The sequence below is a fragment of the Pseudomonas sp. GM_Psu_1 genome (assembly GCF_026544185.1).
GTDB classification, from domain to species: Bacteria; Pseudomonadota; Gammaproteobacteria; order Pseudomonadales; family Pseudomonadaceae; genus Chryseomonas; species Chryseomonas oryzihabitans.
This window is the reverse complement of sequence record NZ_JALNUX010000003.1, coordinates 57047-170940: the sequence shown is the minus strand read 5'-3', so window position 1 is coordinate 170940 and position 113894 is coordinate 57047. Positions and strand designations below refer to the sequence as shown.

The following is a 113894-nucleotide window of genomic DNA, read 5'->3' as shown; positions in this document are numbered from 1 at the left end:
CCGGGTGGCCAGCGACGATACCGCCCTGCAACCCGTGCTGAAGCTCCTCGACGGCCTGCCCGGGGTGCGCACCACCGTGGACGGCCTGACGATCAGCGGTACCCAATCCAGTGCCGCCTATACCGAGATGATCCAGGCGTTGATCGGCTACAACAGCAAGCTCGAAGCCGAAGTCGAGGATCCGGCGATCAAGCGCGCCCTGAATGCCCTGAATCTGTTCGTCGAGATGAAGGAAAGAGCCGGCCGCGAGCGCGCGCTGCTGGGGATAGCCTTCAGCAGGAATCGGCTGGAATTGCCGCTACTGGTGCAGATCGCACGCAATCTCGGCGAATTCACCGCCTACGCCGACGCCTTCAGGCAGAGGTCCGCGCCCGAGATCGTCCAGCGATTCGAGAACCTCCTCAAGCAGCCCGGTGCCCTGGAGCTGGCGCAGTTGCAGCGGCGCGCGCTCTACACGACGCCGGGTAGACCGCTGAATGTGCAGCCGGACACCTGGTTCGACCTGGCCACCCAGCGCATCGATCAGCTGGGCACCCTGGAAACGGAGCTGGGCGCCAGCATCATCGCCACCACCGAACAGCTACGCGCCGGCGCCAGCCGCGATCTCTGGACCACCCTCGGCCTGATGCTGGTGCTGCTGGTGGCCGTTTCGGTGCTGGCGTGGCTGGTCATCCGCAACATCAGGCAGGCGGTCGAACAGGTCAACGGCACCCTCAACCGCCTGGCGACCCGCGACCTCAGCGCCCGTTGCGTCTACCAGGGCCGGGACGAATTCGGCACCATCACCGGCAACCTCAATCTGATGAGCCAGGAACTCGGCCAGGTCATCCAGGAGATCGGCGCGGCCACCCAGCAGGTCGCCACCGCCGCCGAAGAAGCCTCGGCGGTCGCCATCCAGACCAGCGAGAACGTGACCCAGCAACGCCTGGGCACCGATCAGATGGCCACCGCCATCGCCGAGATGAGCGCCACCGTCAAGGATGTCGCCCGCAGCACCAGCGAAGCCGCCGAGGGCTCGCGGCAGGTCGAGGCCAGCGCCCGCCAGGGTCGCCACGAATTGCAGGCCACCATCGGCCTGGTGCAGGGGCTGTCGGTGCAGGCCGAGCGCACCGCGCAGATCATCGCCGAACTCAAGCAGGAGAGCGACGCCATCTCCCTCGTGCTGGACGTGATCAATGGCATTGCCGGGCAGACCAATCTGCTGGCGCTGAATGCGGCCATCGAGGCGGCGCGCGCCGGTGAGGCCGGCCGCGGCTTTGCCGTGGTGGCCGACGAGGTACGCTCCCTGGCGCAAAAGACCCAGCAATCCACCGGCAGCATTCAGCAGATGATCAGCCGCCTGCAGAGCGGCACCGACCGCGCCGCCCAGGCCATGCAGGAGACCCTCGGCCAGGTGCAGACCGGCGCCGGCAACATGCTCCGCGCCGGCGAATTGCTCAGCGAGATCGCCGAGGGCGTGACCCTGATCAACGATCGCAATATCCAGGTGGCCTCGGCCGCCGAGCAGCAGAGCCAGGTCGCCGAAGACATCAGCCGCAACGTCAGCGACATCCATGAGCTGGTCATCCAGGTCAGCGCCGGTGCCGAGCAGACCGCGGTCACCAGTCGCGAACTGGCCCGCCTGGCCGACGCCCAGCAGTCATTGGTGGGGCGCTTCCAGGTGGCCTGAACCCGCGCCGGCCGCTGTACGGTGGAAAAGCCGCCCCTCTGGATGGCGACGCCGGCGCGCCCTGTCGCCAGACTGGGCGCCGCTGTCAGCGACTGGTCGCCGGCAGCGGGGACCGGCCAGCCCAGGACCGGCCACCAGACCGCCTGGAAACGCCATGGATACCTTTGCCCTCTACCTGCTGCTGTGCGGCCTCACCATTGCCAGTCCCGGTCCGGGCGTGCTGCTCACGGTCAACAACGCCCTGCTGCTGCAGTGGCGCGGCGCCCTGCCAGGCATCCTCGGTGTGGTGCTGGGCATCCTGCTGGTAGCCATTCTGGCCAGCACCGCGCTCGGCGCCCTGGTGAGCAGTTCGCCACGGGCGCTGCAGGGGCTGCAATTGCTCGGCGCGCTCTATCTGGGCTGGCTGGGTCTGAGTCGCTGGCGCCAGGGCTCGCTTCCAGGCCAGCGGACCGGCACGACCCGGCCGGCGATCGGCGTCGCCAGACGCCTCCGGCAAGGGCTGCTGGTGTCCCTCACCAATCCCAAGCTGATCATCTTCTTTCTGGCGCTGTTTCCGCCCTTCATCCAGGCCGACCGCCCGGTGCTGCCGCAGCTGGTGCTGCTGGTGGCGAGCTTCTGCCTGTTGAGCCTCCTCATTCACTGCAGCTACGCCGGGGCCGCGGCAGCCTTGAGTACCCGCCTGACCGCGGGCTCTACCCTCGCGCGCCTGAACCGGGCGGCCGGCGGACTCTTTCTGCTGTTCGCCGCGCTGCTGCTGGGTGCGGCCCTGGGCGCTCCTAGTGCCTAGTGCCTAGTGCCTGGTGGCGACCAGGGTGCGACTGGCGTCGTTGGACGCTTCCCGCGGTCGTGACTGCTCCTGCCGCAAGGCCGCGAAACGCGCCTGGGACAGCGGTCGCTGCAGATGGAAGCCCTGGGCCTGGTCGCACCTGAGATCGGCGATGCGCGCCAGTTGGCCGGCGGTCTCGATGCCCTCGGCCACCACCGTGAGCGACAGCGCACGCCCCATGCTGACGATGGCCTCGACGATGGCCGCGTTGCTCTCGCTCACCTCGATGTTGGAGACGAAGCTGCGATCGATCTTCAGGCAATCGAAGGGATAGGTGCGCAGATAGCTCAGCGAGGAATAGCCGGTGCCGAAGTCGTCCATGGACAGTCGCACCCCCAGCGCCTTGAGCTTCTTCATCAACTCCAGGGCGCCCGCGGCGTCGTCCAGCAGGACGTTCTCGGTCAGCTCCAGCTCGACCCGCGCCGGATCGATGCCGGTGCGGTCGAGCACCTTGCGCACCCGCGCGACCAGATCGTCGCGCTGGAACTCCAGCGGCGACAGGTTGATGGACACGATCAGTTCCGGCTCCCAGACCACCGCCTGGCTGCAGGCTTCCTGCAGCACCCAGTCGCTCAGGCCGAGGATCAGTCCGGTCTCCTCCGCCACCCCGATGAATTCGGCCGGTGCCAGGCGACCGCGCGCGGGATGGTTCCAGCGCACCAGCGCCTCGGCGCCCAGCAGGCGTTGGCTGCTGGCGTCGAATCGCGGCTGGAAATCCAGCTCGAATTCCAGCCGCTGCAATCCCAGGCGCAACTCGGTCTCCAGTTGGCGCCGCTCGAGGATGCGCTGGTTCATGGTGGGCTCGTAGAACCTCAGGGTATTGCGCCCGGCGGCCTTGGCTTCGTACAGGGCGATGTCCGCATAGCGCAGCAGATCCTCGGCGCCATGGCCATCCTGGGGCGCCTGGGCGATGCCGATGCTCGCGCCAATATTGATGTCGTGCTCGTCGATGCGCATGGTCCGGCCGATGCCCTCCAGCATCCGGTTGCACATCAGGCTCACCTGCTCGGCACTCAGGCAGCCGTTCACCGCGATCAGGAATTCATCGCCGCCGATGCGCGCGACCAGATCGCCCTCCCGGACGCTGGCGCGCAATTCGCGAGCGACCTGGCAGAGCACCTGATCGCCCGCCCCATGGCCGAGGGAGTCGTTGACCGGCTTGAAGCGGTCCAGGTCGAGGGCCAGCAGATGCAGCGGCTGACTGGCACTGACGCCCTCGGCGAAGCGCTGCGCCAGGTAGCGGTGCAGCTGATGACGATTGGCCAGTCCGGTCAGGGCGTCGTGCCGGCTGATGTGCTCGATGCGAGCCTTGGCCTCGATCTCCTCGGTCACGTCGCATACGGTGCCGCGAAAGCCGGCCAGCAGGCCGCCGCTGATGATGGGCTGCGCCGAGAGCTGGCAGTACCTGAGCTTGGCCTGGGCATCGCGCATCTCGCAGGGCAGCGGACGGCGGGTGCGGCCGGCCGCCAGCGGCGTCCGGGCCACCTCCTCGACCTGGCTCGGCGGGTAGCCCAGCAACTCGTGCAGCGGACGCCCCAGCCAGTCTTCGCGGCTGAAGCCGGTGACGGCCACGAAGCGCTCCGAGAGATAGACCAGGCGCTGTTCGGCGTCGCTCTCCCAGATCCAGTCGGACGAGGCCTCGGAAACGGTACGAAAGCGCTGCTCGCTGTGCCTCAGGGCATCTTCGGCCACGTCGGTCTGCCGCGCCGCCAGGGCGATCCGCCGGCGCAGGTACCAGACCAGCAGCAGCGCCAGGCCACACATGGTCGCCAGCAGCGGCACGAATTGCGTCAGCAGGCGATGCCCCATGCCATGCACCAGCCAGTGGAAGGTCACCGCGATACCCGGATCGGACCTCACCACCAGGGTCGGCCGCTCCGCCAGGGCGGGCAGGTCCCCGGGCTCCGCGGTCAGCCCGGGCAATTCGAAGGCGTGCCCGAGCTGGGCCAGCTTGTCCGGCGTGAGGATGTCGACGAACACCATATAGGACAGCCGCTTGAAGTCCTGGTAGGTCGCATCCGGGCGGATGACCGCGGCCAGCACGCTGGCCGGCTGGCCATCGATCAGGAAATAGCCCTGGGCATAGCCATCCTTGAGCGAGCGTTCCCGCGCCTGCGCCAGCAGCGCCGTCTGGTCGTCGCCGAGCCAGGTGTCCAGTTGCATCTTGCTGCGGCCGCCGCCAACCACGGCATAGCGGGTCACGCCATTGGGTGCCAGGATGAAGGCGCCGTTCACTCCGTAGCCGCTGTAGAGGGACGGCCCCACATTGTCCTCCTCGTAGGCCCAGTTGACGTCGACCTTCTTATTGGTCCGCGCATAGGCCTCCAGCCAGAAGGAATAATCGGTCAGCACCCGACCCAGTTTGTCCACCCGCGTTTCCAGCGCGCGCTGGGCGTCCGCCTCGCTGTGGTGGCGTTGCTGCTCGTCGATGCGCGCGCACAGGTCGAACAGCATCCAGCCCGCCAGGGCGAAGATGAGGGTGACCAGGGCGAAGAAGCCGAGGGAGGCCTGACGGGCGACACGATTGAGTTGGGTAGGCACGAGAGCGACCTGTTGCAACGGGTTGTACGAGAGTGCTGACGGCAGGCGGCCAGGCCGTAATCGTCTGCCTTTATATCGGCACTGCCTTGGGCGGCTTGAAGCCCCCCCATAAATATTCCGCAGAAGAGCTCGCTAGAGCGGCTGCTTTTGCACCATCCATGGGCGCCGACGTACCGAGTGCGCCAGGACGGCGCAGCCTTTCCTGCCCCTCTTGCTCAAAAACGACAGAGGGGCGCCACTCACCCGGGCAAATGTTGACCTATCGGTCAGCTTTACCCACCATCAAGGCATTCGAGACCAGGTGGAGAGCGGCCGTGATCAGGTTTCTGCTGGACCAGGAGCTGCGCGTTGAAGAGCAGCTAGATCCCAACCTTACCGTGCTGCAGTACCTGCGCGAGCGCTGCGGCAAGACCGGCACCAAGGAAGGCTGCGCCTCGGGCGACTGTGGCGCCTGCACCGTGGTGCTGGCCGAGCCCGACGGCGACCAGCTGCGCTATCGCACCGTCAACAGCTGCCTGACCTTCGTCGCGGCACTGGACGGCCGGCAACTGATCAGCGTGGAAGACCTCAAGCACCAGGGCCGCCTGCACAGCGTGCAGCAGGCCATGGTCGACTGCCACGGTTCCCAGTGCGGCTACTGCACCCCGGGCTTCGTCATGTCGCTGTTCGCCTTGCAAAAGAACGTCGCCGCGCCGGATGACGCCGCCACCCACGAGGCCCTGGCCGGCAATCTCTGCCGCTGCACCGGCTACCGACCGATCCTGGCCGCAGCCGAGCAGGCCTGCGCCGGCCGTCAGCCGGATCAGTTCGATGCCCGCGAGCAGCAGACCCTGGAGCGCCTCGAGGCCCTGGCGCCACTACCCGACACCCATCTAGAGGGCGCCAACCGGCGCTGCCACAGCCCCACCACCCTGAGCGAACTGGCCGGTCTCTACCAAGCGCACCCCGAGGCGCGCCTGCTGGCCGGCGGTACCGACCTGGCCCTAGAAGTCACCCAGCAGCATCGCCGTCTGGAGACCCTGATCTACCTGGGCAACCTCCCGGAATTGCGCGGCGTCACCGTTGGCGACGATTCGATCGAGATCGGCGCCGCCACCCCGCTGGCCGACTGCGCCGCCGCCCTGGCCGCCGACTACCCGGACTTCGGCGCCCTGCTGCAGCGTTTCGCCTCCCTGCAGATCCGCAACCAGGGCACCCTGGGCGGCAATATCGGCAATGCCTCGCCCATCGGCGACAGTCCGCCCCTGTTGCTGGCCCTGGGCGCCAGCCTGCTGTTGCGCCAGGGTGAACGCCTGCGCGAACTGGCTCTGGACGATTTCTTTCTCGACTACCGCAAGACGGCCCTGGAACCCGGCGAATTCATCCAGGCGGTCCGGGTGCCGCGGGCGCGTGAGGGCCTGGTCTTCCGCGCCTTCAAGGTATCCAAGCGGCTGGACGACGATATCTCCGCGGTCTGCGCCGCCTTCGCGCTGGAGCTCGACCAGGACCGCGTCGCGGCGGTACGCATCGCCTACGGCGGCATGGCGGCCACGCCCAAGCGTGCCGCTCAGTGCGAGCAGGCGCTGCTTGGCCAGCCCTGGAATGCCGCGTCCATCGAACGCGCCGTCCAGGCCCTGGCCGAGGATTTCGCCCCACTGTCGGACTTCCGCGCCAGTCGCGAATACCGCCTGCTGACGGCGCAGAATCTGCTGCGCAAATGTCACTTGGAGACCACCCAACCCACGCTCGCCACGAGGGTCACCGCCCATGTCTAGCACCCTCCCTGTTCGCACCCCCGAGGAAATGGCCGCGGCCTTCGCCGCCGGCCTGGCCACCGGCGTCGGAAAATCGCTCAAGCACGAGAGCGCAGACAAGCATGTCAGTGGCGAGGCCCTGTACATCGACGATCGCCTGGAATTCCCCAACCAGTTGCACGTCTATGCGCGAATGAGCGAGCACGCCCATGCGCGGATCAAGCACATCGATCTCGCGCCCTGCTACGCGATTCCCGGCGTGGCCCTGGCCATCACCGCCGCCGACGTACCGGGCCAGCTGGACATCGGCGCCGTCCTCCCCGGCGATCCGCTGCTCGCCGATGGCGAGGTGCAGTACCTGGGCCAGCCGGTATTGGCGGTGGCCGCTACCAGCCTCGATGCCGCCCGCCGTGCGGCCCAGGCCGCCCTCATCGAATACGAGCCGCTGGAGGCCATCCTCGACGTCAAGGAAGCGCTGCGCCGCGAGCACTTCATCTCGCCCAGCCACAGCCACCACCTGGGTGACGCGGCCGCCGCCCTGGCCGCTGCCCCCCATCGTCTGCAGGGCGAACTGGCCATCGGCGGCCAGGAGCACTTCTACCTGGAAACCCAGGTGGCCTCGGTCATGCCCACCGAAGACGGCGGCATGCTGGTCTATTCCTCTACCCAGAATCCCACCGAGGTGCAGAAACAGGTGGCCGAGGTGCTCGGCGTCTCCATGAACAGGGTCACTGTCGACATGAGACGCATGGGCGGTGGCTTCGGCGGCAAGGAGAGCCAGGCCGGCATGCCGGCGGCGCTCTGCGCGGTGTTCGCCCATCTCACCGGGCGCCCGGTGAAGATGCGCCTGCCGCGCTTTGAAGACATGCACATGACCGGCAAGCGCCATCCCTTCCATGTCGAGTACGACGTCGGCTTCGACGACGAAGGCCGGCTGCTGGGCATCCGCTTCGAACTGGCAGGCAACTGCGGCTATTCGCCGGACCTGTCCAACGCCATCATCGACCGCGCCATGTTCCATGCCGACAACGCCTACTTTCTCGGCAATGCCCAGATCACCGGCCACAGATGCAAGACCCACCTGGCGTCCAACACCGCCTACCGCGGCTTCGGCGGCCCCCAGGGCATGCTGGCCATCGAGAACGTCATGGACGCCATCGCCCGCCATCGCGGTCTCGATCCGCTGGAGGTCAGGCGGCGCAACTACTACGGCAAGGAGACGCGCAACCTCACCCACTACCACCAGGTGGTGGAAGACAATCTGCTCGAGGAGATGACCGCGGACCTGGCGGCCAGCAGCGACTACCAGGCGCGTCGTGCGGCCATCCGCGACTTCAACCGGAACAGTCCGGTACTGAAGAAGGGCCTGGCCCTGACCCCGGTGAAATTCGGCATCTCCTTCACCTCTTCCTTTCTCAACCAGGGCGGCGCCCTGGTCAATGTCTACACCGACGGCAGCATCCACCTGAACCACGGCGGCACCGAGATGGGCCAGGGGCTCAACACCAAGGTCGCCCAGGTGGTGGCCGAGGTCTTCCAGGTCGACGTAGCCCGCATCCAGATCACGGCGACCAACACCGACAAGGTGCCCAACACCTCGCCCACCGCCGCTTCCAGCGGCACCGATCTCAACGGCAAGGCCGCGCAGAACGCCGCCCAGACCATCAAGGACCGGCTGATCGATTTCGCCAGTCGGCACTTCCACGTCGGGCCCGAAGAGGTCGATTTCCGCAATGGCCATGTCAGGGTGCGCGATCGCCTGCTGAGCTTCGAGGAGCTGATCCAGCTGGCCTACGTCGGCCAGGTGTCACTCTCCAGCACCGGCTACTACCGCACGCCCAAGATCCATTACGACCGCGACCAGGCCCGCGGTCGGCCCTTCTACTACTACGCCTTCGGCGCCGCCTGCTCCGAGGTGCTGATCGACACCCTCACCGGCGAATACCGCCTGCTGCGCACCGACATCCTCCACGACGTCGGCGCCTCCCTGAATCCGGCCATCGACATCGGCCAGGTGGAAGGCGGCTTCGTCCAGGGCCTGGGCTGGCTGACCATGGAAGAACTGGTGTGGAACGACGCCGGCAAGCTGCTCACCGCCGGTCCCTCCACCTACAAGATCCCGGCAGTGAGCGATGTGCCACCGGATCTGCGCGTACGGCTGGTGGAGAATCGACAGAATCCCGAGGCCACGGTGTTCCACTCCAAAGCCGTGGGCGAGCCGCCCTTCATGCTCGGCATCTCGGTGTGGTGCGCCCTGCAGGACGCCGTGGCCAGCGTGGCGGACTACCGCTTCCATCCCGCGCTGGACGCGCCCGCCACCCCCGAGCGGGTACTCTGGGGCGTGGAACGCATGCGCCGCCTGGCCGCCGAAAGCCAGGTCATACCTGTGACGGCCACGGAGGAACCGGCATGACCCCCAAACGTGGCTGGCTGGCCCTGCTGGCCGACTTCGAGGCACGCGGCGAACCCTGCGTGCTGATCACCGTGGCCGACGAACAGGGCTCCACGCCCCGCGAGGCCGGCACCAAGATGCTGGTGGGGCGCGAGGAGCAGCACCTGACCATCGGTGGCGGTCATCTCGAATACCGCGCGGTGGACATCGCCCGGGAAATGCTCGCCGCCGGCACCCGCCAGCCGCGCCTGGAACGCTTCTCCCTGGCCGCCAGCCTCGGCCAGTGCTGTGGCGGCGTCACCACCCTGCTGTTCGAACCCCAGCTGGCGCAGGACGTCCCGGTGATCGTCTTTGGCGCCGGCCATGTCGCCCGGGCCCTGGTGCCACTGCTGGCGGGATTGCCCTGCGCCGTGCGCTGGGTCGACTCGCGGCCCCAGGAGTTTCCCGCCGTCCTGCCCGCTGGCGTGGAAAAGATCGTTACCGACGAGCCGGTCGACGAGATCGCCCGCATGCCGGCGGGTGCCTACTACATCGTCATGACCCATAATCATCCCCTGGACCTGGAGTTGACCGACGCCATCCTCGCCCGCGGCGACCATGGCTACTTCGGCCTGATCGGCTCCAAGACCAAGTGGGCCAAGTTCCGCCACCGCCTCGCCGCCCGTGGCCACGGCGCCGACCGCCTGGCCACGGTGCGCTGCCCGCTGGGCCTGCCCGAGGTCCAGGGCAAGTTGCCGCTGGAGATCGCCATCGCCGTGGCCGGCGAGGTCATCGCCCACTACGGCCGCCAGGCCCAGCAGGCGGACCAGCCGCTGCGCCTGGTCAACGCCGTCGCGCCCAGCTGATCCCCTTTTCCGCCGCTTCGTCTTTCAGAGATCGTTATGACTGCCATCGCCCATCGCGCCGCCCTGCTCCACAGCCTCGCCGACCCGGCCGAGGTGGGGCTGGACGCCTCCTACGAATACCACGCCGACGGCCTGCTGCTGGTCGCGGACGGCCGCATCCAGGCCATGGGTCCGGCCGCCGAACTGCTGCCCACCCTGCCAGCCGGCACCGAGGTGATCGAGCACCCCCACGCCCTGATCACCCCCGGCTTCGTCGACACCCATATCCACTATCCGCAGACCGGCATGATCGCCAGCTACGCCGAACAGCTGCTGGACTGGCTGGACACCTACACCTTCCCCACCGAGGGCGCCTTCGACGATCCGGCCAAGGCCGCCGAGGTGGCCGAGGTCTTCGTCGGCGAACTGCTGCGCAACGGCACCACCACGGCCCTGGTGTTCGGCAGTGTCCATCCGCAGTCGGTGGATGCCTTCTTCGAGGTCGCCGAACGCCTCGACCTGCGCATGATCGCCGGCAAGGTGCTGATGGACCGCAACGCCCCGGACTATCTGCAGGACACCGCCGAGTCCGCCTACACCGACAGCAAGGCGCTGATCCAGCGCTGGCACGGCAAGGGCCGACTGCACTACGCCGTCACCCCGCGCTTCGCCCCCACCAGCACGCCGGAGCAACTGGAAGCCGCCGGCCGCCTGCTGGCCGAGCACCCGGACGTCTACCTGCACACCCACCTCTCCGAGAACCTCAAGGAGATCGACTGGGTGAAGGCGCTGTTCCCGGAGCGCAGCCACTACCTGGACGTCTACGACCACTTCCAGCTGCTCGGTCCGCGCTCGGTGTTCGCCCACGGCATCCACCTCTGCGACGCCGAATGCCAGCGCCTGCACGACACCGGTTCGGCGGTGGCCCACTGCCCCACCTCCAATCTCTTCCTCGGTAGCGGGCTGTTCGATCTCCAGCGGATGGAAGCCTTCAAGGTCAATGTCGGCCTCGGTACCGATGTCGGCGCCGGCACCAGCTTCTCCCTGCTGCAGACCCTCGGCGAGGCCTACAAGGTGCAGCAACTGCGCGGCCATCGCCTGCACCCCTTCAAGTCGCTCTACCTGGCCACCCTCGGCGGCGCCCGCGCCCTGCGCCTGGACGACCGCATCGGCAGCCTGGCCCCCGGCCACGACGCCGACTTCGTGGTGCTCGACCTCAAGGCCACCCCGCTGCTCGACTACCGCCTGCAGCAGTCCAAGAGCCTGGAAGAAACCCTCTTCGTCCTCACCACCCTGGCCGACGACCGCGTGGTGCGCGAGACCTATGCCGCGGGTCGCCGGGTACACAGCCGCGACAGCTGAACCTGTTGGGCTTCGCCGCTGGAGCCGCCTCAACCCAACCTACCCATCAACGTAGGTTGGGTTGAGCCTAGCGAAGCCCAACAAACCCAAACGACCAAGCCCGAGCCTCGATCCGGTAGCGTGGAAAACCGCGCCGCGTTTTCCACTGGCAGGCCCGCGGCAGGGTGGATAAGGCTGCGCCGTTAGCCACCCTGCAAGCGCTTTATCGGCGGATCAGGCGAGCTGCGCCAATTGGCCACCCTGGCGTTCCAAGGGCGTGAATCCGGCCAGCGCCGTCGGGTCCTTGAGCACCGCGACGAAGGCTTCGCGGAAGGCCTTCATCTCATTCGGCAACCCGACGCTGACCCTTACCCAGGTCGGCCACGCCGGCCAGGTGCGACCGATGACGATGTTGCGCCTGGCCAGGGCGGCGATCACCTGCTGGCCCGGATGACCGGTATCCACCATGAAGCAGTTGCCCTGGGAGGCCGTGCAGGCGAAGCCCCGTTGACGAAGCCAGGCCAGGGTCTCGTCGCGCGTGGCGGCATTCTCCTTGCGGCGCTGCGCTACCAGCTGGCGATCCTCCAGGCTGGCCATGCCACCCAGCATGGCGGCGACCGGAATGGCATTCTCGCCGCCGAACACCTCCAGCCTGGCCAGCAAATCCGGTTTACCCACGGCGAAGCCCAGTCGGGCGCCGGCCATGCCGTAGAGTTTGGAAAAGGTCTGCAGGACCAGAACATCGTCATGCTGCGCGGCCAGGTCCAGGCAGCTCTTTTCGTTGCTCAGGTGGATATAGGCCTCGTCGATCATCACCACGCTACCCTTGGGGCGATTGGCGATGGCGAATTCGATGCGCTCGCGTGCCGTGACGGTGCCGGTGGGGTTGTTCGGATTGCAGATGTAGATGAGCCCGGCCTGGCTGTCCGCCGCCAGCATCGCGGGAATGTCGTGGGCATGGCTGGCGTCCAGCGGAACCTCGTGGACCGGTGCCCCCTTGGCTTTGGCTGCCACCATGGCCGCTTCGTAACTGGGGTTGGCCAGCACCAGGCTGCGGGGCCCGGTAAAGGCCATCACCGCGTACTGCAGGGGTTCGCTGGAGCCGCAAAAGGCGTGTACATGATCCTTCGGCAAGCCGTGCTGGCGGGCGAACAGCTCGATCAGCTGCTCCTGATACTCGAAGTGATAACGGCCACTCAGGGCCGCCCCTCGCTGCATGGCGGCCACGGCCTTGGGCGAAGGTCCCAGCGGATTCTCGTTGTAGTTGATCAGCACCTTTTCCCGCACGGGCGGCGCGGCCGTATCCGCGGCAGCCAGACGGGACCAGCCCACCAGCGGAACTGCGGCGGAGGCCAGGGTGGCCAGGCTGACGAAGGAGCGACGAGACATCTCGGACATGACAATTTTCCCTGTATGACGATAGAGCAGCGATGGATCGCTTTGACGTCATGCAAGGTGCGGGCCTAACGATTAGCTAGCTATCATAATGGCCACTCGCCAGTAGAAATGGCCGCCGGTCCGCGGCGGCCATTTCTTTAGCCTCAGCTGGTGCGATAGCGCTCCAGCCAGTGGGCGTAGGGCGCCGGCAGCACCCAGGACGGCTTGCCGACGCCCAGGGCCTTGGCCGCATAGTAGGGCCAGTGCGGATCGGCCAGGTGGGCGCGTCCCACCATCACCAGATCCAGCTGCTCGTCGGCCACCACCTGGTTGGCCAGGGCCGGGGTGTCGATGTTCCAGGCCGAGGCCACCTTGAGGCCGGTCGCCTTGCGCACCTGCTCGGTGATGGGTGCCAGCAGGCCCGAGCCCCAGGGGATGTTGGCGGTCGGGGTGGAGAAGCCGATGCTGACGCTCAGCAGGTCCAGGCCTTCGCGCTTGAAGCCCTGGGCCAGCTCGATGGATTCGGCCAGGGTCTCTTCGTCGCGACCGTCGTATTCGATCACGCCGAAACGCGCGGTCAGCGGCAGGTGCTCCGGCCAGACCTGGCGCACCGCGGCCAGGGTTTCCAGCAGGAAGCGGCTGCGGCCGGCGAGGTCGCCGCCGTACTGGTCGTCACGCTGGTTGGAATGCACCGAGAAGAAGCTCTGCGCCAGGTAGCCGTGGGCGAAGTGCAGTTCCAGCCACTCGAAGCCGGCCTCGTAGGCACGCTTGGCGGCGTCGACGAAGTCCTGGCGGACCCGGGCGATGTCGTCCAGGGTCATGGCCTTGGGGACCTTGGGCAGGTTGGCGCCAAAGGCCACGGCGGACGGGGCTATGGTGTCCCAGCCGCGGGCGTCGGCGGCGGCGATATGGTCGTCACCTTCCCAGGGCCGGTTGGCGCTGGCCTTGCGACCGGCGTGGGCGATCTGGATGCCCGGTACCGAACCGGCGGCCTTGATCGCTTGGACCACCGGCACGAAGGCCTGGGCCTGGGCATCCGACCAGATGCCGGCGCAGCCGGGCGTGATGCGGCCTTCCGGCGAGACCGCCGTGGCCTCGACGACGACCAGACCCGCACCGCCACGGGCCAGGCCGGCATAGTGGACCTGGTGCCAGTCGTTGATGACGCCGTCCACGGCGCTGTACTGGCACATGGGCGGAATGGCGATGCGGTTGCGCAGCGTCACGTCCTTGAGGGTGAAGGGTTGGAACAATGCGGACATCTGAGCGGTCTCCCGTATGGTGACAAGGTGTACGTCGAAATCTTGTTCGTTAATTCGATATTAATCGAACATAACATAATCGCCAACCCCCGGTGTATGATTGGCGCATGCGCCCTTTCAAACATCCCAGTCCCGACGAATTTTCCCTTGAGCGTCTGTTCCACGCGCTCAGCGATCCCGTGCGCCTGGATATCGTCCGCTATCTGGCGCGGGTCGCCGAGGCCACCTGTGGCGAACTCGACGGCGGCCGTCCCAAATCCAGCATGTCGCATCACTTCCGTGTCCTGCGCGACGCCGGCCTGGTGCATACCCGCAACGCCGGTACCACGCACATGAACCAGTTGCGGCGCGAAGACCTGGATCAGCGCTTCCCCGGTCTGATGGCAGCCATCCTGGCGCAATCTTCCGATCCCGTCGCCAAGCCGGACTGACCCACCCTGAATGGCAGCGGGCGGGCCGCAATCGCCCCGTCCCACCCGAGGTCCTTGCCTGTCGTCGCCTGCCGTCTCGGCTGGTCCGGGCGCAGGGAACTCTCCGCCGTTTTTCCCGCTCTTCCCGGTATGAAGGTTGCAGCAGGCGGTGACAGCACAGACGCTGGGCGCTGCCGGGAGGTAGAGGATGGGCAAGCACTGGGGATTGGCGACCGCACTGGCGGGTGTCGCCGCGCTACTCGCCCTCGTACCCAGCCCCGAGCCCATCGCCGAGGCGCGGGGTATCCAGAGGGTCATCGCCTTTGGTGACAGCCTCATGGATTGCGGCACCTTCGGCCACATCTATGCGACCAATCCGGGGCGTACCTATCCGCAGGAAATCGCCGACGCCTACGGCATCGAGCTGGGCCCGAATCGCCAGGTGGAAGGCTATGGCCACGAGGGACCGAGCGACCCCGACGGCCTCTGCTACGCCGAGGGCGGCGCCGTGACCGGCAGCTTCACCGAGCCGGGCTTCGACCACAACGAGGCGCCGCTGGCCTTTTCCCAGCAGATCCGCAACTTCGAGATGCAGCATGGCCGCTTCCGCCAGCAGGACCTGGTGCTGGTGCAGATCGGCGGCAATGACATCATCGGGCCCTTCTACGACAAGAAGCTCAAGGCCGCGCTGATGGCCGACTCGCCACTGCCCCCCGAGGTCCGCGAACAGGTCGAGGCGCGGATCCGGCATACCGCCCTGAACGAGGTCAAGCTGTTGCGCTATCTGCTGAGCCTGGGTGCCCAGCGGCTGGTGGTGCTCAACAACACCGACTACGGCAAGGCGCCCTATCTCGAGCCCTGGACCGAGCAGGTGGCGCAGCGCAACCATGAGCTGGTCAAGCTCTACAACGATACCCTGCAGGCCAACCTGCCGGCCGGAGACCGTCTGCTGCTGGTGGATGCCTACCGGGTGATGGAAGAGGTCTTCGCTCACTACGGCAACTACGGCTTTACCCATGCCGAAGGGGATGCCTGTCTCCCCGGTCGCGAATTCTGCGATCCGGACAGCTACGTCGAACCGGGCGCTGACCAGGCCTATATCTTTGGCGCCCGCGGGCATTTCGCCAGTCGTACCCACAGCATGCTGGCCCAGGTGGTGCTGGAACGCATCGCCCAGACCTGGCCCGGCAGTGCCGTGCCGGATCGTCCGCTGCTCGCCACCGCGCGACTCAACACCGAGCCGACCTTCCACTAGCTCCGCGGACCTACGCCCTACCCTGGTGCCGATTAGGGCGGAAGCGCACCGCCGCGGAGCAGTTGCCGCTAGCTGCCGCGGTAGGTCGAGTAGCTATAGGGAGAGACCAGCAGCGGCACGTGGTAGTGCGCGCCCTCGTCGGCGAGGCCGAAGCGCAGGACCACGGTATCGAGAAAGGCCGGTTCATCCAGCGCCACCTGGCGGCGCCGGTAGTACGCGCCCACCTCGAACTCCAGCTCATAGACCCCTGCCGTGAAGGCGTCGCCCTGCAACAGCGGCGTATCGCTGCGGCCATCGGCGTTGGTGCGCCCTTCACCCAGGGCCTGTCGCGCGGCCCCCTCCAGACGGTACAGGCGAAAGACGATATCTGCGCCCGGACAGCCACCAGCAGTGTCCAGCACATGGGTCGTCAGGTAACCGCCAGGGGAAGAAACGGACATGGGAGCGCTCCTGCAGGGTGATGAGCCAGCCTATCAGTTTTTCAGCCAGCGATTGTATACAGCCCTACCAGAGGCACTGTTTGCGGCCTGGGCGCGTTCCAGCCGGCCGAAAGTCTTCAGACCGGTCAGACCAGTTAGGCAGGATTCTTGCTGGGACTCGGCAAAGGTCTCCAAACATTGTATACAAAACATCTCGACTGCCAGGATGCCCCTTCCATGACTTATCCCCGTGATCTCATCGGCTATGGCGCCCAGCCGCCCCACCCCCGCTGGCCGGGTGACGCCCGCATCGCCCTGTCCTTCGTGCTCAATTACGAAGAGGGTGGCGAGCGCAACATCCTCCACGGCGACAAGGAGTCCGAGGCCTTTCTTTCCGAGATGGTCGCCGCCCAGCCGTTGCCGGGCGTCCGCAACATGTCCATGGAGTCGCTCTACGAATACGGCAGTCGCGCCGGCGTCTGGCGCATCCTGGAACTGTTCGCCAGGCACCAGGTGCCCCTGACCATCTTTGCCGTGGCCATGGCCGCCGAGCGCCACCCCGAGGTCATCCGCGCCATGGTCCAGGCCGGCCACGAGATCTGCAGCCACGGCTATCGCTGGATCGACTACCAGTACATGGACGAAGCCGAGGAGCGCGCCCATCTGCAGCGCGCCATCGAGATCCTCACCGAACTGACCGGCGAACGACCGCTGGGCTGGTACACCGGCCGGACCGGTCCCAATACCCGGCGCCTGGTGATGGAGGAAGGCGGCTTCCTCTACGACAGCGACACCTACGACGACGACCTGCCCTATTGGGAACCCAATACGCCCACCGGCAAGCCGCACCTGGTGATCCCCTACACCCTGGACACCAACGACATGAGATTCACCCAGGTCCAGGGCTTCCACACCGCCGAGCAATTCTTCCAGTACCTCAAGGACGCCTTCGACACCCTCTACGAAGAAGGCGCCACCGCGCCCAAGATGCTTTCCATCGGTCTGCATTGCCGGCTGATCGGTCGCCCCGGTCGCCTGGTGGGCCTCAAGCGCTTCCTCGAATACGCCCAGAGCCATGAGCGCGTCTGGTTCGCCCGTCGGGTGGACATCGCCCGTCACTGGCACAGTGAGCATCCGCCGGCATGAGCACCTTCCAGACCGTCACCCCCAGCCAGCTGGAGCGCGCCGCCTTCGTCGCGACCTTTGGCGGCATCTACGAGCATTCCGCCTGGGTCGCCGAGCGCGCCTTCGACGAGCGCCAGCCGTTGCCGGACAGCGTCGAAGCCCTGCACCAGCGCCTCGCCGCCCAGGTCGCCCGCGCCAGCCAGGCCGAACAGCTGGCGCTGATCCAGGCGCACCCGGATCTCGCCGGACGCGCCGCCCTGGCTGGAGAACTGACCGCCGCCAGCAGTGGCGAACAGGCCGGTGCCGGCCTCGATCAATGCACCCCGGACGAACTCGAACGCTTCAGCCGCCACAACGAGGCCTACCGCGCCAAATTCGGCTTCCCCTTCATCATGGCGGTGAAGGGCAGCAACCGGCACCTGATCCTGGCCGCCTTCGAGGAACGCCTGCCCAACAGTCCGGAGCAGGAATTCCAGCGCGCCCTGGCCGAGATCGACCGCATCGCCCTCTTCCGCCTGCAGACCCTCTGACCCCTCCCCCGACAAGAGCACCCCATGAAACGCACCTACGCTGCGCCCTTCGAGAAGTACCTCAACCTCGCCGATGCCCGCCTCGGCACCCGTGTCATCAGCGTCACCGACGACTGGTTCGCTGCCGCCGACCGCATGCTCCAGCCCCACGAGCCGGAGTGGAAGGAAGGCGTCTACGACGACAACGGCAAGTGGATGGACGGCTGGGAGTCGCGGCGCAAGCGCTTCGAAGGCTACGACCATGCGGTCATCCGCCTGGGCGTGCCCGGCTCGATCAAGGGCGTCGACATCGACACCCGCTGGTTCACCGGCAACTACCCGCCCTCGGCCTCCCTGGAAGCCTGCTTCTGCGCCGAGGGCGACCCGGCCGCCGATGCCGCCTGGACCGAGGTGCTGCCGGCCATCGAGATGCAGGGCAACAGCCATCACTACCATGCCATCGCCGATGACCGCCCCTGGACGCACCTGCGCCTGAACATCTATCCCGATGGCGGCGTGGCCCGCCTGCGGGTCTATGGCATTCCCCACCGCGACTGGTCGGCCCAGGCCGACGACGAAGTGCTGGATCTGGCCGCCGCCCTCAACGGCGGTCGCGCCCTGGCCTGCAACGACGAGCACTATGGCCGCATGAGCAACATCCTCAACCCGGGCCGCGCCGCCAGCATGGCCGACGGCTGGGAAACCGCGCGCCGCCGCACCCCCGGCAACGACTGGGTGATCGTCGCCCTGGGCCACGCCGGCATCGTCGAGGAAATCCTGGTGGACACCTTGCACTTCAAGGGCAACTACCCGGACAGCTGCCAGATCCAGGGCGCCTACGTGCGTGGTGGTACCGATGGCCAGATCGAGACCCAGAGTCTGTTCTGGCAGGAACTGCTGCCGCCGCAGAAGCTGCAGATGCACCAGGAACACAGCTTCCGCGAGCAGGTGCGCAACCTCGGCCCCATCACCCATGTGCGCCTGAACATCTTCCCGGACGGCGGCGTCAGCCGACTGCGACTGTTCGGCAAGGTGGCGCGGGGCCAGGCATGAGCCGGCCACTGCGCATCGAGCCGCTGACCGCCGAGGGCTTCGCGCCCTTCGGCGAGGTCATAGAGACGGCGGACCGGGACTGGTATCCCATCAACAACGGCTCGACCCATAGATACCACGCCCTGGCACGGGTCGAGACGGGGCCGGCGGACGGCGCGGCGATCATCAGCATCTTTCGCGCCCGGCGGCTGGACTATCCGCTGACCATCGCCATGCTCGAACGCCATCCCCACGGCAGCCAGGCCTTCGTGCCGCTGCGCGGCGAGCCTTTCCTGGTGGTGGTGGCGCCGCCGGCGACGGTCCCGGATGCCGGCGCCATCCGCGTTTTCCGCACCGATGGCCGCCAGGGCATCAACTACCATGCCGGCGTCTGGCACCACCCTGTGCTGGCCCTGCGCGACGAGGATGAATTCCTCATCGTCGATCGCGCCGGCAGTCTGCCCAACTGCGACGAGTTCTTTTTCGCGGCCGCGGAGTGCCCGACCCTGGCGCTCTAGGGCGCCACTGGCGCGCGCCTGAGCTGCTTGCGCAGCAGGCGCGCACTGTCGAGACAGACCCAGGCCACTGCCAGCCAGATGGGGCCATAGGTCCAGATCGCGCCCTCCGGCAGCTGCTCGCCGAGCACATAGAGGGCGACGAACACCAGCAGCGCCGGCTCCACATAGCTGAGGATGCCGAACAGACTCAGCGGCAGCATGCGACTCGACGCCAGCATGGCGGCGAAGGCGATGGCACTGAGCAGGCCCAGGCCTGGCAGGAGCGCCCAGAGCCAGGGCGACTGCTGCAGGATGACGCCGGGCGAGAACCAGTGCAGGGCGAGCAGCGCGAAGGGCAGCAGGCAGACCATCTCCAGGACGAACCCGGACAAGGCGTCCACCGCCATCCAGCGGCGCAGGACGAAATACGGCGGATAGCCCACCACTGGCAGCAGGCTGACCCAGGACAGCGCCCCGGTTACCCAGACCTCGTTGACCACCCCCAGCAGCGCGCAGCCGACCGCCAGGCGCTGCAGCGGCCGCAGCCGCTCGCCATAGACCAGCCGGCCTGTCAGCACGATGGCCAGGGGCAAGAGGAAGTAGCCCAGCGACATGGCCATGGCCTCGCCGTTCATGGTCGCCCAGACGAACACCCACCACTGGATGCCCATTAGCAGCGCCGCCGCCGGGATCGCCAGGCATAGCCGGGGCTCGCGCACCAGTCGCTTGAGCGTGCCCCACAGGGCCCTGCCCTCCCGCAGCAGCAGCACCAGCAGGAGCACCATGGGCAGCGACCAGACCACCCGCAGGGCCACCACCTGCAGGCCGTCCAACGGCGCCAGCCAGGCGAAGTACACCGGCATCAGCGCGAACAGCACCGACGACAGCACCGAAAGGCCCAGGCCCTTGCCGGACAGCACGTTCATGACTGACGCCCCAGACGATTGATGAATAGCGACAGCAGGATGATCCCACCGCCCAGCAACAGCCTAGGCAGATCGGCCGGGTGCTGCCAGATCAGCAGGCTGACCAGCAGGCCCGCCGGCACATGGGCTTCGTTCATGATCGCCAGGGTGCCGCCGTTGACCCGCAGCGAGCCCAGGGTCCACCAGTAGAGGCCGAGCGCCGTGGCGAAGACGCCCATCCACACCAGTACGCCCCACTGCAACAGGGTGCCGGGCAACCGCGCCGGATTGCCGAACAGCAGAAAGGACAGCGCCGCCACCAGCAGGGCGCCGAGAAAGAACAGCCCGAAATGGCGATGCAGGGCGCCCTGCCCGGCATAGGCATGCCCCAGGTGCTTGCACAGCACCTGGCCGGCGGCAAAGGTCAGGTTGGCCACCTGCAGCAGGAGAAAACCCAGCAGGTAGTCACCGGTCAGCGGCTGGAAGCGGATCAAGGCCGCGCCGCCCACCGCCACCACGGCGGCGAGCAGCGACCAGATTCGCAAGTGCCGCTGCCAGGCGTCGTCCAGCAGGGTCACGTAGATGGGCGTGAGCACGGTGAACAGCAGCACCTCGGGTACCGTCAGCACCGCGAAGCTGCGATACAGGCATAGATAGGTGATGCCGAATTGCAGCGCGCCAGCCGCCATCAGCCCCAGGGCGAAGCGTCCCGGCACCCCGCGCCAGCGGGTGAAAGGCAGGAACAGCACGAAGGCGATGGCCACGCGGACCAGCACGGCGAAGTCGCTGTCGACCCGACCGGCGAGGTATTCGCCGATCAGGCTGAAGGAAAACGCCCAGATGAGGGTGACGAGCAGGAGATAAGGCATGACGGCGACGCACGAAAAAGGTGCGCGACCTTAACGTGCCCGCCGCCCGAGGGAAACCCCCGGCCCTTCACGGCCTAGCGGGTGGCGTTCAGGCCCGAGGGTTCGCCGCCGGTGAGGCCCGCCACCGACTGGTTGGCCTGCAGCACGTTGTCGGCACCCGAGACCAGCGTCTTGGGCTCGGCCACCCCGGCCGCGCGGGACCAGTAGACCTGCTGACTGGAACCACCCACGGCGATGTCGGCCTGGCTGAGCAGGGTCAGGCGCGCCTTGGCGCCGTAGCCGTAGGCATCGACCTTGGCCAGGCCATCGCTGCCGCGCACATTGGCCTGCACCTGCTGATAGCCGCCGCCGATGCTCAGGCTGGCCACGGCGCCCCTGACCGTGGTCACGCTGCCCAGGCCATGGATGGTCAGCGCCCGGGCGCTGTCGAGCACCAGGCGATGATGGCTGCCATAGACCGACACCTCACCGCACTGGCCTTTCAGGGTCAGGGTATTGCCCTCGCCGGACAGGGACACGTCGCGCCCCTCGCAGTCGAGGGTCCGGCTGATGTTCATGCCTTCGATATCGATGGGATCGGCGGCCGCCGCGCGAGATTCCTCGGCCTGGACCAGCAGCGGCGCGATGACCAGACAGCAACCCAGCAACGCCTTGAATGACGACATGGAGACTCCTTGTCTTGCCTAGAGTGGGAAACTCATCGGCAGGCTTGGAGGCTGGCGCCGGCGGGACATTTGACCCGCCAGCCGACATTTTTTCATGCCGTGATGGACGCCGCGTTTTGCCATTGCCAGGCTAGGCACTAACATGCGCCCTTTCGTGAGCCCAGAGCGCTTGATGAAGACTCCTCGCGTTTCCCTCGATCAGTGGCGGACCCTGCAGGCGGTGGTGGATCACGGCGGCTACGCCCAGGCCGCCGAGGTGCTGCATCGCTCCCAGTCGTCGGTCAGCTATACCGTCGCGCGCATGCAGGAGCAGCTCGGCGTGCCGCTGTTGCGCCTAGAGGGACGCCGCGCCGTGCTGACCGATGCCGGCGCCGTGCTCCTGCGCCGCTCGCGCCGCCTGGTGCAGCAGGCCAGCCAGCTGGAGGAACTGGCCTACCACATGGAACAGGGCTGGGAGTCCGAGGTGCGGCTGGTGGTGGACGCCGCCTACCCCACCCGTCCCCTGCTGCTGTGCCTGCGCGAATTCATGCCGCAAAGTCGTGGCTGCCGGGTACGGCTGCGCGAAGAGGTGCTGTCCGGCGTGGAAGAGGCCCTGCTCGACGGCTCGGCGGACCTGGCGATCACCGGGCTGGTCATCGCCGCGCACCTGGGGGCCTCCCTCGGCACCGTGGAATTCGTCGCCGTCGCCCATCCCGAGCATCCGCTGCACCAGCTGCAGCGCACCCTGGTGACCGCCGATCTGGAAGAACAGCTGCAGATCGTGATCCGCGACAGCGGCCGCGCCCAGCCACGGGATGCCGGCTGGCTGGCCGCCGAGCAGCGCTGGACGGTGGGCAGCATCAGCACCGCGGCGACCTTCTTGCGTGACGGCCTGGGCTTCGCCTGGCTGCCCCGGGACGCCATCCAGACCGATCTCGAGGCCGGTCTGCTCAAGCCGCTGCCCCTGGAACAGGGCGCCCAGCGCTTCCATCCCTTCCAGCTCTACAAGACCCGCCAGCACGAGCTGGGCCCGGCCTCGCAGATCCTCATGAACCTGCTGCGCAAGCATGCCCTGCCACGCTGACCGTGGCGGGGTGCCGGCCGGGTTGCTATCGTTCGCCAGTCGTCTCCGCCACTCAAGGATCCATCATGTTCAAAGCCCTGCTTGCCGCCTGCGCGCTGTTCGTCGCCTCCTCCACCTGGGCCGCGGACAATCCGCACGTGCTCATCAGCACCAACAAGGGTGACATCGAGGTCGAGCTGGACGCGGCCAAGGCACCGGTCAGCACCGAGAACTTCCTCGGCTATGTCGACAGCGGCTTCTACAAGGGCACCCTGTTCCACCGGGTCATCCCCGGCTTCATGATCCAGGGTGGCGGCTACACCCGCGACATGCAGGAAAAGCGCACCAAGGCGCCGATCAAGAACGAAGCCGACAACGGCCTGAAGAATCTGCGTGGCACCCTGGCCATGGCGCGGACCTCGGACGTCAATTCCGCCACCAGTCAATTCTTCATCAACGTCGAGAACAATGCCTTCCTCGACCACGGCTCGCGCGACTTCGGCTATGCGGTGTTCGGCAAGGTCGTGCGCGGCATGGAAGTCGTCGACCAGATCGCCGGGGTGCAGACCACCCGCCAGGGCATGCTGCGCGACATTCCCCGTGAACCGGTCATGATTCTCGCTGCCAAACGGCTGTAGCCGACCCGTCCTGCCGGACGATCCGCTGGCGGTCGTCCGGTCAACCAGGCGAGGCCCCAGTGCGAGACGCCGTCTCCTCCTCACAAGGACCCCGCATGATCTTTCGCCGCTTCGAACGCCTCATCGATGCATTTCGGGAAGCCCCCGATGAAATGCCGCCCACTGGCGTCGGCGCCTTCTATCTGCACTTCCTCAAGCAAGCCTGGCCGGCCTTCGCCCTGCTGTTGGCGGTCGGTCTGATCGGCGCCCTGATCGAGGTCGCCCTGTTCAACTTCATCGGCCAGATCGTCGACCTGGCCGGCAGCGCGCCCAACAGCACGGTGTTCTTCCAGGAGCACGGCGGCACCCTGATCTGGATGGCGGTGGTTACCCTGGTCATCCGGCCGCTGTTCATCAGCCTGCATGACCTGCTGGTGCACCAGACCATCACCCCCAGCCTCACCACCCTGATCCGCTGGCAGAACCATCGCTATGTGCTCAAGCAGAGCCTGGGTTTCTTCCACAGCGACTTCGCCGGGCGCATCTCCAACCGCATCATGCAGACCGGTGTCTCCCTGCGCGATTCGGCGGTGCAGGCGGTGGACGCCATCTGGCACGTGCTGATCTTTGCCGTCACCTCGCTGATCCTGTTCGCCCAGGCCGACGTCTGGCTGATGGTGCCCCTGGTCCTCTGGATCATCGGCTACGTCATCGCCCTCTGGTATTTCGTGCCCCAGACCAAGGAGCGCTCGGCCATCGCCTCCGAAGCCCGCTCGCAGCTCTCCGGGCGCATCGTCGACGGCTACACCAACATCTCCACCCTGAAGCTGTTCTCCCACTCCGCCCAGGAGGAGCAATACGCCCGCCAGGCCATGGAAGAGCAGACCGAAAAGGCCGAGAGCGCCGCGCGCCTGATCACCGCCATGGGCGTGACCATCGCCATCCTCAGCGGCTTCCTCATCGCCGGCACCACCGGCCTCGCCCTCTGGCTCTGGCACCAGGGCGTCATCAGCGTGGGCGCCATCGCCCTGGCCACCGGCCTGGTGATCCGTATCAACAGCATGTCCGGCTGGATCATGTGGGTGGTCAACGGCATCTTCGAGAACATCGGCATGGTGCAGGACGGCATGAGCACCATCGCCAAGCCGCGCCAGGTCGGCGATGCCCCGGACGCCAAGCCCTTGCAGGTGAGCCGTGGCGCCGTGCTGTTCGAGGACATCCATTTCCACTACGGCAAGGGCGCCGGCATCATCGAAGGCCTGACCCTCGACGTGGCCCCGGGCGAGAAGATCGGCCTGGTCGGCCCCTCGGGCGCCGGCAAGTCCACCCTGATCAACGTCCTGCTGCGCCTCTATGACCTGGAAGGCGGTCGCATCCTGGTCGATGGCCAGGACATCGCCCACGTCACCCAGGAAAGCCTGAGATGCCAGGTCGGCGTGGTCACCCAGGACACCTCGCTGCTGCACCGTTCGATTCGCGAGAACCTGCTCTACGGCCGCCCCGAGGCCACCGACGAGGAGCTGCACGCGGCCCTGCGCAAGGCCAAGGCCGACGACTTCATCGCCCGCATCACCGATGCCCATGGCCGTACCGGCCTGGACGCCCAGGTGGGTGAGCGCGGCGTCAAGCTCTCCGGCGGCCAGCGTCAGCGCATCGCCATCGCCCGCACCCTGCTCAAGGACGCGCCCATCCTGCTGCTCGACGAAGCCACCTCCGCCCTCGATTCCGAGGTGGAAGCGGCCATTCAGGAGAGTCTGGAGACCCTGATGGAAGGCAAGACGGTGATCGCCATCGCCCACCGGCTGTCGACCATCTCGCGCATGGATCGCCTGGTGGTCATGGAGCGCGGCCAGATCGTCGAGATGGGTTCCCACGACGAGCTGATCGCCTACAACGGTCTCTATGCCCGCCTATGGCGCCACCAGACCGGCGGTTTCGTTGGTCACGGCGTGCCGGGCAGGCAGCGGGTGCGCAGCAGCTCCAACTGACGCTCCTGGTCCAGCCCCGGGTAGAAGCCTTCGATCTTCTGCAGGCCGCCCAGCCAGCTGCGTCTTTCCACCACGCACTCGAACACCGGGCAGGCCGCCTGTCCGGTGGCGCGGCAGTCGCGGTAGTAGGTCAGGCGCTGGCTTTTCTGCGCGGTACCCTGGAACGGGCCCTGGCGCTCCTGCAGCACATAGAAGTCGATGTCCGCCGCGCTGCGATGGTTCTCCCACTGGAACGCCAGGGTACTGGGATAGAAGAGCACCAGCAGGCCCGCCAGCAGCACCCAGAGAATGGCCGCCGTCACCGGCAGGGGCAGCCGCGAACGGAAGCGACGGCCACCGCGGATGATCAGCGCCGTCACTATGGTGACCAGCGCCAGGGCTATGCACAGCGACGGCAGACCGGTGATGACCTGCCCCGCCACGCCGATGTCCAGGCCACTGGGCGACGGCACCGTCCGATAGCCGATCTCCAGTCGCTCCCAGCCCACCCGATTGCCGATCAGGCCGGCGAGACCGAAGACTGCGGCCAGGCCAACCAGAGCCCAGAAGGTACGAGGATTGCTGTTGCGCATGGGGAAACGTCCAGACAAAGACCGGGAGACTGCCTAAGCCCGCAGGCGTTGGCAAATCAGAATTTCTCCGCCACCCGGTCCTCTATAGAAGGCGATCTGCAGAGGAATCCGTCCATGACCATAGATCTCGCCCGTGCCGTCCACATCGTCGAAAAGGCCTTTCTGCCGCTGCACGGCGAGGTCCGTGAAGACCCCAGCGACGCCAGCTTTTCCTTCGCGGTGACGGACGGCAGCCAGGTCCTGGCCTCGGTCGCCCACGTCGCCCGCAGCCAGTACAGCCATGCCGGCCACCTCGCCGCGCTGATCGAACGGACCCGCCTGGAACTGGCGCACGACGGCCATCTGCTGGAACCCTGGTCGATGCCGGGCTAGCCGCTGGCCGCTGCCGGGCAGCGCTAGGTTCGGCAAGGCGCTGTCGAGCTGATAGACTGCCGCCCCGCAGCCGCCACACCCCGTGGCCCAACGCGAGTGGTTATCGTGGAAATTTTCAAAGAATTCATTTTCGAAGCCGCGCACTTCCTGCCCAATGTTCCGGCAGGTCACAAGTGCGGCCGTCTCCATGGGCATTCCTTCAAGGTAGGCCTGCACATCGAAGGCGCAGTCGATCCCCATACCGGCTGGGTCCGGGATTTCGCCGACATCAAGGCCGTCTTCAAACCCCTGTACGAGCGTCTCGACCATCACTACCTGAACGACATCCCGGGCCTCGAGAACCCCACCAGCGAGGTGCTCGCCCGCTGGATCTGGCAACAACTCAAGCCCCAGCTGCCCGAGCTCAGCCAGGTCCGCGTCCATGAGACCTGCACCTGCGGCTGCATCTACCGCGGCGACTAATTCGCCCCTCCCATTCAAGGTGGCGATGGCGGCAGTCATTTTTCTGCCATAATTCGCGCCTGCCAACTGTCGACGTATCCCCATGTTCGAACTTTTCAGCGGACTCCACGCCTGGGTCGCCATCAGCCTCGTCTTGGCCCTGGCCTTTGTGCTGGCCTTTGAATTCATCAACGGCTTCCACGACACCGCCAACGCCGTCGCCACGGTGATCTACACCAAGGCCATGCCGCCGCACCTCGCGGTGTTCTTCTCCGGCATCTTCAATTTCCTCGGTGTGCTGCTCGGCGGCGTTGGCGTCGCCTACGCCATCGTCCACCTGCTGCCGGTGGAGCTGCTGATCAACGTCAACACCGGCCACGGTCTGGCCATGGTGTTTTCCCTTCTCGCCGCGGCCATCACCTGGAACCTGGGCACCTGGTACTTCGGCATCCCCGCCTCCAGTTCCCACACCCTGATCGGCTCCATTCTCGGCGTCGGCGTGACCAACGCCCTGCTCACCGGCATCCCGATGAGCGAAGGGGTGAACTGGCAGAAGGCGATCGACATCGGCCTGTCGCTGATCTTCTCGCCGCTGGCCGGCTTCGCCGTCGCCGGCCTGCTGCTGCTCGCCCTCAAGCGCTGGCGGCCGCTGTCGAAGATGCACAAGACCCCGGAACAGCGCCGCGAAGTGGACGCCAAGAAGCACCCGCCGTTCTGGAATCGTCTGATGCTGGTCCTCTCGGCCATGGGCATGAGCTTCGTGCATGGCTCCAACGACGGCCAGAAAGGCATCGGCCTGATCATGCTGGTGCTGATCGGCATCGTCCCGGCCAAGTTCGTACTGGACCTGGACAGCACCACCTACCAGATCGAGCGCACCCGCGACGCCGCCATCCACCTGGGTCAGTTCTACGAGCGCCAGGGCGACAACCTCAAGGACTTCCTCGCCGAAGTGCCCGGCAATCGCGACCTGCCCCAGGAATTCCGCTGCGCCCCGCACATGACCGTGCCGACACTGCAGGCACTGCTGGCCGATCTGGAAGGCATCACCGACTACCGGGCCATGAGCGACGACCATCGCCAGCAGGTGCGCCGCTACCTGCTGTGCCTGGACGACACCGCCAAGAAGGTGAGCAAGCTGCCGGTGTTGACCGCGCGCGATCGCGACGACCTGAGCCGCCTGCGCAAGGATCTCACCAGCACCACCGAATACGCGCCCTTCTGGGTCATCATCGCGGTCGCCCTGGCCCTGGGCATCGGCACCATGGTCGGCTGGCGCCGGGTGGTGCTGACCGTCGGCGAGAAGATCGGGCGCCAGGGCATGACCTATGCCCAGGGCGTCAGCGCCCAGGTGACGGCCGTGGCCGCCATCGGCATGGCCAACGTCTTCGCCCTGCCCGTCTCCACCACCCACGTGCTGTCCTCGGGCGTGGCCGGCACCATGGTCGCCAATCGCAGCGGCCTGCAGGGCAGCACGGTGCGCAACATCCTGATGGCCTGGGTCCTGACCCTGCCGGCCTCCATGGCCCTCTCCGCCGGCCTGTTCTGGCTGGCGCACCTGTTCCTGTGATCCGCGCCGACCGGGCGCCGCATCGGCGGCGCCCGGTCGGACCCCTCGTCGGGAAAGCCTGAACAGGATAGCTATTGACGAGTCTAGTGAAATGTGTCCCAGCAGAGACACCTTTCCGAGACAGCCGTACGGTGAACGTCAATGACTCCTGCGACCTACATCCTTCTTCTGATTCTGGGCTGGCTGGCCCTGGCGCTGGCCATACTCTGGGCCATGCTGCGCCTGGCACGTCGCGCCAGACCCGTGGCGACCTCCTCGCCCAGCGTGCTGCCCAAGGCCACCCCCACCGCCCCCGTGAGTCCAGCCAAACACCTGGTCTGCTAGAACTGCGGACGTGACGAGGCCCCCTCGACACCCAGGGAGTGCGCGGGAGAAAAAAGAAGGATTCTTATTGTTTGAAAGGAAGGGATTCGAGCGAAGGCGAATCAGGTGAGCAGGGTATTTTCCTGAGCACTGCGGCTCATCTGCTCGAGGATCTGGTCTTGCTGCTGCGGGGTCAGGGTGTCCCAGCAGTGGTGCTTGATGAACAGCCCGGCGCCGAAGGCGACGTACAGCGACAGGGCGACGATCACGAGCGTTTCCAGCCCGACGATAGCCCAGGAACGACTCTTGGACGCATTGTCCTTGGTTTTCATAACGACCTCATCAGATTAAGAGGGGCAATAGTTTAGTCCCTTAAGCAACTGCCGTGCAGCGCCAGCCGTCGAATGGTCAAGCCTCTTGACCTGGTTGCTCGATACGGCTGTGCGCTTCTACCAGACCCGTCACAGCCGCAACATCTGCCCACAGCCAGGCCGCGGCAGTACGAATGCACGCCAGGCGCCGCGCTGATATACTCCGCCGACTGACGGGTCGCTGCAGGCCCTGCCGGTTCCGCTGGCTGTATCGGCCGATCCCGCAATTTCCGCAGCGACGCTTTGTCGCATCGCACGTCCATCGCCGCCGCGCCTGTCGCGCGGCCCGATAACGCCTTCTTGGGGCGTCTATCGACTCAAGGGTCGATCCTCGCTCGCCCGGCTTCGCGCCACAGCTGTGATAAAGAGGAGTTAAAGCAAGACATGTCCACCACGTCGAAGATCATCTACACCCTGACCGACGAAGCGCCCGCCCTGGCGACCTATTCGCTGCTACCCATCGTCGAGGCCATCACCGCCTCCTCCGGCGTCGCCCTCGAAACCCGTGACATCTCCCTTGCCGGCCGCATCATCGCCCTCTTCCCCGAGTACCTGAAGGAAGAGCAGCGCATCTCCGACCACCTCGCCGAACTCGGCGAACTGGCCACCACTCCCGAAGCCAACATCATCAAGCTGCCCAACATCAGCGCCTCGGTCCCGCAGCTCAAGGCGGCGATCAAGGAACTGCAGGGTCAGGGCTACGCGCTGCCGGACTATCCGGACGAGCCCAAGGACGACAAGGAAAAGGAAAAGGACGTCAAGGCGCGTTACGACAAGGTCAAGGGCAGCGCCGTGAACCCGGTCCTGCGCGAAGGCAACTCCGACCGCCGCGCGCCGCTGTCGGTCAAGAACTACGCCCGCAAGCACCCCCATCGCATGGGTGCCTGGAGCGCCGACTCCAAGTCCCACGTCGCCCACATGGACGCCCATGACTTCTATGGCAGCGAGCGCTCGGCCACCATCGAGAACGCCGGCAGCCTGAAGATCGAACTGATCGGCAAGGACGGCAGCAGCAAGGTCCTGAAAGAGAAGACCGCGGTCAAGGCCGGCGAGATCGTCGACGCCTCGACCATGAGCCGCAAGGCCCTGCAGAGCTTCATCGCCGCCCAGATCGAAGACGCCAAGGCCCAGGGCGTGCTGTTCTCCGTGCACCTGAAGGCCACCATGATGAAGGTCTCCGACCCCATCATGTTCGGCATCATCGTCGGCGAGTTCTACAAGGACGTCCTGGCCAAACACGAAGCCGCCCTGAAAGAAGCCGGCTTCGATCGCAACAACGGCATCGGCGACCTCTACGCCCGCCTGTCCAGCCTGCCGGAAGCCACCCAGGCCGCCATCAAGGCCGATTTCGACGCCCAGTACGCCCAGCGCCCGGCGCTGGCCATGGTCAATTCCGACAAGGGCATCACCAACCTGCACGTGCCAAGCGACGTCATCGTCGACGCCTCCATGCCGGCCATGATCCGTGACTCCGGCAAGATGTGGAACGCCGAAGGCAACCTGCAGGACACCAAGGCCATCATCCCCGACCGCTGCTATGCCGGCGTCTACCAGGTGGTGATCGAGGACTGCAAGCAGCACGGCGCCTTCAACCCCAGCACCATGGGCAGCGTGCCCAACGTCGGTCTGATGGCGCAGAAGGCCGAGGAATACGGCTCCCACGACAAGACCTTCCAGATCCCCACCGACGGCACCGTGCGCGTGACCGACGACCAGGGCAAGGTGGTCTTCGAGCATCCGGTCGAGGCCGGTGACATCTGGCGCATGTGCCAGACCAAGGACGCGCCGATCCAGGACTGGGTCAAACTGGCCGTCAACCGCGCTCGTGCCAGCAACACCCCGGCCATCTTCTGGCTGGACCAGAATCGCGCCCACGACGCCCAGGTCATCGCCAAGGTCGAGCGCTACCTCAAGGACCACGACACCAACGGTCTGGACATCCGTGTCCTGGCGCCCGAGGAAGCCACCCGCGTGTCCCTGGAGCGCATCCGCAAGGGCGAGGACACCATCTCGGTAACCGGTAACGTCCTGCGCGACTACCTGACCGACCTCTTCCCCATCATGGAACTGGGCACCAGCGCCAAGATGCTGTCCATCGTCCCGCTGATGAACGGCGGCGGCCTGTTCGAGACCGGTGCCGGCGGCTCCGCGCCCAAGCACGTCCAGCAGTTCGTGCAGGAAAACCACCTGCGCTGGGATTCCCTGGGCGAGTTCCTGGCCCTGGCCGAATCCCTGAACCACCTGGGCGAGACCACCGGCAACGCCAAGGCCAAGATCCTGGCCAAGACCCTGGATCAGGCCAACGGCAAGTTCCTCGACAGCAACAAGTCGCCGTCGCGCAAGGCCGGTGAACTGGACAACCGCGGCAGCCACTTCTACCTGGCGCTGTACTGGATCCAGGCCCTGGCCGAGCAGAGCGAAGACGCCCAGCTCAAGGCCCAGTTCGAGCCGGTGGCCAAGTCGCTGACCGCCGACGAAGCCAAGGTGGTCGCCGAGCTGAATGGCGTCCAGGGCCAGGCCGTTGACATCGGTGGCTACTACCACCCCGACCAGGCCAAGACCCGCCAGGCCATGCGTCCGAGCGCCACGCTCAACGCCGCCCTGGAACAGCTCAAGGGCTGAACCTGAGGGCTGCGCCCGCAGCCTGAATGGCTGATCACAGCGAACCCCGGCCCCGGCCGGGGTTCGCTGCATTTGGGGCACGCAAAGCTTAAGGCGTATACTGCGCGATTACCGATAGCGGAGTCCGAGATGGATTGGCACGCCCACGTCACCGTGGCCACCGTGGTGGAAGACGCCGGTCGCTTCCTGCTGGTGGAAGAAGAGAAGCAGGGTCGCCTGGTGCTCAACCAGCCGGCCGGGCACCTGGAGCCGGGCGAGAGCCTGATCGAGGCGGCGCGGCGCGAAACCCTGGAAGAAACCGCCTGGCAGGTGGAGATCCTGGGCGTGATCGGCATCGGCCTCTATGTCGCCCCGGCCAATGGCGTCACCTACTATCGCACGGCCTTCCATGCCCGCCCCCTGGCCCACCAGCCGGAGCGCGCCCTGGATGCCGACATCACCCGCGCGGTGTGGCTGACCCTCGACGAGATCCGCGCTGAGCAGGCCCGGCTGCGCAGCCCCCTGGTCCTGGACGCCATCGAGAAATACCTGGACGGGCACCGCTATCCCCTGTCGATGATCGTAGATATGAGAGGTTTTTGAAGTGAACGGCACCCGCGTCATCGTCGGCATGTCCGGCGGAGTGGATTCCTCGGTCTCGGCCCTCTTGCTCAAGGAGCAGGGCTATCAGGTCGAGGGCCTGTTCATGAAGAACTGGGACGAGGATGACGGCACCGAGTACTGCACGGCCAAGGAAGACCTCGCCGATGCCCAGGCGGTCTGCGACCGCATCGGCATCAAGCTGCACACGGCCAACTTCGCCGCCGAGTACTGGGATCACGTCTTCGAGCACTTCCTCGCCGAATACAAGGCCGGCCGGACGCCGAATCCGGACATCCTCTGCAACCGCGAGATCAAGTTCAAGGCCTTCCTCGACTATGCCCTGGCCCTGGGCGCCGACCTGATCGCCACCGGCCACTATGTGCGCCGTCGCGACGTCGACGGCCAGACCCTGCTGCTCAAGGGGCTGGACGCCAACAAGGACCAGAGCTATTTCCTCCACGCCGTGGGCGGCGAGCAGCTGGCGCGCACCCTCTTCCCGGTGGGCGAACTGGAAAAGCCCGAGGTCCGTGCCATCGCCGAGCTGCATGGCCTGGCCACCGCGCGCAAGAAGGACTCCACCGGCATCTGCTTTATCGGCGAGCGTCGCTTCAGCGACTTCCTCAAGCAGTACCTGCCGGCGCAGCCGGGCGACATCGAGACCACCACCGGCGAGGTCATCGGCCGCCACCACGGCCTGATGTACCACACCATCGGCCAGCGCCAGGGCCTGGGCATCGGCGGCATGAAGGACGCCGGTGACGATCCCTGGTACGTGCTGAGCAAGGACCTGACCCGCAACGTGCTGATCGTCGGCCAGGGCAATGCCCACCCCTGGCTGTTCGCCGAGGCCCTGACCGTCAGCGAGATGTTCTGGGTCAATGAGCTGGAGCTCGCCCAACCGCGCCGCCTCACCGCCAAGGTCCGCTATCGCCAGCAGGACCAGCCCTGCCAGATCGAGCGCCAGGGCGCCGGCTACCGGGTAGTCTTCGACGAACCCCAGCGCGCCGTGACCCCCGGCCAGTCGGTGGTCTTCTACGACGGCGACGTCTGCCTGGGCGGCGGCGTGATCGAACATTATCAACCCGCCTGCGCCGAGGCACCCGCCGCATGAATCGCACCCAGGAACAACTCATCGCCCTGGGCGGCGTCTTCCAGGCCGCCGTGCTGGTCGACCAGCTGGCACGTACCGGCCAGGTCGCGGAAGAACCCCTCGCCTGTCTGCTCGGCAGCCTGCTGGTGCGCGATCCGGGCAGCACCCTGGAGGTCTACGGCGGCCAGGTCGCGCCTCTGCGTGAGGGCCTCGGCGCGCTTTCCAGCACCCTGGAGCGCAACCCCAACAGCCTGCAGCGCGAGCCCCTGCGCTACGCCCTGGCGATGACCGCCCTGGAACGCAAGCTGGAGAAGCGCGGCGACCTGCTCGATCTCATCGGCCGGCGCCTCACCCAGATCCAGTCCCAGGTCGAGCACTTCGGGGTCGCTCACGAGAACGTCATCGCTGCCTGCGGGGGTCTCTACGAGGACACCCTGAGCACCTTCAAGCAGCGCATCCAGGTGCACGGCGAGATGCGCTACCTGCAGCAATCAGCAACCGCCTCGCGAGTGCGTGCCCTGCTGCTGGCCGGCATTCGCTCGGCCCGCCTGTGGCGCCAGCTCGGCGGTCACCGCTGGCAACTGGTGCTCAATCGCCGCAAGCTGCTCGACAACCTCTATCCCCTGCGCAACGGCTGATCCCGGACCGGCCGGCGGCGGTACTAAAGCCCCGGTCTTTGCGTGTAGAATTCCGCCCCTTTCTCCCCCGCTACCAAGAGAATGCCCATGCAGCTCTCCTCGCTCACCGCCGTATCGCCCATCGACGGCCGTTACGCCGGCAAGACCGCCGCCCTGCGCCCCATCTTCAGCGAATTCGGCCTGATCCGTTTCCGCGCCCAGGTCGAGGTCCGCTGGCTGCAGCGCCTGGCCGCCCACGCGGGCATTCCCGAGGTCGCGCCCTTCTCCGCCGAGGCCAATGCCCTGCTGGACAAGCTGGCCACCGAGTTCAGCGTCGAGCAGGCGCAGCGGGTCAAGGACATCGAGCGCACCACCAACCACGACGTCAAGGCCATCGAGTACCTGCTCAAGGAAGAGGTCGCCGGCCTGCCGGAACTGGCCGCGGTGAGTGAATTCATCCACTTCGCCTGCACCTCCGAGGACATCAACAACCTGTCCCACGCGCTGATGCTGCGCGAAGGCCGTGACCAGGTGCTGCTGCCGCTGATGCGCCAGATCGCCGGCGAGATCCGCGTGCTGGCCCATCGCTTCGCCGACGTGCCCATGCTCTCGCGCACCCACGGCCAGCCCGCCTCCCCCACCAGCCTGGGCAAGGAACTGGCCAACGTGGTCTATCGCCTGGAGCGCCAGATCGAGCAGATCGCCGCCATCCGCCCGCTGGGCAAGATGAACGGCGCGGTGGGCAACTACAACGCCCACCTGTCCGCCTACCCGGACGTCGATTGGGAGGCCAATGCGCGCACCTTCATCGAAGACGACCTCGGCCTGACCCTGAATCCCTACACCACCCAGATCGAGCCGCACGACTACATCGCCGAGCTGTTCGACGCCATCGCCCGCTTCAACACCATCCTGATCGACTTCGATCGGGACGTCTGGGGCTACATTTCCCTCGGCTACTTCAAGCAGAAGACCGTGGCCGGCGAGATCGGCTCTTCGACCATGCCGCACAAGGTCAACCCCATCGACTTCGAGAACTCCGAAGGCAACCTGGGCATCGCCAACGCCATCCTCCAGCACCTGGCCAGCAAGCTGCCGATCTCCCGCTGGCAGCGTGACCTGACCGACTCCACCGTGCTGCGCAACCTGGGCACCGGCCTGGCCCACGGCGTGATCGCCTACGAAGCCACCCTCAAGGGCATCGGCAAGCTGGAACTCAACGCCGCGCGCATCGCCGAAGACCTGGACGCCTGTTGGGAAGTCCTGGCCGAGCCGGTGCAGACCGTGATGCGCCGCTATGGCGTGGCCAACCCCTACGAGAAGCTCAAGGAGCTGACCCGCGGCAAGGGCATCAGCGCCAGCGCCCTGCAGGACTTCATCGACGGCCTGGAAATCCCTGAAGCCGCCAAGGCCGAACTGCGCCAGCTGACCCCGGCCGGCTATATCGGTAACGCTGCCGAGCAGGCCCGTCGGGTCTGAGGCTGCCTTCCTTTTTCACGCCCGGCCTCGCCGGGCGTTTTTCATTGCGCGAGGTGTGCATGAACCCGGATCAACCCCTGCAACTGCTCGGCGGCCTGACCGCCCGTGAATTCCTCCGCGACTACTGGCAGCAGAAACCCCTGCTGATCCGCCAGGCCATCCCGGATTTCCAGAGCCCCCTGGAACCGGACGAGCTGGCCGGCCTGTCGCTGGAAGAGGAAATCGAATCCCGCCTGATCATCGGCCAGGACCGCACCTGGGAGCTGCGCCGCGGCCCGCTGCCGGAAGACACCTTCGCCGGCCTGCCCGAGCGCGACTGGACCCTGCTGGTGCAATCGGTCGACCAGTTCGTCCCCGAGGTGGCCGAGGTGCTGGAGGCCTTCCGCTTCCTGCCCAGCTGGCGCGTGGACGACGTCATGATCAGCTACGCCGCCCCCGGTGGCGGTGTCGGCCCCCACTACGATCACTATGACGTCTTCCTGCTGCAGGGCCATGGCCGCCGTCGCTGGCGCATCGGTCAGCCGTGCACCGCCGACAGCCCGCTGATCGACGGCCTGGAGCTGAAGATCCTCGCCGACTTCCAGCAGACCGACGAATGGGTGCTGGAACCGGGCGACATGCTCTATCTGCCGCCGGGCCTGGCCCACGACGGCATCGCCGAAGACGAGTGCATGACCTACTCCATCGGCTTCCGCGCCCCCAGTGCCGGCGAGGTGCTCACCCACTTCACCGACTTCCTCAACCAGTTCATCCCCGAGGACGAGCGCTACAGCGACGCCGGCTGCGCCCCGGCCAGCGAGCATCCGGCGGAGATTCCGCCCGAGGCCATCGAGCGGCTGCGCGGCCTGATGGAGCGTCACCTGAGCGACGATCGCCTGCTGCTGGCCTGGTTCGGCCAGCACATGACCGAGCCGCGCTACCCGGAGCGCGTCGCCGGAGAAAACCTCAGCGCCAAGCAGCTGCGCAAGGAACTCGACGAAGGCGCCCTGCTGATGCGCAACCCCAGCGGCCGCATCGCCTGGAGTCGCCTGGAAGACGAGGTGATGGTCTTCGCCAGCGGCCAGAGCCGCCTGCTGCCCATGCGGCTGCAACCGCTGCTCGACCTGCTATGCTCGGCGGACGTCCTGCACGAGGCCAATCTCGCGCCCTGGCTGCAGGACGACGATGCCATGCGCCTGATCCGCGAACTGCTCCAGCAGGGCAGCCTGATCTTCGCCGGAGAAGACGACGACGAGTGATGGGGAGCCGCCGTGGACGAGTCCTTTACCGATCTGACCCTGGACGGATTGCCCGAACCCCAGCTCGGCCAGGACCTCGCCCTGCGCCTCGAAGGCCTGGACGCCCTGCGTGAGCACGGTGTCCGCCTCATCGGCCAAGCCAGCGGCCAGCTGAGCATCCAGACGCCCGACCTGGAAGCACCGCTCTACGACAATCTCGCCGTCGAGGCGGCGATCAAGCGTCTGCTGCTGGGCCATCCGCGGCATCAGGTCCGCATCCTCATCAACGACAGCGCCCTCGCCATGCGCCAGGGGCACCGACTCATCGCCCTGGCGCAACGCCTGACCAGCAATCTGTTGATCCGGCGGCCACCGGCCGATCAGCACCCGGAAGGCAGCTGCCTCATCGTCGACGACCAGGCCCTGCTGCGCCGCACGGGCAGTGCGCCCACCGGCTTCGTCCGCTACGGCGACCGCGCCGCCGTCAAGGTTCAGCAGCAGGTCTTCGATCGCCTCTGGGCCAGCAGCCAGCCGGATCAGGAATTGCGGAGGATGGTGCTGTGAAAGGTCTGCTGGCGTTCCTGTTGCTGCTGACGACCACCGCCTGGGCGGCGCCTCGTACCGAGGTCATACCCCTGCAATACCGCACCGCCGACGATCTGCTGCCTACCTTGCAAGCCGTCCTTGGCAGCGAAGGCAAGATCAACGTCTACGGCAATCAGCTGATCGTCAATGCCGAGCCGGCCAAGCTGGCCGAACTCAAGAGCCTGCTCGCCCAGCTGGACACCCAACCGCGGCGCCTGCTCATCACCCTGGCCACCCGCGCCGGCAGCTCGGGCGCCAGTCAGGGTTATTCGGTAAACGGCGACGTGCGTGCGCCCCAGGTACGCATCATCGAAGACAGCACCGACCAGAAGGAGGATGGCGCCCAGCGCGTCCAGGTCACCGAGGGCTATCCCGCCTTCATCCGCTTCGGTGAAGACGTCCCGGTGACCACCTACCAGACCTCGCCCTATAGTCAGAGCTACGCCCAGACCGATTATCGCCGCCTCGAACGGGGCTTTCAGGTCACCGCCCGCCTGAGCGGCAATCTGGTGCACCTGGACATCAGCAGCGTCGATGACCGGGCCGCCGCCATGCGTCCGGGCACGGTGCAGACCCAGAGCGCCGCTACCCGCATCAGCGGCCCCCTGGGCCAGTGGCTGGACCTGGGCGGCTTCCGGCAGCAGATCGAGGGCGACCAGAGCGGCCTTGTCCGCCACTACTCCACCGAAGGCCGTGACGACCGTCAGCTGAGCATCCGCGCCGATCTCATCGACTAGCAAACCGGCGAACGGCAGAACTCCTGCCGCGGCTGGCAATCTAGGACACAGGAACAGAAGGAAGTTATTTGAGAATAATTCTTATATTCATTCTCAAATAAACCGGAAGTTCTGTTTAGTTTGATTCAAAGCAGTCCAATAGAATCTTTTTGGACCAATAAATTTACAGAATGAATCGATAGAGCATAAAATCTGTCTGTCTTGCGACACCGTGTCGCACTGATAGCGCCTGATACCCAATAATTAAGGATTCAAAGCATGTCTGAGTCGATCAGCCTACTGACCCACAACTGGAGCTTCGCGGTATTTCTCCTGGGCGTGGTTGGTCTGATCGCCTTCATGCTCGGAGTCTCGAGCCTGCTCGGCAGCAAAGCCGTGGGCCGCAGCAAGAACGACCCCTTCGAGTCCGGCATCGTCCCCACCGGGGGTGCCCGTCTCCGTCTCTCTGCCAAGTTCTACCTGGTCGCGATGCTCTTCGTGATCTTCGACGTCGAAGCCCTCTTTCTCTTCGCCTGGTCGGTGTCCATCCGTGAATCGGGATGGGCCGGCTTCGTGGAAGCCTCCATTTTCATAGCAATTCTGTTGGCGGGTCTTGTCTACCTGTGGCGAATCGGAGCGCTCGATTGGGCGCCTGCGAGCCGTCGCGAGCGGCAGGCGAAGTCGAAACAATGAGGCTTTGGCAATGCAATACAATCTCACCCGGATCGATCCCGATGCGGCAGTAGACCGCTATCCGGCCGGCCAGCGGGAAACCGTGGCCGACCCCGTCGAAAGTCAGGTCAACCGCAGCATCTTCATGGGCAAGCTCGAAGATGTCCTGCGGGGCGCGGTCAATTGGGGGCGTAAGAACTCCCTGTGGCCGTACAACTTCGGCCTGTCCTGCTGCTATGTGGAAATGACCACCGCCTTCACGGCGCCCCACGACATCGCCCGCTTCGGCGCCGAAGTCATCCGGGCCTCGCCGCGTCAGGCCGACTTCATGGTCATCGCCGGCACCCCCTTCATGAAGATGGCCCCGGTCATCCAGCGCCTGTACGAACAGATGCTGGAACCCAAGTGGGTGATCTCCATGGGCGCCTGCGCCAACTCCGGCGGTATGTACGACATCTACTCGGTCGTTCAGGGCGTGGACAAGTTCCTGCCCGTCGACGTCTACGTGCCCGGCTGCCCGCCTCGCCCCGAAGCCTTCCTCCAGGGCCTGATGCTCCTGCAGGACTCCATCGGTGAAGAACGCCGCCCCCTTTCCTGGGTGGTGGGCGACCAGGGTATCTACCGCGCCGAGATGCCTTCGCAGCGCGAGCAGAACCGCGAGCGCCGCATCCAGGTCACCAACCTGCGCAGCCCAGACGAAGTGTAAGTCCCCTTCGGGACCTGCACGCTGACGACGATCGATTAGCGACGGAACATCATGACCGCAGACACCGCTCTGTCCGCCTCTGCGCTCGCCCCTGCCGGCGAAGCGTCGGTGGTTGGCGAACTCCAGGGCCAATTCGGCGCCGACGCCCTGACCCTGCAAGACACCCGTACCGGCATGCCGGTGATCTGGGTGGCACGCGAACGAATCATCGAAGTACTGCGCTTCCTGCGCAATCTGCCCCGCCCCTACGTCATGCTCTATGACCTGCATGGCGTGGACGAGCGGCTGCGGACCCACCGCCGCGGCTTGCCCAACGCGGACTTCACCGTTTTCTACCACCTGCTGTCCATAGACCGTAACAGCGATGTGATGCTCAAGGTGGCCCTGTCCGCCAACGACCTGCGCCTGCCCACCGCCACCGGCATCTTCCCCAACGCCAACTGGTACGAGCGGGAAGTGCTGGACATGTACGGCATCCACTTCGACGGACACCCGCTGCCCAAGCGCATGCTGATGGCCGACAACTGGCAGGGTCATCCGCTGCGCAAGGACTATCCGGCGCGCGCGACCGAGTTCGATCCCTATGCGCTGAACGCCGCCAAGCAGGATCTCGAACAGGAAACCCTGAGATTCAAGCCCGAGGAATGGGGCATGAAGGAGCATGCGGAGAATTCCGACTTCATGTTCCTCAACCTGGGTCCGAACCACCCCTCCGCCCACGGTGCCTTCCGCATCATCCTGCAGCTGGACGGCGAAGAGATCGTCGACTGCGTGCCGGAGATCGGCTACCACCACCGCGGCGCCGAGAAGATGGCCGAGCGCCAGTCCTGGCACAGCTACATCCCCTACACCGACCGGATCGACTACCTGGGTGGGGTGATGAACAACCTGCCCTACGTCCTCTCGGTGGAAAAGCTCGCCGGCATCAAGGTGCCGTCGCGGGTCGACTTCATCCGCGTGATGATGGCCGAGTTCTTCCGCATCAACAGTCACCTGCTGTACCTGGGTACCTATATCCAGGACGTCGGTGCCATGACCCCGGTGTTCTTTACCTTCACCGACCGTCAGCGCGCCTACAAGGTGATCGAAGCCATCACCGGCTTCCGCATGCACCCCGCCTGGTTCCGCATCGGCGGCGTCGCCCATGACCTGCCACGTGGCTGGGACAAGCTGGTCCGCGAATTCCTCGATTGGATGCCCAAGCGTCTGGACGAGTACGAAAAGGCCGCGATGAAGAACAGCATCCTCATCGGCCGGACCAAGAACGTCGCCGTCTACAACACCAAGGAAGCCCTCGAGTGGGGCGTCACCGGTCCCAACCTGCGCGCGACCGGTCTGGACTTCGACCTGCGCAAGGCCCGCCCCTACTCCGGTTACGAGAACTTCGAATTCGAAGTGCCCATCGCCCACAACGGCGACTGCTACGACCGCGGCATGCTGCGCGTCGAGGAGATGCGCCAGAGCCTGCGCATCATCGAGCAGTGCCTGCAGCACATGCCCGAAGGCCCGTACAAGGCGGATCACCCGCTGACCACGCCGCCGCCCAAGGAGCGCACCCTGCAGCACATCGAGACCCTGATCACCCACTTCCTGCAAGTGTCCTGGGGTCCGGTGATGCCGGCCGGCGAAGCCTTCCAGATGATCGAGGCGACCAAGGGCGCCAACAGCTATTACCTGACGAGCGATGGCAGCACCATGAGCTACCGCACCCGCATCCGGACGCCGAGCTTCCCGCACCTGCAGCAGATCCCGGCCGTCATCCGCGGCAGCATGGTGTCCGACCTGATTGCCTACCTGGGCAGTATCGACTTCGTCATGGCCGACGTGGACCGCTGAGCATGAGCACCGAAACCCTGATCCAAACCGACCGTTTCGTCCTGAGCGAAACCGAGCGCTCGGCCATCGAGCACGAGATGCACCACTACGAGGACCCGCGCGCGGCGTCCATCGAGGCCCTGAAGATCGTCCAGAAGGAACGTGGCTGGGTGCCGGACGGCGCCATCTACGCCATCGGCGAAGTGCTGGGCATTCCCGCCAGCGACGTCGAGGGCGTGGCCACCTTCTACAGCCAGATCTTTCGCGTACCGGTCGGCCGCCACATCATCCGGGTGTGCGACAGCATGACCTGCTACATCGGCGGCCACGAATCCGTGGTCGGCGAGATCCAGCGCCAGCTGGGCATCGGCCTGGGCCAGACCACCGCCGACAGCCGCTTCACCCTGCTGCCGGTCTGCTGCCTGGGCAATTGCGACAAGGCCCCGGCGCTGATGATCGACGACGACACCCATGGCGATGTCCAACCCGCGGGCGTGGCCAAACTGCTGGAGGGATACGCATGAGACTGACCTCCTTCGGGCCTGCCAACAGCATCGCCCGTACCCCCGAGACCCACCCCCTGACCTGGCGCCTGCGTGAAGACGGCGCTCCGGTCTGGCTGGAGGAATACCAGGCGAAGGACGGCTATGCCGCGGCGCGCAAGGCGCTGACCGAGCTGGCCCCCGATGCCATCGTCCAGGAAGTCAAGGACTCCGGCCTCAAGGGCCGCGGCGGCGCGGGTTTCCCCACCGGCGTGAAGTGGGGCCTGATGCCCAAGGACGAATCCCTCGATATCCGCTACCTGCTGTGCAACGCGGACGAGATGGAACCCAACACCTGGAAGGACCGCCTGCTCATGGAGCAGCTGCCGCACCTGCTGGTGGAAGGCATGCTGATCAGTGCCCGGGCGCTCAAGGCCTATCGCGGCTACATCTTCCTGCGCGGCGAATACGTCGACGCCGCCGCCAACCTGCGGCGCGCGGTGGAGGAAGCCAAGGCGGCCGGCCTGCTGGGCAAGAACATCCTCGGTAGCGGCTTCGACTTCGAGCTGTTCGTCCACACCGGCGCCGGTCGCTACATCTGTGGCGAAGAGACCGCGCTGATCAACTCCCTGGAAGGCCGCCGCGCCAACCCGCGCTCCAAGCCGCCCTTCCCCGCCGCCGTCGGCGTCTGGGGCAAGCCGACCTGCGTCAACAACGTCGAGACCCTGTGCAACGTGCCGGGCATCGTCGCGGGCGGCGTCGACTGGTACAAGAGCCTGGCTCGCGAAGGCAGCGAAGACATGGGCACCAAGCTCATGGGCTTCTCCGGCAAGGTGAAGAACCCTGGCGTCTGGGAATTGCCCTTCGGCATCACCGCCCAGGAGCTGTTCGAGGACTACGCCGGCGGCATGCGCGACGGCTTCAAGCTCAAGTGCTGGCAGCCCGGTGGCGCCGGTACCGGCTTCCTGCTGCCCGAGCACCTCTCGGCGCAGATGTACGCCGGCGGCATCGGCAAGGTCGGCACCCGCATGGGTACCGGTCTGGCCCTGGCCGTGGACGACAGCGTCAACATGGTCTCGCTGCTGCGCAACATGGAAGAATTCTTCGCCCGGGAATCCTGCGGCTGGTGCACCCCCTGCCGCGACGGCCTGCCCTGGAGCGTCAAGCTCCTGCGCAGCCTGGAGAAGGGCGAGGGGCAGCAGGGCGATCTGGACACCCTGCTGCAGCTGGTCAACTTCCTCGGCCCGGGCAAGACGTTCTGTGCCCACGCACCGGGTGCCGTCGAGCCCCTGGGTAGTGCCATCAAGTATTTCCGCGAAGAGTTCGAGGCCGGTGTGCGCAAGGCGCCCAGCGAGCCGCGACCGACTGCTTCGGCGAGCGTGACCTGAGGATCGGCCCCCGCGGGGGCCGCTTCCATCGCTTTCTGGCCGGACCCGCTCCGGCCGGCGCTGCCTCTGGCGATCGCCAGGGCGGCGCGAACGTTTTCCCATTAGCCAGACCCGCCCTGCGCGGGTGAGAAGAAAACCCTATGGCCACTATCCACGTAGACGGCAAGACGTACGAGGTCGACGGGGCGGACAACCTCCTCGAAGCCTGCCTGTCCCTGGGGCTCGACATCCCCTATTTCTGCTGGCACCCGGCGCTGGGCAGCGTCGGCGCCTGCCGCCAGTGCGCGGTGAAGCAGTTCGCCGACGAGAACGACACCCGCGGGCGCCTGGTCATGTCCTGCATGACCCCGTCCAGCGACAAGACCTACATCTCCATCGAAGACGCTGAAGCCAAGGAATTCCGCAGCTCGGTCATCGAATGGCTGATGACCAACCATCCCCACGACTGTCCGGTCTGCGAAGAAGGCGGCCATTGCCACCTGCAGGACATGACGGTGATGACCGGCCACAACAAGCGCCGCTATCGCTTCACCAAGCGTACTCACCAGAACCAGGACCTCGGCCCGTTCGTCGCTCACGAGATGAACCGCTGCATCGCCTGCTATCGCTGCGTGCGCTACTACAAGGACTACGCCGGCGGTACCGACCTGGGCGTCTATGGCGCCCACGACAACGTCTATTTCGGCCGCGTCGAGGACGGTGCCCTGGAGAGCGAATTCTCCGGCAACCTGACCGAGGTCTGCCCCACCGGGGTGTTCACCGACAAGACCCACTCCGAGCGCTACAACCGCAAGTGGGACATGCAGTTCGCCCCGAGCATCTGCCATGGCTGCTCGTCGGGCTGCAACATCAGCCCCGGCGAGCGCTATGGCGAACTGCGCCGCATCGAGAACCGCTTCAACGGTTCGGTGAACCAGTATTTCCTCTGCGACCGTGGCCGCTTCGGCTATGGCTATGTCAATCGCAAGGATCGTCCGCGCCAGGCCCTGCTGAAAGATGGCAGCCTGGAAACCGGGATCGATGCCGCCCTGGATCGCGCCGCCCTGCTGCTGCGCGGCAAGAAGGTGATCGGCATCGGCTCGCCGCGTGCCAGCCTGGAAAGCAACCACGCCCTGCGCGAACTGGTCGGCGCCGAGAACTTCTACAGCGGCATGAGCGCCCGTGACCTGGCCAATGTGCGCCTGGTGCTGCAGGTGCTCAAGGACAGCCCCCTGCCCGTCCCGACACTGCGCGCCATGGAAAAGCACGACGCCGTCTTCGTCCTCGGCGAGGACCTGACCCAGACCGCGGCCCGCCTGGCGCTGTCCCTGCGGCAGTCCGTCAAGGGCAAGCCCGAGGCCATGGCCGCGGCGCAGAAGATCCAGCCCTGGCTCAACGCGGCCGTGCAGAATATCGGCCAGAGCGAGCGCAATCCGCTGTTCATCGCCAGCGTCGCCGCCACCCGCCTGGACGACGTCGCCGACGCCCGTCTGCATGGCTCGCCGCTGGAACTGGCCCGTTTCGGCCATGCCGTGGCCCATGCCATCGACGCCAGCGCCCCGGCCGTCGACGGCCTGAGCGACGAAGTCGCCGAGCAGGCGCGTCTGCTGGCCGAGACCCTGCTGGCGGCCGAACGTCCACTGGTGGTATCCGGTACCTCCCTGGGTGAACCGGCGCTGATCGAAGCCGCCGCCAACCTGGCCAAGGCTCTGGCCGCCAAGGGCAAGGCCGGCTCCCTGAGTCTGGTGGTGCCCGAAGCCAATAGCCTGGGTCTGGCGCTCTATGGCGGCGAGTCCGTCGAAGACGCCTTCGCGGCCCTGGAAAACGGCCAGGCCGATGCCCTGGTGGTGCTGGAGAACGACCTCTATCGCCGCGCCCCTGCCCAGCAGGTGGATCAGGCCCTGGCCCGCGCCCAGGTGCTGGTGGTGCTGGATCACCAGCGCACCGCCACCGCCCAGCGCGCCGATCTGGTGCTGCCGGCGGCGAGCTTCGCCGAAGGCGACGGTACCCTGGTCAGCCAGGAAGGTCGCGCCCAGCGCTTCTTCCAGGTCTATGAGCCGAGCTACTACGATCCCTCCAGCCTGGTCCGCGAAGGCTGGCGCTGGCTGCACGCCCTGCGCAACACCCTGGACAACCGTCCGGTGGACTGGACCCAGCTGGATCATGTCACCGACGCCGTGGCCACTGCCGCGCCGCAACTGGACGGCATCCGCGACGCCGCGCCCAACGCCAGCTTCCGGGTGAAGGGCCTCAAGCTCGCCCGCGAACCGCACCGCTACAGCGGCCGCACCTCCATGCGCGCCAACCTCAGCGTGCACGAGCCGCGCGCGCCCCAGGACGCCGACACCGCCTTCGCCTTCTCCATGGAAGGCTATGCCGGCAGCGCCGAGCCGCGTCAGCAGATCCCCTTCGCCTGGTCCCCGGGCTGGAACTCGCCCCAGGCCTGGAACAAGTTCCAGGACGAGGTCGGTGGTCATCTGCGCGCCGGCGATCCGGGCGTGCGCCTGATCGAGCCCCAGGGCGATCGCCTGAACTGGTTCGCCGTCCCGGCCGCCGCCGTGCGCGGTACCGCGTCCGGCTTCCAGGCCGTGCCGCTGTACCACCTGTTCGGCAGCGAAGAGACCTCTTCGCGCGCCGAGCCGGTGCGTGAGCGCATCCCGGCCGCCTACGTGGCGCTGGCCAAGGCCGATGCCGACCGCCTGGGCGTCAACGAAGGTGCCCTGCTGCGCCTGCAGGTCGCCGGTCAGGAATTGCGCCTGCCTCTGCAGATCAAGCCCGAGCTGTCCGCCGGCCTGGTCGGTCTGCCCGCCGGCTTCGAAGGGATTCCGGTGGACTTCGCCGGCCTCACCGTGGAAGGACTGCAGGAGGCCGCGGCATGACCTGGCTCACCCCCACCCTCATCGCCGTGGTGATCGGCGTCCTCAAGGCCATCGTCATCCTGCTGGCGGTGGTCATCTGCGGGGCGCTGCTGAGCTTCGTCGAACGGCGCCTGCTGGGTCTCTGGCAGGACCGCCACGGTCCCAACCGGGTCGGTCCCTTCGGCGCCTTCCAGCTGGGCGCCGACATGCTGAAGATGTTCTTCAAGGAGGACTGGACGCCCCCGTTCGCCGACAAGATGATCTTCGCCCTGGCACCGGTGATCGCCATGGGCTCGCTGCTGGTGGCCTTCTCGGTCATCCCGATCACCCCCACCTGGGGCGTGGCGGACCTGAACATCGGCCTGTTGTTCTTCTTTGCCATGGCCGGCGTCAACGTCTATGCGGTGCTCTTCGCCGGCTGGGCGAGCAACAATAAGTTCTCGCTGCTGGGCGCCATGCGCGCCTCGGCCCAGACCCTCTCCTACGAGGTGTTCATGGGTCTGTCGGTAATGGGCATCGTCGCGGTGACCGGCTCCTTCAACATGAGGGACATCGTCGAGGCGCAGCACCAGGGCTGGTGGTTCATCATTCCCCAGTTCTTCGGCTTCTGCACCTTCTTCATCGCCGGCATCGCCGTCACCCACCGTCACCCCTTCGATCAGCCGGAAGCCGAGCAGGAGCTCGCCGACGGTTACCACATTGAATACGCGGGCATGAAGTGGGGCATGTTCTTCGTCGGTGAGTACATCGGCATCGTGCTGATCTCGGCGCTGCTGGTGACCCTGTTCTTTGGCGGCTGGCACGGGCCCTTCCTGGATACCCTGCCCTGGCTGTCCTTTGTCTGGTTCGCCCTGAAGACCGCCTTCTTCATCATGATCTTCATCCTGTTGCGCGCGTCCCTTCCGCGTCCGCGCTACGACCAGGTAATGGCCTTCAGCTGGAAGTTCTGCCTGCCCCTGACCCTGATCAACCTGCTGGTGACCGGCGCGGTGGTGCTCTATAGCGCCACGCCGGCCATCGGCCAGTGAGGTATCCGTCATGATCAAGGAAATCCTGCACGTCCTGCATGGCACCTACACCCAGTTGCGCAGCGTGGTGATGGTCTTCGGCCACGCCTTCCGCAAGCGCGACACCCTGCAATACCCCGAGGAACCCGTGTACCTGCCGCCGCGCTACCGCGGCCGCATCGTGCTCACCCGTGACCCCGACGGCCAGGAGCGCTGCGTGGCGTGCAACCTGTGCGCCGTGGCCTGCCCGGTCGGCTGCATCTCGCTGCAGAAGACCGAAGCCGAAGACGGTCGCTGGTACCCCGAGTTCTTCCGCATCAACTTCTCGCGCTGCATCTTCTGCGGCATGTGCGAGGAGGCCTGCCCCACCACCGCTATCCAGCTGACCCCGGATTTCGAGATGTCCGAGTTCAAGCGCCAAGAGCTGGTGTACGAGAAGCAGGACCTGCTGATCTCGGGTCCGGGCAAGTATCCGGAATACAACTTCTACCGCGTGGCCGGCATGGCCATCGCGGGCAAGCCCAAGGGTGCCGCGCAGAGCGAGGCAGAGCCGATCAACGTGAAGAGCCTGCTGCCCTAAGGAGCTGTCGTGGAATTCGCCTTCTATTTCTCCGCTGGGGTGGCCGTCCTAGCCACCTTCCGGGTGATCACCAACACCAATCCGGTGCATGCGCTGCTGTACCTGATCATCTCGCTACTGGCCGTGTCCATGGTGTTCTTCGCCCTGGGCGCACCTTTCGCCGGGGCCCTGGAGATCATCGTCTACGCCGGCGCCATCATGGTGCTGTTCGTCTTCGTGGTGATGATGCTCAACCTCGGGCCAGTCGTCGCCGAGCAGGAGCGCAAGTGGCTGACCCCCAAGGTCTGGATCGGTCCGTCGATCCTCGCCGGTGCGCTGCTGGTGGAACTGCTGGTGGTGCTGTCGCGCACCCCGGGCGGCGCCGCCATTGGCCACACCTCGGTGGAAGCCAAGGCCGTGGGCATCAGCCTGTTCGGACCCTATCTGCTGGCGGTCGAACTGGCTTCCATGCTGTTGCTGGGTGCCCTGGTCGCGGCCTATCACCTGGGTCGCAGCGACGTCAAAGACGGGATCGGCGAGTGAGTCGCCAAGGACTGGAGAACAGCCAATGAACGCCATACCTCTGGAACACGGCCTGGCCCTCGCCGGCGCCCTGTTCGCCCTTGGCCTGGTGGGCCTGATGGTCCGCCGCAACATCCTCTTCGTGCTCATGAGTCTGGAAATCATGATGAACGCCGCCGCCCTGGCCTTCGTGGTCGCGGGTAGCCGTTGGGGCGCCCCCGACGGCCAGGTGATGTTCATCCTGGTGCTGAGCCTGGCCGCCGCCGAGGCCAGTATCGGCCTGGCGATCCTGCTGCAGCTCTATCGCCGCTTCCACACCCTCGACGTCGATGCCGCCAGCGAGATGCACGGATGAACCTGCTACCCCTCACCTTCGCCTTTCCCCTGGTCGGCTACTTCCTGCTGGCCTTTTCCCGCGGTCGGCTGTCGGAGAATCTCTCCGCGCTGATCGGCGTGGGTTCGGTGGGCCTGGCGGCGCTGGTCGCCGCCTGGGTCGGCTGGAACTTCCACGTCGCGCCGCCCGCCGACGGTCACCTGACCCTCGTCCTCTGGCAGTGGATGAACGTGGAGGGCTTCGCGCCCAACATGGCGCTCTACCTGGACGGCCTGTCGCTGACCATGCTCGGCGTGGTTACCGGCGTCGGCTTCCTGATCCACCTGTTCGCCTCCTGGTACATGCGCGGTGAAGAGGGCTACTCGCGCTTCTTCGCCTACACCAACCTGTTCATCTTCAGCATGTTGCTGCTGGTTCTCGGCGACAACCTGCTGCTGCTGTATTTCGGTTGGGAAGGCGTGGGCCTGTGCAGCTATCTGCTGATCGGCTTCTACTACAGCGAGCGCGCCAACGGCAACGCGGCGCTGAAGGCCTTCATCGTCACCCGTGTCGGTGACGTCTTCATGGCCTTCGGTCTGTTCATCCTGTTCATGACCCTGGGCACCCTGGACATCCAGGAGCTGCTGCAGAAGGCGCCCGACGTCTTCGCCAGCGGCGATCCGCTGATCGTGCTGGCCACCCTGGCATTGCTCGGCGGCGCCGTCGGCAAGTCGGCCCAGCTGCCGCTGCAGACCTGGCTGGCGGACGCCATGGCCGGTCCCACCCCGGTCTCCGCCCTGATCCACGCGGCGACCATGGTGACCGCGGGCGTCTACCTGATCGCCCGGACCCATGGCCTGTTCCTGCTGGCCCCGGAGATCCTGCACCTGGTCGGCATCGTCGGTGCCGTGACCCTGGTGCTGGCTGGCTTCGCCGCCCTGGTGCAGACCGACATCAAGCGCATCCTGGCCTATTCGACCATGAGCCAGATCGGCTACATGTTCCTGGCCCTGGGTGTCGGCGCCTGGCAACCGGCGATTTTCCACCTGATGATCCACGCCTTCTTCAAGGCGCTGCTGTTCCTCGCCTCGGGTTCGGTGATCCTGGCCTGCCACCACGAGCAGAACATCTTCAAGATGGGCGGCCTGTGGAAGAAGATTCCCCTGGCCTACGCCAGCTTCGTGGTGGGTGGTTCGGCCCTGGCGGCGCTGCCGCTGGTCACCGCCGGCTTCTACTCCAAGGACGAGATCCTCTGGGAAGCCATGGCCAGCGGCCACACCTACCTGCTCTATGCAGGCCTGGCCGGTGCCTTCCTGACCTCGATCTACACCTTCCGCCTGATCTTCATCACCTTCCACGGCCAGGCGCACACCGAGGCCCATGCCGGCCACGGCATCGCCCACAACCTGCCGCTGGCGGTGCTGCTGGTGCTCTCGACCTTTGTCGGCGCGATGATCGTGCCGCCGCTGGCCGGTGTGCTGCCGGAATCCATCGGCCATGCCGGTGGCGAAGCCAAGCACTCGCTGGAGATCACCTCGGGGGCCATCGCCATTGCCGGTATCCTGCTGGCCGCCCTGCTCTTCCTCGGCAAGCGTTCCTTCGTGAACGGCCTGGCCAAGAGCGCACCGGGTCGCTTCTTCGGGACCTGGTGGTATCACGCCTGGGGCTTCGACTGGCTGTACGACCTGATCTTCGTCAAGCCGTACCTGCTGCTGGCCCGCCTGCTGCGCCGCGATCCCATCGACCAGGCCATCGGCCTGATCCCGATGCTGGCGCGCGGTGGCAACCTGGCACTGAGCATCACCGAGAACGGCCGTCTGCGCTGGTACGCGGCTTCCATCGTGGGAGGCGCCGTGCTGCTGCTCGGCGCGCTGCTGCTGGCCTGACCCCCTGACTAAGGATAAGTACACGTCATGCTTCTGCCCTGGCTAATCCTGATCCCCTTCATCGGCGGCCTGCTCTGCTTCCTCACGGAAAAGACCGGCCCGCTGGTGCCCCGCTGGATCGCTCTGTTCACCATGCTGCTGGAGCTGGTGCTCGGCCTGTGGCTGTGGGCCCACGGCGACTACAGCCTGGCTCCGGCCCCTGGCGCCGAAACCGCCTGGACCGCGGAATTCCAGATGAACTGGATTCCGCGCTTCGGCATCAGCCTGCACTTCGGTCTCGACGGCCTGTCGCTGCTGATGATCCTGCTCACCGGCCTGCTCGGTGTGCTGGCGGTGACCTGCTCCTGGCGCGAAGTGCAGCGCCACGTCGGCTTCTTCCACCTCAACCTGCTGTGGATCATCGGCGGCGTGGTGGGGGTGTTCCTGGCGCTGGACCTGTTCCTGTTCTTCTTCTTCTGGGAAATGATGCTGGTGCCGATGTACTTCCTGATCGCGCTGTGGGGCCATAGCTCCGCGGACGGCAAGAAGAGCCGCATCACCGCCGCCACCAAGTTCTTCATCTTCACCCAGGCCAGCGGTCTGATCATGCTAGTGGCGATCATCGCCCTGGTGCTGGTGAACTACGGTGCGACCGGCGTCCTGACCTTCGACTACGAAGACCTGCTGCAGCTGCAACTGGATCCCAAGCTGGAATACCTGCTGATGCTGGGCTTCTTCATCGCCTTCGCGGTGAAGCTGCCGGTGGTGCCGGTGCACTCCTGGCTGCCGGATGCCCACGCCCAGGCGCCGACCGCCGGTTCCGTCGACCTCGCCGGCATCCTGCTCAAGACCGCCGCCTACGGCCTGCTGCGCTTCGCCATTCCGCTGTTCCCCAACGCCTCGGCGGAATTCGCGCCGATCGCCATGTGGCTGGGCATCATCGGCATCTTCTACGGCGCCATCCTGTCGTTCGCCCAGACCGACATCAAGCGCCTGGTGGCCTACTCCAGCGTCTCGCACATGGGCTTCGTGCTGATCGGCATCTACTCCGGCAGCCCCCAGGCGCTGCAGGGCGTGGTGGTCCAGATGATCGCCCACGGCCTCTCCGCCGCCGGCCTGTTCATCCTCTGCGGCCAGCTCTATGAGCGCATGCACACCCGTGACATGCGCCAGATGGGCGGGCTCTGGGCGCGGGTGCCCTACCTGCCCGCCCTGAGTCTGTTCTTCGCCTCGGCTTCGCTGGGTCTGCCGGGTACCGGCAACTTCGTCGGCGAATTCCTGATCCTGCTGGGCGCCTTCCCGGTGGTGCCGATGATCACCGTCATCGCCACCTTCGGCCTGGTGTTCGCCTCGGTCTACTCGCTGATCATGATCCACCGCGCCTACTTCGGTCCGGCCAAGGCCGAAGGCGCCCTGCCGGGTCTGAACGCACGGGAACTGTCGATGCTGCTGTTGCTTGGCGTGCTGCTGGTGCTGCTCGGCGTCTATCCGCAGCCGGTGCTGGATACCTCGGCCGCGAGCATGGCCGGTGTCCAGCAGTGGCTCGGCGAAGCCTTCTCCTCTCTCGTTTCCGCCCGGTAAGAGCGCCATGACCTTTACCTACGAACACTTCATCGCCCTCCTGCCGATCATCATCACCGGCTTCACCGCCGTGGTGGTGATGCTGGGCATCGCCTGGCGGCGGGATCACACCATCATCCCGACCCTAGGCGTGATCGGTCTCAACCTGGCCCTGCTGTCCTGCATCCCGGCCCTGGGCGTCGGCGCCATCGACGTCACCCCGCTGCTGCGCATCGACGGCTTCACCTGCTTCTACATGGCGCTGATCCTGATCGCCACCCTGGCCTGCATGACCCTGTCGCATGCCTACATGGAAGGCTATCCGGGCAACCGCGAAGAGCTGTACCTGCTGCTGCTGATCTCCGCCACCGGCGGTCTGGTGCTGGTGGCGGCGCAGAACGTCGCCGGTCTGTTCATCGGCCTGGAACTGCTGTCGGTACCGGTCTACGGCCTGGTGGCCTACAGCTACTTCAATCGCCGCTCCCTGGAAGCCGGCATGAAGTACCTGGTGCTGTCCGCCGCCGGTTCGGCCATCCTGCTGTTCGGCATGGCCCTGCTCTACGCCCAGTCCGGCAGCCTCAACTTCGCCGACATCGGCATGCAGATGGACGCCCCGGCCAGCACCGGCCTGCTGATGGAAATCGGCCTCGGCATGCTGATCGTCGGTCTCGGCTTCAAGCTGTCCCTGGTGCCCTTCCACCTCTGGACCCCGGACGTCTACGAGGGTGCCCCGGCACCGGTCGGCGCCTTCCTGGCCACCGCCAGCAAGGTCGCCGTGTTCGCCGTGCTGGTACGGGTGTTCCAGACCATGCCCATGGCCACCGAGGACGGCTGGCTGCACGATGCCATCGCCTTCATCGCCATCGCCTCCATGCTGGTGGGCAACCTGCTGGCGCTGATGCAGAGCAACCTCAAGCGTCTGCTGGGTTACTCCTCCATCTCCCACTTCGGCTACCTGCTGGTGGCAGTGGCCTCGGGCGAAGGCCTGTCGATGGAAGCCGTGGCGGTCTACCTGGTGACCTATGTCTTCACCAGCCTGGGCGCGTTCGGCGTGATCACCCTGATGTCCAGCCCGAGCAACGGCCAGCGTGACGCCGATGCCCTGTTCGAGTACCGCGGCCTGTTCTGGCGCCGTCCGTACCTGACCGCGGCGCTGACGGTGATGATGCTGTCCCTGGCCGGCATCCCGCTCACCGCCGGTTTCATCGGCAAGTTCTACGTCATCACCGTGGGCGTGGAAGCGGGCATGTGGTGGCAGACCGCGGCCATCGTGCTGGGCAGCGCCATCGGCCTGTTCTATTACCTGCGCGTGATGGTCACCCTGTACCTGACCGAGCAGGGCCTGCAGCGCCACGATGCGCCGATGAACTGGGGTCAGCGCGCCGGTGGCGTGATGCTGATCGCCATTTCTATCGCGACCTTCGTCCTCGGCGTCTATCCGCAGCCGCTGCTGCAACTGGCGCAGCTGACGGTGTTCTGATCCAGGACGTCGCCCACGATCCCCGCTTCGGCGGGGATCGTCGTTTCTGGGGTCCGCAAGAGACCCGCCCTTGGCAGGGTCGCGCCCCGACCGCTACCCTCGGCGCCCTACCCTGCTTTTCCTGTCCTTTCCTGGAGACCCCTTTCTCCCATGCCTGCGTTGAAACCTCTCACCCTCGCCATCGGCCTGCTGCTCGGCGGCCAGGCCTTCGCCGCCCCTGTCTTCGACGTCACCGAACTGGGTGACCCCGCCACCGCCTGCAGCGACCTCGACACCTTCGTCAACCAGAAGTGGGTCGCCGCCAATCCGATCCCGCCGGACAAGTCGCGCTGGGGTTCCTTCATGGCCCTGGGGGAGAAATCGCTCAACGACCAGCACGCCATCCTGCGGCGTGCCGCCCGCACGGCCGATCGCGCGGCAGCGGGCTCGGTGGAACAGAAGATCGGCTGGCTGTATCGCTCGGGCATGGACGAGGCCGCCATCGAGCGCGCCGGCTATCGCCCGATCCAGGCGCAACTGGCGGCCATCGACGGATTGCGCACCACGGCCGATGTCGTGAAGTACCTGCAACAGAGCTTCGCCCGCGGCGACATGCAGGTGTTCTCCTTCGGCTCCGGCGCCGACTACCAGAATGCCAAGCAGCAGATCGCCTATGCCTACCAGGGCGGCCTGGGCCTGCCGACACCCGATTACTACACCGAAGCCGACTACGCCAAGCTGCGCCAGGCCTATCTGGGCCACATCGCCCGGCTACTGGTCCTGACCGGCGTACCCAAGGCCAGGGCCGCCGCCCAGGCCGAACTGGTGCTGGCCTTCGAAAGTCGCCTGGCGCGCGCCTCGGTCAAGCCGGTGGAGCTGCGCAATCCGGAAAACCAGTATCACTACCTGAGCTTCGCCGAGGCCAACCAGGTGACGCCGCACTTCGACTGGCAGGCCTTCTTCGCCAGCCAGGGCGTCACCGGCCAGCAGGGCTTTTCGCTGTCCCAGCCGGGCTTCTTCGCCGAATTCGACAGGATGCTGGCGGAGACCCCCGTCGAGCAGTGGCAGGCCTATCTGCGTGCCCATGTGATCGACGACGCCGCGCCGCTGCTGTCCCGACCCTTCCAGCAGGAGAGCTTCGACTTCAACCAGAAGACCCTGAGCGGCCAGCAGCAGCAGAGCGAGCGCTGGAAGCGGGTGCTGCGCGCGGTCAACGGCGCCATGGGCGAAGGTCTCGGCCAGCTCTATGTGCAGGAGCATTTCTCGCCCCAGGCCAAGGCCCGCGCCCAGGAACTGGTGGACAACGTGATGCTGGCGCTCAAGGCGCGCATCGAGCAGCTCGACTGGATGAGCCCGGAGACCAAGCAGAAGGCGCTGGCCAAGTGGGACAGCTTCCTGCCCAAGATCGGCTATCCGGAGCGCTGGCGTGACTGGAGCGGCCTGACCCTCCAGCCCCAGGGATTCTATGCCAACCTGGAAGCCGCCTCGCGCTTCAACTACCGGCATGACCTGGACAAGATCGGCAAGCCCACCGACCGCAAGGAATGGGGCATGTATCCGCAGACGGTCAACGCCTACTACAGCCCCACCGACAACACCATCAACTTCCCCGCGGCCATCCTGCAGCCGCCCTTTTTCTATCCGGACGGTGACGACGCCATCAACTACGGCGGCATCGGCGCGGTGATCGGCCACGAGGCCAGCCATGGCTTCGACGACCAGGGCAGCAAGTTCGACGGTGCCGGCAACCAGGTCGACTGGTGGACCCCAGCCGACCGCAAGGCCTTCGAGGCCCGCACCGGCAAGCTGGTGCAGCAATTCGACGGTTATCGGCCGCTGCCGGACCATCCGGAGCTGCACGTCAACGGCAAGCTCACCCTGGGCGAGAATATCGGCGACCTAGGCGGCATCAATGCCGCCTATGACGCCCTGCAACTGGCCCTGGCGAAGAAGCCGGAAGAGGCTGCCCGGAAGATCGACGGCTATACCCAGGACCAGCGCTTCTTCCTCAACTGGGCGCGGGTCTGGCGGGGCTCGATCCGTGAAGAGCAGGCGCGCCTGTTCCTCAACACCGATCCCCATGCGCCCATGAGATTCCGTGCCATCGGCGCGCCGTCCAACATGCCGGCCTTCGCCCAGGCCTTCAGCTGCAAGGCGGGCGATGCCATGGTCCGGCCGGACGAGCAGCGCGTGGAAATCTGGTGACGGACCGGGGGCGTCGGTCGAGCGGGTATCGCTTTTGCATCGCTCGCCTTCTCTCTCCTCTGGCGCCCCGTCCATGCCCCTAGAACTCGCCTTCGCCGAAGCCACTGCGACCGGTCCGCGCAAGGAAAACCAGGACGCCTTGCGCAGTGTCCAGCCCAGCGCGGCGCTGGCGGCGACCAAGGGGCATCTGTTCGCCCTCGCCGATGGCGTCAGCGGCTGTCCGGATGGTGGCCTGGCGGCGCGCGCCACCCTTCAGGCCCTGGCCCAGGACTATTACTCCACCCCGGAAACCTGGCCGGTGGCCCAGGCGCTGGAGCGGCTGCTGCTGGCGCAGAATCGCTGGCTGCAGGCCGCCGGCAATGGCCAGCCGCTGCTGACCACCCTCACCGCCCTGGTGATCCGCGGCCGGCGCTACACCCTGGCCCATGTCGGCGATTGCCGCGCCTATCGCTGGCACGGCGAACGGCTGACCTGTCTCACCGTCGACCACGTCTGGCAGCAGGCCGGCATGCAGCATGTGCTGACCCGCGCCCTGGGGCTGGAAAACCACCTGGTGGTGGATTTTCGCGAAGGCGAACTGGAAGCCGGCGAAACCCTGCTGCTGGTGAGCGATGGGGTCTGGGCCGCGCTGGGCGAAGACAGCATGAGGCGCATCCTCGTCGACGGCGTTAGCGATCTGGACGCCACCGCCCAGGCGCTGGTGGCTGGCGCCCTGCATGCCGGCGGCCAGGACAATGCCAGCGCCCTGCTGGTGCGGGTCGATCGCCTGCCGGACATCTCCCTGGCCGATACCCTGGCCAACGCGGACACCTGGCCGCCGCTGCCCGCCTTGAAACCCGGCCAGGCCTTCGAGGGCTGGATGGTGGTGGAGCGCCTCGCCGAGTCGCGGCAATCGCTGCTCTACCGGGTCACCGACGAGGGTGGCCGCCCCTGGCTGCTCAAGACCCTCCCCGCGGCACTGCAATTCGACACCCTGGCCGGTCATGCCCTGCTCATGGAGGAGTGGTTCCTGCGGCGCGTTGCCGGCCGCGCCTTCGTCGAGGTGCATCCGCTGCCACGGCGCGCCCACCTCTATTTCGTACAGCGCGAATATCCGGGACGCACCCTGGCGCAACAGCTGACCAGCGACGGGCCCCTGGCCCTGGCCGACTGGCTGGACGTCGCCTCGCGCCTGTTGCGTGCGCTCGGCCAGTTGCACAGACGCAACATCCTTCACCGCGACATCAAGCCGGACAATCTGCACCGCGGCCAGGATGGTGAACTGCGCCTGCTGGACTTCGGCCTGGCCTATTGTCCGCAACTGTCCCAGGATCTGCAGGACAGTCCGGGCACCCCCAGCTACCGGGCGCCGGAATCCTTCGAAGGTGCCGAGCCGAGTCCCGCCCAGGATCTCTATGCGGCCGGGGTGACCCTCTATCAGCTGCTGACCGGTGCTTATCCCTACGGCGAGGTGGAGCCCTTCCAGCGCCCACGCTTCGGCACGCCGGCTAGCGCCCTGCGCCGGCGTCCGGATGTACCGGCCTGGCTCGACGACTGGCTGCAGCGGGCCGTGGCGGTCGACCCCGCCGAGCGCTTCGAAACCGCGGAAGAAGCCCTGCTGCTGCTGGAGCAGGGTGAGCGGCAACCGGCGGTCCGCGCCCTGCCGCTGCTGCACCGCGATCCGCTGCGCACCTGGCAGGTGGTCGCGACCCTGTCGCTTCTAGCCAACCTGGTGCTCGGGCTGTTGTGGCTCTATCGCCACTGAGGCGTCCCGGTCTGGAGCAGCTTTTGCAGGCCAGTGGCCAGCCTCCTGCTCGAGTCTCGCCCCATGTCCGATCGCCAGATGCCCCCTGCCCTGCGTTTCATGCTGGCGGCCCGCCGTTGCGAACTGCAGCAACTGGAGGGGCTTGCCCTGACCTGCGAACTGGTGGAGGGCGCCAGCGCACTGGTACATGACCTGCAGCGCGAGCGCGGCTTCAGCAATATCCTGCTGGGGACGGGCAGCGATCGCTATCGCGGCGCCCTGGAACGGCATTCGGCGACGACGCGCTGCAGCGAGACGCGTCTGCGCGAAGGCCTGGACACCTTCGACGCCAGCCTGGCCCAGGATCGCCCGCGCCTGCTCAACCGCATCGCCTGTGTCCTGCACCTGCTCGATGGCCTGCCGGGTCTGAGGCGCGGCGTGCTCGACCGGCGCCTGGGGATGGAAGAGGCCACCGCGGCCTTCTCGCACCTGATCGGCGGCTTGCTGGCGGTCATCTTCGAGGCGGCCGACACGGCGAGCGACCCGGGTCTCAGCCGGGCCCTGGTGGCGCTGTTCAACTTCATGCAGGGCAAGGAACTGGCGGGCCAGGCCCGGGCGACCGGCGTGGTCGGCTTCGCCCAGGGTCATTTCGATGCCGTGCTGCTGGCCCGTCTCGACGACCTGGACAGTGGCCAGGCCCGTTGCTTCGCCGGTTTCCTCGATCATGCCGATCCCCAGGCCCTGGTCCTCTGGCACGGGGTGCAGGAGTGCGCCTCGCGGCCGCAGATCGAACGGCTGCGCGGCGTCGCCCAGCGCACCTCGGCGAGTGCCCAGGTGGAGCCGGCGCTGGCCGAACTCTGGTTCGAACTCAATACCCGCCGCCTGGACGCCATGCAGGGGGTCGCCCAGCACCTGGTCCTGGAACTCCGCGCGCGCTGTGCGAAGAGCATCGCCCAGGCCCGGGCGGACCTGGACAGCCATCGCAAGCTGTCCCGCCGCCTGGCCGAGCTCGACCGCGAGCCGAGCACGCCGCTGCTGTTCAGCCTGACCGCCAATCCGCTGGGTGAAGCCCGGCCAGGCGAAGGTCAGCCCGGCATCCTCGAATTGCTGCACGAGCAGACCCGACGCCTGCACGAGGTGGAGGCGGAGCTGCAGGAAACCCGCCGCTCCCTGGTCGAGCGCAAGCTGCTGGAGCGCGCCAAGCAGCAGCTCATGCAGCAACTGCAACTGCCGGAGGCGGACGCCCACCAGCATCTGCAGCGGCTGGCGATGCGCAGCGGCCGGCCGCTGCCCGAGCTGGTCCGGCAGCTACTCGGCCAGGAGCCCTAGGTCGGCACTATTCATCGATCAGTATTGGCCATCGTACTGCCCGGGCCCGTTCGGCACCCTCCATGCGCTGCCAGGGCGCACCCTGGCAGAGAAACGCCCCCTGACTGTGCGCCCAAGACCCGCAAAGGCCTGGATCGCCCGGGATTCCGGGCTTGGCACAGTCCCTGCAGAAGCCCTGGCGAGCGCCTCGCGCTCCCACAGCAATCCCCGGACGAAGGTGTCCACGCTCGCAGCCCAAGCCTGCCGAGAGTGGATGCCTTTTTTTGTGCCCGCGAAATAAGGAAGGACGATGGACGACAGCTCGCGTAACGATGACCAGGCCGGTCGCGGACTCCCCCGCCGCAGTTTCCTCAAGCAGTCGCTCGGCGTACTGGGCGCTGGCGCCGCGCTCACGCTGCTGCCACCCGGGCTGAGGTCCGCCGCCTGGGCCTCCGGCAGCGATGCCGTGGAGACGACCAAGGCCAAACTGGGCTTCATCGCCCTCACCGATGCCGCGCCGCTGTTCGTCGCCGACGAACTGGGGCTGTTCGCCAAGCACGGCATGACCGGGGTGGAGGTGCTCAAGCAATCCTCCTGGGGCACCACCCGCGACAACCTGGTGCTGGGCTCGGCGGCCAATGGCATCGACGGCGCCCACATCCTCACCCCCATGGTCTATCACCTGGCCTCCGGCAAGATCACTCCCAACGGCCAGCCGCTGCCCATGGCGCTGCTGGCACGGCTGAACGTCGACGGCCAAGGCATCTCCCTGTCAAACGACTACAAGGAGCAAAAGGTCGGCCTAGACGCCAGCGGCTTCAAGACCGCCCTGGCCGCGCGCCAGGCCGCTGGCAAGAAGACCTCGGCCGCCATGACCTTCCCGGGCGGCACCCATGATCTGTGGATTCGCTACTGGCTGGCGGCCAACGGTATCGACCCGAACAGGGACATCACCACCCTGGTGGTGCCCCCGGCGCAGATGGTCGCCAACATGAAGGTCGGCAACATGGACACCTTTTGCGTCGGCGAGCCCTGGAACGCCCAGCTGATCAAGCAGAACATCGGCTACAGCGCCCTGACCACCGGCGAGCTCTGGGCCAATCACCCCGAGAAGGCCCTGGCCCTGCGCGGCGACTATGTCCAGGCCAATCCCAGGGCCACCGTGGCGCTGCTCAAGGCGGTACTGGAGGCCCAGCAATACTGCGACGTGGCGGCGAACAAGCCGAAGGTCGCCGAGATCTGCGCCAAGCGGCGCTGGATCGGCGCGCCCGCCGAGGACGTAGTCGGCCGCCTGCAGGGCACCTTCGACTACGGTACCGGCCGGGTGGTGCAGAACAGTCCGCACCTGATGAAGTTCTGGAACGAGCACGCCTCCTTCCCCTACCAGAGCCACGACCTCTGGTTCATCACCGAGAACCAGCGCTGGGGCTATCTACCCGGCGACCTGGATGCCCAGGGCCTGATCGCCAAGGTCAACCGCGCCGATCTCTGGCGTGAAGCGGCGGCGGCCATCGGTGTCCCGGCCGGCGACATTCCCGCCAGCAACTCGCGCGGCAAGGAAAGCTTCTTCGACGGCAAGGTGTTCGACCCCGCCGATCCCAAGGCCTATCTCGCCAGCCTGACGCTCAAGGCCTGACGTCCACCATCCCTCAAGGAGTGCCGCCGATGAACGCCCACACCCGGCCACCCAAGGCCCTCGCGACCTTTCGTCCGCAAACCCGTCTGCGTCGCTTCGGCCAGCAGGTGCTGCGCAATGGCCTGCCACCGCTGGTGGTGGGCGCCCTGCTGCTGATCGTCTGGCAACTGCTGTGCAGTCGCCCCGGCGCGGCCCTGCCGCCGCCGAGCCAGGTGGTCAACGACACCTGGGAGCTGATCACCCAGCCCTTCTACGACAACGGCGGCAATGACGTGGGCATGGCCTGGCAACTGCTGGCCAGCCTCGAACGCGTCGCCTACGGCTACCTGATGGCCGCCGTGGTGGGTATCGCCCTGGGCGTGCTGGTGGGCCAGTCGGCCTGGGCCATGCGCGGCCTCGATCCGCTGTTCCAGGTCCTGCGCACCGTGCCGCCACTGGCCTGGCTGCCACTGTCCCTGGCCGGCTTCAAGGACAGCCACCCCTCAGCGCTGTTCGTCATCTTCATCACCGCCATCTGGCCGATCATCATCAATACCTCGGTGGGCATCCGCAACATCCCCGAGGACTACCGCAACGTGGCGCGCGTCCTGCGCCTGAATGGCTGGGAATACTTCCAGAAGATCATGCTGCCGGCCGCCGCGCCCTACATCTTCTCCGGCCTGCGCATCGGCGTGGGCCTGTCGTGGCTGGCCATCATCGCCGCCGAGATGCTGATCGGTGGCGTGGGCATCGGCTTCTTCATCTGGGATGCCTGGAACGCCTCGCGCATCAGCGACATCATCCTGGCGCTGGTCTACGTCGGCGTCATCGGCTTCCTGCTCGACCGGCTGGTGGCCCTCATCGGCCGGCTGGTCACCCGCGGCACCGCGAACTAGAGGACTCCCACCATGGCCCAGCCCTACCTGAGCATCGAGCACGTCGACAAGAGCTTCACCCGCAACGGCCTGACCTCCACGGTGCTGCGCGACGTCAATCTCAAGATCGAACGCGGCGAGTACATCTCCATCATCGGCCACTCCGGCTGCGGCAAGTCGACGGTGCTCAACATCGTCGCCGGCCTGATCGAACCCACCTCCGGCTCCATCCTGCTGGAGAACCGCGAGGTCCGCGGTCCTGGTCCGGAGCGCAGCCTGGTGTTCCAGAACCACTCGCTGCTGCCCTGGCTGACGGTCTACGAGAACGTCGCCCTGGCGGTGGACAAGGTGTTCCGGGGCGCCAAGAGCAAGGCCGAGCGCCATGCCTGGACGCTGCACAACCTGGAAATGGTCAACATGAGCCATGCCCTGCACAAAAGACCCAGCGAGATTTCCGGTGGCATGAAGCAGCGGGTCGGCATCGCCCGGGCCCTGGCCATGGAGCCCAAGGTGCTGCTGCTGGACGAGCCCTTCGGCGCCCTGGACGCCCTCACCCGGGCGCATCTGCAGGATGAGGTGATGCGCATCCAGAGCGAACTGCGCAACACCGTGATGATGATCACCCACGACGTGGACGAGGCGGTGCTGCTCTCGGATCGTATCGTCATGATGACCAACGGCCCGGCGGCCACCATTGGCGAGATCCTAACCATCGACCTGCCGCGGCCGCGCGATCGCATCACCCTGGTCGACGATCCCCGCTACAACGGCTATCGCCACGCGGTGCTGAGCTTCCTCTACGAGAAGCACAGCCACCCCGGTGCCGTAGCCTGATGATTCGCCCCGTTTCGAGGCAGCACGCCTCGAAACGGGGCGATTTTGCGGTCTCCCGCGCGCACAAACCCGGGATTTGTCTCGCTGGGGCAACTGGCACGAAGCCTGCAAATCCTCAGACAACTTAGGTCTTTCTTCAACGGCGAGGAAAGACCCTCCGGACAAAGGCGTCCCAGCTGCTTGCAGCGGGACGCCTTTTTTTTGCGTTACAGTCGCCACCCTGGATACGAGAGGTCACTACATGAGCGGGAAAGTCTGGTTGATCGGTGCCGGCCCCGGCGATCCCGAATTGCTGACCCTCAAGGCCGTGCGCGCCCTGGGTGAGGCCGAGGTGGTGATGATCGATGACCTGGTCAATCCGGCGGTGCTCGAACACTGTCCGAACGCCCGGGTGATCCGCGTCGGCAAGCGCGGCGGTTGCCGCTCCACGCCCCAGGCCTTCATCCATCGACTGATGCTGCGCTATGCCCGCCAGGGCCGTTGCGTGGCCCGGCTCAAAGGCGGCGATCCCTGCATCTTCGGTCGCGCCGGCGAGGAAGCCGAATGGCTGGCCGCCCGTGGCGTCAGCAGCGAGATCGTCAACGGCATCACCGCCGGCCTGGCTGGCGCCACCGCCTGCGGCATCTCCCTGACCCTGAGAGGCGTGGCCCGGGGCGTGACCCTGGTCACTGCCCACACCCAGGACGACAGCGCGCCCAACTGGCCGGCCCTGGCCGCCTCCGGCACCACCCTGGTGGTCTACATGGGCGTGGCGCGCCTGGCCGAGATCCAGCAGGGCCTGCTGGACGGCGGTCTGGCCCTGACCACCCCGGTGGCCATGATCGAGAACGCCTCCCTGCCCAGCCAGCGCGAGTGCCGCTCGACCCTGCAGGATCTGCAGGTGGACGCCGCCCTCTTCCAGCTGCGCAGCCCGGCGATCCTGGTGATCGGCGAGGTGGTCGGCCAGGCCGCCCTGCAACAGGCCCTGAGCTTCGCCGCCCAGGCCTGAGCGGCGAACTCCGGAGCCCAGCCGCCGTTCCTATGGGTAATCCCCCAGCAGAGCGGCGCCCATGGACCTCGTCATCGCTCGCCCGGACGGCCTCTACTGCCCGCCCGGCGACTTCTACATCGATCCCTGGCATCCGGTGGAACGTTCGGTCATCACCCATGGCCACGGTGACCATGCCCGGGTAGGCAACGGTCACTATCTCGCCACCTCGGCCAGTGCCGGCATCCTGCGCGCCCGGCTCGGTGCCGACATCAACCTCCAGACCCTGGAGTACGGCGAGGTCATCGACCACCACGGGGTCAGGCTGAGCTTCCATCCGGCCGGCCATGTGCTGGGGTCGGCCCAGGTGCGTCTGGAATACCGCGGCGAGGTCTGGGTCGCCTCGGGCGACTACAAGGTCGAACCCGATGGCACCTGCACCCCCTTCGAGCCGGTGCGCTGCCATACCTTCATCACCGAATCCACCTTTGGCCTGCCGATCTATCGCTGGCGACCCCAGGCCGAGATCTTCGCCGAGGTCAACCAATGGTGGCGCGCCAACCAGGCCCAGGGGCTGGCCAGCGTCCTCTACAGCTACGCCTTCGGCAAGGCGCAACGCCTGCTGCACGGCCTCGATCCGGAGATCGGCCCCATCCTGGCCCATGGCGCGGTGGAGCCGCTCAACCGGGTCTATCGCGAGGCCGGCATCCGCATTCCCGAGACCCACTACGCCGGCGACTTCAAGAAGAGCGATCCCGCGTTGCGTCAGGCGCTGATCATCGCCCCGCCCTCGGCCGGGGGCAGTACCTGGATCCGCCGCTTCGGCGAACACAGCGACGCCTTCGCCAGTGGCTGGATGATGCTGCGCGGCACCCGCCGCCGGCGCGGCGTGGATCGCGGCTTCGTGCTCTCCGACCACGCCGACTGGCCGGGCCTGCTGTGGGCCATCGATCAGACCGGCGCCGAGCGGGTGATGGTCACCCATGGCTCGGTCGCCACCCTGGTGCGCTACCTGCGCGACCAGGGGCTGGACGCCCAGGGCTTCACCACCGAATACGGTGAGGAAGACGACACCCCCGTCGCCGCGGAGGCCCAGGCATGAAGGCCTTCGCCGAACTCTACGGGCGTCTCGACGCCACCACCTCCAGCAATGCCAAGCTCGCGGCCTTGGTGGACTACTTCGGCAGCGCCCCGGCCGCGGATGCCGCCTGGGCGGTGTACTTCCTCGCCGGCGGCCGCCCCCGTCGGCTGGTGCCGACCCGGCAGCTGCGCGAATTGACCATGGCCCTCTCCGGCCTGCCCGAGTGGCTGTTCGAAGAGAGCTACCAGGCGGTGGGTGACCTGGCGGAGACCATGGCCCTGCTGATTCCCACCGCCGATGCCGCCAACGCCGAGGGCCTGGCCTTCTGGCTGGAGGAGTACCTGCTGCCCCTGCGCGGCCTGCCTCCGGAAGAGCTGGCCGAGCGCCTGCCGCCGCTCTGGGGCCAGCTGGATCGCCAGAGCCTGATGGTCTGCATCAAGCTGATCACCGGCGAATTCCGTGTCGGTGTCTCCAAGCTGCTGGTGACCCGTGCCCTGGCCACCTTGGCGGACCTGGATCCCAAGCGCGTCGCGCAGCGCCTGGTGGGCTATACCGATCTCTCCCACCGTCCCACCGCCGAGGGCTATGCCCGCCTGGTCGCCCCGGAAAGTCCGGACGAGCACGCCCAGCGCGGCGGCCAGCCCTATCCCTTCTTTCTCGCCCACGCCCTGCAACTGCCAGTGGAGCAGTTCGAGGCGCAACTGGGGCCGGCCGAGGACTGGCAGGTGGAATGGAAGTGGGATGGCATCCGCGCCCAGCTGGTCAAGCGCGACGGTCGGCTGTGGATCTGGTCGCGGGGCGAAGACCTGGTCACCGATCGCTTTCCGGAATTGCATCCTCTCGCGGAAGCGCTGCCCGATGGCACCGTGATCGACGGCGAGATCGTGGTCTGGAAGGAAGACGCCGCGCCCGACACCCTGCTCAGCAGCGAAGAGGTGAGCGAGCAGCAGGACGGCCGCGATCCGGCGGCACCCATCCCCTTCGGCGTGCAACCCTTCGCCCTGCTGCAGCAACGCATCGGCCGCAAGACCCTGGGCAAGAAGATTCTCGAAGACGTGCCGGTCATCCTGCTCGCCTACGACCTGCTGGAATGGCAGGGTCACGACCTGCGCAGCCAGCCGCAACGCCAGCGCCGCGCCGAGCTGGAGCAAGTGGTGGCCCGTTGCGCCAGCCCGCTGCTGAGACCCTCGCCACTGTTGCACGGGCGCGACTGGCAGGACCTCGCCCGCCAGCGCGAGGCCTCCCGCACCCTGGGCGTCGAAGGCATGATGCTCAAGGCCCAGGATTCGCTCTATGGCGTCGGTCGCACCAAGGACATGGGCACCTGGTGGAAGTGGAAGGTCGATCCCTTTTCGGTGGATGCGGTGCTCATCTATGCCCAGCGCGGCCACGGGCGACGCGCCAGTCTCTATTCCGACTACACCTTCGCCGTCTGGGACGGTCCGCCGGAGAGCAGCGAACGCACCCTGGTGCCCTTCGCCAAGGCCTATTCGGGTCTGACCGACGAAGAGATGCGCAAGGTCGACGCCATCGTCCGGCGCACCACGGTGGAGAAGTTCGGCCCGGTGCGCAGCGTCGAGCCGACCCTGGTGTTCGAACTGGGCTTCGAGGGCATCGCCCTGTCCAAGCGCCACAAGAGCGGCGTCGCGGTGCGCTTTCCGCGCATGCTGCGCTGGCGTCACGACAAGCCGGTGGCCGAAGCCGACACCCTAGACATCCTGCAGAATCTACTGGCCTAGCCCATGTCCGGTCAGACCGCGCCGCCGGTCGCCGATGGCGACATAGGGGCCCCGCGGGAACCGCGCTGGGCCCTGGCGTTGGCCTGCCTGCCGGCGTTGGCGATCATCCTGCTCGCCGGCGGCTGGACGGGTGCCTGGCTGCCCTGCGTGGTGGCCCTGGGCGGCGCCTATACCGTCGGCTTCGGCGCCTACAAGAGCTTTGCCGCCGAACCTCTGGCACCCATGCTGGTGGCGGCGCTGGGGATGGCCTTTTCCGCCGTGGTCGGCTCCCTGCTGGGTCATCAGCTGCCGGCGCTGGTCCTGGCCGGTGCCCTCTGGGCCGCCTGCTGTGCCTGGCTGTTCGCCGTTGGCAACGGTCCCTGGTGGATCACCCAGCAATGGACGGTGGCCCTGCTGGTGGCCGGCGGCTTTCCCGGTGACCTGCAGCAGGCGCTGCTGCGGGGCGGCCTGGTGCTGGGCGGCGGACTGCTGCAGCTGGTGCTCTTCGCCCTGGTGCAAAAGGCGCTCTACCGCTCCCAGTGGCGGCTGCGCACCGGCTCCCTGAAAGCCCACTTCCACGAGGTCGTGGTGCTGTTCGCGGACAGGTTTCGCCTCGGCCGCTACGGCTTCTATGCCGCCGCCGTGGTCGCTCTCTGCCAGACCCTGACCGGCCTGCTGGAGTACGGTCACGGCTACTGGGCGCCGATGACCGCACTGCTGGTGCTCAAGCCGCGCCTGGGCGACACCTGGCGGCGCGGCCTCGGCCGGTTGGGCGGCACCCTGGCCGGTTGCCTGCTGGCAGGCGCGGTGGTCTGGCTCGATGACACCCCCGTCGTCCTGGCCGGCGCCTGCCTGCTGTGTGCGGCAGGTGCCTATCTGCTGCAGGACGGGCGCTACTCGCTGCAGACGCTGTTCATCACCGGCACCACGGTACTGATGGTCGCCCTGGCCGGCGCGCCCGAAGCCAGCATCGCCCGCGAACGGATCGGCAGCACCCTGCTCGGCGGCGCGGTCGCCCTGCTCTTTCTGGCGCTGGAGGCCGGCGTCGAACAGGGACTCGCCCGCCTTCAGCGGCGACGTCGGTTGCGCCAGGCAAACACCAGCAACCCCAGCAAGGCGCCCAGGTAACTGCCATCGTGCATCCAGGCCGCCAGCAGGAAACCACGACGATCCTGCACGCAGGCCGGCACCCGCAGGACGCTGCCCAGCTCCAGGGCGAGCCAACCCAGGCCCAGGCCCAGCAGGGCGCAGCCCAGTGCGCCGAGCAGCACAGCCGCGCTGCCGCGCCAGAGATAGCGGTCACCGGCAGGCCGCCCGCGGGCGAGCCAGAGCAACGCCAGGCCCAGCGGCAGTCCGGCTACCGCGCCGGCCTGCAGGCCGACCCTGGCCGCTCGCCAATGAGGCGCCAGCGCCGTGTCGAGCAGGCCGAATTGCGGAAATTTCAGGCAGGTGAAGTAATCCGGACCCAGGCCATAGCTGACCTGATCATGCAGCGCCCCATAGAGGGCGGCCAGGGCGATCAGCGCCAGTAGCCTGCCCAGGCCTCGCGCCACCGGCTAGCCCAGGGCCTTGTGGTAGCTGTGCAGGCCTGTCCCCAGCGGTCGCGGCAGAAAGCCGCAGTGCTGGTACCCACAGCGTTCATAGAAGGCTGTGGCCTGGGCAGTACGCAGATAGGCCACCTGGGCCCCCAGGGCACGAGCTTCGACTTCCGCCTGCTGCAAGAGCTGCCGCCCTAATCCCCGCTGACGATGCCGCTCTTCGACCCAGAGCACCTCGATCTCCAGACCCTGCCAGAACACGCGACCCAAGAGGCCAGCAATGACCTTGGAATCCTCGACGACGACCAATCGGAGCGGGATATCGGCCGACTCGTCGGCCAACTGTGGATGCTGGTCGCTGACGAAAGCCTGAAAACCGCGGGCGACCGCCGTAGCCTGATCAACCGTCGCCACCTGGATATCGCCTGGTACCACAGCTTCTCCCTGAAAGGTCATCTCGCCTCGCTCCCGTTTCCTTTGCACACAGCCGCACGCCGCTATTGCTACCGAGCAGATACGATGTCTTATCGAATCGGGTCTTCTGCTACCTTTCTGCCCACCTTTGGCGCACGCGTGTCTTTTTAGACCCAAAGCAGTGCGTTCGTCCGCCACGGGCAGGAAAGCCGCGCCTTTCCGGTGCATAATGCGCGCCGCTTGGCTGGGTCGGCTGCTACAGGATGTAACCAACGCGGCAACCGCGTACAGATTTGGGACGATCTTCGCCGACTGGTAAGCTTATTGCTCCCGCGAGGGCACGGGCGTCGTACTGGCGCCATGATTTCATCCACATTCGCACTAGGATCCGACATGAAAAAAAGCTGGCTGACTCTCTCTGCGCTCGCCCTGTGTCTGGCCGCCGGTTCGGCGATGGCCAAGGAATGGAAAGAGATCCGCTTCGGTGTGGATACCACCTATCCGCCCTTCGAATCCCAGGCCGCCGATGGCAGCTTCGTCGGCTTCGACATCGAGCTGGGCAACGCCATCTGCGAGAAGCTGGAAGTGAAGTGCAAGTGGGTGGTGAGTGACTTCGACGGCCTGATCCCCGGCCTGCGCGCGCGCAAGTTCGACGGCATCCTGTCCTCGCTGACCAAGACCCCGGCGCGTGCCGAGCAGATCGACTTCTCCGACCTGCTGTGGTCGGGTCCCTCCTCCATGGTCACCAAGGAAGGCGCCAACCTGCAGGCCACCGCGGAAAGCCTGAAGGGCAAGACCGTCGGCGTGCAGCAGGGCACCATCCAGGAAACCTTCGCCAAGCAGAAGCTGGCGCCCAACGGCGTGAACGTCCAGAGCTACCAGAACCAGGATCAGGTCTATGCCGACCTGGTGTCCGGTCGTATCGACGTCGCCATGCAGGACATGCTGCAGGCCGAAGGTGGCTTCATGAAGTCGCCCCAGGGCAAGGGCTACACCAACACCGCCATCCACGACGAGCTGCTGCCGGCCGATACCGCCATCGGTATCCGCAAGGGCAACGACGAGTTCAAGACCTTCGTCAACAAGGGCATCGCGGCCATCCACGCCGACGGCACCTACGACAAGATCCAGAAGAAGTACTTCGGCGACCTGAACCTCTACGATCCCAAGTAAGGTCGGTTCGGCAGACGCCCCCGGTGCCACCGGGGGCGTTTTACGTATGACCGTTGGCGCTCGTGGCGCCCGCGGCCTCACCAGGCGATTCTCCCAAGACGCATGCAGCAGAATTCCTTCGACTCCTTCTTGCAGTCCATCGGACTGGGCACGCTCAGCCTGCATGGCTACGGCCCGCTGATCCTGGAAGGCACCCTGACGACCCTCAAGCTCGCCGGCTTCGCGCTGATCGTGGCGGTCATCCTCGGCCTGCTCGGCGCCTCGGCCAAGCTGTCGCGCCTCGCACCCCTGCGCTTCATCGCCCAGAGCTACACCACCCTGATCCGGGGCGTGCCCGATCTGGTGCTGATGCTGCTGATCTTCTACAGCCTGCAGAACTGGCTGGGCGCCCTCACCGACTACATGGGCTGGGACTACATCGACATCGATCCCATGGCCGCCGGTATCGCCACCCTCGGCTTCATCTATGGCGCCTACTTCACCGAGACCTTTCGCGGCGCCATCCTCGCGGTGCCGCGCGGCCAGGGCGAAGCGGCCCTGGCCTACGGCCTGACCCGCTGGCAGACCTTCACCCTGATCACCTTTCCGCAGATGATGAGATTCGCCCTGCCCGGCATCGGCAACAACTGGCAGGTGCTGCTCAAGGCCACCGCGCTGGTCTCCATCATCGGCCTGGCCGATCTGGTCCGCGCCTCCCAGGAGGCCGGCAAGGGCACCTTCAAGCTGTTCTACTTCCTGATCGTCGCCGGCGTCATCTATCTGCTCATCACCGCCGTGACCAACGCCATCCTCGGGGCGCTGGAACGGCGCTATCACGTCGGCGTGCGGGAGGCCAAGCGATGATCGAACTCCTGCAGCAATATTGGAAACCGCTGCTGTGGACCGACGGCTACCACATCACCGGCCTGGCCATGACCCTCTGGCTGCTGGTGGCCTCGGTGGTGATCGGCTTCATCGTCTCGGTGCCGCTGTCGGTGGCCCGGGTCTCGGAGCGCCGCTGGCTGCGCTGGCCGATCGGCTTCTACACCTACGTCTTTCGCGGCACCCCGCTCTATCTGCAGCTGCTGATCTGCTACACCGGCATCTACAGCCTGGGCTTCGTGCGCGACCAGCCGATGCTGGGCAGCTTCTTCCGCGACGGTCTGAACTGCACCATCCTGGCCTTCGCCCTGAACACCTGCGCCTACACCACCGAGATCTTCGCCGGGGCCATCCGCAACACACCCCATGGCGAGGTCGAGGCGGCCAAGGCATATGGGCTGGACGGCTGGCGCCTCTATGTGCACGTGATCCTGCCCTCGGCGCTGCGCCGCTCGCTGCCGTTCTACAGCAACGAGGTCATCATGATGCTGCACTCCACCACCCTGGCCTTCACCGCCACGGTGCCGGACCTGCTCAAGATCGCCCGCGATGCCAACACCGCCACCTTCCTGACCTTCCAGGCCTTCGGCCTGGCCGCGTTGCTGTACCTGGCGGTGTCCTTCATCCTGATCGGCCTGTTCCGCCTGGCGGAGCGCCGCTGGCTGGCCTTCCTCGGCCCGACCCACTGACCCAAGCGGCCGCGCCCGGCGCGGCCCCGGAGTTGTCATGCGCCATCTCACCCATCCGCTGGTCGCCCCGGTCCCGGGCACCGAGCGCTGCATCCACAGCTTCCACTTCGGCCCCGCCGACAGCGGTCGCAAGGTCTATATCCAGGCCTCGCTGCATGCCGATGAATTGCCCGGCATGCTCACCGCCTGGCACCTCAAGCAGCGCCTCAAGGCGCTGGAAGCCGCCGGTGAACTGCTGGCGGAAGTGGTGCTGGTGCCGGTAGCCAATCCCATCGGCCAGGACCAGCAGGTCGCCGACGTCCACCTCGGTCGCTACGAGCTGGAGACGGGGCAGAACTTCAATCGCCGCTTCCGCGACATGACCGCCCAGGTGGAGGCCGTCATCGCCGAGCGCCTCGGCGATGACGTGGCCGCCAACCAGGCCCTGGTGCGCGAGGTCTTCCGCACGGCCCTGGCCGCGGAATCCGCCACCACCCAGCTCGACAGTCAGCGCCTGACCCTGCAGCGCCTCGCCTGCGACGCCGAGGTGGTGCTCGACCTGCACTGCGATTTCGACGCCGTGGCCCACCTCTACACCACGCCGGAAGCCTGGCCCCAGGTCGAACCGCTGGCGCGCTACTTCGGTTCCGAAGCCAGCCTGCTCGCCACCGATTCGGGCGGCCAGTCCTTCGATGAATGCTTCACCCTGCTCTGGTGGAATCTCAACCAGCGCTTTGGCGAGCGCCTGCCCCTGGGCAGCCTGTCGGTGACCCTGGAGCTGCGCGGCCAGCTGGACGTGCGTGATGATCTCGCCGCCGCGGATGCCGAGGCCATCGTCAACTACCTGCGCAACCAGGGCTTCCTGAGCGGCACCGCCGCCCCGCTGCCACCGCTCCTGCAACCGGCCACGCCGCTGGCGGCCGTGGAGCCGGTGGCGACCACCCAGGGCGGTGTGCTGGTGCTCAAGGCCCAGGTGGGCGAGCGCATCGCGGTCGGCCAGGTGCTGGCGCACGTCATAGATCCGATCAGCGATCGCGTCGAAGAGGTGCGCAGCGCGGTCGCCGGCATCCTCTATGCGCGCTCCAATCGCCGCATGGCCACCGCCGGCATGGTGATCGCCCATGTGGCGGGCACCGAGGCCTATCGCAGCGGCTACCTGCTCTCGCCGTGATCCCTACCCCTTTTCTGCTGTGGAATCCCTATCCATGTACAAACTGACCGTCGAAGGCCTGCACAAGCGTTACGGCGACCATGAAGTGCTCAAGGGCGTGTCGCTCAAGGCCAAGACCGGCGATGTGGTCAGCCTGATCGGCGCCAGTGGCTCGGGCAAGAGCACCTTTCTGCGCTGCATCAACTTCCTCGAGCAGCCCAACGCCGTGACCATGACCCTGGACGGCGAGACCGTTCGCATGGCCGATGATCGCGGCGCCGTCCGGGTGGCCGATGCGGCCCAGCTGCAGAATCTGCGCACCCGCCTGGCCATGGTCTTCCAGCACTTCAATCTCTGGAGTCACCTGAGCGTGCTGGACAACATCACCCTGGCGCCGCGCAAGGCCCTGGGCGTGAGCAAGGCGGAAGCCGAAGACCGCGCACGCAAGTACCTGGACAAGGTCGGCCTGCCCGCCCGAGTCGCCGAACAGTACCCCGCCTTCCTGTCCGGCGGTCAGCAGCAACGGGTCGCCATCGCCCGTGCGCTGGCGATGGAACCGGAGATCATGCTTTTCGACGAGCCCACCTCGGCCCTGGACCCGGAGCTGGTCGGCGAGGTGCTCAAGGTGATCCGCGCCCTGGCGGAAGAAGGTCGTACCATGCTCATGGTGACCCACGAGATGGCCTTCGCCCGCGAGGTGTCTTCCCAGGTGCTGTTCCTGCACCAGGGGGTGGTGGAGGAAGAAGGTCCGCCGAGCGAAGTGCTGGTCAGTCCGCGGAGCGAACGCCTGCGCCAGTTTCTCAGCGGCAATCTGAAGTAAGCCCGGGTCCCCGGCCGGGGACCCTACGCGAACCCGGCGGCGCCCGCCGCTCGGATTCGCATCAGCGCGTTCAGCGGCGCTGCTGCTGACGACGACGCTGGGCAGCCAGTTGCTCGCGCTCGCGACTGGGAATCGGGATGGCCTTGACCAGACCGAGTCGGGCGAGCAGGTCCAGCATCAGAGCTTGTATACGGTCGTTCATGAAAACTCCTCGAGCCAGCGCTCAGTCAGGGACAGCCATGGCGGGCAGCGCGTGCTGCCCTCCTCCACAATATTGAGCCTTTCCCTGTCGATTCAATCCACTGGCGTGCGGTTGTTCGTCGCAACAGGGCTGCGCTTTGTCAAAAAGTGTGTCTTTTACTGGACGGCAGTGGCCTCGTGGATGCTCGCTCGCAGAGCAGTCGGTTGCCGATTGTTATCGGAACCCATATCAAATTCGAAGGTCTGGAGCCTAACGACGAGTTCAATTCTCGATCTGAAAACTGACGAATGGCGAAAAAATGCCCTCTTCGTTGGTTATCATCGAGGGACGATAACGGGTTAGCCGCGGTTTCTCATCCAATAACAACGATGTCATCAGGGTGTTCGCACCTCGATGTTCTCCCTGCTTGTTGTTATCCCCATCACATCCTTTCTCAAGTTAGCGTGACCGGCACGGCAGGAGTGCTCCCATGACCAGATCCTTACCTCTCTTCCTCGTTTTAGGGCTGCTGGCCAGTCCGGCGCTGGCGGCCAGCTGGGGCATGCAGCGCGAGGTAGGGGATTTCGATCTGAAGATGGGCACGGCGCCGTCACGCAGCATGGCCCAGGGACTGGTCGCACCGAACTCCGCCGGCATGGGCGGTGGCTTCGATCTCACCCACGACAGCGGGCTGTACTTTGGCCAGTGGACGACCAACAACGCCTCGTCCGCGGAAGCGCCGCTGCTGGAGATGGACACCTACGCCGGCTACAAGCACCGCTTCGCCCCAGGTTATGGCTACGAACTGGGCGTGATCAACTACAGCAACCTGATCCAGAACGTCGATCCCAGTCGCGAGCTGTATTCCGGGATGACCGTCTATGGCAAGCGCCTGGGCGCCGCCTTCGCCAATGACCCGGGGCGCCACAATGCCTCGGTCTATGCCGACCTGGGGACCCTGCCGCTGATCAAGACCGGTGTCTCGCTCAAGTACACCAACTATGTGCTGGACGTACCCACGACCCTCGACAGCGGCGGCATGGTGCGCAGCTTCAACGACTGGTCGGTGAATCTGAGTCGCAAGTGGGTGAATACCCTGTTCAACCTGACCTACAGCGGCACCAGCCTGAGAGGCGCCGACTGCTCGGTGTATTCGGGCCACAACACCTACTGCGACAGCGCCCTGATGCTCAAGGCCTCGCACCCCTTCTTCTAGTCGTTACTGCCGCAGCAGGCTGCGCCCGATGCCGACCTGGGGCCGTTCCCGTCCCAGTTGCTGCAGCGCCTGCCGCGCCCGCACCTGCTCTCCTGCGTCCAGCTCCACCAGCCAGTTGACCCTGGTTCCCACCCGCGTGGCGATCGGCACTCCGTCGCGATAGAGCAGGCGATTGCCGGCCACGGCAGGCACCTTGGCCCCGGGCAGCAGGGTGCCGACCAGATTGAGCGGATCCAGCGCCGAGACGCACACCCAGAGATCTTCCGCCGGACGCTGGCGCCACTCACGCAGGGGTGCGATGGCCGCCGGATCGGCGAATTGCTCGCCGGACAGACCGGCGATGAAGCGCCCGCCGCGGATTTCGCCGCGGGCTTCCAGGCGATGGCAGGCACGCAGGAGATCGCGCCAGGGCGGCAGGACTGCGCTTTCGCGCTGCAGTAGCTGCCAGCAGAGCACGCCATAGCGACGCAGCAGCAGCCCGACCAGCCGCTCCAGCAGCGCATCCGGCAGCCGCGCCTCGTCCGACGCCTCGGCGGGCCGCAAGGCGACCCAGCGACCGGCATCCTCCATCCCGCCATAGAGCGCCATGCGCCCGCGCCGCGAACCGCTGCGACCGCTGCCGCGCTTGGCCGCCGGCTGCAGCAGGGCGCGCAGGCCGGCGAAGCTGTCGGCGTTTACCACACCGGCCCCTACCAGCTCGCCCAGGGCCGTCTCCAGCTCGCTGCGCAGCAGGCGCGCCTCGCCGAGCAATTCATCGAAAAAGGAGGCGCCGCGGTGGGTCAGCACCTCCAGCACCCGTTGCGCCTTGGGTGACAGCACTTCGCTGCCGGCGGGCTCGGTCAGGCTGTTCCAGTCGGCCAGGTGGCGGCGCGGCAGCAGGACGATGGGCGAACCCTTGACCGGTCCGCCGCCTCCGCGCCCCGCCTGGGGCAGGCGCAACCAGACCACGCGACCGGCGCGGCAGAGGTCATCGAGGTAGGTGAACTGATAGCTCGGCAGGCGACTGGGCAGGATCTCGCCTTCCCAGCCGGCGGCGGCGACCTCGAAGCCTTCCAGCAGGCCGATCACCTGCTCCAGGCCCTCATTGCCTCTCAGGATCGCCGGACCGGTCAGATGCTGGTGCTCCAGCAGAAATCTCAGGTAATCGGCCAGGGCCACCGGCTCAATGGCCTTGCGCAACCGCCCCAGGGTATAGCGATGGATCCGCGCCAGCAGGTGGCGCTCGCACCATTCCCCGGCGCTGTCCGCCGCTGTGAAGCGTCCCTGCAGGACATAGCCTTCACCCTGCAGGGCCAGCAGCGCCGGTGTGAGCTGGGCCGACGGCAACCCGAGACTGGCGGCCAGTCCATCCTGGTCTACCGGACCCAGGGCGGTGAGGCGCGCGCGCAGCAGCTCCACCAAGGCCGCCTCGGCATCCGCGGGCGCTGCGAAACCCGGCGGCGCCTCGAGCGCCGGCTCGGTGGCGACGCCGGGAAACAGCGCCTGGAACAAGGGCAGTCGCTCGGCCGCGATCCACAGGGTCGCCGCCGGCAGCCGCAGCCGCCCTGCCCGCCCGGCCTTGACCAGCTGGCGCGCCTGGGTCTGCTGCGGTGCGACTTCAGCTTCGGTGAGAAAGCCGATGCCCAGCAGGGCTTCGTGCAGGTCATCGGCGCTTTCCAGCCGCGGCCAGGCTTCCTCCCGCACCAGGGCGATGGCCGCCGGATCCAGGGCGCCCAGTTCGTCGGGATCGGCACCGCCGAAGCGGCGATTCTGCACCGCCAGGGTCCGCCGCTCCTCGACGGGCGCGTCGTCCAGATAGGCATAGGGCTTGGCCGTGAGCACCTCGGCGGCTAGCGGCGAAGGTCCGGGCAGGTCGCGGGTCAGCAGGGTCAGTTGGCCCGCCGTGATGCGTCCCAGTAGGGCCAGCCAACCGCGGCTGTCGAGGGATTCGTGCAGGCAATCATCAAGGGTCTGGCGGACCAGCGGGTGCTCCGGCACCTGGCGCTCGCCGGCGAGATTTTCCAGGCAGGCCGCCTGATCGGGAAAGACCGTGGCCAGGAGGTCTTCGCTGCGCATGCGCTGCACCTGGGTCGCCACCTTGCGCCCGGCGCTGAAGCGCGGCAGCGCCAGGGCCGTGGTGGCGTTCCAGCGCCAGCGCACCGCGAACAGCGGGGCGTCGAGCAGCGCCTGGATCAGCACGGTCTCGGCGGTGGCCGGATGCAGATAGCGCCAGACCTCATCGAGCACGAAGCTGTGGCTGGTGGCCAGCGAGAGGATCAGGGCGTTCTCGGTCGCCGCCGCCTGCAGCTCGACATTGAAAGTGCGGCAGAATCTCTTGCGCAGGGCCAGGCCCCAGGCACGGTTGATGCGGCTGCCAAAGGGCGCATGAATGATCAGCTGCATGCCGCCGGCCTGGTCGAAGAATCTTTCCATCACCAGGGTCTGCTGGGTCGGCAAGGCGCCTAGCGCCTGGCGCGTCCGACCGAGATAGTCCACCAGCTGGCGCGCTGCGTCCTCGGCCAGCGCATAGGCCGCGCCGATGCGGGCGATGGCCGGTTCGGGCGGCTCGTCGGCGCCGGGCAGCAGGGGTTCGAGTTCCGCGCGCAGCCGCGCCAGACCCGCCGACAGCTCATCGCTGCGCCCCGGCGCCTCGCCGTGCCAGAAGGGAATGTTGGGCGGCTGGCCCTTGGCATCCTCCACCCGCACCTTGCTGCCTTCGATCTTGACGATGCGGTAGGCGGTGTTGCCCAGCTGGAAGACGTCGCCCACCAGGCTTTCGAAGGCGAAATCCTCGTTGACGCTACCGACGGTATGGCCCTGGGGTTCGAGCAGCACGCTGAAATCGCCGCTTTCCGGGATGGTGCCGCCGCTCATCACGGCGGTCGCCTTGCCGCCCCGACGGCCGCGCAGGAGTCCGTTGACCGCATCCCGATGGACATAGGCGGCGCGCGGACCGCGGCGATCCGTATAGCCCTGGCTGAGCATCTCCACCACGGCCCGGTAGTCGGCCTCGCTCAGCGCGGCATAGGGTTCGGCCTGGCGCAGCACGGCCAGCAGGCACTCTTCCGACCACTCCTGGCAGGCGACCTCGGCCACCAGTTGCTGGGCCAGGACGTCCAGCGGCGCCACGGGGATGTGCAGGGTATCCAGCTCGCCCCGGCGCACGCAGTCGAGCAGCGCCACGCACTCCACCAAGTCGTCGCGCGAAGTGGGAAACAGCCGTCCCTTGGGTAGCCCGCCGACCTGGTGATTGGCGCGGCCCACCCGTTGCAGGAAGGCGGCGATGGAACCCGGCGAGCCGATCTGGCAGACCAGATCGACCTCGCCGATGTCGATGCCCAGCTCCAGGGAAGCGGTCGCCAGCAGCAACCGCAACTCGCCGCGCTTGAGGCGCTGCTCGGCGTCCAGTCGCTGCTCCCTGGCCAGGCTGCCGTGGTGGGCGGCGACCTGGGCATTGCCGAGGCGATCCGAGAGCTGGCGCGCCATGCGCTCGGCCAGCCGGCGGGTGTTGACGAACACCAGAGTGGTGCGGTGCGCCTCGGCCAGTTCGGCCAGGCGGTCGTAGATCAGCTCCCAGGCCTGGGTGGACAGCAGCGCCTCCAGGGGAATGGGCGGCACCTCCAGCGCCAGGTCGCGGGCGCGCTGGTGGCCGATGTCGATGACGGTGCAGGGCCTGGGCTGCCCCTGGGCGTCGCGGCCGACCAGAAAGGCGGCCACGGCGGCCAGCGGTTTCTGGGTGGCGGACAGGCCGATGCGCTGCAGCGGATGGCCCGTGAGGGCCTCCAGACGCGCCAGACTAAGGGTCAGGTGGCTACCGCGCTTGCCATCGGCGATGGCATGGATCTCGTCGACGATGACGCCGCGCACGCTGGCCAGCATCCGTCGCCCGGAATCCGAACCCAGCAGCACATAGAGGGATTCGGGGGTGGTGACCAGCAGGTGCGGCGGTCGCCGGCGCATGGCGGCCCGCTCCTTCTGCGGGGTATCGCCGGTGCGTACCGCCGTGCGCAAGGCCAGCGGCGGCAACCCCCGCGCCTCCAGCGCCGCGCCGATGCCGGCCAGGGGTTCTTCGAGATTGAGGCGGATGTCGTTGGACAGGGCCTTGAGCGGCGACACATAGATCCAGAGGCAGGCCTCGGGCAGGCCACCCTCCTGCAACGCTTCCTGCACCAGGCCATCGAGTACGGCGAAGAAGGCGGTCAGCGTCTTGCCCGACCCGGTGGGCGCCGCCACCAGCACCGATTCACCGGCGCGAATGGCCGGCCAGGCCTTGAGCTGCGCCTCGGTCGGGGCGGGAAAGCGCGTCGTGAACCAGCTGCGCGGCGCGTCGTGAAAGTCCGCCAGGACGGCGGCAGGCGAATTCGAGGTCATGCGCCCAATATGGGAGGGGCCATCCGGGGCCACAACCCAAGCCGACCGGCGGCTCAGGCGATGCGATTGCGCAATTCGCCCCCCTGCAGCATGGCGTGGAGGTTGGCCAGCATCACCTCTTGCTGGGCCTGCTGGGCCGAGGCCGCATTGGCCGCGACATGGGGACTGAGCACCAGGTTGGGCTGCTGGCGCAGGCGCTCGGGCACCTCGGGTTCGCGGGCGAAGACGTCCAGCGCCGCGCCAGCGATCACCCCCTGCTCCAGGGCGTCGGCCAGGGCATCCTCGTCGACCACGCTGCCGCGAGAGATATTGACCATATGGCCCTCGGCGCCGAGCGCGGCCAGGACCTCGGCATCCACCGCGCCCACGGTCTCGGCGCTGGCGCGGACCGCCACCACCAGCACGTCGCTCCAGCGCGCCAGCTCCAGCAGGCTGCCGTGATAGGCATAGTCCAGCCCCTCCCGCCTTGAGCGATTGAAGTAGCCAATCTCCATGTCGAAGGTTGCGCCACGCCGGGCGATGCGCCGACCGATCTCGCCCAGGCCATAGATGCCAAGACGCCGCCCGGCCAGGCCCGGGACCTGGGGCATGCGCTCGACGGCGTTGCCCTGCCAGCGGCCGCTGCGGACGAAGGCATCGCCCTGCAGCAGGCGGCGCGCGCTGGCCAGGACCAGGCCAAAGGCGAATTCGGCTACGGCGGTGGCATTGGCATCACCCGCCGTGGTCACGGCGATACCGCGCGCGCGGCAGGCGTCCAGTTCCACGCCTTCGTAGCCGGTGCCGTAGCAGGCCACCAGCCGCAGCGCCGGCAGGGTATCCAGCAGCGCGGCGCGGGTCGGCAGGCCGCCGATGGTCAGCAGCGCCACGGCCTCCTCGGCCCCCGCGGGCAGCGCCGCGGGATCGGTCGAAGGAAAGGGCCCCAGGACCCGGTAGTGGGCTTCGAGCTGGGTCACCAGTCCCTGGGGCAATTGCGGGGCCATCAGCAGCGTCGGTTTCATTTTGTAATACTTTCCTTGAGGCAAAACCCAAGCGTCGCCAGCAGGAGCCGTGGTCGTCAACCATTCTCTTTAGGCTGCCGCTTTCGGCGGTCTTGATCCGTGCCTTCGAACCAAGGCAAGTCCTTGATCGGCTGGGAAATTCGCGCAACTTGTCGAGCCGGGCCCAGGTCCGATCGGCGTCCGCCAACCACACAGGGATTTTCGGGATGACCAGAGTTCTCCGCCAGGCCGGCACCACCTGCTGTCTTGCCTTCCTTGCCGGCAGCCTGCCGCTGACCGCCACGGCGCTGGAATTCAGCGGCTACGGCCGAGTGGGTGTCGGCGGCTCCGCGGAAGGCGGCAAGCAGAGCTGCTTCCAGCTGCCCGGCGCACCCGCCAAGTACCGCCTGGGTAACGAATGCGAGACCTACTGGGAACTCGAATTGCACCAGACCCTGTACAAGGGCGTCGATGGCACCGAACTCAAGGTGCACGGCATGGCCAGCCTCTACAACGTCTATGACCAGACCCCCACCTTCAGCGGCGACAACGGCAACGTGCGCCTGCCGCAGATCTGGACCAGTCTCAGCCTGCCGGCGCTCAATGGCGGTGGTCTCTGGGCCGGGCGTCGCTACTACAAACGTCACGACATCCATATCAACGACTTCTACTACTGGAATCCGAGCGGCACCGGTTTCGGCGTGGAGGACTATGGCCTGGGCGACAGCGGCCTGCGGCTGAGCTACGCCTTCAGTCGCGAAGACAACATCGACCAGCCGGACAAGGCCAACCGCCACGACCTGAACCTGGGCGGCATCAAGACCAATCCCGGTGGCGAGATCGAACTGGGGCTGTCCTACATCCAGCGCGCCGGTCAGGTACAGAACGCCCACAGCGGCTGGTCGGCCACCGCCGAGCACAAGCAGGCGCAATTCTTTGGCGGGGTCAACGTCTTCACCGTGCAATACGGTCGCGGGCCAGGCACCGGCCTGGGCGCCACCGGCAGCCTGACCGCCGATAGGGATTACGAGAGCCTGCGCGTGCTCGAATCGCCGCGCTGGCAGCTCACCCCGCGCTTCGGCGGCCAGTTGCTGGCGCTCTATCAGCGCGACCGCGCCCCCGGCGATGGCGGCCAGACCTGGTACTCCTTCGGCGTGCGGCCCAGCTATGCCTTCACCCGTCTGTTCAAATTGCAGGTGGAGTTCGGCCACGACCAGATCCATCCCGACAGCGGCGCCACCCGCAAGCTGAACAAGGTCACCGTGGCGCCGACCCTGGCGCTGGGCGGCATGGGGCTGATGGACCGGCCGGAGATCCGCCTCTACTGGACCTACGCCAGCTGGAACCGCGGTGCCCAGGATGCTGCCGTGGCCGGTACGGCGCTGTCCGACAGCGGCGCCTTCGGCGATGCCCGTCACGGCAACAACTTCGGCGTGCAGCTGGAAACCTGGTGGTAGACAGGGGCAAGCGAGACCGCCCGTCATAACCGGGCGAACTAAACTTATGCCGCCCGGTCGGTTTCCTGACAACCAAAAGGCCGACCAGGGAGAACGCCATGAATCCTCTCGCCCGCGAGCTGCCCGCAGCGAGTGACACCGCCACCACCCTGCTCGAGCGCTTCCAGCGTGTGCGCAGGGCCAGCGAGGCGCTCTGCGCCCCGCTCACCGTCGAGGATTACGTCATCCAGAGCATGGCCGACGTCAGTCCGCCGAAATGGCACCTGGCCCACGTCACCTGGTTCTTCGAGGCCTTCATCCTCAAGCCCTTCCTCAAGGGCTACCAGACGCCCAATCCGGCCTACGACTACCTGTTCAACTCCTATTACGAGACCCACGGCAAGCCCTTTCCGCGGGCGGCCCGCGGGCACCTGTCGCGACCGGGCGTGGACGACGTCTATCGCTTTCGCGCGGCGGTGGACACCGCCATGGCCGAGCTGCTCAGCGCGCCGCCGGCCGAACATGCCGCCGAGATCGCCCGGCGCCTGGAACTCGGTCTGCACCACGAGCAGCAGCACCAGGAATTGCTGCTCATGGACATCAAGCACATCCTGGCGCAGAACCCCCTGCACCCGGTCTATCGCGCCGACCTGGCCAAGGGCCCCAAGGCCGCGGTCGCGCCCCTGGGTTGGGAAGCCCATCCGGGCGGCGTCCGGCATGTCGGCCATGGCGGCGACGGCTTCGCCTTCGATTGCGAGACGCCGGTGCATCGGCAATTCGTCGATGACTTCCAGCTGGCCGATCGGCTGATCACCAATGGCGAATACCTGGCCTTCATCGAAGACAACGGCTACGGCCGCAGCGATCTCTGGCTGTCCGACGGCGCCGCGGCCATCCGCACCCTCGGCTGGCAGGCGCCGCTGTACTGGCAGAAGCTCGATGGCGTCTGGCACCACTTCACCCTGGGCGGCCTGACCCCGGTGGATCCAACCGCACCAGTCTGCCACCTGAGCTTCTATGAAGCCGATGCCTACGCCAGCTGGGCCGGTGCCCGGCTGCCCACCGAGGCGGAATGGGAAACCGTGGCGGCGCGCCAGCCGATCCAGGGCAACTTTGTCGACCAGGATCACCTGCAACCGGTCGCCAATGCGGACCAGGGCATGCGCCAGCTGTTCGGCGACGTCTGGGAGTGGACCGGCAGCGCCTTCCGCCCCTACCCCGGCTTCAAGCCACTGCCGGGCAGCCTGGGCGAATACAACGGCAAGTTCATGTCCGGCCAGATGGTCCTGCGCGGGGGCTGCTGCGCCACGCCCCAGGACCATGTGCGTGCCACCTACCGCAACTTCTTCTATCCCACCATGCGCTGGCAGTTCTCCGGCCTGCGCCTGGCCAGAGAGGTCTGACCCATGGCCCTAGCCGTGCGCTTCTTCGATCAGCAACCGGTGACCGTCGCCGACAGCTCGCTGCGGGACGATGTGCTCCAGGGCTTCGCCCAGACCCCCAAGGCGCTGTCGCCCAAGTACTTCTACGATCAGCGCGGTTCGGAGCTGTTCGAGGCCATCACCCGGCAGCCCGAGTACTACCCCACCCGCACCGAAGAGGGCATCCTGGCCGCGGCGGCCGGTGAGATCGCCCGCCTGGCGGGGCGCGACGCCGCCCTGGTCGAACTGGGCAGCGGCGCCAGTCGCAAGGTGCGCCTGCTGCTGGAAGCCATGCACCCGGCCGGCTACCTGGGCATCGACATCTCCCGGGAATTCCTGCTCAGCAGCACCCAGCGTCTGGCGGCCGACTATCCCTGGCTGGACGTCAGCGCCGCCTGCGCCGACTTCAGCCGCCCCATGACCCTGCCCGACAGTCTCGACGGCCTGCGCCCCATCGCCTTCTTTCCCGGTTCGAGCATCGGCAACTTCACCCCGGAAGAAGCCGGCGTTTTCCTGCGCAATCTGCACCGGATGCTGCCGACGACCGGTGGCCTGCTGATCGGCGTAGACCTGATCAAGGACAGGGCGCGGCTGGATGCGGCCTACAACGATGCCGCGGGAGTGACCGCCGACTTCAATCTCAACCTGCTCGAACGCATCCGCCGCGAGCTGGACACCGATCTGGATCCGCAGCGCTTCCGCCATTTGGCCTTCTTCAACGAAGAACAGGCGCGCATCGAGATGCACCTGGTCAGTACCCGCGACCAGACGGTACGTCTCGAAGGCCGCCGCTTCACCTTCCGCGAAGGCGAGCGGCTGCATACCGAAAATTCCTACAAGTACAGCCTGGCGAGCTTTCGTGCCCTGGCCGAAGACGCCGGTTTCAGACAGGTGCGGGTGTGGACCGACCCCGAGGGGCTGTTCGCCGTTTTCTACTTCGCGGCCTGATCCTTTCGACAGATAAATGACAACCGGTAGACTGTGAGGCGGGTAGTGAGGGAACTCTCGACCCCATCACGCTCTAAGTAGCAATCTGCTACTACAGCGCACCGAGACGTTGCTATGGAGCCCGCTCCACTCACTGCGGCCAACGAACGCCAGCGTCTTGCACTGCTGCGCGATCTTGCCCTGATCGACCGCCCTGCCGACCGTGCCTTCCAGGATCTCACCGATCTCTGCGCCCGGTTGTTCGATGTCCCCTATGCAATGATCTGCTTTCTTGACGGCCAGCAGGTCCATTGTCGAGCCACCGTAGGCTGCGCGCCTTTCACCGTGCCGCGCGGCCAGTCGTTCTGCCAGCACCTGCAGGAAACCAATTTGCCGCTGCAGGTGGAAGACGCCCGCAACGATGCCCGCTTCGCCGACCTCCAGGTGGTGAGGGGTGCACCGAACATCCGCTATTACCTGGGCGCGCCGCTGCGCACCGCCGAAGGGCTGATGCTCGGCAGTCTCTGCCTGTTCGATGCCGCTCCCCGCGCCGCCCTGCCCCAGGATCGGCTGGTGGCGCTGCAGCAACTAGCGGCCCTTGCCAGCCAGCACATCGAATTGCTGCGCACCGAAGCCTTCTGGGATCCGGTCACCCAGCTGCCCAACGGTCAGCGCTTCAGCGAGGATGCCGAAGCCCTGGCCCGGGCCGGTACCTCGGTGGTGGCGGTGGCGGCCGATCTGTTCGCCCAGAGCTATCTCAACGACTTCATCAAGGCCATGGGCCAGGCGCATTTCGATGGCCTGCAACGGGCCATCAAGCAGCACCTGCGCCGCCTGCTACCGGCTGAACAACCGCTGTATCGCCTCGGACCGGCCCGCTTCGGCTTTCTGCTGCACGACGCCGACGAGGCCGCGCAGCGGGCGCTGCTCGAGCGCCTGCAGCAGGAATTGACCGGGGTGCTCGACTACAATGGCATTCCCATCCAGACCCGGCTGGGCCTGGGGGTGATGTCCCTGACCGACGACCATCCCACCGACTGGCTGCGTGCCCTGATCGCCACAGCCGACGATGCCCGCGCCGAAATGCGCGGCTGCCGGTATTTCGATCCGCAGCATGACGCCGCCTACCGCCGCGCCTTCGCCCTGCTCAGCGCCCTGCCCCAGGCACTGCGCGCCGAGGACCAGTTGAGCCTGGTCTATCAACCGCGCATCGATCTGGCCACCGGTCGCTGCCACAGCGTCGAGGCGCTGTTGCGCTGGCAGCATCCGCACCTTGGCCCGGTCAGTCCGGCGGAATTCATTCCGCTGGCGGAAAAGACCGCGCTGATCACCGCGCTGAGTCGCTGGGTCATGCAGCAGGCCATCAGCCAGGCCTATGCCTGGCAACGCGAGGGCCGGGGCCTGGGGGTGGCGATCAACATCTCCGCCCATGACCTGAACGATCCGGACTTCACCGAGCACACCACCGACCTGCTGCAGCGCTATCCGGTCGACCCCCGGCGCCTGGAGCTGGAGGTCACCGAGAATGCCCTGCTGGGTGACGTGGCGCTGATCCATCGGCAGCTGGCCGCCCTGCGCGAGCTGGGCATCGGCATCGCCATCGACGACTTCGGGACCGGCTACAACAACCTCTCGCACCTGCGTGAGTTGCCGGCCGACACCATCAAGATCGACCGCAGCTTCGTCCGCGAACTGACCCACCGCACCAAGGACCGGCTGATCGTCAGCTCGCTGATCGAACTGTCCCATCAACTGGGCTTTCGCATCACCGCCGAGGGTATCGAGACCGCCGAGGCCCTGGCCAGCCTGCTGGCCATGGGCTGCGACGAAGGCCAGGGCTTCTGGATCGGCAAGCCCATGCCCGAACCGGAATTGCAGGCCTGGTTGCTGATCCAGCAACCGGATCTGCAACGACGCCCTACGCGGCGTGCGCCGGTCTTCCAGCTGTTCGACAACGCCGCCAAGCACTGAGGCGCCCTGCCCCGCGGCCTAGCCGCGGGTTGGCGCCTCAGGCGCGCCGCAAGATCACTCCTGGGTGCGCTTGCGCGGCGGCGCGAAGCCGTCGGCCGACGTTGGCACCAGGGCGCCGGGACGGCGTTCGGACTTGGGTTTGGCCTTGCTCTTGGCCTTGCCGTCCTTCTTGCCCTCGGTCTTTTTCTTCTTCACACCCGCGGCCTTGCCCGAGGCCTTGAGCTTTTTCGGACCGCTGTAGCTGGCCTTGAGACCCGGCAGGTGACGACGCTCGAATCTCAGCTTGAGATAGCGCTCGATGCTGGACATCAGATTCCAGTCGCCATGGGTGACGAAGGAAATCGCCAGACCGGCCTCGCCGGCGCGCCCGGTGCGGCCGATGCGGTGGACGTATTCGTCGCCACTGCGCGGCAGGTCGTAGTTGATCACCAGGTCCAGGCCGTCCACGTCCAGGCCGCGGGCGGCCACGTCGGTGGCGATCAGGACCTTGACCGCGCCGCTCTGCAGCCGCTCCACGGCCAGCTTGCGGTCCTTGGTGTCCTTGTCGCCGTGCAGCACGAAGACCTTGAGGCCCTCGGCCACCAGGCGGCCGGTCAGGCGATCGGCCTGCACCTTGGTGTTGGTGAAGACGATGGCCTTGCGATAGGTCTCGTTGGCCAGCAGCCACTGCAGCAGGCGCTCCTTGTGCGGCGGCTCGTCGGCCAGGATCACCTGCTGCACCACGGCTTCGTTGAGCTCGCCGGTGCGGTCCAGCATGAGATTCTGCGGCTCGCGCAGGACCTGCTCGACCACCTGACGCAGGCTGTTGCCCCCGCTGGTGGCGGAGAACAGCAGGGTCTGGCGGCCTTCGCGCTCGCAACTGGCGGCGATCTGCAGCACGTCCTCGGAGAAGCCCATGTCGAGCATGCGGTCGGCTTCGTCCAGCACCAGCATCTCGATGTCCTTGAGATCCACGTTGCCGGCGTTGCGCTGCTCCAGCAGGCGACCGGGGGTGGCCACCAGGATCTCCGGATTCTTGCGCAGGCCGGCGGCCTGGACGCGGAAGTCCTCGCCGCCGATCACCAGGCCGGCCTTGAGAAAGGTGAACTGGCCGAAGCGTTCGATTTCCTTGGAGGTCTGCTGGGCCAGCTCGCGGGTCGGCAGCAGGATCAGGGCGCGGGCACCGGAACGCGGCTTGGGATCCTTGAGCAGGCGATCCAGCAGCGGCAGCAGGAAGGCCGCGGTCTTGCCGCTGCCGGTACGGGCGGTGACGCGCAGGTCATGGCCCTCCAGGGCCGGGCCCACGGCGGCGGCCTGGACCGGGGTGGGCGTCTTGAAGCCCAGGGTGTCGAGGGCCTTGAGCAGGCGCTCGTGCAGAGCGAGTTCGGTAAACACGGGGTAGACCTCGGTAAAGAAAGGCGGCCGCCACCGGCGACCGCAGGTGATCAGGGGACCAGACGGCTGCGGAACAGCGCCTGGTGCTCGCGGCACTGGGCGGCGGCGAGCAGGAAGACGCCATGGCCGCCGCGCTCGAATTCGAGCCAGGTGAAATCGACTTCCGGATAGAGCGCCTCGACGTGGACCTGGCTGTTGCCCACCTCCACGACCAGGATGCCCTGCTCGGTGAGGTGATCGGCCGCTTCGGCCAGCATCCGTCGCACCAGATCCAGGCCGTCGTCACCACAGGCCAGGCCCAGGGCCGGTTCGTGCTGGTACTCGGCCGGCATGTCGGCGAAGTCCTCGGCATCCACGTAGGGCGGATTGCTGACGATCAGGTCGAAGCGCTGCCCCGGCAGGCCGGCGAAGCCGTCGCCCTGGACGGTATAGACGCGCTCCTCCAGGCCGTGGCGCTCGATGTTCTGCCAGGCCACTTCCAGGGCGTCGTAGGACAGATCGCCCAGGGCCACCTCGGCCTCGGGGAAGGCATAGGCGCAGGCGATGCCGATGCAGCCCGAGCCGGTGCAGAGATCGAGGATGCGCGCCGGCGTGGCCGGCAGCCAAGGGGCGAAGTGCGCTTCGATCAGCTCGCCGATGGGCGAACGCGGCACCAGCACCCGCTCGTCGACGGTGAACGGCAGACCACAGAACCAGGCTTCGCCGAGCAGATAGGCGGTGGGCACGCGCTCCTGGATGCGCCTGTGCAAGAGCACCCCGAGTTCGTAGCGCTCGTCGTCTTCCAGGGCGCAGTCTAGGTAGCGGTCGGCGGTGTCCCAGGGCAGGTGCACGGCGCCCAGCACCAGGGCGCGGGCCTCGTCCCAGGCGTTGTCGTGGCCATGGCCGAAGAACAGCTCTTCGGCATGGAAGCGGCTGACGGCCCAGCGGATGTGGTCGCGCAAGGTGCGCAGGCGGGATTCGCTCATGAAAGGCTCCGGATGATCAGCCGCGCATTCTAACCCGCGCCCGGTCCGGCTGCAGGAACTTAACGCCGGACCCCTTCTTCCTAACCTAGGCTTGTTTGAAAAGTCGCCGAGCGAAGGTCAGGCAAGGCAAAAATCCGTGAGGAAGCGGAGTTTACGAGTGGTAAATGAGCATTCCGAACGGATTTTTAACGCAGCATGGCCGAGCGCAGGCACTTTTCGGACAAAGCCTAAAGGTCCAGTTAGGAGAACGTCATGAGCAAGACCGTAGCCGACCATCTCTGGGAGCGCCTCGGGCAGTGGAACGTCGAGCGCGTCTTCGGTTATCCCGGCGATGGCATCAACGGCATCATGGGTGCCCTGGGGCGGGTGGCCGAGCAGTTCGACTATGTCCGGGTGCGCCACGAGGAGATGGCCGCCTTCATGGCCTGCGCCCATGCCAAGTTCACGGGCGAGGTGGGCGTCTGCCTGGCCACTTCCGGGCCCGGGGCCATCCACCTGCTCAACGGCCTGTACGATGCCAAGATGGACCATATGCCGGTGGTCGCCCTGGTCGGCCAGCAGGCCGCCTCCTCGCTCGGCAGCGACTACCAGCAGGAAGTCGATCTGCACACCCTGTTCAAGGACGTGTCCGCCTACGTGGAGACGGTGGTGCATCCGGCGCAACTGCGGCATGTCATCGACCGCGCCTTTCGCGTGGCCATCGCCGAGCGCCAGGTGGCCACTGTGATCATTCCCAACGACATCCAGCAGTTGCCTGCGGTGGAAAGCCCGCCGCACCAGCACGCCAATGTACTTTCCGGGGCCGGTGCCATCCCGCCACGGCCCTATGCCCAGGAAGACGACCTGCAGGCCGCCGCCGACATCCTCAATGCCGGCAAGAAGGTGGCCCTGCTGGTGGGCGCCGGTGCCCTGCAGGCGCGCAGCGAGGTGATGGCGGTGGCCGAGAAGCTCAGCGCCGGGGTGGCCAAGGCGCTGCTGGGCAAGGGTGTTGTCTCCGACGAACTGCCCTATGTCACCGGTTCCATTGGCCTGCTCGGCACCGAGGCCAGCGATCTGCTGATGAAGGAATGCGACACCCTGCTGATCGTCGGCTCGACCTTTCCCTATACCGAATTCCTGCCCAAGGAAGGCCAGGCGCGGGCGGTGCAGATCGACCTGCATGCGCGCAACATCAGCATGAGGTATCCCATCGAGCAGCCGCTGCTGGGCGATGCCGCCGAGACCCTGAGGCGCCTGCTGCCGCTGCTGCAGAGCAAGCCCCACGACAAATGGCGCGCGCGCATCGAGAAGAGCGTGGCCGACTCCTGGCATTCCATCGAGCAGCGCGCTTTGGCGCCCGCCGATCCGATCAATCCGCAGCGGGTTTTCCATGAACTGTCCCAGCAACTGCCGCGTGACGCCATCCTCTGTGGCGACAGCGGCTCCCACACCAACTGGTATGCCCGCGACATCCGCATGAGCGGGCAGATGCTGGGGTCGCTGTCGGGCAAGCTGGCGACCATGGGCTGTGGCATTCCCTATGCGATCGCCGCCAAGTTCGCCCATCCGGATCGCCCGGTGATCGCCCTGGTGGGCGACGGCGCCATGCAGATGAACGGCAATGCCGAACTGGTCACCCTGCAGCAGTACTGGAAGAGATTCAGCAACCCGACCTTCATTGTCATGGTGCTCAACAACGGCGATCTCAACCAGGTGACCTGGGAGCAACGCGCCCTGGCCGGCGATCCCAAGTTCGCCCCGGCCCAGGACGTTCTGGACTTCCCCTATGCCCGCTATGGCGAATTGCTCGGCTTCAAGGGCCTGCGCATCCATCGTCCGGACGAGGTGGCCGATGCCTGGCAGCAGGCCTTCGAAGCGGATCGCCCGGTGGTGCTGGAGTTCGTCACCGACCCCAGCGTGCCGCCGTTGCCGCCGCACATCAGCTTCGAGCAGGCGCGGGCCTTCCTCGGCGCCATCGCCAGTGGTGATCCGAATCGCTGGGACATGCTCAAGCAGGGGGCCCGACAGCTGCTGCGCTAGCCCGCGCCTCTCAGGCTCGCCAAGGACCGCCGAGGCGTATAACCTCGGCGGCCTTACAGCGCCTGGGGTATGAGCATGCAGTTGCCCGAGCAAGACCGTTTCGATCCGCCGCCGCTGCGCCTGCGGCGGCCCTTTCTAACCTCCCTCGCCGCCGGCCTCGGCACCCTCTCGGTGCTGACGGGTTTGGCCGCGCTGCTGGCGGGCGGTGCCGCGCTGCTGCAGCTGCCGCAGTTGGCGCCCTATCTGACGATGGCCCGCGAGACCGCCCAGGGCTTTCTGGGCGGCGGTGCGCTGCTCTTGCTGGTCGGGCTCTGGTTGCGCCGCCGCAGCCAGCGGCGCTGGCGCTATCGCAATGCCTTGAGCCTCTCGCCCGAGCTCAAGCGGCGGCGCTAGCTAGCGCTGCCGCAGGCGTGCCAGGCCTCCGCCCAGCAGGCCGGTAAGGCAACCCAGCACCAGGCCGCCGACATGGGCGCCATTGGCGATGGAGCCGAAACCGAGCAGGTCGAAGACGCCGGTCAGGCAGATCACCAGCCAGATCAGCATCATGGCCACCACGCCGCGCGGCATGCGATAGGCCGGATTGGGCGCCAGCCACTGGAACAGCCAGCAGTGGCCGAGCAGGCCATAGAGCACCCCGGACAGGCCGCCGAACAGGGCCGGGCCGGTCCAGGCGTACTGCACCAGGTTGGAGCCGGCGGCGAACACCAGGGTCAGGAGCAGCAGCATCAGGCCGCCCTGGCGGAATTCGATGCGCCGACCCAGCTCCCAGTACCAGAGGGCGTTCATCGCCAGGTGCAGCAGACCGAAGTGCAGGAAGATCGGAGTGACCAGCCGCCACCATTCGCCACGGGCCAGGCTGGCGTCGAGATCGAGGAAGGCGATGTGCTCGGCGTCGATCAGGCGGAATTCCTGCAGCGTCAGGTAGTGGATCAGCGCCAGGTTGTCGCCCAGTTCGGTGGCCAGGCCCAGCAGCAGGGTGATGGCGAGAAAGACGGCGCTGACCGGACTGGCCTTGAGTTGCGCCAGCAGGCCGAAGCCGCGGGGTCCGCGGGGGGTCTGGACCTCGCCACGCGGATCGCCATCGGGATAGCGCTCATAGAGGCTGCGGGTCTCTTCGACCCGCGCCGGGTCCAGCACCCAGAGCACCTGGCTGTCGCCCTCTTCCACCACCCGGTGGCGGATCTGCAGGCGCCGCAGCAGGCGGGTGAAGCCCAGCAGGTCGCGACCCAGGGGCACGCGCAGCACGGGTTGCGGCTGGTTCATCGCCCCTCCTCGCGCTGGACGTCGATCCAGACGAACTTGGCCGGATCGATCTGGCGTTCGTCGTCGAGGCGGTAGGCCACCAGCTTGCCGTACTTGACCGCGCTGTAGTCCAGGCAGGCCAGGTTGGGCCGCAGGGGTTCGGGATGGCCATCGCGCCAGTAGTGACCGACGAACAGCATCGGCTCCTCTTCGCCATAGCAGAGCAGCCCGGCCTTTTCCTCGTCGCTCAGGGGTTCGCAGGCGATTTCCGCCGGCAGCGCATCCGGCTGGAAGACCACGTCGCCATAGGTTTGGGGATCGCTCTCCCAGAACTTGGTGCGAAAGCGCGCCCGCACGTAGCCGTCGCTGCCGGTGAGGCGCAGGCCGTGGGGCAAGGGCAGCGAGACGCCGTTGAGCAGGCGTGAGGCGACCCGGCTGGCGAGGCTGCCACCGACGATGGACTGGCGGACGAAGTCCTCGTCGATGCAGGCGTCCGGATAGTGGTGGAGGAGTTCGTCGATCAGCCGCTGATCCCAGCAGGCATGCACGATGCGGAAGTGACCGAAGTCCCTGCACAGCGGCAGGGTGTAGAGCCAGTCCAGGTGGTCCTGCCACTCGCCGGGATGATCGGCGAAGGCGGCCAGGGTCTCCTGGATCAGCTGGCGATGACGGGGGGTGTGTTCGCGCACCCAGGTCTGGCCGGTGCCGGGGAGCGCCGGGGTGTGCCAGGCCAGGGCATTGAGTTCGTGATTGCCGAGGATGCAGTGGGCATGGCCACCCTCGACCATGGCGCGCACCCGACGCAGGGCGCCGCGAATGCGCGGGCCGCGATCGACCAGATCGCCGAGAAAGATCGCCTGGCGTTCGGGATGCTGCCAGACGCCGTCCACCTGTCGATAGTCGAGGCGCTCCAGCAGCAGGTCCAGGGTATGGGCGCAGCCGTGGATGTCGCCGATCAGATCGTAGCCGCGGGGCATCAATCGTCTCCCAGGCGACTGCCCCAGCCGAGCTTGGTCCGGCAGATCTCGTAGTAGTTGTGATCCAGCGGGTGGATCAGCCTGAGCTTGTGGGGCTTCTTCTGAATGGTCACGGTATCGCCGGGTGCGCAGGTGAAATGATTCTGGCCATCACATGAGACCTGCGGATAGATCGTCATGTTCGGCGACACCAGGATCGACAGGGTGCTGTCGCCGGAGACCACGATGGGCCGGCTGGACAGGGTGTGGGGATACATGGGCACCACCACGATGGCATCCAGCTTGGGATGCATGATGGGACCGCCCGCCGACAGCGAGTAGGCGGTGGAACCGGTGGGGGTGGCGACGATCAGGCCGTCGGCGCGCTGGCTGCAGACGAACTGGCCGTCGATGTACAACTCGAATTCGATCATCCGGGTGGATTTGCCCGGGTGCAGCACCACGTCGTTGAGGGCATCGCCCTGGCCGATCATCTCGCCGCCGCGTTCGACGAAGGCATCCAGCAGGAAGCGCGTCTCCATCAGGTACTGGCCGTCGAGCACCTCGGCGACCTTGGTCTCCAGCTCGTCGGGGCGGATGTCGGTGAGAAAACCCAGCTTGCCGCGGTTGATCCCCAGCACCGGAACCCGCGGGCGCACCAGGGCGCGGGCGGCGCCGAGCAGGCTGCCGTCGCCACCGACCACGATCACCAGGTCGCAGATCTCGCCCATGAGCTTGCGCGAGACCGTCTGCAGGCCGTGGCCAGGCAGGACTTCGGCGATGGTGTTTTCCAGGATGACGTTGCGCCCGCGTTGCAGCAGAAAGGTCTTGAGCCGGCGGATGGTGTCCAGCACCTGGGTGCTGCCGAGTCGACCGATGATGCCGATGTTACGAAAGGAGTCCATGACGCGCCGGCGGCCCCGTTGGCTGGAAAGTGCGGAAAGTATGGGCGAAAGCCCGTGGCAGCGGCAAACCGCCCTCATCCGACCACGGGTCGCCGCCGGTGATCCGCAGCGGCCCGGCTTGGCCTATGCTGGCACCATGACGCCCTTCGCCGAGCTGCACGCCCTGCCCCGCCGCCTGAGCCAGCCCCAGGTGCGCGATCTCGCCTGGACCCTGGTCGCGCCGCCCTTGCTGGAGGCCGCCGACACCCGTCATCCGCTGGCCGCCAGCGACTGGGCGACCCACCCCGAACGTCTGGCCGACTGGCTGCGGCAACAGGACGCGGCCCCCGCGGCCCTGGCGACCTGGCTCGCCCAGGGCAGCGATCGCCGCCTGGGGCGCCAGTACGAAAGACTCTGGCAATTCGCCCTGGAGCGCGCGCCGGGGCTGAGGTTGCGCGCGGCCAACCTGCCCTTGCGCGACGGTGACCGTACCCTGGGTGAACTGGACCTGCTGGTGGAAGACGCCGAGGGGGTCCATCACCTGGAACTGGCGGTGAAGTTCTACCTGGGCGAAGGCCCGGCGGACGCGCCCCGCTGGCTGGGCCCCGGCGGCGAAGACCAGCTGGCGCGCAAGCTCGCCCATCTGCGCCAGCGCCAGTTGCCGCTGTCGGCCACGCCCCTGGCCCGGGCCAGCCTGGCGGCGCTGGACATCGCCCCGCCGCGGGCGGCGCTGTGGTTGGGCGGCTATCTGTTCCAGCCGCTCGATCGCCCCCTGCCCTGGCCGGCGGACGCCCTGCCATCCCGACAACCCCAGCTGTGGTGCGCGCGCGGGCAACTGCCGGAGGGTCCCTGGGAGGTGCTGCCCAAGGGCCACTGGCTGGCACCCGCAGTGGCCGACACGCCCTGCCTGCCGCTGCCGGACGGCGAGCCGATCTGGCCGCAATTGCTGGTGCGGCGCGATGCACGCGGCGACGAGGATGCCCGGCTGTTCCTGGTGCCTGGGGGTTGGCCGCTTCAGCCGCCGACCCACTTCGCCAGCTGAGGCTCCAGCGCGCGGCGGCCCTGGAGGCCCCCGCTGTGGATCAGCACCAGGCGACTGCCCGGGGCCAGCGCGCCGCCCTCGATTGCCTGGCGCAGGGCCAGCCAGAGCTTGCCGGTATAGAGCGGCTCCAGGGCAATCCCGGTCTGCGCCTCGAACTCCGCCATGGCCCGGGCCACTTCGCCATCGAGGCGGCCGAAGCCACCGCGGCTGGCGTCCAGCAGGCGCCAGTTCGGGGCCATGTGCTGGGCGAGCAACCGGTCGAGGTTGGCTTCGACGCCGTGCCCGGATGGCACCGCCAGGCCGCCCACCACCTGCCAGGCGGGATCGGCGGCGCGGATCACCCCGGCCAGGGTGGTGCCGGTGCCGGCGGCCAGCCAGACTTGCTGGCAATCGGGCCAGTCCAGGGCGGCGAGGCCCTGGCGCAACTCCGTGACGATGGCCGCGCAGGCCGCGGCGGCCTGCTCGTCGCAGCCCCCTCGGGAATGGGCAGCAACCCGGGATAGCGCGCCTGCCAGGGCTGCCAGAAGTCGGCGTCATGGCGACGGCGATAGCCGCCATAGCCGAGCCAGTGCAGGGTCATGCCCTGGGCCTGCAGATCCTGGACGGTGGGCGTCAGACAGGGCTCGCCGCGCAGCAGGCCGACAGTGGCGAAGCCGTCTTCCCGACCCAGGGCGGCCAGCGCATGCAGATGATTGGAGTGGGCACCGCCGAGACTGATGAGCCCACGGCCCTCGCCCCGGGCCAGGCGTTCGCGCCAGGGCCGCAGCTTGTAGCCCTTGTTGCCGTTATGCGCGGCCGGGCGCTGATCCAGGCGCAGCACCGCCAGGCGCAGGTCGCGCGGCGCCAGGGCGGCGAGCTGCACCTCCTGCAGCGCGGCGGGTGGGAGAGATGTCATCCGCCGGGGATTCAGAGATTGGCGACGTCGCCATCGCTGTCATCGCCGCGGTGCTCGGCGCACAGCGTCGAGCGCAGCGGATCGAACTGGGCGGGATGCTCGACCCGCACCACCGGCCGCCCGCAGCGCTCGCCCTCCACCTCGGCCTGGCACACCGGCTGCTGGTGATGCTCCAGCCAGCGCTGGTATTGCTCGCGGCTGACCTTGCAGTGCTCGGCGACATAGCCCAGGGGATCGGCGCTGAACCGCGGCACGTCCTGGCGGCTGAGGATCAGATGCCCCGCCCCCGGCTGGAAGGTGACGAACAGGATGCCCTGGCGCGCCAGGCGCTCCAGCTGGCCTTCGTTGCTGTCGCCGATCAGCTGGGCGCAGCGCTCGCGCAGCTGGCGGATGTCCTCCTGCAACTGGCCGTCCAGCTCGTCGCGGTACTTGAGTTCCACCTCGCGGATGGTCAGCTGATTCTTCAGCTCGCCCACCGCGGCGGCCACCCGGGCTTCGCTTTCGGCTTCGGACTGGATGCGCAGCGCCTCGATCTTGTAAAGGGCATTGCGCTCCAGGGTGCGCATCTGTTCGTTGAGTTCCTCGCGCTCCTGGCGGGCCAGGTCGTGCTGTTGCTCCAGGTGCTGGGCCAGGGCGGCGTAGCGCACCTCCAGCTCGGCCTTGGCGGCGCGCGCCTCGTCGGCATCGCGCTGCAGGCGGGCCAGGTCTTCCTGGTGCTGGCGGGTCAGGGTCAGCAGACGGGTGCGCTGGCCGGCGATCAGCTTGTCCAGCGCCTCCTGGTGTTCCTGGGCGAGGATGCGGCGGACCCGTTCGAGACGGGCCTCGACATCGATGCCGTCGGCGGCACTGGGATGATATTCCCCGGCCAGTTCCACCTCGCCATCGCGCGGCGCGACCAGACCCAGGCAGTCGCGGATCGCCTGCCAGTCGTCATGCTCGGCCTCGCTGCGCGGATCCCAGAGATCGCCCTGGTGCCAGGAGATCGGGCAGTGGCTGCGACTGGCCAGACGGATCGGCCCGGCGCCCAGGTCGGGACCGACATCGCCGCGCTCGGCCAGCTCCGTAAGCGGCAGGTCCCACTCCGGCAGCGGACTGCCCTGTGCATCGAAGGCCAGCAGGAAAAACACCGCGGCCTTGACCCGGCGGTGGTCGTCCAGCAGCAGATAGACGAAGCGATGGCGCCGTCCGGCGCAGTCGAGCAGCGTCTGGTCGCCCTGCCAGAGCGCCTGGAAATCGGGAAACAGCAAGGCGCGATTCACACCCTGGTCGCCGAACCCCAGCACCACCGGGGTCAGTACCGCCTCTTCGTTCAACGTCTCTGCCATCTCTCGCCGCGTGCTCTGTCGATCCCACATGAATACCGAGGCCGGCATCTCGCCAATTGGCGACCGGACCTGCATCCGCGCGCCGACCTCGGGCGGCGACGCGCTTGATCCGCGTCGCCGCCCGACTGCTCCAACGCGCCGGGCCCCCACCCGACGCATCAGGACGGCAGCTTAGCCAATCCTGGTCGGCGGGATGGAAGAGAGGCCAGACATTGGGACGAGGGTCGGTCCGGAACCGATGTTATGCGGAGTGGATCACAGAAATCATCCCTGATTGCAACGAAGAGTTACAGCTCGGCGGCAAGGCGAGTGGCCTGATCGATGGCGCGCTTGGCATCGAGTTCGGCGGCGACATCCGCGCCCCCGACCCGATGCACCGCCATGCCGGCGCCGAGCAGTTCGTCTTCCAGCTCACGCAGGGACTCCTGGCCGGCGCAGAGCACGACGTTGTCGACGTCCAGCACCTGCTCGCCGCCATCGGGCAGGCGCAGGTGCAGACCGGCATCGTCGATGCCCAGGTATTCCACCCCGCCAATGGCCTTGACGCCGCGCTGCTGCAGGCGCGCGCGGTGGATCCAGCCGGTGGTCTTGCCCAGGCCCTTGCCGGGCTTGCCCGGCTTGCGCTGCAGTAGCCAGACCTCGCGCGGCACCGCCGGCGGCGCGGCCGGGGCCAGGCCGCCACGGCTGCTGAAGCTGGGGTCTATGCCCCACTCTCGGTAGAAGGCGGTGATGGGCTCCACCTCCTGGTGGCCATGGGTGAGGAAATCCGCCACGTCGAAGCCGATGCCACCGGCGCCGATCAGGGCGACCCGTCGGCCTACCGGCTTGCGCTCCAGCAGGACGTCCAGATAACCCAGCACCTTGGGATGGTCGACTCCCGGAATGGGCGGCACCCGCGGCGTCACCCCGGTGGCCAGGATCACCGCGGCGAAGCCCTCGACCTGCAACTCGCCGGCGCTGACGCGATGGTTGAGGCGGACATCCACCCCCAGTCGCTCCAGGCGCCGCTGGAAATACCTCAGGGTCTCGCCGAATTCTTCCTTGCCCGGAATGCGCCGGGCGACGTTGAACTGGCCACCGATCCGCTCGCTGGCTTCGAACAGCACTACCTTATGGCCGCGCTCGGCCAGGGTGCAGGCGGCGGCCAGGCCCGCCGGTCCGGCGCCGACCACGGCGAAGCTGCGGACCTCGGCGACAGGCAGGATCCGCAACTCGGTCTCGTGGCAGGCGCGCGGATTGACCAGGCAGCTGGTCAGCTTGCCGGCGAAGGTATGGTCCAGGCAGGCCTGGTTGCAGGCGATGCAGGTGTTGATCTCGTCGGCGCGGCCGGCGGCGGCCTTGGCGACGAAATCCGGATCGGCCAGCAGCGGGCGGGCCATGGACACCAGGTCGGCCTGGCCAGCAGCGAGGATGGCCTCGGCCACCTCGGGGGTGTTGATGCGGTTGGTGGCGATCAGCGGCACCCGCACCCGGCCCTTGAGCTGGGCGGTGACGGCGGCAAAGGCGCCGCGTGGCACCAGGGTGGCGATGGTGGGGATGCGCGCCTCGTGCCAGCCGATGCCGGTGTTGATCAGGCTGACCCCGGCGGCTTCCAGCCAGAGCGCCAGCTGCAGGCATTCCTCGGGGGTGCTGCCCTGCTCCACCAGGTCCAGCAGCGAGAGACGGAAGATGATCAGGAAATCCGGACCGGTCGCGGCGCGGATGCCTTCGACGATGGCCAGCGGCAAGCGGCAGCGCTGGGCGAAGTCGCCGCCCCAGCGATCCGTGCGGTGATTGGTCCGCGCGGCGATGAACTGGTTGATGAAGTAGCCTTCGGAACCCATCACCTCGACGCCGTCGTAACCGGCCTGTTGCGCCAGGGTGGCGCAGCGGATGAAGGCGGCGATCTGCCCCTCCACCTCGGCCTCGTCCAGTTCGCGCGGGGTGAAGGGATTGATCGGTGCCTGCAGCGCCGAGGGCGCCACCAGCTGGGGGTTATAGGCATAGCGCCCGGCGTGCAGGATCTGCAGGCAGATACGGCCGCCGGCGGCGTGCACCGCACTCGTTACCGGCCGATGATGCTCGGCTTCCTCGGGGGTGGTCAGCTTGGCCGCGCCCTTGGCCACGGCACCCTCTTCGTTCGGCGCGATGCCGCCGGTGACGATCAGCCCCACCCCGCCCCGTGCCCGCTCGGCGAAAAAGGCCGCCATCCGCGCGAAACCGCCGGGCCGCTCTTCCAGCCCCGTGTGCATGGACCCCATCACCACGCGATTGCGCAACATGATCGACCCCACGGGCAGAGGTTCGAGCAGATGCGGATAGCTTTCCAAAGGGGTGGTATTACGGGGGGCAAGCTCGATCATGGCGGTCTCCGGTGGTTGGCCTTTCTGGGAAAGCCTGGCGCCACGATAGGAGGAGCGCGCCCCCGTCTCAATCACCGGAAATGACAACCTCTTTACCCAAATGCACAGCCGCCCCTTGGCAGTGGCTGTCTGGTCTCCTACCCTGAGCACCTTTATCCCGCCCGGCCCAGGAGGCCGGACCGCTCTGGAGTGCCGATGCGCAAGCTCGTGTTCCTGGTGCTGATCGCCCTGTTCGCCGTACTGGCGGGCTGGGTGGCCCAGCGGCCAGCCTTCCATTACCTGTCGGATCTGCGCAGCAGCCTGGCCGTGGACCTGACCACCACGCCGGCGGCCGCCACCACCGGCAACCTGCTGGGGATCGAGCCCGAGCTGATCGCCCTGGACTACGGCAATCCCGAGCGACTGCGCCTCAAGCTCGATGCCTATCTGGCCAATGCGCGGCGCCTGGGCCTGATCGGCGCCCAGACCATCGTGGTACTGCCCGAACACCTGGGCACTCCGCTGGCGCTGATGGGCGAGAAACCCGAGGTCTATGCCGCCGCCCGCAGCGAAGACGCCATCCAGTGGCTGCTGCTGGGCAATCCGCTGCGCGTGGCCCGCGCCTGGTTCCAGGCCGAGGGTGACCGGCGCCTGGCCGACAGCCTGTTGCGCATGAAGGCCTGGGACATGGCCAGCGCCTATCAGCAACTCTTCGGCGGACTCGCCCGCCAGTACGGTGTCACCCTGGTGGCCGGCTCCATCGTGCTGCCAGGTCCGACCCTGGTCGACGGCGAATTGCAGGTGGGCACGGGACCGCTGCGCAATGTCACCCTGGTCTTCGGACCCGATGGCAAGGTGCTCGGCCAGCCGCTGGTGCGGCCCCTGACAGCCCGGGAACGCGGCGACGATCTCAGTCCGCCCCTGCTGCGGCTGCAGACGCCGCTGGGCCGTCTGGGCGTCATCCAGGGCAGCGACACCGGTCGCGCCGGGGTGCTCGACGATCCCCAGGTGGAACTGCTGGCGATCCCCGCCCTCGCCTCGGGCGCCACCCCGGCACCGGCGCCCTTCGATGTGCAGCGTCTGCGCGCCGCCGGCATTCGCGCCGCGCTGGAAGTGCAGTTGCGCGGACGGCTCTGGGAATGGCACGCCGGCGGCGGCAGCCGGGCCTTCACCCCAGACGCTGAAGCCGCCACCGATCCTGCCCGGGCCGGCAGCAAGCTGATCAACCTGCGGCTATGAGCGCGCCGGCGCTGCGCCTTGGCGATCTCTCCACCGGCTTCGTGCTGGCGCTGGCGGCGGCCGTCGACCAGCGGGGCGCCGATGCCGCCGGCCTGCTGGCGCGCTTCGGCCTGAGCGCGGCGCGGCTGGCCGAACCCGGCGGACGGCTGTCGATTCCCCATTACATGCGCCTGGGCCACGCCGCCCTGGAGCTGACCGGCGATCCGGCACTGGGCTTGGCCATGGGTCGGACGATGCGCCCGGCCTTTCTCGGTCTCGCCGGCGTAACCGTGGGCCAGGCGCCGGACGTGCGCCACGCCGCCGAGACGCTGCTCAGGCTGGAGCCGCTCTATGGCCGCAACTACCGGGGTCGGTCGCGCTATGCCGCCCAGGGTCGCGACGCCTGGCTGCACTTCTATAGCATCAGCCCCTACAACGCCTACAACCGCTTCGTGGTGGACGCGGTGCTGAGCGCCTGGCTGGCGTTGCTGGGCACGGTGGCCGGCCAGGCGCTGCAACCGCGCCGCGTGCTCATCGAATACCCTGCCCCGGCGGACCTCGCGCCCTACGCGACCGCCTTTGGTTGCCCGGTGGAATTCGGCGCCGCGGAGAATGCCCTGTTGCTCGATGCCGCGACCCTGAGCCGGTCCGGTCCCGAACATTGCCCGGCCACCTGGCGCCAGTTGCTGGCGCTGAGCGACGCCGAGCACGGCCGGCTGACCCGCACCCGCGGACTCACCGAGCGGGTGGTCGAGGTCATGGGGCCGCTGTTGCGGCATGGCGAGCCGACCTTGGAACAGATCGCCAGCCGGCTGCGCCTGCCCTCCTGGACGCTCAGGCGCAAGCTGGCCGAGGAAGGCACCCAGTACCGCGCCCTGCTCAACCTGACCCGCCGCGACCTGGCCCTGGCCTATATCCGCGACACCGAGGCCAGTTTCGGCGAGATCGCCTACCTGCTCGGTTTCGCCTCCCCCGCCGCCTTTCAGCGCGCCTTCAAGCGCTGGACCGACCAGACCCCCGGCGACTGGCGGCGCCTGCAGCGGCAGGGCGTGGCCGGCTGAAGGGAGCATAGGCGCCGATCGTGGGTCCTAACTGCCTGATCCTTCACCAGGACTGCGCTCGCCCCATGCCCAATTTCCTGTTTGCCCTGCTACTGCTGTGCCTGGCGCTGCCGCTGCGCGCCGCCGAAACCCCCGCCCAGGCCGCGACCGGCCTCGATCCCCAACAGGCGCGCCAGGTCGCGGCCCTGTTGCAGGATCCGCAGCGGCGCCAGGAGCTGATCCTGACCCTGCAGGCCATTGCCAGCCAGCCGGCCAGCGCGGCCGCGACCAACCCGGCGCCGGCGCCGGCGAGCACGACAACCGCCGCTGCGCCGGCCACGGCCGCCACCTCGGCAGCAGGCGAAGAAAAGACGCTGGTGCCCCTGGAAGCCAATGGCCTGATCGCCCAGACGCTCAGTCGCGTCGGGCGCTGGGCCGACAACCTGGGCAGCGAACTGAATCAGGTACAGCGGGCGGTACGCAGCCTGCCGGACTGGTCGCGCGCCAGCTTCACCTCCGAAGCGGGTCGCCGGGCCCTGTTGCAGGCCCTGCTGACCCTGGCCACCCTCTTTGCCGCCGGCCTGCTCGTCGAGTGGCTGATCCGTCGAGCACTCCAGCGCCCTCGGCAACGGCTGCAGCGCCAGGCCGATCACGCCGACAGCCGCGCCCGCCGCCAGGCCCAGCAGCAGGCGGCCCAGCCGTCACCGCCTGCGGCCGCGGCACCCGCGGCCGAAGAGGCCGCCACCCGCCCGGCCGAACCCGCGGTGGCCCTGGTCATGACCCAGCGCGACGGCGTGGATCAGCTCGAAGAGGTGCCCATCGCCCCGTCCGATAGCGCCGCACCGGTGCCGGATGAGCCCGCGCCCAGCTCCATCCCGGCCGACCCCGCTCCCGCCAGCCCCGCTCGACGCAGCGGCGAAGAGCACTGGACCACCCTGCGGCATCTGCCCTTCGCGCTCGGGCTGCTGGTGCTGGAAGTACTGCCGCTGCTGGCCTTCTGGGCCATGGCGGCGCTGCTCATCCACTATCTGGTGGGCTCGGATGCCAACCTGCGCGAGCTGGTCGGCGGCTTCCTCGGCGCCTACCTCACCACTCGCCTGGCGCTGATCGTCATTCGCCTCCTGATCGACCCCGCCGCCCACGGCATCCGCCTGCTCAAGGTCAAGGCGCCCCTCGCCTGCACCCTGCTGCGCTGGCTGCACGCCTTCGTCGCCCTGATCACCTTCGGCCTGGCGCTGGCCCAGGCCGCGGACATCCTCGGCGCCAACGAAGAAGGCCGCGAGGCCATCGTCAAGCTGGTCTCGCTGCTGGCCCACCTGCTGGTGGTGGGGCTGATCTTCCACGTGCGCCGGCCGGTGGCCGCGCGCATCGCCGGGCGTCAGGATGGCAGTGGTGCCCTGGCCGTGCTGCGCGCCTGGCTGGGCCAGGTCTGGGCGGTGTTCGCCGCGGTGTTCGTCATGGGCGGCTGGACCATGTGGGCGCTGGACATTGAGAACGGTCTGCCGCGGCTGATGAACTTCGTCGCGCTGTCCGCCGGCATCGTCATCCTCGGGCGGCTGGCGGCGGTGTTCCTGCTCGGCCTGCTGGGTCGGCTGTTCCAGCCGGCGGCGAGCGAAGGCGCCAGCGGCAGCGATCTGCACCTGCAGCGCTACTATCCGATGGCGCGCTGGCTGGTGGGGGTGATCGTCACCCTGATCACCGCCCTGGCGCTGTTCCAGTCCTGGGGCTGGAGCGTGCTGGACTGGTTCGGCGAGGGCAGCATCGGTCGCAACCTGCTGTCCGCCTTCCTCACCATCCTCATCGCCGCCATCATCGCCGTGGCGATCTGGGAAGGGGCCAACGCCGCGGTGAACCGGCGACTGAGCAGCTGGAGCGAACGCGGCGATACGGTGCGCGCCGCCCGGCTGCGCACCCTGCTGCCCATGCTGCGCACCGGCCTGTTCATCCTGGTCGCGCTGATCGTCGGCCTCACCGCCCTGAGCGAGCTGGGCATCAACACCACGCCGCTGCTGGCCAGCGCCAGCATCATCGGGGTGGCGCTGGGCTTCGGCTCGCAAAAGCTGGTGCAGGATTTCATCACCGGCATCTTCCTGCTGCTGGAAAACGCCATGCAGGTGGGCGACTGGGTCACCGTGGCCGGGGTCTCGGGCACCGTGGAATACCTGTCGATCCGCACCGTGCGCCTGCGCGCCGGCGACGGCTCCCTGCACATCGTGCCTTTCAGCTCGGTGTCCGCGGTCAACAACATCAACCGCGGTCTGGGCAACGCGGCCCTGCGCATCAGCGTGGGCTACGAGGAAGACATCGAGCGCGTCATCGCCGAACTCAAGGACATCGGCGCCGGCATGCGCGCCGACGATGCCTTCAAGGACCTGATCCTCGCCGATCTGGAGATCTGGGGCGTGGACGCCGTCGACGGCTCCATGGTGACCATCGCCGGCCAGATGAGATGCCTCGACAAGGGCCGCTGGGGCGTGCAGCGCGAACTCAATCGCCGCATCCTCGAACGCTTCCGCGAGCGCGGCATCGAGATCGCCAATCCGCGCGCCAGTCTGCTGCTGCCCAGCGAAGCCGGTATCGTACCCTCCACGCCCATCCCGTCACGCCCTGCGGAGTAAACCCCGTGCAGTACCGCCAAGACGCCTTCAACGGCCTGATCATCGATGCCGCCTCGCTGCCCACCGACCGCGAGGCCTTTGCCCCGGCGCTAGCGGAGTTGCTCACCAGCGCTCGGCGCGAGGGACGCAACCTGATCTGGCTGACCCTGCCCCTGGCCCTCGGCGATCTGGTGGGGGTCGCCACCGCCGCCGGCTTCGTCTTTCACAACTGCCTGGAGCAGGAGCTGACCCTGGTCTGGCGCGGCACACCCACGGCCTTCGCGCCCTTCGTGCCGACCCACAGCCTGGGCGTGGGCGGCCTGGTACTCAACGACCGCGGCGAATTGCTGGCGATCCGCGAGCGCGGCAGCCAGGGTTACAAGCTGCCGGGCGGCCATGTCGAACTGGGCGAAGACCTGGCGCCGGCGGTGGTCCGCGAAGTCTGGGAGGAAACCGGCATCCGCAGCGCCTTTCGCAGCGTGGTCGGCCTGGTGACCACCCATCCCTACCGCTTCGGCAAGTCCAATCTCTATGTGGTCTGCCGCCTCGATCCGCTGAGTGCCGAGATCGCCATCCAGGATCCGGAGGAGATCGAGGACGCCCGCTGGCTGGCGCTGCCCGAGTACCTGGCGGATCCGGGCAACAGCGCCTTCAATCGCGAACTAGTGCGCAGCCTGGCGCAGGCCGAGGGCCTGCAGACGAGTGCGCTGAACAGCGAGCGCTATCCCAAGGCCGAGGTCTTTCTCGCTCAGCCGTCGAAGGACTGATCCATGCTCTCGGCCGGATGAGCGTCGCGCGGACGCCCCACCGGACGGGCGGGAATGCCCACCACCGTAGTATGGGGCGCCACCGGGTGCAGGACCACGCTGTTGGCGCCGATCTTGGCGCCTTCGCCGATCTCCAGATTGCCGAGGATCTTGACCCCGGCACCGATCATCACCCCGCGACGCACCTTGGGATGCCGATCGCCCTGCTCCTTGCCGGTGCCGCCCAGGGTCACCTGCTGCAGGATGGAGACGTCGTCTTCCACCACCGCGGTTTCGCCGATGACGATACCGGTGCCGTGGTCGAGCATGATGCCGCGCCCCAGCCGGGCGGCCGGGTGGATGTCGATGGCCAGCAGCCGATTGCAACGCGCCTGCAGGTGCAGGGCCAGCAGCCGCTCGTCGTTGCACCAGAGGGCATGGCTCAGGCGCTGGGTCTGCAGCGCCAGGAAGCCCTTGGAGAACAGGAAGATCTCCAGCAGGCTGGCATAGGCCGGATCCCGCGCCAGCACCGCTTCCAGGTCCGCGCAGGCCGCTGCGGTCAATGCCGGCCACTCGGCATGCAGGGCGGCGAAGCGCTCGGCGAGGGCCTCGGCCTGCCCTGGATCCTCCGCCAGGGCCTCGGCGCAGCGCCGGACCAGGGCTGCTGTCAGATCCACCGGCTGCAGCAGCGCGCGCGTCAGCCCCGCGGCCAGGGCCGGGGCATCGCGACGCCCGGCCTCGGCCTGGGCGCGCAGGAGTTGCCAGAGTTCGGGAGCGGAGCGAGGCGGCATGGCGGATAGGCGTCCTTAACTGAAGGCGCCCAGCTTAACGGGCACGGCGTTCAGCGTCTTGTACATCAGGGTGGTGCTGTCGCGGCGTTCCGGTTGGCGGGCATCCAGGGAATAGCCGGGAATCCTGCCGACCACCTGATAGCCGAGGGACAGATAGAGCGGCTCGGCATGGTCGTCGCTGCGGGTGTCCAGGGTCAGCAATTCCCGTCCTTCGGCCCGCGCAGCCGCTTCCACCGCCTGCATCAGCCGGCGCGCGAGTCCCTGGCGCCGGTAGTCCGGATGCACCAGCAACTTGACCACGTCCGCGCGGTGCGGCTGGTTGGCCGGGGTATCCAGCACCAGCTGCACGCTGCCGACCACCCGGTCGTCCTGCAGCGCGGCAAACAGCACCCGGGTGCCCCGGGCCAGGCCCGGCGCCACGGCTTCGGTCCAGAAACGGCGATTCACGCTGTCGGCGAGCGGCAGGATGAAGCCGATGCTGGCGCCCTGCTCGACACAGGCGGCCAGCAGGCGCTGAAAGTCATCCAGGTGACGGGTGAAGGCGGCAGCCTCGAGCTGCTCGATACGCAGGGACGCACTCATGGACACACCTCAGATCATGAACAGGAGATAACGGGCGCCCGCCGGACCACTGAGGAAGCGGCTGCTGCCCCAGAGGCGATAGCGCAGGCAATCGCCGACGCCCAGGCGGTAGGACTGGTCTTCGATCCACAGCTGCAACTCGCCTTCGAGCAGCAGCAGATGGTGTTCGAGGCCTGGGCGGGGCGATGCCTCGTAGCGGATGTCCACGCCCGGCCCAAGCGCGCTTTCGATGACCTCACCCGCCAGGGCCTGGGCCGGCGGCGACACCGAACGGCGGGTGAACGCCTGCGCGGGATCGCTCCAGATCTGCTGCGCCTGGCGCTGGACCTGGGCCGGATAGCGGCTTTCCACGCTGTGCAGCAAGCGCGTCAGGGTCAGGCCGTAGGCTGAACAGAGTTGCCCGAGCACCGCCGTGGTCGGGCTGACCTCGGCGTTCTCCAGGCGAGACAGCGTCGCGCGACTGACCCCACTCAAGGACGCCAATTGCTCCAGGGACCATTCACGCTCCAGGCGCAGCGCCTTGAGCCTTACCGCCAGTTGTTGATCCAGCATGACCACCTCCCGATTCAGGGAATTTTTCTCACATAAGAGAGAAAAGTGCAAGGTTACTGCTGTGCTACCCCTGTAGCATCAGGCCGCTGCCAAAGTTGATATCGCGTTAAACCTTATCGGAGAAACTCTTTACCGGGCACGTCGTTATATCCAGATGCCTTTCCGGACCATTCAGCAACGAGAGGCTCTATCCAAGCCGTCCGCATTCTTCCACCGGCATCGAAAGAGCGCTACTCTGTAACATCGAACAAGCAGGTACGCGCGACGAAGATGATAATTTTCAGGCGACTCCAGAACGCGACTTCGATAAAGGCGTCTGAATGCCTGAGGGCACCAAACCCCAGCGAAAACGCTCCCTACAGCAAGATGTTTCAAGAATTTTCAGCGCCAGACAGGGGTTCCAACCGGAAAGTTATTCCGACCTTGGCCGAATTCTTTTACAGCTCCTGTACAACTTTTCCGGAAACGGCTCTAGCAGGACAAAGTTCAAGTTTAAGTCTGTATCGAAGTTGCACCTCGTATAACAATATATCCCTCCATCAGCCCGCTCGAACTCGCTTTATGAACCCCTACTCTCAATATCCGAATCGCTTAGCCTTTGGGGGCACGCATTCAACTGTTCAATAATTGAAAGTGGGAGAAGTTCTTATGGCCAACAAAAGTAGCAATCCAGGTAACTTCGCCAACAATCGCGAGCGCGCCGCCGAGGCGGGTCGCAAGGGCGGACGGGCGAGCGGCGGCAACTTCGCCAACAACCCGGCCCGGGCGTCCGAAGCCGGGCGCAAGGGTGGCCAGAACAGCCATGGCACCCGCCGTCCCGAGGCCGCGAACGACGCCGCGGCGACCTGAGGCATTCTGCCCCCATGGCAGCCGCCTCGGATCAGAGACTCCGGGCCGGCTGCTACCTTTGCTTCTCGCTTACCCTCCTGCCCCGCCGCCCGCCGCCTATCCTGCTCCTCCAGTGAGTTCCAACTCACACAAATGCATGACCGTGCTACTTTTATCGGACAACCCGAGTGGTCCCCAGGGCTCGCTCTCCCTGCTTCTGTCCGTCTGCGCCGGTGCCCATGCTCAACAACATTCGCATCCAGAACAAACTCTTCGCCGGCTTCGCCGCCATCATCGCCCTGGTGGTCCTGCTGCTCTGGCTGACCTATGCCGCCTTGCAGAGCCTGGTCGACGCCAACCGCTGGGACAGGCACACCGCCGAGGTGCTGCTGTCGGTTACGGCGCTGGACAACAACCTGCTGGAAACCCGCGCCAGATTGCGCACCTTCTGGTACTCAGGCGCTAGCGCCGATGCCGATACCGCGCGCCAGGCGCTGACGTCCCTGACCGCGGCCGTCCGTGTGCCCCAGCAACTGACCCAGGACAACGCCAGCCAGCAGCAGCGCTTCGCGCGCCTGAGCGCCGATCTCGACAACTGGCGGCAGAACACCTTCGAGCCCCTCCTGCGCCTGCGCGAGACGGGCAACCTCAGTCCGGCTCAACTGGCCAACGAACCGCTGGTCACCGCCCTGTCCACCCAGGTCACCAACCTGCGCCAGCAGATCCAGGGCATAGGCGACGAAGAGCGCCGGCTGTCCGCGCAACGGGCGGGCCATACCGAGGAAGTGCGTGACCAGCTGACCTGGACCCTGGTGGCCGGCGGCACCTTCTGCGTCCTGCTGGCCGCCCTCATCGCCTGGTTGCTGTCCCATCACCTGTTGCGCTCGATTCGGCGCCTGACCGACACCGTGGCGCGCATCTCCGCCGGTGACAGCGGCGCTCGGGTGCAGGTGCTAGGCCGTGACGAACTCGCCCAGGTGGGCCTGGCCTTCAATCAGATGGCGCAGCAGATCCAGGACGACCACGCGCGCGAACAGGCGCTGATGCACCGCCTGCGCGCCGATGTGGACGACCTGCTCGGGGTGGTCAACCGGGCTGCCGCGGGCGACCTCACCGGGCGCACCAGCGTCACCGGCGACGACGCCATCGGCCAACTGGCTCGCGGCCTGAGCAAGATGATCGAGGACCTGCGCGGCATGATCGCCAAGGTGCAGCGCGCCGGTATCCAGGTGACCTCTTCCACCACCGAGATCGCCGCCTCCTCCCGCCAGCAGGAGGCCACCAGCATCGAGCAGGCGCAGACCAGCGTGGAAGTGCTGAGCACCACGCGGGAGATCGCTGCCAACGCCAACGCCCTGGTACGCACCATGGAAGAAGCCGTGCAGGTCGCCGACGAGACCACCCAGGGCGCGGAGCAGGCGCGGAGCAGCCTGGCGAGCATGGACGGCACCATGCAGCGCATGGTGGCCGCCACCGATTCCATCAACGCCAAGCTCGCCGCCCTGTCGGAAAAGTCCAGCCACATCAACAAGGTGCTGACCACCATCACCAAGGTCGCCGACCAGACCAACCTGCTGTCGCTCAACGCCGCCATCGAAGCGGAAAAGGCCGGCGAGGCCGGGCGGGGTTTTTCGGTGGTGGCCACCGAGATCCGCCGGCTGTCCGACCAGACCACCGCCGCCACCGACGACATCGAGCAGATGCTCAAGGACATGAATTCCGCGGTCTCCGCCAGCGTCATGGGCATGGACAAGTTTTCCGAGGAAATCCGCCGCAGCGTGCAGGAGGTGGCCAGCGTCAGCGATCAGTTGGCCGAGGTGATCGAGGACGTACAGAAGCTGCCGGCGCGCTTCGATATCGTCCTGGAGGGCATGCAGTCTCAGGCCGTGGGCGCCGGCCAGATCGCCGAGACCATCACCCAGCTCAACGACAGCACCCAGCAGACCACCGAGGCGCTCAAGGCTACCAGCGAGGCGGTCCAGTACCTGCAGCAGGCAGCCCAGGACCTGCAGAGCAGCGTCGCCACCTTCTCGGTCACTCGTTGAGCATGCAGATCCTGGTCTTCCAGCTGGCCGAGGCCGCGGCGGCCCTGCCGACGACGGCGATCCGCCAGGTGCTGCCCCTGCTGCAGCTCACCCGCTTTCCTGCGGCGCCCACGGGCGTCGCCGGCCTGATGAATCTGCACGGCGCGGCGATCCCGGTGGTCGACGTCACCGCCATGAGCGGCGGCCCGGCGGCCCGGGCGCGCCAGGATACCCGCATCCTGCTGGTGGACTTCACCCTGCCCGAGGGCGATAGCCATCCGCTCGGCCTGGTGGTGGAGGGTGTCGCCGGCGTGCGCCGGGTCACCGCCCGCGCGCCGCGACCGGCCGGCGTCCGCCTGCCCGACTACCCCTGGCTCGGCGAAGTGCTGGAGACGCCCGAGGGCCTCTGGCTGTGGCTGGAACCCGACCGGCTGCTCTCGCCAACCCTGGCCGCCCTGCTGTTCCAGGAGGCCGCGTGAAGCTCGATCCCCGGCTGGCGCCCCTGGTGCGGGCGCGCACCGGTCTGGCCATCGCCGACGACATGCTCGGTCGCGCCATCCGCCAGCGCCTGCGCGAGCGCCAGGAGGGCGATGCGGAGGCCTATATGGCGCGCATCCTCGACGACGAAGGCGAATTCGCCGATCTGCTGGACCTGCTGGTCATCCCCGAGACCTGGTTCTTTCGCGATCCCCAGGCGATCGCCCACGCCGCCCGCTTCGCCCAGGAGCGCCACGCCCGCAGCGGCGCGCCGGTGCGGCTGCTCAGTCTGCCCTGCTCCACCGGCGAAGAACCCTATACCCTGGCCATGGCGCTGTTCGATACCGGCCTGCCCGCACAGGCCTTCCAGGTCACCGCGGTGGACATCAACGAGCCGTCCCTGGAGCGCGCCCGCCGCGGCCTCTATGGGCGCAACTCTTTTCGCGCCCGCGACCTCGGCTTTCGCGATCGCTATTTCGAAGCCGAGGGCGATCGCCAGCGCCTGGCCGAACGGGTGCGCAACCAGGTGCGCTTTCGCCAGGGCAACATCCTGCAGCTGGGCAGTCTGCGCGACGGCGCGCCCTTCGACGTGGTGCTCTGCCGCAATCTGCTGATCTATTTCGACGACCAGACCCAGGGCCGTGCTCTAAGCCACCTGGCCGCCCTGATGCACGACGACGGCCTGCTCTGCGTCGGCAGTTCGGAAATGGTCAGCGCCATGCGGCATGGCTTCGCCAGCCTGGGCGTGGCCCACGCCTCGGCACTGGTCAAACGCCAGGCCGCAGGCGCCGAACCCGCGCGTCCGCACCCACAGCCGGCGTCGCCACGGCGCAAGGCCGCGGTGCGACCGCCGCCCCCGGCGCCGCCGCTGCCCGCCCGCCTGCGCGCCAGAAGCACACCCGCACCCGCTCCGATAACACCGGTCGCCAGCAGCGCTCAGCCGCTCGATGAAGCCCAGCGCCTGGCCGACGCCGGGCGTGGCGCCGAAGCCGAGGCGCTGCTGCGCAACCTGCTCGAGGCGGATCGCAGCCAGGCCGGTGCCCACTTCCTGCTGGCGCTGATCCTGCCCGACGACCGCGCCGCCGAAGCCGAGCGGGCGCTGCGCCAGGCCCTCTATCTGGAGCCGGGGCACTATCCCGCCCTCTGTCGCCTGGCGCTAATCTGCGAAAGAGCCGGCCGCCTCGACGAAGCCGGACGCCTGCGCGAGCGCGCCGCGCGCATCCAGACCCGCGCCGGTGACGACGCATGAGCCTGAATCGTGAACTCAGCGCCCTGGAGCGCGCCGCCTGGGCCGAGCACTATGCCGAACCCCTGGACGACCGCCAGGCGCGCTCGGCCAGCGCCCTGGTCTTTCGTCTGGGCGCCGAATGGCTGGGGCTGCCGGGCAGTTGCCTGGTGACCGCCACCGAACCCACCGCCGTGCACCGCGTTCCTCACCGGCGTTCGCCGCTGCTGCGCGGCATCGTCCCGGTACGCGGCCAGCTGCAGCCCTGCATTGCCCTGGAGCTGCTGCTGGCGGTGGCACCGGGTGCCCAGACCCGCGGCTTTCCGCGCCTGCTGCTGTTGCATGTCGGCCGCCGCGACTGGGCCGTGCAGGTGGACGAGGTGCTGGGGCTGCAGCGCTATGCCCCCGGCGAGGTGCAGCCGCCCCCCGCGACCCTGGGCGGCGACTTGCTCAGCTATCTGGGCGGTGTCTATCGCGAAGGCGAGTACCAGGTCGGTCTGCTCGATCTGCCACGGCTGGAGCGAGCCCTGGAGGAGGCGCTGCGATGAGCCAGCCACCGCGCGATGTGCGCGAGATGTCCCTCTATGATCTCTTCGCCAGCGAAGTGCAGAGTCATCTGCAGCCGCTGGATGCCGGCCTGCTGCGTCTGGAGCGCGATCCCTCAGACACGGGGGTGATCGAGCCGATGATGCGCGCGGCCCATTCCATCAAGGGTGCGGCGCGCATCGTCGATCTCGACGGCCTGGTGGAGTTGGCCCATGCCATGGAGGACTGCCTGGTCGCCGTTCAGGCCGGGCGCCGCAGGCTCGGACCGGCGGATATCGACCAGCTGTTTCGCTGCGTCGATGTTCTCGGCGAGGTCAGTCGCCTGGACGAAGCCGCCAGCCAGCGCTGGCAGCGCGAGCAGCGTGATGCCCAGCGGGCACTGGCGCAGGCGCTCAGCGCCACTGACAGCGAAGCGCCCCCGCCTGTCGTGGCCGCCCCCCAGGAGCCGATGCCTGCCCCGGCGGTCCAGGACGAACCGGCACCCGACGCCGAGCGCAGTCGGGATCCGCTGCGGGTGGACAGTGGTCGCTTCAACCAGATTCTCGCCCTCACTAGCGAGGCGCGGGTCATGGGCCTCGGCCTGCATGGCCTGGTCCAGGGCTTCCAGGGCTATCGCGCCGAATTGCAGGGACTGTTCGGCCAGGCCCAGGCGGTCAGCAGCGAGTTGCGTCAGCGCCAGGAAGGCCTGCTCGATCGCTATCAGCAGCAGCTGCAGGCCCTGGAAGCCTATGAGCGGCGCCTGCTCGGGGTCTGCCAGGGGCTGCTGGACGAGGTGCTGGGGGTGCGCATGCGCCCGCTGCGCGATGCCGTCCAGGGCTTTCCGCGACTGGTGCGCGACCTGGCCCGGGGGCTGGACAAGGACGCCGTGCTGCAGGTGGACGGCGCCGACACCCTGATCGATCGCGAGGTGCTGGCGCGGCTGGAAAGCCCGCTCAATCACCTCCTGCGCAACGCCGTCGACCACGGCCTGGAAACCCCGGCCGAACGCCGCGCTCTGGGCAAGCCCGAGTGCGGCCAGATTCGCCTCGAGGCGCGGCATGTCGCCGGCCGCCTGCAGGTCAGTCTGCACGACGACGGTCGTGGCCTGGACTTGGAGCGCATCCGCGCCGCGGTGATCGCCCGCCGCCTCAGTCCGCCGCCAGTGGCCGCCGAGCTGAGCCCGGCGGAGTTACTGGAATTCCTGCTGCTGCCCGGCTTCAGTCTCAAGGAGACGGTGACCGAGCTGTCCGGGCGCGGCGTGGGCCTGGACGTGGTGGCTGACGCCATTCGCGCCCTGGATGGCGAGGTCCGCCTGGAAACCCGCCCGGGGCTGGGCTTCAGCACCCACCTGCTGGTTCCGGTCAGCCGCTCCATCGTCCGCGCCCTCATCGTCGACATCGCCGGCGAGGCCTATGCCCTGCCGGTCAACCGGATCGAACGGGTGCTGCGTCTGGATCCGGCCGCGGTGCACTCGCTGGAGGGCAAGGCCTTCTTCCTGCTCGGCGAGGATCGCCTGGGCCTGGTCGCCGCCCATCAGCTGCTGGAGCTGGACGGCGCGCCACCCAGCGGCGATCTCGCCGTGCTGGTGATCGGCAGCGGCGACCGGCGCTACGGGCTGGTGGTGGATCGCCTGCGGGGCGAGCAGGGCCTGGCGCTCAAGCCGCTGGACGAGATCTTTGGCAAGTTGCGCTCGGTCACCGCCGGGGCGCTGCTCGACGACGGCAGTCCGGTGCTCCTGCTGGACGTCGCCGATCTGCTCACCGGCATCGAGCGCCTGCTCGGCGAAGGCCGCCTGCGCCAGGTGCAGAGCGGCGCCATCCTGGACAGCCGGCGGGTCAAGCGTATTCTGGTGGTGGACGACTCCCTCACGGTGCGCGAGATGGAGCGCAAGCTGCTGGAAGGCCAGGGCTACCAGGTGGAGGTCGCGGTGGATGGCATGGATGGCTGGAACGCCGTCCGCGCCGGCGAATTCGACATGCTGCTGTCGGACATCGACATGCCCCGCATGAACGGTATCGAACTGGTGGAACTGGTGCGCCGCGATCCGCGTCTGCATGCGCTGCCGGTGATGATCGTGTCCTACAAGGATCGCCCGGAAGACCGGCTCAAGGGCATGCAGGCCGGTGCCGACTACTACCTGACCAAGGGCAGCTTCCACGACGATGCCCTGATCACCGCCGTGCAGGACCTCATCGGAGCGCCATGAGAATCGCCATCGTCAACGATCTGCTGCTGGCCACCGAAGCCCTGCGCCGCCTGCTGACGGGCGACGGTCGCCATACGGTCGCCTGGATCGCCCACGATGGCGAGGAAGCGGTGGCGCGCTGCGCCGAGGACCGCCCGGATCTGATCCTCATGGATCTGCAGATGCCCCGTCTGGACGGCATCGAGGCCACCCGCCGGATCATGGCCCAGTCGCCCTGCGCCATCCTCATGGTCACCGCCACCCCCGACGACTGCGAAGGCGTGTTTCGCGCCATGGGCGCCGGCGCCCTCGACGTGACCGCCACCCCGGCCCTGAGCGGCGGCGCCGACGGCGGCGCCCTGCTGCGCAAGATCGCCCGTATCGAACCCCTGGTGCGCCTGCCGGAACGCGCCGCCCGCCCGCAACCGGTCAGCGCTGCCGCCCCCGCCGATCGCGCCCAGGCGACGCCGGACACCCTGGTGGCCATCGGCGCCTCCACCGGTGGCCCGGCAGCCCTGGTCAGTCTGTTCGAGGCCTGGGCGCCCACGCCCCAGGCCAGCGTGGTGCTGGTGCAGCACATCGATCGGCGCTTCGCCCCCAGCTTCATCGGTTGGCTCGGCACCCAGATCGCCTGGCCGGTCACCGCCGCCCTGCCCGGCGCCCTGCCCGCCCCCGGTCAGGTGTCCGTCGCCCTGGGTGACGACCATCTGCTGCTGGACGAGCGCGGTCGCTTCGCCTACACCGCCGAACCGGTGGATTACCCCTATCGTCCCTCGGTGGATGTGTTCTTCGACAACCTCGCCAGCCACCCGCTGCGGGCCGCCAAGGCCCTGGGGATCCTGCTGACCGGCATGGGCCGTGATGGCGCCAGCGGCCTCTATGCCCTGCGCCAGAGCGGTTGTCCGACCCTGGCCCAGGATGAGGCCAGTTGTGCCGTATACGGCATGCCCGCGGCTGCGGTTAGAATGGGCGCCGCGGAGCGCGTACTCAGCCCCACGCAGATCGGTGCCTGGCTGCAACGACGCTTCGGCAACGGCTCGCGGAACAGCATATGACAGGTCGCCAACAGGAGCGTTGGACGACGCAGTGGCAGGGACTGGCCAAGAAGAGACGCGGGACGTTTGACCCCGCCCGCACAAGGACTCGCAGTAATGGCCACGCACGAGGGTAATACCCTGGACAGCCTGACCGCACCCAAGGTGCGCCTGCTGCTTGTGGACGATCAGCTGATCATCATCGAAGCCCTGCGGCGGATGATCGCCGATCAGCCCGACATCGAGCTGCATTACTGCCTGGACGCCCACCAGGCGGTCAGCATGGCCCTGCAACTCAAGCCCACGGTGGTCCTGCAGGACCTGATCATGCCGGAGATCGACGGCCTGGAAACGGTCAAGCGTTTCCGTGCCGAACCAGCGCTGCGCGACGTGCCCATCGTGGTGCTCTCCTCCAAGGAGGACCCCCAGGTCAAGGCGCAGAGCTTCGCCACCGGCGCCAACGACTATCTGGTCAAGTTGCCCGACAAGCTGGAACTGCTGGCGCGGGTGCGCTACCACTCCGAGGCCCATGTGCTGCGCGCCCAGCGCGACGAGGCCTTTCGCTTCCTGCGCGAAAGCCAGCGCCAGCTCGCCGAGG

Annotated in this window: 98 protein-coding genes and 2 pseudogenes (2 of these 100 running past the window's edge); 75 read left to right on the top strand and 25 right to left on the bottom strand. The window is 67.2% G+C overall.

Translation table 11 applies throughout. From position 1 onward, the window contains the following. Nucleotides 1–1669: the 3' portion of a methyl-accepting chemotaxis protein gene (locus tag OXS31_RS05905; RefSeq protein ID WP_267398308.1), read on the top strand. The gene continues 293 nt to the left of window position 1, outside the view; only the last 1669 of its 1962 coding nucleotides appear in the window; its start codon lies beyond the left edge, outside the window; the stop codon is at nt 1667–1669. 154 nt (nt 1670–1823) lie between these two features. Next, nucleotides 1824–2456, top strand: a complete 633-nt coding sequence (locus OXS31_RS05900) for a LysE family translocator (protein WP_267398307.1) — start codon at nt 1824–1826, stop codon at nt 2454–2456. 3 nt (nt 2457–2459) lie between these two features. On the opposite strand, the gene OXS31_RS05895 is transcribed toward OXS31_RS05900, so the two are convergent. Next, complete coding sequence (locus tag OXS31_RS05895) at nt 2460–5036, bottom strand: EAL domain-containing protein (RefSeq protein WP_260982864.1); 2577 nt, start codon at nt 5034–5036, stop codon at nt 2460–2462. A 314-nt stretch (nt 5037–5350) separates the two neighbouring features. Here OXS31_RS05895 and xdhA point away from each other — a divergent pair, with 314 nt between their 5' ends. From xdhA to guaD, 4 genes are read left to right on the top strand one after another with little or no spacing between them, the layout of a single operon-like run. Beyond that, entirely contained in the window at nt 5351–6790 is a 1440-nt protein-coding gene (xdhA, locus tag OXS31_RS05890; RefSeq protein ID WP_044342809.1) for a xanthine dehydrogenase small subunit, read from the top strand. Beyond that, on the top strand, nt 6783–9182 hold the full coding sequence (xdhB, locus tag OXS31_RS05885) for a xanthine dehydrogenase molybdopterin binding subunit (RefSeq protein ID WP_267398306.1): 2400 nt from the start codon (nt 6783–6785) through the stop codon (nt 9180–9182). Before xdhA ends, xdhB begins: the two co-directional genes overlap by 8 nt. Then, entirely contained in the window at nt 9179–10006 is an 828-nt protein-coding gene (xdhC, locus tag OXS31_RS05880) for a xanthine dehydrogenase accessory protein XdhC (RefSeq protein WP_077172534.1), read from the top strand. Before xdhB ends, xdhC begins: the two co-directional genes overlap by 4 nt. Before the next feature lie 30 nt (nt 10007–10036). Next, a complete protein-coding gene (gene guaD / locus OXS31_RS05875; RefSeq protein WP_267398577.1) occupies nt 10037–11347 on the top strand; it encodes a guanine deaminase in 1311 nt (436 codons plus the stop codon). A gap of 213 nt (nt 11348–11560) precedes the next feature. Here the strand turns inward: guaD and OXS31_RS05870 are convergent, their stop codons facing one another. Together OXS31_RS05870 and OXS31_RS05865 are read right to left on the bottom strand one after the other, a co-directional pair. After that, nucleotides 11561–12724, bottom strand: coding sequence for a pyridoxal phosphate-dependent aminotransferase (locus OXS31_RS05870; RefSeq protein WP_027599778.1), 1164 nt, complete (start codon nt 12722–12724; stop codon nt 11561–11563). Between the two features lie 143 nt (nt 12725–12867). Further along, nucleotides 12868–13965, bottom strand: coding sequence for an NADH:flavin oxidoreductase/NADH oxidase (locus OXS31_RS05865; RefSeq protein WP_267398305.1), 1098 nt, complete (start codon nt 13963–13965; stop codon nt 12868–12870). Between the two features lie 107 nt (nt 13966–14072). On the opposite strand from OXS31_RS05865, the gene OXS31_RS05860 reads away from it, so the two are divergent. After that, nucleotides 14073–14396 (top strand): metalloregulator ArsR/SmtB family transcription factor, encoded by a 324-nt coding sequence (locus tag OXS31_RS05860; RefSeq protein ID WP_007158858.1) that lies wholly within the window; start codon nt 14073–14075, stop codon nt 14394–14396. A gap of 187 nt (nt 14397–14583) precedes the next feature. Further along, the gene (locus OXS31_RS05855) at nt 14584–15630 is read left to right on the top strand and encodes an SGNH/GDSL hydrolase family protein (RefSeq protein ID WP_027601946.1); all 1047 of its coding nucleotides are present in this window, start codon (nt 14584–14586) and stop codon (nt 15628–15630) included. A gap of 68 nt (nt 15631–15698) precedes the next feature. Here OXS31_RS05855 and uraH read toward each other — a convergent pair whose 3' ends face one another. After that, on the bottom strand, nt 15699–16070 hold the full coding sequence (gene uraH / locus OXS31_RS05850; protein ID WP_042133511.1) for a hydroxyisourate hydrolase: 372 nt from the start codon (nt 16068–16070) through the stop codon (nt 15699–15701). A gap of 216 nt (nt 16071–16286) precedes the next feature. Between uraH and puuE the strand changes: the two genes are divergently transcribed. The 4 genes from puuE to OXS31_RS05830 are packed head-to-tail and all read left to right on the top strand — an operon-like array spanning nt 16287 to nt 19233. Then, nucleotides 16287–17195 (top strand): allantoinase PuuE, encoded by a 909-nt coding sequence (gene puuE, locus OXS31_RS05845; RefSeq protein ID WP_044342803.1) that lies wholly within the window; start codon nt 16287–16289, stop codon nt 17193–17195. Beyond that, nucleotides 17192–17704, top strand: coding sequence for a 2-oxo-4-hydroxy-4-carboxy-5-ureidoimidazoline decarboxylase (gene uraD, locus OXS31_RS05840; protein ID WP_267398302.1), 513 nt, complete (start codon nt 17192–17194; stop codon nt 17702–17704). The genes puuE and uraD overlap by 4 nt, the downstream gene beginning before the upstream one ends. 24 nt (nt 17705–17728) lie before the next feature. Next, nucleotides 17729–18736, top strand: coding sequence for an allantoicase (gene alc / locus OXS31_RS05835; RefSeq protein ID WP_267398301.1), 1008 nt, complete (start codon nt 17729–17731; stop codon nt 18734–18736). After that, on the top strand, nt 18733–19233 hold the full coding sequence (locus OXS31_RS05830) for an ureidoglycolate lyase (RefSeq protein WP_267398300.1): 501 nt from the start codon (nt 18733–18735) through the stop codon (nt 19231–19233). The genes alc and OXS31_RS05830 overlap by 4 nt, the downstream gene beginning before the upstream one ends. On the opposite strand, the gene rarD is transcribed toward OXS31_RS05830, so the two are convergent. From rarD to OXS31_RS05815, 3 genes are all read right to left on the bottom strand, one after another. Further along, nucleotides 19230–20138 (bottom strand): EamA family transporter RarD, encoded by a 909-nt coding sequence (gene rarD / locus OXS31_RS05825; RefSeq protein ID WP_027599786.1) that lies wholly within the window; start codon nt 20136–20138, stop codon nt 19230–19232. The two genes, OXS31_RS05830 and rarD, sit on opposite strands and share 4 nt — an antisense overlap. Beyond that, nucleotides 20135–20986, bottom strand: coding sequence for an EamA family transporter (locus OXS31_RS05820; RefSeq protein ID WP_007158866.1), 852 nt, complete (start codon nt 20984–20986; stop codon nt 20135–20137). Before OXS31_RS05820 ends, rarD begins: the two co-directional genes overlap by 4 nt. 74 nt (nt 20987–21060) lie before the next feature. Then, the gene (locus OXS31_RS05815) at nt 21061–21651 is read right to left on the bottom strand and encodes a DUF3060 domain-containing protein (RefSeq protein ID WP_007158867.1); all 591 of its coding nucleotides are present in this window, start codon (nt 21649–21651) and stop codon (nt 21061–21063) included. 172 nt (nt 21652–21823) lie between these two features. Between OXS31_RS05815 and OXS31_RS05810 the strand changes: the two genes are divergently transcribed. The 3 genes from OXS31_RS05810 (at nt 21824) to OXS31_RS05800 (ending at nt 25298) form a co-directional block, all read left to right on the top strand. Then, nucleotides 21824–22714 carry a LysR family transcriptional regulator gene (locus OXS31_RS05810; RefSeq protein ID WP_007158868.1) on the top strand — a complete coding sequence of 297 codons (891 nt, stop codon included), beginning with the start codon at nt 21824–21826 and terminating at the stop codon, nt 22712–22714. A 65-nt stretch (nt 22715–22779) separates the two neighbouring features. Then, the gene (locus OXS31_RS05805) at nt 22780–23331 is read left to right on the top strand and encodes a peptidylprolyl isomerase (RefSeq protein ID WP_007158869.1); all 552 of its coding nucleotides are present in this window, start codon (nt 22780–22782) and stop codon (nt 23329–23331) included. A 95-nt stretch (nt 23332–23426) separates the two neighbouring features. Continuing rightward, the gene (locus OXS31_RS05800) at nt 23427–25298 is read left to right on the top strand and encodes an ABC transporter ATP-binding protein (protein WP_267398299.1); all 1872 of its coding nucleotides are present in this window, start codon (nt 23427–23429) and stop codon (nt 25296–25298) included. Here OXS31_RS05800 and OXS31_RS05795 read toward each other — a convergent pair. Next, complete coding sequence (locus OXS31_RS05795) at nt 25253–25870, bottom strand: hypothetical protein (RefSeq protein ID WP_267398298.1); 618 nt, start codon at nt 25868–25870, stop codon at nt 25253–25255. The two genes, OXS31_RS05800 and OXS31_RS05795, sit on opposite strands and share 46 nt — an antisense overlap. A 114-nt stretch (nt 25871–25984) precedes the next feature. On the opposite strand from OXS31_RS05795, the gene OXS31_RS05790 reads away from it, so the two are divergent. The 4 genes from OXS31_RS05790 (at nt 25985) to OXS31_RS05775 (ending at nt 28577) form a co-directional block, all read left to right on the top strand. Continuing rightward, on the top strand, nt 25985–26242 hold the full coding sequence (locus OXS31_RS05790) for a hypothetical protein (RefSeq protein ID WP_007158872.1): 258 nt from the start codon (nt 25985–25987) through the stop codon (nt 26240–26242). A 105-nt stretch (nt 26243–26347) separates the two neighbouring features. Continuing rightward, nucleotides 26348–26704 carry a 6-carboxytetrahydropterin synthase QueD gene (gene queD, locus OXS31_RS05785; RefSeq protein ID WP_074583066.1) on the top strand — a complete coding sequence of 119 codons (357 nt, stop codon included), beginning with the start codon at nt 26348–26350 and terminating at the stop codon, nt 26702–26704. Nucleotides 26705–26786: 82 nt separating this feature from the next. Next, nucleotides 26787–28253 (top strand): inorganic phosphate transporter, encoded by a 1467-nt coding sequence (locus OXS31_RS05780; protein ID WP_007158874.1) that lies wholly within the window; start codon nt 26787–26789, stop codon nt 28251–28253. A 141-nt stretch (nt 28254–28394) separates the two neighbouring features. Continuing rightward, the gene (locus OXS31_RS05775) at nt 28395–28577 is read left to right on the top strand and encodes a hypothetical protein (protein WP_042133499.1); all 183 of its coding nucleotides are present in this window, start codon (nt 28395–28397) and stop codon (nt 28575–28577) included. A 101-nt stretch (nt 28578–28678) separates the two neighbouring features. On the opposite strand, the gene OXS31_RS05770 is transcribed toward OXS31_RS05775, so the two are convergent. Continuing rightward, complete coding sequence (locus tag OXS31_RS05770; RefSeq protein WP_007158876.1) at nt 28679–28888, bottom strand: hypothetical protein; 210 nt, start codon at nt 28886–28888, stop codon at nt 28679–28681. A gap of 423 nt (nt 28889–29311) precedes the next feature. Between OXS31_RS05770 and OXS31_RS05765 the strand changes: the two genes are divergently transcribed. From OXS31_RS05765 to OXS31_RS05615, 31 genes are all read left to right on the top strand, one after another. Beyond that, entirely contained in the window at nt 29312–31549 is a 2238-nt protein-coding gene (locus tag OXS31_RS05765; protein WP_267398297.1) for an NADP-dependent isocitrate dehydrogenase, read from the top strand. Between the two features lie 129 nt (nt 31550–31678). Then, nucleotides 31679–32131 (top strand): NUDIX hydrolase, encoded by a 453-nt coding sequence (locus OXS31_RS05760; protein WP_007158878.1) that lies wholly within the window; start codon nt 31679–31681, stop codon nt 32129–32131. A 1-nt stretch (nt 32132) separates the two neighbouring features. Beyond that, nucleotides 32133–33242: a tRNA 2-thiouridine(34) synthase MnmA gene (mnmA, locus tag OXS31_RS05755; protein WP_144959179.1), complete on the top strand. Its 1110-nt coding sequence runs from the start codon at nt 32133–32135 to the stop codon at nt 33240–33242. Continuing rightward, nucleotides 33239–33859: a high frequency lysogenization protein HflD gene (gene hflD, locus OXS31_RS05750; protein ID WP_007158880.1), complete on the top strand. Its 621-nt coding sequence runs from the start codon at nt 33239–33241 to the stop codon at nt 33857–33859. Before mnmA ends, hflD begins: the two co-directional genes overlap by 4 nt. An 87-nt stretch (nt 33860–33946) precedes the next feature. Continuing rightward, on the top strand, nt 33947–35317 hold the full coding sequence (gene purB, locus OXS31_RS05745; RefSeq protein WP_267398296.1) for an adenylosuccinate lyase: 1371 nt from the start codon (nt 33947–33949) through the stop codon (nt 35315–35317). 59 nt (nt 35318–35376) lie between these two features. Beyond that, the gene (locus OXS31_RS05740) at nt 35377–36555 is read left to right on the top strand and encodes a cupin domain-containing protein (protein ID WP_044342796.1); all 1179 of its coding nucleotides are present in this window, start codon (nt 35377–35379) and stop codon (nt 36553–36555) included. Between the two features lie 12 nt (nt 36556–36567). Then, complete coding sequence (locus OXS31_RS05735; protein ID WP_267398295.1) at nt 36568–37098, top strand: histone acetyltransferase HPA2; 531 nt, start codon at nt 36568–36570, stop codon at nt 37096–37098. After that, nucleotides 37095–37856 carry a secretin N-terminal domain-containing protein gene (locus OXS31_RS05730; protein WP_267398294.1) on the top strand — a complete coding sequence of 254 codons (762 nt, stop codon included), beginning with the start codon at nt 37095–37097 and terminating at the stop codon, nt 37854–37856. The genes OXS31_RS05735 and OXS31_RS05730 overlap by 4 nt, the downstream gene beginning before the upstream one ends. Nucleotides 37857–38114: 258 nt before the next feature. Beyond that, nucleotides 38115–38528 carry an NADH-quinone oxidoreductase subunit A gene (locus tag OXS31_RS05725; RefSeq protein ID WP_007158885.1) on the top strand — a complete coding sequence of 138 codons (414 nt, stop codon included), beginning with the start codon at nt 38115–38117 and terminating at the stop codon, nt 38526–38528. A gap of 10 nt (nt 38529–38538) precedes the next feature. After that, nucleotides 38539–39213: an NADH-quinone oxidoreductase subunit B gene (locus OXS31_RS05720; RefSeq protein ID WP_007158886.1), complete on the top strand. Its 675-nt coding sequence runs from the start codon at nt 38539–38541 to the stop codon at nt 39211–39213. Nucleotides 39214–39264: 51 nt separating this feature from the next. Then, nucleotides 39265–41049: an NADH-quinone oxidoreductase subunit C/D gene (gene nuoC / locus OXS31_RS05715; protein ID WP_017642311.1), complete on the top strand. Its 1785-nt coding sequence runs from the start codon at nt 39265–39267 to the stop codon at nt 41047–41049. Between the two features lie 2 nt (nt 41050–41051). Then, entirely contained in the window at nt 41052–41552 is a 501-nt protein-coding gene (gene nuoE / locus OXS31_RS05710) for an NADH-quinone oxidoreductase subunit NuoE (protein ID WP_007158888.1), read from the top strand. Beyond that, nucleotides 41549–42898, top strand: coding sequence for an NADH-quinone oxidoreductase subunit NuoF (gene nuoF, locus OXS31_RS05705; RefSeq protein ID WP_017642309.1), 1350 nt, complete (start codon nt 41549–41551; stop codon nt 42896–42898). Before nuoE ends, nuoF begins: the two co-directional genes overlap by 4 nt. Nucleotides 42899–43038: 140 nt before the next feature. Next, a complete protein-coding gene (gene nuoG, locus OXS31_RS05700; RefSeq protein ID WP_115945389.1) occupies nt 43039–45756 on the top strand; it encodes an NADH-quinone oxidoreductase subunit NuoG in 2718 nt (905 codons plus the stop codon). Continuing rightward, on the top strand, nt 45753–46763 hold the full coding sequence (gene nuoH / locus OXS31_RS05695; protein WP_267398293.1) for an NADH-quinone oxidoreductase subunit NuoH: 1011 nt from the start codon (nt 45753–45755) through the stop codon (nt 46761–46763). Before nuoG ends, nuoH begins: the two co-directional genes overlap by 4 nt. Before the next feature lie 10 nt (nt 46764–46773). After that, nucleotides 46774–47322, top strand: a complete 549-nt coding sequence (gene nuoI, locus OXS31_RS05690; RefSeq protein WP_007158892.1) for an NADH-quinone oxidoreductase subunit NuoI — start codon at nt 46774–46776, stop codon at nt 47320–47322. A 9-nt stretch (nt 47323–47331) separates the two neighbouring features. Continuing rightward, complete coding sequence (gene nuoJ, locus OXS31_RS05685) at nt 47332–47844, top strand: NADH-quinone oxidoreductase subunit J (protein ID WP_027599799.1); 513 nt, start codon at nt 47332–47334, stop codon at nt 47842–47844. A gap of 25 nt (nt 47845–47869) precedes the next feature. Continuing rightward, entirely contained in the window at nt 47870–48178 is a 309-nt protein-coding gene (gene nuoK, locus OXS31_RS05680; protein ID WP_007158894.1) for an NADH-quinone oxidoreductase subunit NuoK, read from the top strand. After that, on the top strand, nt 48175–50022 hold the full coding sequence (nuoL, locus tag OXS31_RS05675) for an NADH-quinone oxidoreductase subunit L (RefSeq protein ID WP_027599800.1): 1848 nt from the start codon (nt 48175–48177) through the stop codon (nt 50020–50022). The genes nuoK and nuoL overlap by 4 nt, the downstream gene beginning before the upstream one ends. Before the next feature lie 27 nt (nt 50023–50049). After that, nucleotides 50050–51582 (top strand): NADH-quinone oxidoreductase subunit M, encoded by a 1533-nt coding sequence (gene nuoM, locus OXS31_RS05670; protein WP_007158896.1) that lies wholly within the window; start codon nt 50050–50052, stop codon nt 51580–51582. Between the two features lie 7 nt (nt 51583–51589). Further along, nucleotides 51590–53041, top strand: coding sequence for an NADH-quinone oxidoreductase subunit NuoN (gene nuoN / locus OXS31_RS05665; protein ID WP_027599801.1), 1452 nt, complete (start codon nt 51590–51592; stop codon nt 53039–53041). Nucleotides 53042–53191: 150 nt separating this feature from the next. Continuing rightward, nucleotides 53192–55225, top strand: a complete 2034-nt coding sequence (locus tag OXS31_RS05660) for a M13 family metallopeptidase (RefSeq protein ID WP_267398290.1) — start codon at nt 53192–53194, stop codon at nt 55223–55225. A gap of 73 nt (nt 55226–55298) precedes the next feature. Next, nucleotides 55299–56969, top strand: coding sequence for a bifunctional protein-serine/threonine kinase/phosphatase (locus tag OXS31_RS05655; protein WP_108581059.1), 1671 nt, complete (start codon nt 55299–55301; stop codon nt 56967–56969). Nucleotides 56970–57032: 63 nt separating this feature from the next. Beyond that, nucleotides 57033–58277 carry a nitrate regulatory protein gene (locus OXS31_RS05650; RefSeq protein ID WP_267398288.1) on the top strand — a complete coding sequence of 415 codons (1245 nt, stop codon included), beginning with the start codon at nt 57033–57035 and terminating at the stop codon, nt 58275–58277. Nucleotides 58278–58566: 289 nt separating this feature from the next. Beyond that, the gene (locus OXS31_RS05645) at nt 58567–59892 is read left to right on the top strand and encodes a CmpA/NrtA family ABC transporter substrate-binding protein (RefSeq protein WP_267398287.1); all 1326 of its coding nucleotides are present in this window, start codon (nt 58567–58569) and stop codon (nt 59890–59892) included. Nucleotides 59893–59921: 29 nt separating this feature from the next. Next, complete coding sequence (gene ntrB / locus OXS31_RS05640; RefSeq protein ID WP_017642297.1) at nt 59922–60767, top strand: nitrate ABC transporter permease; 846 nt, start codon at nt 59922–59924, stop codon at nt 60765–60767. A 12-nt stretch (nt 60768–60779) separates the two neighbouring features. Beyond that, a complete protein-coding gene (locus OXS31_RS05635) occupies nt 60780–61580 on the top strand; it encodes an ABC transporter ATP-binding protein (RefSeq protein WP_017642296.1) in 801 nt (266 codons plus the stop codon). Between the two features lie 241 nt (nt 61581–61821). Beyond that, nucleotides 61822–62568: a uroporphyrinogen-III C-methyltransferase gene (cobA, locus tag OXS31_RS05630; RefSeq protein WP_042133466.1), complete on the top strand. Its 747-nt coding sequence runs from the start codon at nt 61822–61824 to the stop codon at nt 62566–62568. 61 nt (nt 62569–62629) lie between these two features. Further along, nucleotides 62630–63649 carry a ligase-associated DNA damage response exonuclease gene (locus OXS31_RS05625; RefSeq protein WP_267398284.1) on the top strand — a complete coding sequence of 340 codons (1020 nt, stop codon included), beginning with the start codon at nt 62630–62632 and terminating at the stop codon, nt 63647–63649. Continuing rightward, nucleotides 63646–65367 carry an ATP-dependent DNA ligase gene (locus OXS31_RS05620; protein ID WP_027601923.1) on the top strand — a complete coding sequence of 574 codons (1722 nt, stop codon included), beginning with the start codon at nt 63646–63648 and terminating at the stop codon, nt 65365–65367. The genes OXS31_RS05625 and OXS31_RS05620 overlap by 4 nt, the downstream gene beginning before the upstream one ends. Nucleotides 65368–65370: 3 nt before the next feature. Then, the gene (locus OXS31_RS05615) at nt 65371–66474 is read left to right on the top strand and encodes an FUSC family protein (protein WP_144959204.1); all 1104 of its coding nucleotides are present in this window, start codon (nt 65371–65373) and stop codon (nt 66472–66474) included. On the opposite strand, the gene OXS31_RS05610 is transcribed toward OXS31_RS05615, so the two are convergent. Next, nucleotides 66414–66899, bottom strand: coding sequence for a hypothetical protein (locus OXS31_RS05610; protein ID WP_074583089.1), 486 nt, complete (start codon nt 66897–66899; stop codon nt 66414–66416). The genes OXS31_RS05615 and OXS31_RS05610 overlap by 61 nt on opposite strands. Nucleotides 66900–66902: 3 nt before the next feature. Further along, nucleotides 66903–67340 (bottom strand): GNAT family N-acetyltransferase, encoded by a 438-nt coding sequence (locus OXS31_RS05605; RefSeq protein WP_186380367.1) that lies wholly within the window; start codon nt 67338–67340, stop codon nt 66903–66905. A gap of 351 nt (nt 67341–67691) precedes the next feature. Here OXS31_RS05605 and OXS31_RS05600 point away from each other — a divergent pair, with 351 nt between their 5' ends. From OXS31_RS05600 to OXS31_RS05580, 5 genes are all read left to right on the top strand, one after another. After that, entirely contained in the window at nt 67692–68471 is a 780-nt protein-coding gene (locus tag OXS31_RS05600) for a transporter substrate-binding domain-containing protein (RefSeq protein WP_007158910.1), read from the top strand. Nucleotides 68472–68573: 102 nt separating this feature from the next. Beyond that, nucleotides 68574–69314, top strand: coding sequence for an ABC transporter permease (locus OXS31_RS05595; RefSeq protein WP_007158911.1), 741 nt, complete (start codon nt 68574–68576; stop codon nt 69312–69314). Continuing rightward, nucleotides 69311–70021 (top strand): ABC transporter permease, encoded by a 711-nt coding sequence (locus OXS31_RS05590; RefSeq protein WP_007158912.1) that lies wholly within the window; start codon nt 69311–69313, stop codon nt 70019–70021. The genes OXS31_RS05595 and OXS31_RS05590 overlap by 4 nt, the downstream gene beginning before the upstream one ends. Nucleotides 70022–70058: 37 nt before the next feature. Then, a complete protein-coding gene (locus tag OXS31_RS05585) occupies nt 70059–71171 on the top strand; it encodes a succinylglutamate desuccinylase/aspartoacylase family protein (protein WP_267398280.1) in 1113 nt (370 codons plus the stop codon). A 34-nt stretch (nt 71172–71205) separates the two neighbouring features. Continuing rightward, nucleotides 71206–71970, top strand: coding sequence for an ATP-binding cassette domain-containing protein (locus OXS31_RS05580; protein WP_007158914.1), 765 nt, complete (start codon nt 71206–71208; stop codon nt 71968–71970). A gap of 70 nt (nt 71971–72040) precedes the next feature. Here the strand turns inward: OXS31_RS05580 and OXS31_RS05575 are convergent, their stop codons facing one another. Next, nucleotides 72041–72172: a hypothetical protein gene (locus OXS31_RS05575; protein WP_007158915.1), complete on the bottom strand. Its 132-nt coding sequence runs from the start codon at nt 72170–72172 to the stop codon at nt 72041–72043. Between the two features lie 469 nt (nt 72173–72641). Between OXS31_RS05575 and OXS31_RS05570 the strand changes: the two genes are divergently transcribed. Continuing rightward, a complete protein-coding gene (locus tag OXS31_RS05570; protein ID WP_027599811.1) occupies nt 72642–73367 on the top strand; it encodes a TorF family putative porin in 726 nt (241 codons plus the stop codon). A 3-nt stretch (nt 73368–73370) separates the two neighbouring features. Here the strand turns inward: OXS31_RS05570 and OXS31_RS05565 are convergent, their stop codons facing one another. Beyond that, complete coding sequence (locus OXS31_RS05565; RefSeq protein WP_267398278.1) at nt 73371–77717, bottom strand: DEAD/DEAH box helicase; 4347 nt, start codon at nt 77715–77717, stop codon at nt 73371–73373. 53 nt (nt 77718–77770) lie between these two features. Beyond that, entirely contained in the window at nt 77771–78715 is a 945-nt protein-coding gene (locus tag OXS31_RS05560) for a 2-hydroxyacid dehydrogenase (RefSeq protein ID WP_267398276.1), read from the bottom strand. Between the two features lie 206 nt (nt 78716–78921). Between OXS31_RS05560 and OXS31_RS05555 the strand changes: the two genes are divergently transcribed. The 4 genes from OXS31_RS05555 to OXS31_RS05540 all read left to right on the top strand — a co-directional run bounded on the left by OXS31_RS05555 (nt 78922) and on the right by OXS31_RS05540 (nt 84449). Next, nucleotides 78922–80151, top strand: a complete 1230-nt coding sequence (locus OXS31_RS05555) for a carbohydrate porin (RefSeq protein ID WP_027601917.1) — start codon at nt 78922–78924, stop codon at nt 80149–80151. Nucleotides 80152–80249: 98 nt separating this feature from the next. Next, nucleotides 80250–81533: an ergothioneine biosynthesis protein EgtB gene (egtB, locus tag OXS31_RS05550; protein ID WP_042133447.1), complete on the top strand. Its 1284-nt coding sequence runs from the start codon at nt 80250–80252 to the stop codon at nt 81531–81533. Between the two features lie 3 nt (nt 81534–81536). Further along, nucleotides 81537–82499 carry an L-histidine N(alpha)-methyltransferase gene (gene egtD / locus OXS31_RS05545; RefSeq protein ID WP_074583102.1) on the top strand — a complete coding sequence of 321 codons (963 nt, stop codon included), beginning with the start codon at nt 81537–81539 and terminating at the stop codon, nt 82497–82499. Between the two features lie 114 nt (nt 82500–82613). Beyond that, entirely contained in the window at nt 82614–84449 is a 1836-nt protein-coding gene (locus OXS31_RS05540) for a GGDEF and EAL domain-containing protein (RefSeq protein WP_044340727.1), read from the top strand. Between the two features lie 54 nt (nt 84450–84503). Here OXS31_RS05540 and OXS31_RS05535 read toward each other — a convergent pair whose 3' ends face one another. After that, the gene (locus OXS31_RS05535; protein ID WP_267398273.1) at nt 84504–85823 is read right to left on the bottom strand and encodes a DEAD/DEAH box helicase; all 1320 of its coding nucleotides are present in this window, start codon (nt 85821–85823) and stop codon (nt 84504–84506) included. Nucleotides 85824–85873: 50 nt separating this feature from the next. Beyond that, nucleotides 85874–86788 carry a 50S ribosomal protein L3 N(5)-glutamine methyltransferase gene (prmB, locus tag OXS31_RS05530; RefSeq protein ID WP_042133433.1) on the bottom strand — a complete coding sequence of 305 codons (915 nt, stop codon included), beginning with the start codon at nt 86786–86788 and terminating at the stop codon, nt 85874–85876. 252 nt (nt 86789–87040) lie between these two features. Here prmB and OXS31_RS05525 point away from each other — a divergent pair, with 252 nt between their 5' ends. Further along, nucleotides 87041–88807: a thiamine pyrophosphate-requiring protein gene (locus OXS31_RS05525; RefSeq protein ID WP_150338928.1), complete on the top strand. Its 1767-nt coding sequence runs from the start codon at nt 87041–87043 to the stop codon at nt 88805–88807. 75 nt (nt 88808–88882) lie between these two features. Beyond that, nucleotides 88883–89200, top strand: coding sequence for a hypothetical protein (locus OXS31_RS05520; RefSeq protein WP_244898813.1), 318 nt, complete (start codon nt 88883–88885; stop codon nt 89198–89200). Here the strand turns inward: OXS31_RS05520 and OXS31_RS05515 are convergent, their stop codons facing one another. Genes OXS31_RS05515 through OXS31_RS05505 form a run of 3 tightly spaced genes read right to left on the bottom strand, consistent with a single transcriptional unit; the run spans nt 89201 to nt 91910 of the window. Next, the gene (locus OXS31_RS05515) at nt 89201–90070 is read right to left on the bottom strand and encodes a rhomboid family intramembrane serine protease (protein ID WP_267398269.1); all 870 of its coding nucleotides are present in this window, start codon (nt 90068–90070) and stop codon (nt 89201–89203) included. Next, nucleotides 90067–91026, bottom strand: a complete 960-nt coding sequence (locus OXS31_RS05510) for a metallophosphoesterase (protein WP_267398268.1) — start codon at nt 91024–91026, stop codon at nt 90067–90069. The genes OXS31_RS05515 and OXS31_RS05510 overlap by 4 nt, the downstream gene beginning before the upstream one ends. Then, nucleotides 91026–91910, bottom strand: coding sequence for an NAD(+) kinase (locus OXS31_RS05505; protein WP_007158929.1), 885 nt, complete (start codon nt 91908–91910; stop codon nt 91026–91028). The genes OXS31_RS05510 and OXS31_RS05505 overlap by 1 nt, the downstream gene beginning before the upstream one ends. A 40-nt stretch (nt 91911–91950) precedes the next feature. Here OXS31_RS05505 and OXS31_RS05500 point away from each other — a divergent pair, with 40 nt between their 5' ends. Next, nucleotides 91951–92931: a DUF1853 family protein gene (locus tag OXS31_RS05500; RefSeq protein WP_267398264.1), complete on the top strand. Its 981-nt coding sequence runs from the start codon at nt 91951–91953 to the stop codon at nt 92929–92931. On the opposite strand, the pseudogene OXS31_RS05495 reads toward OXS31_RS05500, so the two are convergent. The 3 genes and pseudogenes from OXS31_RS05495 to OXS31_RS05485 all read right to left on the bottom strand — a co-directional run bounded on the left by OXS31_RS05495 (nt 92904) and on the right by OXS31_RS05485 (nt 97493). Then, nucleotides 92904–93826: pseudogene (locus OXS31_RS05495) on the bottom strand (pyridoxal-phosphate dependent enzyme). The gene OXS31_RS05500 and the pseudogene OXS31_RS05495 overlap by 28 nt on opposite strands. An 11-nt stretch (nt 93827–93837) precedes the next feature. Next, nucleotides 93838–95151, bottom strand: coding sequence for a chromosome partitioning protein ParA (locus OXS31_RS05490; protein WP_171991242.1), 1314 nt, complete (start codon nt 95149–95151; stop codon nt 93838–93840). A gap of 287 nt (nt 95152–95438) precedes the next feature. Next, the gene (locus OXS31_RS05485; protein ID WP_267398263.1) at nt 95439–97493 is read right to left on the bottom strand and encodes an NADPH-dependent 2,4-dienoyl-CoA reductase; all 2055 of its coding nucleotides are present in this window, start codon (nt 97491–97493) and stop codon (nt 95439–95441) included. Between the two features lie 195 nt (nt 97494–97688). Here OXS31_RS05485 and OXS31_RS05480 point away from each other — a divergent pair, with 195 nt between their 5' ends. The 4 genes from OXS31_RS05480 to OXS31_RS05465 all read left to right on the top strand — a co-directional run bounded on the left by OXS31_RS05480 (nt 97689) and on the right by OXS31_RS05465 (nt 103094). Next, nucleotides 97689–98711, top strand: a complete 1023-nt coding sequence (locus OXS31_RS05480; RefSeq protein WP_150338934.1) for a hypothetical protein — start codon at nt 97689–97691, stop codon at nt 98709–98711. Continuing rightward, a complete protein-coding gene (locus tag OXS31_RS05475) occupies nt 98708–99751 on the top strand; it encodes an AraC family transcriptional regulator (RefSeq protein ID WP_267398261.1) in 1044 nt (347 codons plus the stop codon). Before OXS31_RS05480 ends, OXS31_RS05475 begins: the two co-directional genes overlap by 4 nt. Before the next feature lie 65 nt (nt 99752–99816). Beyond that, nucleotides 99817–102348 carry a mechanosensitive ion channel domain-containing protein gene (locus tag OXS31_RS05470; protein ID WP_267398260.1) on the top strand — a complete coding sequence of 844 codons (2532 nt, stop codon included), beginning with the start codon at nt 99817–99819 and terminating at the stop codon, nt 102346–102348. Nucleotides 102349–102353: 5 nt separating this feature from the next. Then, nucleotides 102354–103094 (top strand): NUDIX domain-containing protein, encoded by a 741-nt coding sequence (locus OXS31_RS05465; RefSeq protein WP_145248034.1) that lies wholly within the window; start codon nt 102354–102356, stop codon nt 103092–103094. Here OXS31_RS05465 and cysE read toward each other — a convergent pair. The 3 genes from cysE to OXS31_RS05450 are packed head-to-tail and all read right to left on the bottom strand — an operon-like array spanning nt 103076 to nt 104998. Continuing rightward, the gene (gene cysE, locus OXS31_RS05460; protein ID WP_042133412.1) at nt 103076–103864 is read right to left on the bottom strand and encodes a serine O-acetyltransferase; all 789 of its coding nucleotides are present in this window, start codon (nt 103862–103864) and stop codon (nt 103076–103078) included. The two genes, OXS31_RS05465 and cysE, sit on opposite strands and share 19 nt — an antisense overlap. A gap of 15 nt (nt 103865–103879) precedes the next feature. Beyond that, a complete protein-coding gene (locus tag OXS31_RS05455) occupies nt 103880–104446 on the bottom strand; it encodes a GNAT family N-acetyltransferase (protein ID WP_267398259.1) in 567 nt (188 codons plus the stop codon). A 9-nt stretch (nt 104447–104455) separates the two neighbouring features. After that, nucleotides 104456–104998 (bottom strand): helix-turn-helix transcriptional regulator, encoded by a 543-nt coding sequence (locus OXS31_RS05450; protein WP_027599832.1) that lies wholly within the window; start codon nt 104996–104998, stop codon nt 104456–104458. Nucleotides 104999–105664: 666 nt separating this feature from the next. Here OXS31_RS05450 and OXS31_RS05445 point away from each other — a divergent pair. The 8 genes and pseudogenes from OXS31_RS05445 to OXS31_RS05410 all read left to right on the top strand — a co-directional run. Further along, nucleotides 105665–105847 (top strand): annotated as a pseudogene (locus OXS31_RS05445) (general stress protein); the annotation flags it as partial. A 218-nt stretch (nt 105848–106065) separates the two neighbouring features. After that, complete coding sequence (locus OXS31_RS05440) at nt 106066–107871, top strand: methyl-accepting chemotaxis protein (protein ID WP_027601902.1); 1806 nt, start codon at nt 106066–106068, stop codon at nt 107869–107871. A gap of 2 nt (nt 107872–107873) precedes the next feature. Then, complete coding sequence (locus tag OXS31_RS05435; RefSeq protein WP_267398576.1) at nt 107874–108329, top strand: chemotaxis protein CheW; 456 nt, start codon at nt 107874–107876, stop codon at nt 108327–108329. Next, nucleotides 108326–109576, top strand: a complete 1251-nt coding sequence (locus OXS31_RS05430; protein ID WP_267398258.1) for a CheR family methyltransferase — start codon at nt 108326–108328, stop codon at nt 109574–109576. Before OXS31_RS05435 ends, OXS31_RS05430 begins: the two co-directional genes overlap by 4 nt. Then, nucleotides 109573–110100, top strand: coding sequence for a chemotaxis protein CheW (locus OXS31_RS05425; RefSeq protein ID WP_044340740.1), 528 nt, complete (start codon nt 109573–109575; stop codon nt 110098–110100). Before OXS31_RS05430 ends, OXS31_RS05425 begins: the two co-directional genes overlap by 4 nt. Then, entirely contained in the window at nt 110097–112283 is a 2187-nt protein-coding gene (locus OXS31_RS05420; protein WP_267398256.1) for a response regulator, read from the top strand. Before OXS31_RS05425 ends, OXS31_RS05420 begins: the two co-directional genes overlap by 4 nt. Further along, nucleotides 112280–113317 (top strand): chemotaxis-specific protein-glutamate methyltransferase CheB, encoded by a 1038-nt coding sequence (gene cheB, locus OXS31_RS05415; RefSeq protein ID WP_027599839.1) that lies wholly within the window; start codon nt 112280–112282, stop codon nt 113315–113317. The genes OXS31_RS05420 and cheB overlap by 4 nt, the downstream gene beginning before the upstream one ends. 96 nt (nt 113318–113413) lie before the next feature. Further along, a protein-coding gene (locus OXS31_RS05410; protein ID WP_027599840.1) for a diguanylate cyclase crosses the window boundary here: on the top strand, nt 113414–113894 show its beginning. 548 nt of this gene lie beyond the right edge of the window; 481 of the gene's 1029 nt are visible here — the first part of the coding sequence; its start codon is at nt 113414–113416; its stop codon lies beyond the right edge, outside the window.

What these genes read in the sequence shown, in the direction of transcription:
- OXS31_RS05900 (WP_267398307.1), top strand. Translation starts at nt 1,824, where the DNA reads ATGGATACCTTTGCCCTCTACCTGCTGCTGTGCGGCCTCACCATTGCC.
- xdhB (WP_267398306.1), top strand. Translation starts at nt 6,783, where the DNA reads ATGTCTAGCACCCTCCCTGTTCGCACCCCCGAGGAAATGGCCGCGGCC.
- xdhC (WP_077172534.1), top strand. Translation starts at nt 9,179, where the DNA reads ATGACCCCCAAACGTGGCTGGCTGGCCCTGCTGGCCGACTTCGAGGCA.
- OXS31_RS05870 (WP_027599778.1), bottom strand. Translation starts at nt 12,724, where the DNA reads ATGTCCGAGATGTCTCGTCGCTCCTTCGTCAGCCTGGCCACCCTGGCC.
- OXS31_RS05865 (WP_267398305.1), bottom strand. Translation starts at nt 13,965, where the DNA reads ATGTCCGCATTGTTCCAACCCTTCACCCTCAAGGACGTGACGCTGCGC.
- OXS31_RS05860 (WP_007158858.1), top strand. Translation starts at nt 14,073, where the DNA reads ATGCGCCCTTTCAAACATCCCAGTCCCGACGAATTTTCCCTTGAGCGT.
- OXS31_RS05855 (WP_027601946.1), top strand. Translation starts at nt 14,584, where the DNA reads ATGGGCAAGCACTGGGGATTGGCGACCGCACTGGCGGGTGTCGCCGCG.
- uraH (WP_042133511.1), bottom strand. Translation starts at nt 16,070, where the DNA reads ATGTCCGTTTCTTCCCCTGGCGGTTACCTGACGACCCATGTGCTGGAC.
- puuE (WP_044342803.1), top strand. Translation starts at nt 16,287, where the DNA reads ATGACTTATCCCCGTGATCTCATCGGCTATGGCGCCCAGCCGCCCCAC.
- uraD (WP_267398302.1), top strand. Translation starts at nt 17,192, where the DNA reads ATGAGCACCTTCCAGACCGTCACCCCCAGCCAGCTGGAGCGCGCCGCC.
- alc (WP_267398301.1), top strand. Translation starts at nt 17,729, where the DNA reads ATGAAACGCACCTACGCTGCGCCCTTCGAGAAGTACCTCAACCTCGCC.
- OXS31_RS05830 (WP_267398300.1), top strand. Translation starts at nt 18,733, where the DNA reads ATGAGCCGGCCACTGCGCATCGAGCCGCTGACCGCCGAGGGCTTCGCG.
- rarD (WP_027599786.1), bottom strand. Translation starts at nt 20,138, where the DNA reads ATGAACGTGCTGTCCGGCAAGGGCCTGGGCCTTTCGGTGCTGTCGTCG.
- OXS31_RS05820 (WP_007158866.1), bottom strand. Translation starts at nt 20,986, where the DNA reads ATGCCTTATCTCCTGCTCGTCACCCTCATCTGGGCGTTTTCCTTCAGC.
- OXS31_RS05815 (WP_007158867.1), bottom strand. Translation starts at nt 21,651, where the DNA reads ATGTCGTCATTCAAGGCGTTGCTGGGTTGCTGTCTGGTCATCGCGCCG.
- OXS31_RS05810 (WP_007158868.1), top strand. Translation starts at nt 21,824, where the DNA reads ATGAAGACTCCTCGCGTTTCCCTCGATCAGTGGCGGACCCTGCAGGCG.
- OXS31_RS05805 (WP_007158869.1), top strand. Translation starts at nt 22,780, where the DNA reads ATGTTCAAAGCCCTGCTTGCCGCCTGCGCGCTGTTCGTCGCCTCCTCC.
- OXS31_RS05800 (WP_267398299.1), top strand. Translation starts at nt 23,427, where the DNA reads ATGATCTTTCGCCGCTTCGAACGCCTCATCGATGCATTTCGGGAAGCC.
- OXS31_RS05795 (WP_267398298.1), bottom strand. Translation starts at nt 25,870, where the DNA reads ATGCGCAACAGCAATCCTCGTACCTTCTGGGCTCTGGTTGGCCTGGCC.
- OXS31_RS05790 (WP_007158872.1), top strand. Translation starts at nt 25,985, where the DNA reads ATGACCATAGATCTCGCCCGTGCCGTCCACATCGTCGAAAAGGCCTTT.
- OXS31_RS05780 (WP_007158874.1), top strand. Translation starts at nt 26,787, where the DNA reads ATGTTCGAACTTTTCAGCGGACTCCACGCCTGGGTCGCCATCAGCCTC.
- OXS31_RS05775 (WP_042133499.1), top strand. Translation starts at nt 28,395, where the DNA reads ATGACTCCTGCGACCTACATCCTTCTTCTGATTCTGGGCTGGCTGGCC.
- OXS31_RS05770 (WP_007158876.1), bottom strand. Translation starts at nt 28,888, where the DNA reads ATGAAAACCAAGGACAATGCGTCCAAGAGTCGTTCCTGGGCTATCGTC.
- OXS31_RS05765 (WP_267398297.1), top strand. Translation starts at nt 29,312, where the DNA reads ATGTCCACCACGTCGAAGATCATCTACACCCTGACCGACGAAGCGCCC.
- OXS31_RS05760 (WP_007158878.1), top strand. Translation starts at nt 31,679, where the DNA reads ATGGATTGGCACGCCCACGTCACCGTGGCCACCGTGGTGGAAGACGCC.
- hflD (WP_007158880.1), top strand. Translation starts at nt 33,239, where the DNA reads ATGAATCGCACCCAGGAACAACTCATCGCCCTGGGCGGCGTCTTCCAG.
- purB (WP_267398296.1), top strand. Translation starts at nt 33,947, where the DNA reads ATGCAGCTCTCCTCGCTCACCGCCGTATCGCCCATCGACGGCCGTTAC.
- OXS31_RS05740 (WP_044342796.1), top strand. Translation starts at nt 35,377, where the DNA reads ATGAACCCGGATCAACCCCTGCAACTGCTCGGCGGCCTGACCGCCCGT.
- OXS31_RS05725 (WP_007158885.1), top strand. Translation starts at nt 38,115, where the DNA reads ATGTCTGAGTCGATCAGCCTACTGACCCACAACTGGAGCTTCGCGGTA.
- OXS31_RS05720 (WP_007158886.1), top strand. Translation starts at nt 38,539, where the DNA reads ATGCAATACAATCTCACCCGGATCGATCCCGATGCGGCAGTAGACCGC.
- nuoC (WP_017642311.1), top strand. Translation starts at nt 39,265, where the DNA reads ATGACCGCAGACACCGCTCTGTCCGCCTCTGCGCTCGCCCCTGCCGGC.
- nuoE (WP_007158888.1), top strand. Translation starts at nt 41,052, where the DNA reads ATGAGCACCGAAACCCTGATCCAAACCGACCGTTTCGTCCTGAGCGAA.
- nuoF (WP_017642309.1), top strand. Translation starts at nt 41,549, where the DNA reads ATGAGACTGACCTCCTTCGGGCCTGCCAACAGCATCGCCCGTACCCCC.
- nuoG (WP_115945389.1), top strand. Translation starts at nt 43,039, where the DNA reads ATGGCCACTATCCACGTAGACGGCAAGACGTACGAGGTCGACGGGGCG.
- nuoH (WP_267398293.1), top strand. Translation starts at nt 45,753, where the DNA reads ATGACCTGGCTCACCCCCACCCTCATCGCCGTGGTGATCGGCGTCCTC.
- nuoI (WP_007158892.1), top strand. Translation starts at nt 46,774, where the DNA reads ATGATCAAGGAAATCCTGCACGTCCTGCATGGCACCTACACCCAGTTG.
- nuoK (WP_007158894.1), top strand. Translation starts at nt 47,870, where the DNA reads ATGAACGCCATACCTCTGGAACACGGCCTGGCCCTCGCCGGCGCCCTG.
- nuoL (WP_027599800.1), top strand. Translation starts at nt 48,175, where the DNA reads ATGAACCTGCTACCCCTCACCTTCGCCTTTCCCCTGGTCGGCTACTTC.
- nuoM (WP_007158896.1), top strand. Translation starts at nt 50,050, where the DNA reads ATGCTTCTGCCCTGGCTAATCCTGATCCCCTTCATCGGCGGCCTGCTC.
- nuoN (WP_027599801.1), top strand. Translation starts at nt 51,590, where the DNA reads ATGACCTTTACCTACGAACACTTCATCGCCCTCCTGCCGATCATCATC.
- OXS31_RS05660 (WP_267398290.1), top strand. Translation starts at nt 53,192, where the DNA reads ATGCCTGCGTTGAAACCTCTCACCCTCGCCATCGGCCTGCTGCTCGGC.
- OXS31_RS05655 (WP_108581059.1), top strand. Translation starts at nt 55,299, where the DNA reads ATGCCCCTAGAACTCGCCTTCGCCGAAGCCACTGCGACCGGTCCGCGC.
- OXS31_RS05650 (WP_267398288.1), top strand. Translation starts at nt 57,033, where the DNA reads ATGTCCGATCGCCAGATGCCCCCTGCCCTGCGTTTCATGCTGGCGGCC.
- OXS31_RS05645 (WP_267398287.1), top strand. Translation starts at nt 58,567, where the DNA reads ATGGACGACAGCTCGCGTAACGATGACCAGGCCGGTCGCGGACTCCCC.
- ntrB (WP_017642297.1), top strand. Translation starts at nt 59,922, where the DNA reads ATGAACGCCCACACCCGGCCACCCAAGGCCCTCGCGACCTTTCGTCCG.
- OXS31_RS05635 (WP_017642296.1), top strand. Translation starts at nt 60,780, where the DNA reads ATGGCCCAGCCCTACCTGAGCATCGAGCACGTCGACAAGAGCTTCACC.
- cobA (WP_042133466.1), top strand. Translation starts at nt 61,822, where the DNA reads ATGAGCGGGAAAGTCTGGTTGATCGGTGCCGGCCCCGGCGATCCCGAA.
- OXS31_RS05625 (WP_267398284.1), top strand. Translation starts at nt 62,630, where the DNA reads ATGGACCTCGTCATCGCTCGCCCGGACGGCCTCTACTGCCCGCCCGGC.
- OXS31_RS05620 (WP_027601923.1), top strand. Translation starts at nt 63,646, where the DNA reads ATGAAGGCCTTCGCCGAACTCTACGGGCGTCTCGACGCCACCACCTCC.
- OXS31_RS05615 (WP_144959204.1), top strand. Translation starts at nt 65,371, where the DNA reads ATGTCCGGTCAGACCGCGCCGCCGGTCGCCGATGGCGACATAGGGGCC.
- OXS31_RS05605 (WP_186380367.1), bottom strand. Translation starts at nt 67,340, where the DNA reads ATGACCTTTCAGGGAGAAGCTGTGGTACCAGGCGATATCCAGGTGGCG.
- OXS31_RS05600 (WP_007158910.1), top strand. Translation starts at nt 67,692, where the DNA reads ATGAAAAAAAGCTGGCTGACTCTCTCTGCGCTCGCCCTGTGTCTGGCC.
- OXS31_RS05595 (WP_007158911.1), top strand. Translation starts at nt 68,574, where the DNA reads ATGCAGCAGAATTCCTTCGACTCCTTCTTGCAGTCCATCGGACTGGGC.
- OXS31_RS05590 (WP_007158912.1), top strand. Translation starts at nt 69,311, where the DNA reads ATGATCGAACTCCTGCAGCAATATTGGAAACCGCTGCTGTGGACCGAC.
- OXS31_RS05585 (WP_267398280.1), top strand. Translation starts at nt 70,059, where the DNA reads ATGCGCCATCTCACCCATCCGCTGGTCGCCCCGGTCCCGGGCACCGAG.
- OXS31_RS05580 (WP_007158914.1), top strand. Translation starts at nt 71,206, where the DNA reads ATGTACAAACTGACCGTCGAAGGCCTGCACAAGCGTTACGGCGACCAT.
- OXS31_RS05575 (WP_007158915.1), bottom strand. Translation starts at nt 72,172, where the DNA reads ATGAACGACCGTATACAAGCTCTGATGCTGGACCTGCTCGCCCGACTC.
- OXS31_RS05570 (WP_027599811.1), top strand. Translation starts at nt 72,642, where the DNA reads ATGACCAGATCCTTACCTCTCTTCCTCGTTTTAGGGCTGCTGGCCAGT.
- OXS31_RS05565 (WP_267398278.1), bottom strand. Translation starts at nt 77,717, where the DNA reads ATGACCTCGAATTCGCCTGCCGCCGTCCTGGCGGACTTTCACGACGCG.
- OXS31_RS05560 (WP_267398276.1), bottom strand. Translation starts at nt 78,715, where the DNA reads ATGAAACCGACGCTGCTGATGGCCCCGCAATTGCCCCAGGGACTGGTG.
- OXS31_RS05555 (WP_027601917.1), top strand. Translation starts at nt 78,922, where the DNA reads ATGACCAGAGTTCTCCGCCAGGCCGGCACCACCTGCTGTCTTGCCTTC.
- egtB (WP_042133447.1), top strand. Translation starts at nt 80,250, where the DNA reads ATGAATCCTCTCGCCCGCGAGCTGCCCGCAGCGAGTGACACCGCCACC.
- egtD (WP_074583102.1), top strand. Translation starts at nt 81,537, where the DNA reads ATGGCCCTAGCCGTGCGCTTCTTCGATCAGCAACCGGTGACCGTCGCC.
- OXS31_RS05540 (WP_044340727.1), top strand. Translation starts at nt 82,614, where the DNA reads ATGGAGCCCGCTCCACTCACTGCGGCCAACGAACGCCAGCGTCTTGCA.
- prmB (WP_042133433.1), bottom strand. Translation starts at nt 86,788, where the DNA reads ATGAGCGAATCCCGCCTGCGCACCTTGCGCGACCACATCCGCTGGGCC.
- OXS31_RS05525 (WP_150338928.1), top strand. Translation starts at nt 87,041, where the DNA reads ATGAGCAAGACCGTAGCCGACCATCTCTGGGAGCGCCTCGGGCAGTGG.
- OXS31_RS05520 (WP_244898813.1), top strand. Translation starts at nt 88,883, where the DNA reads ATGCAGTTGCCCGAGCAAGACCGTTTCGATCCGCCGCCGCTGCGCCTG.
- OXS31_RS05515 (WP_267398269.1), bottom strand. Translation starts at nt 90,070, where the DNA reads ATGAACCAGCCGCAACCCGTGCTGCGCGTGCCCCTGGGTCGCGACCTG.
- OXS31_RS05510 (WP_267398268.1), bottom strand. Translation starts at nt 91,026, where the DNA reads ATGCCCCGCGGCTACGATCTGATCGGCGACATCCACGGCTGCGCCCAT.
- OXS31_RS05505 (WP_007158929.1), bottom strand. Translation starts at nt 91,910, where the DNA reads ATGGACTCCTTTCGTAACATCGGCATCATCGGTCGACTCGGCAGCACC.
- OXS31_RS05500 (WP_267398264.1), top strand. Translation starts at nt 91,951, where the DNA reads ATGGGCGAAAGCCCGTGGCAGCGGCAAACCGCCCTCATCCGACCACGG.
- OXS31_RS05490 (WP_171991242.1), bottom strand. Translation starts at nt 95,151, where the DNA reads ATGGCAGAGACGTTGAACGAAGAGGCGGTACTGACCCCGGTGGTGCTG.
- OXS31_RS05485 (WP_267398263.1), bottom strand. Translation starts at nt 97,493, where the DNA reads ATGATCGAGCTTGCCCCCCGTAATACCACCCCTTTGGAAAGCTATCCG.
- OXS31_RS05480 (WP_150338934.1), top strand. Translation starts at nt 97,689, where the DNA reads ATGCGCAAGCTCGTGTTCCTGGTGCTGATCGCCCTGTTCGCCGTACTG.
- OXS31_RS05475 (WP_267398261.1), top strand. Translation starts at nt 98,708, where the DNA reads ATGAGCGCGCCGGCGCTGCGCCTTGGCGATCTCTCCACCGGCTTCGTG.
- OXS31_RS05470 (WP_267398260.1), top strand. Translation starts at nt 99,817, where the DNA reads ATGCCCAATTTCCTGTTTGCCCTGCTACTGCTGTGCCTGGCGCTGCCG.
- cysE (WP_042133412.1), bottom strand. Translation starts at nt 103,864, where the DNA reads ATGCCGCCTCGCTCCGCTCCCGAACTCTGGCAACTCCTGCGCGCCCAG.
- OXS31_RS05455 (WP_267398259.1), bottom strand. Translation starts at nt 104,446, where the DNA reads ATGAGTGCGTCCCTGCGTATCGAGCAGCTCGAGGCTGCCGCCTTCACC.
- OXS31_RS05450 (WP_027599832.1), bottom strand. Translation starts at nt 104,998, where the DNA reads ATGCTGGATCAACAACTGGCGGTAAGGCTCAAGGCGCTGCGCCTGGAG.
- OXS31_RS05440 (WP_027601902.1), top strand. Translation starts at nt 106,066, where the DNA reads ATGCTCAACAACATTCGCATCCAGAACAAACTCTTCGCCGGCTTCGCC.
- OXS31_RS05435 (WP_267398576.1), top strand. Translation starts at nt 107,874, where the DNA reads ATGCAGATCCTGGTCTTCCAGCTGGCCGAGGCCGCGGCGGCCCTGCCG.
- OXS31_RS05425 (WP_044340740.1), top strand. Translation starts at nt 109,573, where the DNA reads ATGAGCCTGAATCGTGAACTCAGCGCCCTGGAGCGCGCCGCCTGGGCC.
- OXS31_RS05420 (WP_267398256.1), top strand. Translation starts at nt 110,097, where the DNA reads ATGAGCCAGCCACCGCGCGATGTGCGCGAGATGTCCCTCTATGATCTC.
- cheB (WP_027599839.1), top strand. Translation starts at nt 112,280, where the DNA reads ATGAGAATCGCCATCGTCAACGATCTGCTGCTGGCCACCGAAGCCCTG.